Annotated in this window: 105 protein-coding genes, 5 tRNA genes and 1 pseudogene (1 of these 111 running past the window's edge); 48 read left to right on the top strand and 63 right to left on the bottom strand. The window is 60.2% G+C overall.

All coding sequences use genetic code 11. From position 1 onward, the window contains the following. Window positions 1–180: 180 nt before the first annotated feature. Together ACQAYK_RS05460 and ACQAYK_RS05455 are read left to right on the top strand one after the other, a co-directional pair. Window positions 181–1,307 (top strand): IS3 family transposase gene (locus ACQAYK_RS05460; RefSeq protein ID WP_483168009.1). Its coding sequence is split into 2 segments (ribosomal slippage): window positions 181–447 and window positions 450–1,307, totalling 1,125 coding nucleotides; the frame shifts between segments, so codons are not numbered across the junction. Between the two features lie 6 nt (window positions 1,308–1,313). Then, window positions 1,314–1,847 (top strand): DODA-type extradiol aromatic ring-opening family dioxygenase, encoded by a 534-nt coding sequence (locus tag ACQAYK_RS05455; RefSeq protein ID WP_215870874.1) that lies wholly within the window; start codon window positions 1,314–1,316, stop codon window positions 1,845–1,847. Here ACQAYK_RS05455 and ACQAYK_RS05450 read toward each other — a convergent pair. After that, on the bottom strand, window positions 1,805–2,227 hold the full coding sequence (locus tag ACQAYK_RS05450) for a hypothetical protein (RefSeq protein WP_215870873.1): 423 nt from the start codon (window positions 2,225–2,227) through the stop codon (window positions 1,805–1,807). The genes ACQAYK_RS05455 and ACQAYK_RS05450 overlap by 43 nt on opposite strands. A gap of 328 nt (window positions 2,228–2,555) precedes the next feature. On the opposite strand from ACQAYK_RS05450, the gene ACQAYK_RS05445 reads away from it, so the two are divergent. Then, window positions 2,556–3,887 carry an MFS transporter gene (locus tag ACQAYK_RS05445; RefSeq protein ID WP_215870872.1) on the top strand — a complete coding sequence of 444 codons (1,332 nt, stop codon included), beginning with the start codon at window positions 2,556–2,558 and terminating at the stop codon, window positions 3,885–3,887. Window positions 3,888–3,912: 25 nt separating this feature from the next. On the opposite strand, the gene ACQAYK_RS05440 is transcribed toward ACQAYK_RS05445, so the two are convergent. Then, the gene (locus tag ACQAYK_RS05440; protein WP_226827562.1) at window positions 3,913–5,160 is read right to left on the bottom strand and encodes an ATP-binding protein; all 1,248 of its coding nucleotides are present in this window, start codon (window positions 5,158–5,160) and stop codon (window positions 3,913–3,915) included. 2 nt (window positions 5,161–5,162) lie between these two features. Continuing rightward, window positions 5,163–5,870, bottom strand: coding sequence for a response regulator (locus ACQAYK_RS05435; protein WP_215870870.1), 708 nt, complete (start codon window positions 5,868–5,870; stop codon window positions 5,163–5,165). A gap of 166 nt (window positions 5,871–6,036) precedes the next feature. On the opposite strand from ACQAYK_RS05435, the gene ACQAYK_RS05430 reads away from it, so the two are divergent. The 10 genes from ACQAYK_RS05430 (at window position 6,037) to eno (ending at window position 20,197) form a co-directional block, all read left to right on the top strand. Then, the gene (locus tag ACQAYK_RS05430) at window positions 6,037–7,506 is read left to right on the top strand and encodes an efflux transporter outer membrane subunit (RefSeq protein ID WP_215870869.1); all 1,470 of its coding nucleotides are present in this window, start codon (window positions 6,037–6,039) and stop codon (window positions 7,504–7,506) included. Beyond that, window positions 7,503–8,585, top strand: coding sequence for an efflux RND transporter periplasmic adaptor subunit (locus tag ACQAYK_RS05425; RefSeq protein ID WP_215870868.1), 1,083 nt, complete (start codon window positions 7,503–7,505; stop codon window positions 8,583–8,585). The genes ACQAYK_RS05430 and ACQAYK_RS05425 overlap by 4 nt, the downstream gene beginning before the upstream one ends. Before the next feature lie 15 nt (window positions 8,586–8,600). Continuing rightward, window positions 8,601–11,732, top strand: coding sequence for an efflux RND transporter permease subunit (locus ACQAYK_RS05420; RefSeq protein WP_483168008.1), 3,132 nt, complete (start codon window positions 8,601–8,603; stop codon window positions 11,730–11,732). A 92-nt stretch (window positions 11,733–11,824) separates the two neighbouring features. Beyond that, window positions 11,825–13,081, top strand: a complete 1,257-nt coding sequence (locus tag ACQAYK_RS05415; protein ID WP_483168007.1) for an NRAMP family divalent metal transporter — start codon at window positions 11,825–11,827, stop codon at window positions 13,079–13,081. Window positions 13,082–13,123: 42 nt separating this feature from the next. Further along, entirely contained in the window at window positions 13,124–14,590 is a 1,467-nt protein-coding gene (locus tag ACQAYK_RS05410; protein WP_483168006.1) for an MFS transporter, read from the top strand. Between the two features lie 26 nt (window positions 14,591–14,616). Further along, a complete protein-coding gene (locus ACQAYK_RS05405) occupies window positions 14,617–15,555 on the top strand; it encodes a bifunctional enoyl-CoA hydratase/phosphate acetyltransferase (RefSeq protein WP_255790211.1) in 939 nt (312 codons plus the stop codon). After that, a complete protein-coding gene (gene pfkB / locus ACQAYK_RS05400; protein WP_215870864.1) occupies window positions 15,552–16,511 on the top strand; it encodes a 1-phosphofructokinase in 960 nt (319 codons plus the stop codon). Before ACQAYK_RS05405 ends, pfkB begins: the two co-directional genes overlap by 4 nt. Before the next feature lie 13 nt (window positions 16,512–16,524). Continuing rightward, window positions 16,525–17,442 carry a beta/alpha barrel domain-containing protein gene (locus ACQAYK_RS05395; RefSeq protein WP_215870863.1) on the top strand — a complete coding sequence of 306 codons (918 nt, stop codon included), beginning with the start codon at window positions 16,525–16,527 and terminating at the stop codon, window positions 17,440–17,442. Between the two features lie 6 nt (window positions 17,443–17,448). Further along, the gene (pyk, locus tag ACQAYK_RS05390) at window positions 17,449–18,909 is read left to right on the top strand and encodes a pyruvate kinase (protein ID WP_215870862.1); all 1,461 of its coding nucleotides are present in this window, start codon (window positions 17,449–17,451) and stop codon (window positions 18,907–18,909) included. Beyond that, complete coding sequence (gene eno / locus ACQAYK_RS05385) at window positions 18,902–20,197, top strand: phosphopyruvate hydratase (RefSeq protein ID WP_215870861.1); 1,296 nt, start codon at window positions 18,902–18,904, stop codon at window positions 20,195–20,197. Before pyk ends, eno begins: the two co-directional genes overlap by 8 nt. A 20-nt stretch (window positions 20,198–20,217) precedes the next feature. On the opposite strand, the gene ACQAYK_RS05380 is transcribed toward eno, so the two are convergent. Next, complete coding sequence (locus ACQAYK_RS05380) at window positions 20,218–21,600, bottom strand: dihydrolipoyl dehydrogenase (protein ID WP_483168005.1); 1,383 nt, start codon at window positions 21,598–21,600, stop codon at window positions 20,218–20,220. A gap of 99 nt (window positions 21,601–21,699) precedes the next feature. Here ACQAYK_RS05380 and glgP point away from each other — a divergent pair, with 99 nt between their 5' ends. Then, a complete protein-coding gene (gene glgP, locus ACQAYK_RS05375) occupies window positions 21,700–24,225 on the top strand; it encodes an alpha-glucan family phosphorylase (RefSeq protein WP_215870859.1) in 2,526 nt (841 codons plus the stop codon). 37 nt (window positions 24,226–24,262) lie between these two features. Here glgP and ACQAYK_RS05370 read toward each other — a convergent pair. Then, a tRNA-Ala gene (locus ACQAYK_RS05370) sits at window positions 24,263–24,338 on the bottom strand. Between the two features lie 159 nt (window positions 24,339–24,497). Here ACQAYK_RS05370 and ACQAYK_RS05365 point away from each other — a divergent pair. From ACQAYK_RS05365 to acs, 6 genes are all read left to right on the top strand, one after another. Then, a complete protein-coding gene (locus ACQAYK_RS05365) occupies window positions 24,498–25,760 on the top strand; it encodes an ISNCY family transposase (protein WP_483167386.1) in 1,263 nt (420 codons plus the stop codon). Between the two features lie 186 nt (window positions 25,761–25,946). Continuing rightward, a complete protein-coding gene (locus ACQAYK_RS05360; protein ID WP_215870423.1) occupies window positions 25,947–27,215 on the top strand; it encodes an ISNCY family transposase in 1,269 nt (422 codons plus the stop codon). Between the two features lie 127 nt (window positions 27,216–27,342). Then, window positions 27,343–28,764: a 3'-5' exonuclease family protein gene (locus ACQAYK_RS05355; protein ID WP_215870858.1), complete on the top strand. Its 1,422-nt coding sequence runs from the start codon at window positions 27,343–27,345 to the stop codon at window positions 28,762–28,764. Between the two features lie 70 nt (window positions 28,765–28,834). Continuing rightward, complete coding sequence (locus ACQAYK_RS05350; protein ID WP_215870857.1) at window positions 28,835–29,083, top strand: hypothetical protein; 249 nt, start codon at window positions 28,835–28,837, stop codon at window positions 29,081–29,083. A 21-nt stretch (window positions 29,084–29,104) separates the two neighbouring features. After that, window positions 29,105–30,085 (top strand): L,D-transpeptidase family protein, encoded by a 981-nt coding sequence (locus ACQAYK_RS05345; protein WP_483168004.1) that lies wholly within the window; start codon window positions 29,105–29,107, stop codon window positions 30,083–30,085. Between the two features lie 76 nt (window positions 30,086–30,161). Continuing rightward, window positions 30,162–32,105 (top strand): acetate--CoA ligase, encoded by a 1,944-nt coding sequence (acs, locus tag ACQAYK_RS05340; RefSeq protein ID WP_480082267.1) that lies wholly within the window; start codon window positions 30,162–30,164, stop codon window positions 32,103–32,105. A 195-nt stretch (window positions 32,106–32,300) separates the two neighbouring features. Here acs and ACQAYK_RS05335 read toward each other — a convergent pair whose 3' ends face one another. After that, complete coding sequence (locus tag ACQAYK_RS05335; protein ID WP_215872231.1) at window positions 32,301–32,702, bottom strand: DUF4168 domain-containing protein; 402 nt, start codon at window positions 32,700–32,702, stop codon at window positions 32,301–32,303. Window positions 32,703–32,916: 214 nt separating this feature from the next. On the opposite strand from ACQAYK_RS05335, the gene ACQAYK_RS05330 reads away from it, so the two are divergent. After that, window positions 32,917–34,110 carry a multidrug effflux MFS transporter gene (locus tag ACQAYK_RS05330; protein WP_215872232.1) on the top strand — a complete coding sequence of 398 codons (1,194 nt, stop codon included), beginning with the start codon at window positions 32,917–32,919 and terminating at the stop codon, window positions 34,108–34,110. 63 nt (window positions 34,111–34,173) lie between these two features. On the opposite strand, the gene ACQAYK_RS05325 is transcribed toward ACQAYK_RS05330, so the two are convergent. Genes ACQAYK_RS05325 through ACQAYK_RS05315 form a run of 3 tightly spaced genes read right to left on the bottom strand, consistent with a single transcriptional unit; the run spans window position 34,174 to window position 36,113 of the window. After that, on the bottom strand, window positions 34,174–34,794 hold the full coding sequence (locus tag ACQAYK_RS05325) for a ferritin-like domain-containing protein (RefSeq protein ID WP_215872233.1): 621 nt from the start codon (window positions 34,792–34,794) through the stop codon (window positions 34,174–34,176). A gap of 52 nt (window positions 34,795–34,846) precedes the next feature. Beyond that, on the bottom strand, window positions 34,847–35,575 hold the full coding sequence (locus ACQAYK_RS05320) for an anti-sigma factor (RefSeq protein WP_215872234.1): 729 nt from the start codon (window positions 35,573–35,575) through the stop codon (window positions 34,847–34,849). Continuing rightward, on the bottom strand, window positions 35,562–36,113 hold the full coding sequence (locus ACQAYK_RS05315; protein ID WP_215872235.1) for a sigma-70 family RNA polymerase sigma factor: 552 nt from the start codon (window positions 36,111–36,113) through the stop codon (window positions 35,562–35,564). Before ACQAYK_RS05315 ends, ACQAYK_RS05320 begins: the two co-directional genes overlap by 14 nt. 150 nt (window positions 36,114–36,263) lie before the next feature. On the opposite strand from ACQAYK_RS05315, the gene ACQAYK_RS05310 reads away from it, so the two are divergent. Next, on the top strand, window positions 36,264–36,887 hold the full coding sequence (locus ACQAYK_RS05310; RefSeq protein WP_215871859.1) for a hypothetical protein: 624 nt from the start codon (window positions 36,264–36,266) through the stop codon (window positions 36,885–36,887). Window positions 36,888–36,901: 14 nt separating this feature from the next. On the opposite strand, the gene alaS is transcribed toward ACQAYK_RS05310, so the two are convergent. Genes alaS through thiL form a run of 5 tightly spaced genes read right to left on the bottom strand, consistent with a single transcriptional unit; the run spans window position 36,902 to window position 42,954 of the window. Continuing rightward, window positions 36,902–39,541, bottom strand: coding sequence for an alanine--tRNA ligase (gene alaS / locus ACQAYK_RS05305; RefSeq protein WP_215871860.1), 2,640 nt, complete (start codon window positions 39,539–39,541; stop codon window positions 36,902–36,904). Window positions 39,542–39,570: 29 nt separating this feature from the next. After that, window positions 39,571–40,029 (bottom strand): regulatory protein RecX, encoded by a 459-nt coding sequence (locus ACQAYK_RS05300; protein WP_215871861.1) that lies wholly within the window; start codon window positions 40,027–40,029, stop codon window positions 39,571–39,573. Further along, window positions 40,026–41,066 carry a recombinase RecA gene (gene recA, locus ACQAYK_RS05295; RefSeq protein WP_215871862.1) on the bottom strand — a complete coding sequence of 347 codons (1,041 nt, stop codon included), beginning with the start codon at window positions 41,064–41,066 and terminating at the stop codon, window positions 40,026–40,028. The genes ACQAYK_RS05300 and recA overlap by 4 nt, the downstream gene beginning before the upstream one ends. Before the next feature lie 33 nt (window positions 41,067–41,099). Further along, the gene (locus tag ACQAYK_RS05290; RefSeq protein ID WP_215871863.1) at window positions 41,100–41,960 is read right to left on the bottom strand and encodes a CinA family protein; all 861 of its coding nucleotides are present in this window, start codon (window positions 41,958–41,960) and stop codon (window positions 41,100–41,102) included. Continuing rightward, complete coding sequence (gene thiL / locus ACQAYK_RS05285; protein ID WP_215871864.1) at window positions 41,950–42,954, bottom strand: thiamine-phosphate kinase; 1,005 nt, start codon at window positions 42,952–42,954, stop codon at window positions 41,950–41,952. Before thiL ends, ACQAYK_RS05290 begins: the two co-directional genes overlap by 11 nt. 89 nt (window positions 42,955–43,043) lie before the next feature. Here thiL and gluQRS point away from each other — a divergent pair, with 89 nt between their 5' ends. After that, on the top strand, window positions 43,044–43,910 hold the full coding sequence (gluQRS, locus tag ACQAYK_RS05280) for a tRNA glutamyl-Q(34) synthetase GluQRS (RefSeq protein WP_215871865.1): 867 nt from the start codon (window positions 43,044–43,046) through the stop codon (window positions 43,908–43,910). Window positions 43,911–43,985: 75 nt separating this feature from the next. After that, window positions 43,986–44,495, top strand: a complete 510-nt coding sequence (locus ACQAYK_RS05275; protein WP_215871866.1) for a DUF4124 domain-containing protein — start codon at window positions 43,986–43,988, stop codon at window positions 44,493–44,495. A 23-nt stretch (window positions 44,496–44,518) separates the two neighbouring features. Here the strand turns inward: ACQAYK_RS05275 and ACQAYK_RS05270 are convergent, their stop codons facing one another. Further along, the gene (locus ACQAYK_RS05270; protein ID WP_215871867.1) at window positions 44,519–45,775 is read right to left on the bottom strand and encodes a type II secretion system F family protein; all 1,257 of its coding nucleotides are present in this window, start codon (window positions 45,773–45,775) and stop codon (window positions 44,519–44,521) included. A 41-nt stretch (window positions 45,776–45,816) separates the two neighbouring features. Continuing rightward, a complete protein-coding gene (locus ACQAYK_RS05265; protein WP_215871868.1) occupies window positions 45,817–46,590 on the bottom strand; it encodes a PilZ domain-containing protein in 774 nt (257 codons plus the stop codon). Between the two features lie 420 nt (window positions 46,591–47,010). On the opposite strand from ACQAYK_RS05265, the gene ACQAYK_RS05260 reads away from it, so the two are divergent. The 14 genes from ACQAYK_RS05260 (at window position 47,011) to ACQAYK_RS05195 (ending at window position 59,674) form a co-directional block, all read left to right on the top strand. Beyond that, the gene (locus ACQAYK_RS05260; RefSeq protein ID WP_215873445.1) at window positions 47,011–47,781 is read left to right on the top strand and encodes a PilZ domain-containing protein; all 771 of its coding nucleotides are present in this window, start codon (window positions 47,011–47,013) and stop codon (window positions 47,779–47,781) included. Window positions 47,782–47,892: 111 nt separating this feature from the next. Beyond that, entirely contained in the window at window positions 47,893–48,183 is a 291-nt protein-coding gene (groES, locus tag ACQAYK_RS05255) for a co-chaperone GroES (RefSeq protein ID WP_215871870.1), read from the top strand. 51 nt (window positions 48,184–48,234) lie between these two features. After that, the gene (gene groL / locus ACQAYK_RS05250; protein ID WP_215871871.1) at window positions 48,235–49,884 is read left to right on the top strand and encodes a chaperonin GroEL; all 1,650 of its coding nucleotides are present in this window, start codon (window positions 48,235–48,237) and stop codon (window positions 49,882–49,884) included. Between the two features lie 253 nt (window positions 49,885–50,137). Further along, window positions 50,138–50,794, top strand: a complete 657-nt coding sequence (locus ACQAYK_RS05245; RefSeq protein WP_215871872.1) for a hypothetical protein — start codon at window positions 50,138–50,140, stop codon at window positions 50,792–50,794. Next, window positions 50,769–50,966, top strand: coding sequence for a CPXCG motif-containing cysteine-rich protein (locus tag ACQAYK_RS05240; protein ID WP_215871873.1), 198 nt, complete (start codon window positions 50,769–50,771; stop codon window positions 50,964–50,966). The genes ACQAYK_RS05245 and ACQAYK_RS05240 overlap by 26 nt, the downstream gene beginning before the upstream one ends. A 129-nt stretch (window positions 50,967–51,095) precedes the next feature. Further along, window positions 51,096–51,773, top strand: coding sequence for an ABC transporter ATP-binding protein (locus ACQAYK_RS05235; protein WP_215871874.1), 678 nt, complete (start codon window positions 51,096–51,098; stop codon window positions 51,771–51,773). Beyond that, window positions 51,770–54,265 carry an ABC transporter permease gene (locus tag ACQAYK_RS05230; protein ID WP_215871875.1) on the top strand — a complete coding sequence of 832 codons (2,496 nt, stop codon included), beginning with the start codon at window positions 51,770–51,772 and terminating at the stop codon, window positions 54,263–54,265. Before ACQAYK_RS05235 ends, ACQAYK_RS05230 begins: the two co-directional genes overlap by 4 nt. Then, window positions 54,255–55,424 carry a lipocalin-like domain-containing protein gene (locus ACQAYK_RS05225; RefSeq protein WP_215871876.1) on the top strand — a complete coding sequence of 390 codons (1,170 nt, stop codon included), beginning with the start codon at window positions 54,255–54,257 and terminating at the stop codon, window positions 55,422–55,424. The genes ACQAYK_RS05230 and ACQAYK_RS05225 overlap by 11 nt, the downstream gene beginning before the upstream one ends. A 42-nt stretch (window positions 55,425–55,466) precedes the next feature. Then, a complete protein-coding gene (locus tag ACQAYK_RS05220) occupies window positions 55,467–55,907 on the top strand; it encodes a hypothetical protein (protein WP_215871877.1) in 441 nt (146 codons plus the stop codon). Further along, window positions 55,897–56,658 (top strand): HesA/MoeB/ThiF family protein, encoded by a 762-nt coding sequence (locus tag ACQAYK_RS05215; protein ID WP_215871878.1) that lies wholly within the window; start codon window positions 55,897–55,899, stop codon window positions 56,656–56,658. The genes ACQAYK_RS05220 and ACQAYK_RS05215 overlap by 11 nt, the downstream gene beginning before the upstream one ends. Further along, the gene (locus ACQAYK_RS05210; protein ID WP_215871879.1) at window positions 56,634–56,963 is read left to right on the top strand and encodes a hypothetical protein; all 330 of its coding nucleotides are present in this window, start codon (window positions 56,634–56,636) and stop codon (window positions 56,961–56,963) included. Before ACQAYK_RS05215 ends, ACQAYK_RS05210 begins: the two co-directional genes overlap by 25 nt. Continuing rightward, window positions 56,953–57,759 carry an endonuclease/exonuclease/phosphatase family protein gene (locus ACQAYK_RS05205; RefSeq protein WP_215871880.1) on the top strand — a complete coding sequence of 269 codons (807 nt, stop codon included), beginning with the start codon at window positions 56,953–56,955 and terminating at the stop codon, window positions 57,757–57,759. The genes ACQAYK_RS05210 and ACQAYK_RS05205 overlap by 11 nt, the downstream gene beginning before the upstream one ends. After that, the gene (locus ACQAYK_RS05200) at window positions 57,756–58,895 is read left to right on the top strand and encodes an MlaE family ABC transporter permease (RefSeq protein WP_215871881.1); all 1,140 of its coding nucleotides are present in this window, start codon (window positions 57,756–57,758) and stop codon (window positions 58,893–58,895) included. The genes ACQAYK_RS05205 and ACQAYK_RS05200 overlap by 4 nt, the downstream gene beginning before the upstream one ends. After that, window positions 58,892–59,674: an ABC transporter ATP-binding protein gene (locus ACQAYK_RS05195; RefSeq protein WP_215871882.1), complete on the top strand. Its 783-nt coding sequence runs from the start codon at window positions 58,892–58,894 to the stop codon at window positions 59,672–59,674. The genes ACQAYK_RS05200 and ACQAYK_RS05195 overlap by 4 nt, the downstream gene beginning before the upstream one ends. Here the strand turns inward: ACQAYK_RS05195 and ACQAYK_RS05190 are convergent. The 13 genes from ACQAYK_RS05190 to rpoE all read right to left on the bottom strand — a co-directional run bounded on the left by ACQAYK_RS05190 (window position 59,671) and on the right by rpoE (window position 69,637). Next, complete coding sequence (locus tag ACQAYK_RS05190; RefSeq protein ID WP_215871883.1) at window positions 59,671–60,294, bottom strand: flavin prenyltransferase UbiX; 624 nt, start codon at window positions 60,292–60,294, stop codon at window positions 59,671–59,673. The genes ACQAYK_RS05195 and ACQAYK_RS05190 overlap by 4 nt on opposite strands. Next, entirely contained in the window at window positions 60,291–61,640 is a 1,350-nt protein-coding gene (mpl, locus tag ACQAYK_RS05185; protein WP_215871884.1) for a UDP-N-acetylmuramate:L-alanyl-gamma-D-glutamyl-meso-diaminopimelate ligase, read from the bottom strand. Before mpl ends, ACQAYK_RS05190 begins: the two co-directional genes overlap by 4 nt. 8 nt (window positions 61,641–61,648) lie before the next feature. Continuing rightward, entirely contained in the window at window positions 61,649–62,209 is a 561-nt protein-coding gene (locus ACQAYK_RS05180) for a hypothetical protein (RefSeq protein WP_226827570.1), read from the bottom strand. Window positions 62,210–62,223: 14 nt separating this feature from the next. After that, window positions 62,224–63,000 (bottom strand): thiazole synthase, encoded by a 777-nt coding sequence (locus ACQAYK_RS05175; protein ID WP_215871886.1) that lies wholly within the window; start codon window positions 62,998–63,000, stop codon window positions 62,224–62,226. A gap of 40 nt (window positions 63,001–63,040) precedes the next feature. Next, window positions 63,041–63,253 carry a sulfur carrier protein ThiS gene (thiS, locus tag ACQAYK_RS05170; RefSeq protein ID WP_226827572.1) on the bottom strand — a complete coding sequence of 71 codons (213 nt, stop codon included), beginning with the start codon at window positions 63,251–63,253 and terminating at the stop codon, window positions 63,041–63,043. Between the two features lie 124 nt (window positions 63,254–63,377). Further along, window positions 63,378–63,451, bottom strand: a tRNA-Cys gene (locus tag ACQAYK_RS05165). A gap of 36 nt (window positions 63,452–63,487) precedes the next feature. Further along, window positions 63,488–63,562 (bottom strand) — tRNA-Gly (locus ACQAYK_RS05160). Window positions 63,563–63,637: 75 nt separating this feature from the next. After that, on the bottom strand, window positions 63,638–63,997 hold the full coding sequence (locus ACQAYK_RS05155) for a DUF4845 domain-containing protein (RefSeq protein ID WP_226827574.1): 360 nt from the start codon (window positions 63,995–63,997) through the stop codon (window positions 63,638–63,640). A gap of 68 nt (window positions 63,998–64,065) precedes the next feature. Continuing rightward, a complete protein-coding gene (gene lepB / locus ACQAYK_RS05150; protein ID WP_215871888.1) occupies window positions 64,066–64,860 on the bottom strand; it encodes a signal peptidase I in 795 nt (264 codons plus the stop codon). Between the two features lie 29 nt (window positions 64,861–64,889). Continuing rightward, on the bottom strand, window positions 64,890–66,698 hold the full coding sequence (gene lepA / locus ACQAYK_RS05145; RefSeq protein ID WP_215871889.1) for a translation elongation factor 4: 1,809 nt from the start codon (window positions 66,696–66,698) through the stop codon (window positions 64,890–64,892). Between the two features lie 63 nt (window positions 66,699–66,761). Then, window positions 66,762–68,222 carry a DegQ family serine endoprotease gene (locus tag ACQAYK_RS05140; RefSeq protein ID WP_215871890.1) on the bottom strand — a complete coding sequence of 487 codons (1,461 nt, stop codon included), beginning with the start codon at window positions 68,220–68,222 and terminating at the stop codon, window positions 66,762–66,764. A 157-nt stretch (window positions 68,223–68,379) separates the two neighbouring features. After that, window positions 68,380–69,015: a sigma-E factor negative regulatory protein gene (locus ACQAYK_RS05135; protein ID WP_215871891.1), complete on the bottom strand. Its 636-nt coding sequence runs from the start codon at window positions 69,013–69,015 to the stop codon at window positions 68,380–68,382. Next, complete coding sequence (gene rpoE, locus ACQAYK_RS05130) at window positions 69,005–69,637, bottom strand: RNA polymerase sigma factor RpoE (protein WP_215871892.1); 633 nt, start codon at window positions 69,635–69,637, stop codon at window positions 69,005–69,007. The genes ACQAYK_RS05135 and rpoE overlap by 11 nt, the downstream gene beginning before the upstream one ends. A 129-nt stretch (window positions 69,638–69,766) precedes the next feature. Between rpoE and nadB the strand changes: the two genes are divergently transcribed. From nadB to ACQAYK_RS05110, 4 genes are all read left to right on the top strand, one after another. After that, window positions 69,767–71,395: an L-aspartate oxidase gene (nadB, locus tag ACQAYK_RS05125; RefSeq protein WP_215871893.1), complete on the top strand. Its 1,629-nt coding sequence runs from the start codon at window positions 69,767–69,769 to the stop codon at window positions 71,393–71,395. 118 nt (window positions 71,396–71,513) lie between these two features. After that, window positions 71,514–71,783 (top strand): hypothetical protein, encoded by a 270-nt coding sequence (locus ACQAYK_RS05120; RefSeq protein ID WP_215871894.1) that lies wholly within the window; start codon window positions 71,514–71,516, stop codon window positions 71,781–71,783. Between the two features lie 22 nt (window positions 71,784–71,805). Continuing rightward, complete coding sequence (gene ygfZ / locus ACQAYK_RS05115; protein ID WP_226827576.1) at window positions 71,806–72,708, top strand: CAF17-like 4Fe-4S cluster assembly/insertion protein YgfZ; 903 nt, start codon at window positions 71,806–71,808, stop codon at window positions 72,706–72,708. Between the two features lie 6 nt (window positions 72,709–72,714). Then, entirely contained in the window at window positions 72,715–73,065 is a 351-nt protein-coding gene (locus ACQAYK_RS05110; protein ID WP_215871896.1) for a hypothetical protein, read from the top strand. Between the two features lies 1 nt (window position 73,066). Here ACQAYK_RS05110 and cydC read toward each other — a convergent pair whose 3' ends face one another. The 4 genes and pseudogenes from cydC to ACQAYK_RS05090 form a co-directional block, all read right to left on the bottom strand. After that, on the bottom strand, window positions 73,067–74,833 hold the full coding sequence (gene cydC / locus ACQAYK_RS05105) for a thiol reductant ABC exporter subunit CydC (RefSeq protein WP_215871897.1): 1,767 nt from the start codon (window positions 74,831–74,833) through the stop codon (window positions 73,067–73,069). After that, entirely contained in the window at window positions 74,823–76,547 is a 1,725-nt protein-coding gene (gene cydD, locus ACQAYK_RS05100; RefSeq protein WP_215872028.1) for a thiol reductant ABC exporter subunit CydD, read from the bottom strand. The genes cydC and cydD overlap by 11 nt, the downstream gene beginning before the upstream one ends. Before the next feature lie 100 nt (window positions 76,548–76,647). Then, a complete protein-coding gene (locus tag ACQAYK_RS05095) occupies window positions 76,648–77,763 on the bottom strand; it encodes an FIST signal transduction protein (protein WP_215871898.1) in 1,116 nt (371 codons plus the stop codon). Then, a pseudogene (locus ACQAYK_RS05090) lies at window positions 77,760–77,987 on the bottom strand (hypothetical protein); the annotation flags it as partial. The pseudogene ACQAYK_RS05090 and the gene ACQAYK_RS05095, both read right to left, overlap by 4 nt. A gap of 118 nt (window positions 77,988–78,105) precedes the next feature. Between ACQAYK_RS05090 and ACQAYK_RS05085 the strand changes: the two are divergent. After that, a complete protein-coding gene (locus ACQAYK_RS05085; protein WP_215871899.1) occupies window positions 78,106–78,711 on the top strand; it encodes a hypothetical protein in 606 nt (201 codons plus the stop codon). Between the two features lie 159 nt (window positions 78,712–78,870). On the opposite strand, the gene ACQAYK_RS05080 is transcribed toward ACQAYK_RS05085, so the two are convergent. The 6 genes from ACQAYK_RS05080 to rpsU all read right to left on the bottom strand — a co-directional run bounded on the left by ACQAYK_RS05080 (window position 78,871) and on the right by rpsU (window position 85,706). Next, window positions 78,871–78,947, bottom strand: a tRNA-Ile gene (locus ACQAYK_RS05080). 39 nt (window positions 78,948–78,986) lie between these two features. Then, the gene (rpoD, locus tag ACQAYK_RS05075; protein WP_215871900.1) at window positions 78,987–80,885 is read right to left on the bottom strand and encodes an RNA polymerase sigma factor RpoD; all 1,899 of its coding nucleotides are present in this window, start codon (window positions 80,883–80,885) and stop codon (window positions 78,987–78,989) included. A gap of 77 nt (window positions 80,886–80,962) precedes the next feature. Next, window positions 80,963–82,699: a DNA primase gene (gene dnaG / locus ACQAYK_RS05070; protein WP_215871901.1), complete on the bottom strand. Its 1,737-nt coding sequence runs from the start codon at window positions 82,697–82,699 to the stop codon at window positions 80,963–80,965. 3 nt (window positions 82,700–82,702) lie between these two features. Beyond that, entirely contained in the window at window positions 82,703–85,042 is a 2,340-nt protein-coding gene (locus ACQAYK_RS05065; protein WP_215871902.1) for an endonuclease MutS2, read from the bottom strand. A gap of 2 nt (window positions 85,043–85,044) precedes the next feature. After that, complete coding sequence (locus tag ACQAYK_RS05060) at window positions 85,045–85,491, bottom strand: GatB/YqeY domain-containing protein (RefSeq protein ID WP_215871903.1); 447 nt, start codon at window positions 85,489–85,491, stop codon at window positions 85,045–85,047. Further along, entirely contained in the window at window positions 85,491–85,706 is a 216-nt protein-coding gene (gene rpsU / locus ACQAYK_RS05055; protein ID WP_215871904.1) for a 30S ribosomal protein S21, read from the bottom strand. Before rpsU ends, ACQAYK_RS05060 begins: the two co-directional genes overlap by 1 nt. Before the next feature lie 260 nt (window positions 85,707–85,966). On the opposite strand from rpsU, the gene ACQAYK_RS05050 reads away from it, so the two are divergent. Continuing rightward, window positions 85,967–86,845 (top strand): sigma-70 family RNA polymerase sigma factor, encoded by an 879-nt coding sequence (locus ACQAYK_RS05050; protein WP_215871905.1) that lies wholly within the window; start codon window positions 85,967–85,969, stop codon window positions 86,843–86,845. Between the two features lie 9 nt (window positions 86,846–86,854). On the opposite strand, the gene rdgB is transcribed toward ACQAYK_RS05050, so the two are convergent. The 4 genes from rdgB to ACQAYK_RS05030 form a co-directional block, all read right to left on the bottom strand. Then, complete coding sequence (gene rdgB, locus ACQAYK_RS05045) at window positions 86,855–87,454, bottom strand: RdgB/HAM1 family non-canonical purine NTP pyrophosphatase (protein WP_215871906.1); 600 nt, start codon at window positions 87,452–87,454, stop codon at window positions 86,855–86,857. Continuing rightward, complete coding sequence (gene rph, locus ACQAYK_RS05040) at window positions 87,433–88,167, bottom strand: ribonuclease PH (protein WP_215871907.1); 735 nt, start codon at window positions 88,165–88,167, stop codon at window positions 87,433–87,435. Before rph ends, rdgB begins: the two co-directional genes overlap by 22 nt. A gap of 10 nt (window positions 88,168–88,177) precedes the next feature. Further along, window positions 88,178–88,897, bottom strand: coding sequence for a DUF481 domain-containing protein (locus tag ACQAYK_RS05035; protein WP_226827578.1), 720 nt, complete (start codon window positions 88,895–88,897; stop codon window positions 88,178–88,180). A 73-nt stretch (window positions 88,898–88,970) separates the two neighbouring features. Further along, a tRNA-Glu gene (locus tag ACQAYK_RS05030) sits at window positions 88,971–89,046 on the bottom strand. A gap of 167 nt (window positions 89,047–89,213) precedes the next feature. On the opposite strand from ACQAYK_RS05030, the gene fdxA reads away from it, so the two are divergent. Together fdxA and ACQAYK_RS05020 are read left to right on the top strand one after the other, a co-directional pair. Next, window positions 89,214–89,537: a ferredoxin FdxA gene (gene fdxA / locus ACQAYK_RS05025; protein WP_215871908.1), complete on the top strand. Its 324-nt coding sequence runs from the start codon at window positions 89,214–89,216 to the stop codon at window positions 89,535–89,537. Next, complete coding sequence (locus ACQAYK_RS05020) at window positions 89,534–91,234, top strand: ABC transporter ATP-binding protein (protein WP_319643721.1); 1,701 nt, start codon at window positions 89,534–89,536, stop codon at window positions 91,232–91,234. Before fdxA ends, ACQAYK_RS05020 begins: the two co-directional genes overlap by 4 nt. Here the strand turns inward: ACQAYK_RS05020 and ACQAYK_RS05015 are convergent. The 11 genes from ACQAYK_RS05015 to ACQAYK_RS04965 are packed head-to-tail and all read right to left on the bottom strand — an operon-like array spanning window position 91,167 to window position 101,190. Continuing rightward, entirely contained in the window at window positions 91,167–93,149 is a 1,983-nt protein-coding gene (locus tag ACQAYK_RS05015; protein WP_215871910.1) for a transglutaminase TgpA family protein, read from the bottom strand. The two genes, ACQAYK_RS05020 and ACQAYK_RS05015, sit on opposite strands and share 68 nt — an antisense overlap. Then, on the bottom strand, window positions 93,146–94,117 hold the full coding sequence (locus ACQAYK_RS05010) for a hypothetical protein (protein ID WP_215871911.1): 972 nt from the start codon (window positions 94,115–94,117) through the stop codon (window positions 93,146–93,148). The genes ACQAYK_RS05015 and ACQAYK_RS05010 overlap by 4 nt, the downstream gene beginning before the upstream one ends. Next, on the bottom strand, window positions 94,096–95,007 hold the full coding sequence (locus ACQAYK_RS05005) for an AAA family ATPase (RefSeq protein WP_215871912.1): 912 nt from the start codon (window positions 95,005–95,007) through the stop codon (window positions 94,096–94,098). The genes ACQAYK_RS05010 and ACQAYK_RS05005 overlap by 22 nt, the downstream gene beginning before the upstream one ends. Beyond that, the gene (gene gcvPB, locus ACQAYK_RS05000) at window positions 95,004–96,422 is read right to left on the bottom strand and encodes an aminomethyl-transferring glycine dehydrogenase subunit GcvPB (protein ID WP_215871913.1); all 1,419 of its coding nucleotides are present in this window, start codon (window positions 96,420–96,422) and stop codon (window positions 95,004–95,006) included. The genes ACQAYK_RS05005 and gcvPB overlap by 4 nt, the downstream gene beginning before the upstream one ends. Further along, window positions 96,422–97,771, bottom strand: coding sequence for an aminomethyl-transferring glycine dehydrogenase subunit GcvPA (gene gcvPA / locus ACQAYK_RS04995; RefSeq protein ID WP_215871914.1), 1,350 nt, complete (start codon window positions 97,769–97,771; stop codon window positions 96,422–96,424). Before gcvPA ends, gcvPB begins: the two co-directional genes overlap by 1 nt. Window positions 97,772–97,773: 2 nt before the next feature. After that, entirely contained in the window at window positions 97,774–98,157 is a 384-nt protein-coding gene (gene gcvH / locus ACQAYK_RS04990) for a glycine cleavage system protein GcvH (RefSeq protein WP_215871915.1), read from the bottom strand. After that, window positions 98,154–99,284, bottom strand: a complete 1,131-nt coding sequence (gene gcvT / locus ACQAYK_RS04985) for a glycine cleavage system aminomethyltransferase GcvT (protein WP_215871916.1) — start codon at window positions 99,282–99,284, stop codon at window positions 98,154–98,156. Before gcvT ends, gcvH begins: the two co-directional genes overlap by 4 nt. Next, the gene (locus ACQAYK_RS04980) at window positions 99,281–99,988 is read right to left on the bottom strand and encodes a HugZ family pyridoxamine 5'-phosphate oxidase (RefSeq protein WP_215871917.1); all 708 of its coding nucleotides are present in this window, start codon (window positions 99,986–99,988) and stop codon (window positions 99,281–99,283) included. The genes gcvT and ACQAYK_RS04980 overlap by 4 nt, the downstream gene beginning before the upstream one ends. Window positions 99,989–99,990: 2 nt before the next feature. Next, a complete protein-coding gene (locus ACQAYK_RS04975) occupies window positions 99,991–100,476 on the bottom strand; it encodes a YajQ family cyclic di-GMP-binding protein (protein ID WP_215871918.1) in 486 nt (161 codons plus the stop codon). Window positions 100,477–100,478: 2 nt separating this feature from the next. Beyond that, complete coding sequence (locus ACQAYK_RS04970; protein WP_215871919.1) at window positions 100,479–100,949, bottom strand: molybdenum cofactor biosynthesis protein MoaE; 471 nt, start codon at window positions 100,947–100,949, stop codon at window positions 100,479–100,481. Between the two features lies 1 nt (window position 100,950). Next, window positions 100,951–101,190 carry a MoaD/ThiS family protein gene (locus ACQAYK_RS04965; protein WP_215871920.1) on the bottom strand — a complete coding sequence of 80 codons (240 nt, stop codon included), beginning with the start codon at window positions 101,188–101,190 and terminating at the stop codon, window positions 100,951–100,953. A gap of 74 nt (window positions 101,191–101,264) precedes the next feature. Between ACQAYK_RS04965 and sohB the strand changes: the two genes are divergently transcribed. Beyond that, window positions 101,265–102,245 carry a protease SohB gene (gene sohB, locus ACQAYK_RS04960; RefSeq protein ID WP_215871921.1) on the top strand — a complete coding sequence of 327 codons (981 nt, stop codon included), beginning with the start codon at window positions 101,265–101,267 and terminating at the stop codon, window positions 102,243–102,245. Here sohB and ACQAYK_RS04955 read toward each other — a convergent pair. Further along, complete coding sequence (locus ACQAYK_RS04955) at window positions 102,237–102,641, bottom strand: DUF423 domain-containing protein (protein ID WP_215871922.1); 405 nt, start codon at window positions 102,639–102,641, stop codon at window positions 102,237–102,239. The genes sohB and ACQAYK_RS04955 overlap by 9 nt on opposite strands. 100 nt (window positions 102,642–102,741) lie before the next feature. On the opposite strand from ACQAYK_RS04955, the gene ACQAYK_RS04950 reads away from it, so the two are divergent. Then, the gene (locus ACQAYK_RS04950; protein ID WP_255790190.1) at window positions 102,742–103,797 is read left to right on the top strand and encodes a complex I NDUFA9 subunit family protein; all 1,056 of its coding nucleotides are present in this window, start codon (window positions 102,742–102,744) and stop codon (window positions 103,795–103,797) included. Between the two features lie 11 nt (window positions 103,798–103,808). Here ACQAYK_RS04950 and ACQAYK_RS04945 read toward each other — a convergent pair whose 3' ends face one another. The 8 genes from ACQAYK_RS04945 to recB form a co-directional block, all read right to left on the bottom strand. Next, window positions 103,809–104,180: a tetratricopeptide repeat protein gene (locus ACQAYK_RS04945; protein ID WP_480082263.1), complete on the bottom strand. Its 372-nt coding sequence runs from the start codon at window positions 104,178–104,180 to the stop codon at window positions 103,809–103,811. Window positions 104,181–104,223: 43 nt separating this feature from the next. Further along, entirely contained in the window at window positions 104,224–106,269 is a 2,046-nt protein-coding gene (mdoH, locus tag ACQAYK_RS04940; RefSeq protein ID WP_255790188.1) for a glucans biosynthesis glucosyltransferase MdoH, read from the bottom strand. After that, entirely contained in the window at window positions 106,266–106,760 is a 495-nt protein-coding gene (locus ACQAYK_RS04935; RefSeq protein ID WP_255790187.1) for a hypothetical protein, read from the bottom strand. The genes mdoH and ACQAYK_RS04935 overlap by 4 nt, the downstream gene beginning before the upstream one ends. Window position 106,761: 1 nt before the next feature. Continuing rightward, entirely contained in the window at window positions 106,762–108,249 is a 1,488-nt protein-coding gene (locus ACQAYK_RS04930) for an OpgD/OpgG family glucan biosynthesis protein (RefSeq protein ID WP_255790186.1), read from the bottom strand. Between the two features lie 301 nt (window positions 108,250–108,550). Next, window positions 108,551–108,742 (bottom strand): CopZ family metallochaperone, encoded by a 192-nt coding sequence (locus ACQAYK_RS04925; RefSeq protein ID WP_480082326.1) that lies wholly within the window; start codon window positions 108,740–108,742, stop codon window positions 108,551–108,553. Between the two features lie 80 nt (window positions 108,743–108,822). After that, entirely contained in the window at window positions 108,823–109,281 is a 459-nt protein-coding gene (locus tag ACQAYK_RS04920) for a DUF3429 domain-containing protein (RefSeq protein WP_255790184.1), read from the bottom strand. Next, window positions 109,274–111,226 carry an exodeoxyribonuclease V subunit alpha gene (gene recD, locus ACQAYK_RS04915; RefSeq protein WP_255790183.1) on the bottom strand — a complete coding sequence of 651 codons (1,953 nt, stop codon included), beginning with the start codon at window positions 111,224–111,226 and terminating at the stop codon, window positions 109,274–109,276. Before recD ends, ACQAYK_RS04920 begins: the two co-directional genes overlap by 8 nt. Continuing rightward, window positions 111,223–112,748, bottom strand: partial view of an exodeoxyribonuclease V subunit beta gene (recB, locus tag ACQAYK_RS04910; RefSeq protein ID WP_483168003.1) — the end only. Its footprint extends 2,053 nt past the window's final position; only the last 1,526 of its 3,579 coding nucleotides appear in the window; its start codon lies beyond the right edge, outside the window — the gene reads right to left on this strand; it ends in the stop codon at window positions 111,223–111,225. The genes recD and recB overlap by 4 nt, the downstream gene beginning before the upstream one ends.

The raw sequence follows: 112,748 nt of genomic DNA, 5'->3' as shown, positions 1-112,748 counted from the left end.
GGGTTCCCCGAACCTACCTATCACATTTCCTGGCCTGCTTTGGGGGATCCCTGCCTCTCTGAGAGGGTCGTAGATCTGCTGCAAGCGGCTACCATCTCTACAGCGACAGACGCTCTCTGAAGTGGCCCCCGAAAGTTGGACAAGGGGTTAAGCTCTGGGCTTCAGGAAAGGAGTCGAGGGATGAAGGGAAAACGCAAGCAGTACAAGCCGGAATTCAAGGCGCAGGTAGCCCTGGTGGCCTTGCAGGGCGATAAGACGATGGCCGAGCTGGCGCAAGAATTTGGGGTACACCCCACCATGATCAATGCCTGGCGCCGGCAGCTGGTGGAGCATGCGGCCACGGCCTTTGAACGGGGAAAGTCCCAGACCGAGGAGCCCGTGGACGTGCAGGCTTTGTATCGGAAGATCGGACAGCTGGAGATGGAACGCGATTTTTTAGCCTCCAGGCCCGGTCTCATGTCCCGGATCGGGAAAGGCGCCAAATGATCGACCGGGCCCAAACCTCAGTTTCTGTGCAACGGCAATGCGCTCTTTTGGGCGTGCCCCGCAGTACGGTCTATTACCGCGCGCATCCTCGGCCGATGGGCGACGGGCTGTTGCGGGCGATCGATCGCCTCTACACCGCCTTTCCATTCATGGGTAGGCGGCAGATCCATCGGATGCTGAAAGCGGAGAATGTCGTGGTCAACCGCAAAACGGTACACCGGGCCATGCGTATCCTCGACATTGCCGCGGTGGCGCCCGGACCACACACCAGCAAGCCCCATCCCCAGCACCCAAAATATCCTTATCTGTTGCGTGGCGTGACGGTGGACCGTCCCCACCAGGTCTGGTCCGCGGATGTGACCTATCTGCCCATGGCACGAGGATTTCAATACCTCGTAGCCGTAGTGGACTGGTTCAGTCGTAAGGTGTTGTCCTGGCGGGTTTCCAACAGTCTTGATGCGGGTTTCTGCGTAGAGGCCCTGAAAGAGGCCATACGCCGCTATGGCACCCCCGAGATCTTCAACACGGATCAGGGCGCTCAGTTCACCGCGGAGTCCTTCCTCTCTGTACTCCGCCAGCACGGCATTCGAATCAGTATGGACGGCAAAGGCCGGGCCCTAGATAACGTCTTTGTCGAACGGCTTTGGCGCACCGTCAAATACGAGCACGTCTACCTACGGCCAGCAGAAACTGGAACCGAGCTGAAAGCTGGCCTCAGAGCCTACTTCGACTGGTATAATGCCGAAAGACCGCACTCCTCTCTGGGAGACAGAACACCCGATGTGGTCTATGCAGAAGGTTTACAAAGGCTGGTGGCCTGACCCGCCATGGAAACAGGTTCAGAGCTTAATCACTCCAGCAGGCTGTCCAATCCAGGGGGGGCCACCTCACTCAGAGGATATGATCATGGGGTCTTTGTTCCGCTCAAGATTATGCTCCCAGCGGCGGACGTACCCTGCATCCAACTCTCCTTGCACGCAAGTTTGGATCCAGAAGTACACTTCGCTGCCGGAGAGGCTCTTGCGGAACTGCGGGACGACAACGTGCTCATCGTTGGTTCAGGCAACAGCTTTCATAACATGCGCGAGCTGATGGCTCGTGCAGGTAGTCCACAATCCGAGTCGATTGGTTGGGAATTCGACGATTGGCTTACGAAGGCCATCACTACTGGTAGCGCAGAAAAAAGAAGAACAAGTCTACACCACTGGGTGGAGGCACCCGGTGCTCGTTTTGCTCATCCACGCGAAGAGCATCTCGCACCTCTGTTTGTGGTTGCTGGAGCAGCATGGGAAACCGTGGGAGAAAAGATTTTTGAAGATCATGCGCTAGGCGTCGTGGAGAGTGCTTTTATCTTCCGCTGAGTAGCGTCTGTTACGTCTTTCGGTATTTGGGAATCGGCGAAGCGAGTTATCCCGCGGTCCGATGGCGGGATTGGGGGAAACAGTCCCTGGATAGGGTGGGACGGGTAGGAGGGTAGGAGAGACAGATTTCCCTTGGGTATGGCAGGAAGCTGGAGTCGGTCCCGCAGTCCGAGTCCTTTGCGAAGGCTGTCCAGCGACGCGCGGTCATCGTCAAAGTCGCCTGCCTGTCCGCCTGCCTGTCCGCCTTCCTGACGGGCTATCATGCGGGTCTGGAACTGCCCAAGCACCTGGGTTTCGATGGCGTCATCGAAGGCCCCGGAGATTTCCGGCAACCAGGCACGTTCCTGCGCGGCAACATCCCGTACGAGTAGCTTTTCCATCGCGATCTCTCCTTGTGCGGTCTTCGATGAAAAGCAGCATACACCCGCCATGCGTCAGAATACGTCATATCGATTTTGCCTCGGTAAATGGGGTGATCTGACAGTCCTTGGGGGCGTCTCCCCGACCACGCAACCAGCTCTTCGAGAACTACGGATGCCAAAAATTGCGACACCTGCGCTCGTAGCAGCTTTTGCCAAATCTGCATCTAGCGTTGCCAAAGGTCGCGCGGCAACTGATTAGCAGCAAACAATCGCCTACGCCACACCCGTGCTTTTGTGATACAACGACAGCCCGCACCGCCCTCCCGGCGCCCACTGGTGATCGCTCATGTCTCGGCATTCCATTATCCCCCTTCCCCATTCTGGCGTGCGTCGCGCTTTGGGCGCGGCAATGCTGGGCATGCTCCTGGATGGCTACGATCTCAGCATCATGGCCGTCGTGCTCCTGCCGCTACACAGTGCCTGGCATCTTCATGCCGCGGAAACCGGCCTGCTCATGGGCATGGCCCTGATCGGCTCGCTGCTCGGCGGACTGTTTGGCGGGATCTTCACGGATCGCTTTGGTAGACAGCGGCTTCTTATCCCCAACATGCTGTTGTACATTGGCGGGGCCTTGCTCAGCGCCTTGAGTCCCAACCTGGCGGTGCTCTTCGCGGGACGCCTGCTGACCGGACTCGCCGTCGGCTTAGACTACCCATTGGTCGCCACCATCGTCGCCGAATATACCCCGACAGCCCTGCGCGGAAACCGCTTTGCGCGGGTCAACATGGCCTGGTACGTCGGGGCGTTGCTGTCCACTGCCGTTGGCTGGTCGTTGCTGTTTACCGGCTCCGAATCCTGGCGTTGGATGTTGGCAAGCGCGGCTATTCCCGCATTTGCCTTGCTCTGGCTGCGCCGGGGGCTACCGGAGTCGCCACGCTGGTTGGTGCGCCACGGCAGGACGGCAGAAGCCGATCTGGCGATTGTGCAATTACATCCCGAAAGCAGAGTCGCAGAACGACGAGCGATGCTGCAGAACTTTGCTGCGCCGGCCCGGTCCTGGCGCACTCTCCTGCAAAAGCCCTGGTTGCGCCGACTGTTTCTGAGCATCTTCCCGTGGTTTTGTCTGGATGTGGTCGGACTGGGGATTGCGCTGTATTTTCCCCTGGTACTGCGCAGCAACGGTTTTGCGCCTAGCGATGCGGCAGCTGCGGCGATCAACGCCGGCATCCTCTGCATCTCGGTCGTAGGCATCGGCTATATGATGACCCGGATCGACCGTTGGGGCCGCATCCCCCTGCAGAGTGCGGGGTTTTTCCTCATGGCTGCCGGTCTGCTGCTGTTTGCCCTGGCCGCTGCGCAAAACTGGGTGACCGGCATCTACGCCGCTTCCGCCCTCTATGCCCTGGGTGTCGGCATCGGTCCCGGGGTCACGGTCTTTGCATTTGCGACAGAACTTTTCCCGACCGAATTGCGTGCCAGTACAGCGGGGCTGGCTACGGGGCTGTCCCGCGCCGGCGCCCTCCTCTCTGCCCTCCTCTTTCCCATCCTAGAAAAAAGTTGGGGCATCCCCCGCCTGCTGGTGCTACTAGCGGCCATTTCTCTGCTCGCGGTTTGGGTAACCTGGCGCTACGGCATCGAGCCCCGGCAGAAAAGTCTCGAAGATCTGGAAAAGATATAGTGCCGATGTGCTTCCCCCAACCGGACTACCGCTTGGTGCTGGGTAGCAGCACTTCGGCATCTAACCCGCCCGCCGTTGCGGCGGCATAGTGCAGGCTCCCCCCTTGCTGGGCTAACAAGCGGTGGCAGAGCCGGATGCCCATGCCCGATCCATGACCGGTCTGGCGGGGCAGTGAACCCTCATTCATAGCGAAAATCATGGCGGCACTGAGCGGTTCCCCGCCTAGGTCGACCAAGCGAAAACGGCAGAAGCCTTCCTCACATCGGGCCTCCAGCCGGATGACACCACTGCCGTAACGCCGGCTGTTATCGAACAGGTTGCGAAAGACCCGCTCCAAAGCGATGGGACGACACAAAAAAGACCCGCCGGCAACCAGATTTTCTGCCACCTCCAATCCGTAGCGGTCCCTGGCGATGGCCGCCATCTCCTGAAACCATTGCGCAACGGGAATGGTGATTTGCTTTTCCCTTTCCCCGCCCTGCACCCAAGCCAGAAAATTGCCAAGCACCTCTTCCATTTCTTCGACATCAGCGAGCATGGCGGGTTGTTCCCGTGCCCATTCATCGGCTGGCAGATGCAAGCTCAGCAGAAGGCGAGACAACGGGGTGCGCAGTTCGTGGGATATGCCGGTGAGGAGCAGAGTGCGCTCCTCGTGCAGACGATGCAGGTCCGCGGCCATACCCGCCAGAGTTCGTTCCAATTCCTGGATATCTTCGGGGGCATGGGGGCTGACAGGATAGCCATCCGAATATTCCCCGCGCAGCAGGCGCGGGGCAGAGCGCGCCAGTCGAGACAGAGGCCGGTTGACCTGCCAGACGATCAGCCAGGCTCCCAGCAGAATCAGGAAGAGCATGATGAGCAGACGAACGAAGGTGAACGGATTGCCGATCAGGGCCACCCCCTGGATTGGGACGCCCAACCAGGACTGCCCCTGCTTGCCTCGCAACCAAACCCACAGCGTCCCCTCCTGCTCCTGTACCCGCAGTTGCGCGCCCTTGTCGATTTTGGCAAATGACTGTGCTACCTCTCGCCAAAAATAGGACTGCGGTATCGACCCCAGCGGCTGCGAAGACCGACTCCAGCCCAATTCCGTTGGCGGCCTGGCGACCAGGGTCTGATCCACCTGCCAGAGCAGTTGCGCGAAACGTTGCGCCGCTGGATCGAAGACATAATTGTGGAACAGCAGATAGATCGAACCCTGACTGATCAGCAGGAGCAGACTGAGGAGTAGGAGGCTGCGACCGAGAGAGCTGCGAGGCCAGAGTCGACGCATTTTTACGGTTCTGCAACGAAGAGATAGCCCCTTCCCCATACGGTGCGGATATGGCGCTGCTCCCGTTGATCATCGCCAAGCAGTCGTCGTAAGCGCGAGACTTGCATATCGACGCTGCGATCTTCTGGGTCGAGACTGCGTTGCCGAGTTAGCCAGAGAAGTTTTTCCCGGCTCAAGACCTGTCCTTCGTGTTCGATCAGCACGGCCAAGGTAAGATATTCGCTGGTGGAAAGCTCCAGCTGTTTGCCATGCAGAAAAATTTCCTGTCGACCACGATCGAGGCGAAAGGGGCCGACGATCTGCTCTCCGGATTTCTCCAGGGTGGTCATCGACGAGCTACGCGTGCGTCGCAGGATCGCCTGAATTCTGGCGACCAGCTCGCGCGGATGAAAGGGTTTGGTGAGGTAATCATCCGCCCCCATTTCCAGACCGAGGATACGGTCCAGCTCATCATTGCGAGCGGTGAGGATAAGGATGGGGATCTGGGAGTCGCGGCGGATGCGCTGGCAAATCTGCAGCCCGTCCTCCTTGGGCAAACCGAGATCAAGAACCAGCAGATCCGTTGCCCGCTCTTGCAGAATCCGCTCCAGTCCTTGCCCGTCTGGCCGGCTCTGCACGGCAAAACCAAAGGCGCGCAGATGCGATTCCAGCAAGCTTCGTAGCCGAAGGTCATCTTCTACCACCAGTATCTGCACTTTGCCGTTTTCCATGACACAACAATACCCCTACCGCGGCGCTCTCTCCAGGGGAAATTGTAACCAGACATCACCAAGGACCAGCGTGCGCCTATCTGTTACAAACTCACACCACCACCGCTCAGGATTGTTACAGGAGCGCTGGATACACTGAGCCCGTACTTTTCGCACGGGAGCTGCGATGGATAGGAAGTACCGTTGGTCCTTGCCATTTTTATTACCCATACTGTTGAGCGCTTGCGCCCCCGGACCCAAGCTTCTGTTGCCCAAGATGCAGGGGCCGGAGCATTATCTTGCCGATCACAAGACCTGGGCTGGCAGCAGCCAGAAACTGCTATGGCAGGATAGCGCTCGGACAGAAGACTGGTGGCGTCTTTTCGGCTCAACTGTCCTGAATCAGGACCTGCACACCGCGCTGCGCGCCAATCCCGATATTCATCAAGCGCAACTGACCCTGCTGCGCGCGCACCAGCTCGAAAAGGTTGCGGCCGCAGGGTTTGCCCCGCAGATCACTGGTAACGGTCAGTGGGCACGCAGCCGTGCGCTGCGCACCGGGGCCAACGGCGGAACCAGTTATCGCATTCCGGGCAATCCGTACTCCCTGCTCCTGGGCTCCGTGGAGGTCAGTTATAGCCCAGACCTTTTCGGCAGGACAACTGATCGTCTCCAGGATGCGCAGGCCCAAAAAAAGATCTCTCAGGCACAGCTCTCTGCTACCCAACAGATCGTCGCAGCTTCTGTAGCGAAGGCATTGATCAGCGCGGCGGCGGCCCAAGACCAGTGGCGCTCGGCCCAGCAAATCGCCGGGGCTGATGAGCACCTGCTGCATCTGATCCAGCAGGAATACCATCTGGGGGCGAGCAACCTGCAGATCGTGCGTCAACAGGAGGCATTGACCGCCTCGGCCAAGGCTGCGGTCGTCCCTCTCCGGGTGGAGATGTCCCGCCAGCAGCACGCCTTGGCGACGTTACTCGGCCGTTACCCCGCGCAGGGTGCGCCTGCCCCGTCTCTCCAAGACATCCACGTACCCAAAGACATCCCTGCCGTGGTGCCTTCGCGTTTGCTGATGCAACGACCAGATATCGTCGCCGCCCGCGCAGCGGTACAGGCCGCGGCAGCCGAAGCGCATCTCGCGGCTGCCGATCGCTACCCACAGATCGACATCAGTGCCGATTTAGGCAAAGCGGCACAGTCCGGGGCGCTGTTTTTCAGTCCCGTCTCTACCCTTTGGGGCCTAGCAGGCAGCGTGATCGCACCAATTTATGAGGGTGGAGCCCTGCAGGCCCAGGAAAAGGCCGCGGTGGATACCTACAAGATCGCGGTCTCGCAATACCATCAGGTTGTACTCACCGCGTTTCGCCAGGTCGCCGACGCATTGCGTGCCGTGCAGGGGGCTGATCAAAGCTACAGCCAGAGCCGGATGGCGGCCCAGGCTGCCGAGCAAGCACTGCACTTGGCGCAGGCACGTTATCGAGACGGGATAAGCAATTACGCTACGGTTCTCGACGCGGAAATCGCCAACGAAAAGGACCAACAGGCCTATTTACAGGCAAAAAGTGAGCGGTACCTGGATACCGCCGCATTGTTTCTGGCCATGGGCGAGGGTCCTTCGACTTCGTCCAACGATCTCCCACAGGATAGCCACCCATGAAAAAATCCATTCCGATCGCGGTCTTCGGGATTCTCCTGCTGTTTGGTACGGTCTTCGCCCTGCATGCCTGGCGAGAAGATCGACTGGCGCAGGCACGCAAAGGGAATGCGCATCCCGTGGTTACGGTTTCCGCTGCCAAGGCCGCCTGGGCCACGATTACCCCGCAAAGTACTGCGGTTGGTCAGATCCGCGCGCAACAAGGAGCAGCGCTGAGTCTGCAAACCGCCGGGGTCATCCGTAGCTTGCAGTTTCATTCTGGCGAAACGGTGCAGCAAGGACAGGTCCTGCTGCGTCTGGATCCCGGCCCACTGCCAGGAGAGCTGAAAGAAGCGCAGGCACAGGCCAAGTTAGCCACTGTAAATGCCCAGCGGGCAGCGCAGGTCTATGCCATACACGGGATCTCGACGGCCGAACTGGACAAGGCAAAGTACGGGGCGGAGGTGGCAAATGCCAAGGTGCGGTCCTTGCAGGAGAAACTCGCCAATACCGTGCTGCGAGCGCCGTTCTCCGGGGTGCTGGGTCTACGCAAGGTCGAGCTCGGGGAATATTTGTCGGCGGGCAAGGCAGCGGTTCGCCTGGAATCTCCACAAAATCTGCAGGTCGACTTTGCCGTTCCCCAAAATCTCGCCCCGTCTGTACGGGTAGGGGAGTCATTGCGTCTGCAGTCCCGTCAAGGGGAAAAGGGTCAGCAATTCGTCGCCCAGGTCATCGCCGTCGACAATCATGTGGATCAAGCAAACCGGGCCCTGACGGTGCGCGCGCAGATTCACAAGCCCGGCTTTCTGCGACCGGGGATGTTCGTACTGGTGAAGCTACCGACTATGTCGCCCGAGCGGCAACTGACGATTCCCCAGGTAGCCGTCGCCTATCACAGCTATGGCGATTTCGTGTATGTCCTCAAGCGTCAGGGACAGAACTGGATTGCCCAGGCGACCCCCGTCCAATTGGGCGCGGTGGAAGGGCAGAACGTGGTGGTGCGCAACGGTCTGCAGGCGGGCGATGAGGTGGTCACTGCAGGCCAGGTCAAATTGCACAACGGTGATCAGGTGCGCATCAACAACGCCGTTTCTCTTCATTAAGCTGCCAGGTGCTCCATGCGATTTTTGTCTGCCTTCATTCATCGTCCCGTTCTTGCCGTTACCCTGATGGCGGCCCTGTTTCTGCTGGGGCTGCGCTCCTTGGGAATGTTGCCAATCACCGAGTTCCCACCTACCAAAAGTGGGCTGATCACGATCACCACCCATTACTTTGGTGCGACTCCCAAAACCGTGAATGCCTTCATCACGGCGCCACTGGAGAAGGCAGTCGCCCAAGTGCCGGGCATCAACTACATGACCGCGGTCAGCGAAAATGGAATCTCCATCATCACCTTGTATATGCAGATGGGGGTCAATCCCAACGCCGCCCTATCGCAGGCACAGATCAAGGTCAACAGCGTCTTGAATCAATTGCCCAAGGGTGTCATGCAACCCGTGGTGGTGGAGATGCCGGGCTCCGGCGCATATTTGATGTATCTCACGTTTTCAGGAAAGGGACTCAATCAGCAGCAGATTACCGATTACCTGACCCGCGTGGTGCAGCCCGCCATCCAGTCCGTCCCCGGGGTGGGTGTTACCTCCATCCTGCCGCCGGGTACGGGGCCAAACGGCAACACCTTCGCCATGCGAATCTGGTTGAATCCACAGAAAATGGCAGTCTTGGGCATCACTCCCGCAGAGGTGCGCGCGGCGCTCCAGGCCAATGACTTTGTCAGTGCGGCGGGACGGCTGCGCGATACCAATACCGCGATCTCGATCACTGCCAACACCGCCCTGCATAGCCCAAAGCAGTTTCGCGAATTGGTGGTGAAGACGGTGCATGGGGTACCGATCACCCTGGGGCAAATCGCGACGGTTTCCTTGGGCGCGCAGACCTATGACTCCTCGGTATTGGTGAACGGGCAGCCTGCCGTGAACCTGGGCGTCATGCAGGCACCGGGAAGCAACGCCCTGCAAATGGCCACCGGCGTGAAGAAGACCTTGCTGCAACTGGACAAGAGTATGCCGGCGGGAATGCAAGCCAAGGTACTCTACAATGGAGCGCAATTCGTCCGCAGTTCCATCCAGGAAGTATTGACCGATATTGGTCTGGCGCTGTTGATCGTCATCGTGGTGGTGTACCTGTTTCTCGGTTCCTGGCGAGCGCTGGTAGTTCCGGCCCTGGCCATTCCGCTGGCCTTGGTCAGCGCCATGACCCTGCTGCACGCGCTTGGCTTTACCCTCAATCTTCTCACCCTGCTGGCGATGGTGCTTGCTATTGGGCTGGTGGTGGACGATGCCATCATCATCGTCGAAAACGTGCACCGCCATCTGGAACACGGTGCGACCCCGATCCATGCTGCCCTGCAGAGCGTGCGGGAGCTCAGCAGCCCCATCCTGGTCATGGCGAGTACCGTTGTTGCGGTGTTCCTTCCCATGGTGCTACTGGGCGGCCTGGTAGGTCAGCTCTTCAGTGAATTTGCCCTCACCATCGTCGCCACCGTTCTCATGTCGATGGTCAACGCCCTCGTTCTGGCGCCAATGTTGGCCTCCCGAGTGTTGCGGGGAGGTCAGCCGGGGCGTTTTGCAAGCCTGGTCGAGCGCGTGTTCGATCGCCTGCGCGCGGCCTACGGCAGAGGTTTGGCACGCAGCTTTATCCATCGTCCCGCTATACTCACCGGAGCCGCTTTGTTGGCCGTAGGGGTCGCGGGACTTTTCTGGCTGAGTCCGCAGGAGCTGGCTCCTCCGGCCAATCAAGGGATCGTCTATGTGAGTGGGCTCGCCCAAGCAACGGCGACCCTGGAGTATATGGACAAATACGATCGCTATCTGACCAAGACGGTTTTTGACCAGGTTCCGCAGCGAAGCGACAGTTTTGTGGTGAACGGGGTCGGTATCGGCGGCTTCCTGCTCAATAATGAGATGATGTCTGGGTTGGTACTGAAACCCAAGCGGGACGTGACCACGCAGGAGGTTCGCAGCCGCGTACAGAAGCTCTCGGGGCAGGTGCCGGGAATGCAACTGGCGGCCTTCGGTCTGCCACCTCTCCCCGGTTCGGCCGTGGGCCTGCCGGTGCAGTTCGTGGTCAGCAGCACCTCCGGCAATTATCAGGAACTCAACCACGTGGGCGAAGCACTCGTCGAAAAGGCGCGTGCCAGCGGCCTGTTCAGCTTTGTCGCGAGCAATCTCGAGTACAACGACGTCGTGCTGAAGATCCATATTCACAAAAAACTGTTGGCCAATTTTGGACTGACACTGGCCGATGTCGGAAAAAGCCTGGCGACCCTCCTGGGTGGCAACTATGTCAATTATTTCAGTATGGATGGGCTTAGCTATCGGGTGGTTCCGCAGGTTCCCGTGGCTTTGCGCGCCAATCCGAATCTGTTGCAGAACTACCAGATCCAGACGCCGTCGGGTGCAGAGCTACCCCTGTCCACCTTCGTCACAATTACGCAGGAGGTTGTTCCCACCTATCTGCCGCAATTCCAGAACCTGCCCGCAGTAACCATCGAGGCGAATCCGGCGCCAGGGGTGTCTTTGGCACAGGCGCTCAATTTTTTGCATCAGCAGGCCACAGGTCTGATGTCTAGTAGCGATCAGATCCATTACGCCGGCGTTTCCCGGCAATATGAGAAGCAGGGCAGTTCCTTGGCGATTACCTTTGCCTTTGCCTTGGTCTTTGTATTACTCCTGCTCGCAGCCCAGTTCAATGGATTTCGGGATTCTCTGGTCGTTCTTGCCGGGGTGCCGCTTGCCGCCTTCGGGGCCTTGCTGCCGATTGCCCTGGGGCTGTCGAGTATCAACATCTATTCCGAAGTGGGAATGGTCATGCTGATTGGTCTGACCGCAAAGCAGGGGATTCTCATCGTTCAGTTCGCGCGACAGTTGCAGGTCGAACGAGGATGGGAGCGGGCGTTGGCGGTACGCGAAGCGGCAGCACTGCGTCTACGGCCCATTCTCATGACGGTAGCCGCAATGATTGCCGGCGCCGTGCCGCTGCTCTTCGCTACGGGAGGCAATGCCGAGGCAAGGTTTTCGATGGGCCTGGTAATCATTGCCGGGCTCAGTGTTGGCTCGCTGATTTCCCTTTTTGTCATTCCCGCAATCTATAGCCTCTGGGGTGCAGAACTGAAACCGGCGTCTCGGGAGAAAGAGGGTAACGGCCTGTTGACGAAAGACGCAAACCCCGAGTCTACGGCTCTTCCGTAACGATGGGAGTACTGCAAGCAGGGGTTGACTTTTTTTGTCGGTTTGATAATCATTCGCGTTATCATTTCTACGAAAGAAGAGGTCCGCAGAACATGGCAGCCGTGCAGAGCGGTCTTGGCTTCCCCAAAAGACATCGATTGGGCACCTTTCTTGCGGTGCTCGGGCCCGGGCTGGTGGTCATGCTGGCGGACACCGATGTCGGCAGCGTCATCACGGCGGCCCAGAGTGGTGCGCAATGGGGCTATCGTCTGCTGCTTTTACAGCTTGTGCTAATGCCCATCCTCTATGTGGTGCAAGAGTTGACGGTACGACTCGGCATCTTCACCGGCAAGGGCCATGGAGAATTGATCAGCGAGACTTTCGGCAAGCACTGGGCTTACGTTTCCGTCACCGGACTGAGCATTGCCAGCGCTGGGGCCCTACTCACGGAATTTTCCGGTCTGGCAGGAGTGAGTGAACTGTTCGGCCTGCCGCGGGCATTGGGAGTGGTCCTGGGTGCCAGCGCACTGTGGTTGATCGTAATTACTGGCTCGTACCGTCGGGTAGAACGAATTGCGCTGATTTTTGGGGCCTTTGAGGTGGTCTTTTTTGGCATCGCCTGGGCCGCCCATCCGGATATGGGCAGCCTGCTGCACGGTCTGACCCAGGTAGAGCTCGGCAACCACAATTACATGATGCTGGTGGCGGCGAACATCGGCGCCGTCATCATGCCCTGGATGATCTTCTACCAGCAATCGGCGGTTTCCGACAAGGGGTTGCGTCCGGCGGACTACCCCCATGCCCGCTGGGATACCGCCATTGGTTCGGTGGTTACGCAGTTGATCATGGCTGCGGTACTGATCGCCACCGCCGCCACCATCGGTCTGTCCAACCCCAACGCTCCGCTAGATACCGTACAGCAGCTATCAGAAGCGATTACGCCCTTCCTCGGTACGGTTTGGGGGCATATTGTCTTTTCTCTGGGCATCATTGGCGCCGGCATGATTGCCGCCATCGTTGCCACCCTGGCAGCGGCCTGGGGTTGGGGCGAGGTCACCGGCTTCAAGCATTCCCTGGAGTATCATCCCAAGGATGCGCCGTGGTTCTATGGTATCTATACCCTGGTCTTGCTGGCGGGTGCCGTCGCGGTGATCTTCATTCCCAACCTGGTCAGCCTGGATATTGCGGTGGAAGTCATGAATGCCCTCTTGCTGCCGCTGGTGCTGGGCTTCCTGATTGCTCTGGCAGTCAAGGCGCTCCCCGGCGAGCATCGGCTGCGCGGCTGGTATTTCTGGCTGGTTCTGGCCTTGGGCGGCGCCAGTGCCGGACTCGGGGTCTACGGCGGCATCACCAGCATTCCCGGCCTCTAGTCCCGCATTGCCGACGAGGGGAGTGCGCCGTATGCTCCTTTCATGATGAAAGAAGAACGCGCCATCGCCAAAGTCCATCCGCACCATCAGGCCATGGCGGGGATCCTCGATCAGGCCCCCCTATCACCGCGACATTATCGCCTGTGGCTGCTGGCGACCGCCGGTCCCTTGTTGAGTGGTGTGAGCATGATGGTGCTCGGCATCAGCCTGCCACTGTTACGTGCCCCCTTTCATCTCAGTCCGAGCAGCACGGGTCTGGCAGCGGCGAGCCTGATGGGGGGCACGATCATCGGTGCCTTGCTCAGCGGGCATCTAGCCGATCGCTTTGGCCGCCGCCCCTTGCTCATCGCCAATGCCCTCGGCCTTTTGCTTGCGGGGATCTGGCTCAGTCTCACGCCCAACACTATCCTTTTGATTCTGGGTGAGCTCGTTCTCGGGATTGCGGTGGGCGGCGATTTTCCGGTGGGTAGCAGCTACATTTCCGAATTCATGCCGCAAAACCATCGCGGACGCATGCTGGCGGCATCCATGGCCCTGCAACCCTTAGGTATGCTGCTCAGTGCTGGGGTCGCACTACTGCTGATGCACGGCAGCGGTACGACCTGGCGTTGGCTCATGGCCTGGCAGGCGGTACTCGCCCTGCCCTACTTTTTGGGCCGATGGCGACTGCCAGAGAGCATACGCTGGCTGATGGCGCACGGCCGCAATCAGATCGCCAGCGCGGAGCTTGCCCGCTTCGCGCCGCAACGCAGCACCGAATTACAGCGCATGGGCAGAGAGCTGGGTAATCGTACCCATGCAGTGAGCAAGATTCCGATCAGGTCCAACACCGCCTGGCGGGTATTGTTCACCAAGGAATATCGTCGGCGCACCTGGCTGGTTACCCTACCGTGGTTCTTGATGGATATGGCTACCTATGGGATCGGCCTGTTCACGCCGATCCTGTTGGCTTCCATGAGCGTTTTGCCGGAGCGCCTGCCCACTTGGCAAAAGGACTGGATCAACACCCTGCACACGACGGAGGTGGATTTTCTGCTGCTCGCTGGCGCCTTGACTGCCCTCTGGCTCGTTCCCCGTTTTGGGCGGATGCAGATGCAAATCCAGGGCTTTTTGGGTATGACCCTGGGTTTACTGCTGCTCTGGCGGGCCACGACGGCGCACTGGTCGTTTTTCGTGCTGTTTCTGGGCTTCGCCCTCTACAATTTCGCCATGACCGTCGGCCCCAATGCGACCACGTTCATTCTCCCCACCGAGATGTACCCCACCCAGGTCCGCGCGCTCGGTTCAGGCTTTGCCGCTGCCTTCGCCAAAATCGGGGCGACCCTGGCAGTGTTCCTACTACCTATACTGCAACGCGACCTGGGCGTTGGGCTGCTCTTGCTCGGGATGGCACTGCTCAGTCTGCTCGGCGGAATTTTGACCTATACTTTCCGCGTGGAAGGCCACGGTCTGACTTTGGAGGAGCACCATGGGAGCCTGCCGTTGCGCGCGCGTCAGCTGGAAGGCTGAAACGCTCAAATCGGAGGAATTTGTTGGTGAATACATCGGAGAATCGCATGCCGTTTTCTCATTTTGACGCGATCTTGCAGCAGGTAGCGCCCCTCGACGACATTCCCGTGGCAGTCGTGGATGCAGGACAAAAGGAGGTGCTGGAAGCGGCCTGTGCTGCCCGCGCCCAGAGTATCGTCGAACCCATCCTGCTGGGTAACGCGCAACAGATCCGGGCGTTACTGACGGGTCTGGAGCAGGATACCGGCAACTGCCCGTCGTTTCGGATTGTCGACGTGCCGAGCAGTGAGGCAGCAGCGGCAGAGGCGGTGCAGATGGTCGAACGTGGCGAGGCGGCGGCCATCATGAAAGGCCACATTCACAGCGATGCCTTTCTCCATCCCATCCTCGCCAAACTGCGCACGGATCGCCGCTTGTCACACATCTTTGTCGCCGAACTGGAAAGCTACCACAAACCCCTGCTCATCACCGATGCGGCGATCAACATCAGCCCGGACCTGCTCAGCAAGGCAGCGATTCTGCAAAACGCCATCGATCTTGCCCGGATTCTCGGCGTCGAGCAGCCCAAGGCAGCGGCGTTATCGGCAGTGGAAACCGTAAACCCCGCCATCGCTTCGACCGTCGATGCCGCCTGCCTGGCCAAAATGGCTGAGCGCGGGCAGATCCAGCATGCCATCGTCGATGGGCCCTTGGCCTTCGATAATGCCATCTCCGCGCACTCCGCTGAGGTCAAGGGAATCCATAGCCCGGTTGCTGGCGAGGTGGATATCCTGCTCGTGCCGGATCTGGTTTCCGGCAACATCCTCGCCAAGGATCTGGAATATCTGGCCCATGCCAGCCTGGCGGGTATCGTCATGGGGGCCAAGGTGCCGATCATCCTCACCTCACGTGCCGATCCCCCGCGCGCACGCCTGGTTTCCGCCGCTCTCGCCGCCCTCCTGCATTATGCCGAGAAATCCAAATGAATCCGGAAAGCGCTCCCTGCGCCAAGATCGCCACCCTGACCCTGAATCCGGCGGTGGACGTCAGCTATGAATTTGCGCAGCTGCTCCCCGACCAAAAGACCCACGCCAGCAGCACCCGCTTCGATCCCGGTGGCAACGGCATCAATGTTGCGCGTGCCCTGAAGGAGCTTTTCGTCTGTGCCCATAGTTGCTGCGTGGTCGCCGGGCATGTGGGCCGTCTCCTGCAAACACTGTTGCGCCACAGTCTGGATGATCCCCATTGTGTGGAAGTAATGGGCGAAACGCGCATCAATGCCACCCTGCTGCAACAAGATCCAACAGTGCAGTACGAGGTGACGGCACAGGGTCCGCTGCTTTCCCCCCTGGTTCTCGAGGAGGTCCGCAGCAAGATTTGCAGCTTGGCCGACAACGGCTTCGCCGTGCTGACCGGCTCCTTGCCCCCGGGCGTGCCAACAGATTTTTATGCGCAGCTGATCGAAGAGCTGCGGCAGCAAGGGGCCAGGGTCGTACTCGACGCCCATGGCGAGGCCTTGCGCCGGGGCATCACCGCCAAACCGTTTCTGATCAAGCCAAACGGCTACGAGCTGCGACAGCTCAGCGGCAAGAGCCTGAGCACTCGCCAGGAGCTGATCGCCGCGGCCCGCCAGGTACAACAGCAGGACATCGATTGGGTCTGCGTCTCCCTCGGTGGCGAGGGCGCTCTACTGATCGGATCCGAGCAGAACTTTTTCGCCAATGCGCCAAGCATCGCAGTGCGCTCCACCGTTGGCGCTGGCGACTCGATGGTGGCCGGACTGGTCGCTGCCTTCGCCCAGGGGCAACGTCCGGAGGAGGCCCTGCGCCTTGCCGTCGCCTGCGGCAGCGCCACGGCCGCGCAACCGGGCACTGGTATTTTCACCCACAACGATCTCGACCCACTTCTGCGGCAGATTGAGGTGGAGAATCTCGCACCCTGAAAAGGAGAACGCCATGCAAGCGCAACGCAAAGCTCCCATTGGTATCAGCAAGGAGGCCAGCCGACGCTGGCAGGAAAACTACGAACGGGTTACCCAAGGTTCTGGCCGACTGTTCCTGATGGCGGGTGATCAGAAGGTCGAACATCTGAATGATGATTTCGTGGGCAGTACCGTCGCGGCCGCAGACGCCGACCCGGAACATCTTTTCCGTATTGCCAGCGAGGCACCCATCGGCTGCTTCGCCACCCAGCTGGGACTGGTGGCGCAGTATGGTGGCGACTACCCGGAAATTCCCTACCTGCTCAAGCTCAACAGCAAGACCCACCTGCTTCCCGGAGCCGAGCACGACCCCCGCAGCCGGCAATGGCAAAGCATGACGCAGGTCCAGGAGTTCATGCAGCATGTCGACGTTCCGATCGTCGGCGTGGGCTACACCATCTATCCTGGCTCGGAATTTGAAGCGGAAATGCAGACGGAGGCGGCACAACTCATCCACGACGCCCATCAGCTTGGACTGTTGGCGGTGATCTGGGCCTATCCGCGCGGAAGAGCGGTGGGGAAACGCGAACACGATCCCCATCTGATTGCCGGTGCCGCAGGACTGGTCGCCTGCCTGGGCGCAGATTTCGTCAAGGTCAACCCACCGCTGAATGCGCAAGGCGAGGCAGAGGCCAAGCTGTTGGGTGAAGCGGTTGCCGCTGCCGGACGCACGCAGCTGGTCTGTGCCGGGGGGTCCGAAGTCAGCAGTGCGGACTTCGTCCGTCGTCTGGACGCACAATTGCGTGACGGACACAGCGCTGGCTGCGCCACCGGTCGCAACGTTCATCAACGCAGCCAACAGGAGGCCGTTGCCCTGTGTCGGGCCATTCACAGCCTGGTGGTCGAGGATCGCGGCCTGGAACACGCCCTGGCATTGTTGCAGGAGGACTGAGCGCCCATGGCTCGTCTACCGCGTCAGAAAAGCAAGATCGTCTGCACCATCGGCCCCGCCTCCGACCGGATAGCGGTCCTCGAGGCCATGCTGCGGGCCGGCATGGATGTGGCCCGAATCAATCTCGCCCACGGCAGCATCCCGGAACATGCCGAACGCATCCAGCGCATTCGCAGCGCCAGCACGCGAGTGGAAAAACGGGTAGCCATCCTCGCGGATTTGCCGGGCCCCAAGATCCGCATCGGTACCCTGCCGCAGCCCCTCCAGCTCAAAAAAGGCGAACGCCTGCGCCTGGGACCTGGGCCTTACCACGAAGAACAGGGACAACATCATTTACCGCTGGAACTGCCGGAACTGGCGCGCCCTTTGCGCAAGGGGGATGACGTCTTTCTCGCTGATGGCTTCCTGCATTTGCGCGTCGATGCAGAAGAACAGGGGATTCTGCACTGCCGCGTTGTGGTGGGGGGCGAGTTGCGCTCCCACAAGGGCGTCAATCTGCCCGGCTTGCTGCTCGCCGGCAGTGCGCTCACGGCGCAAGATCAAGACTTGTTGCGCGCCATTCTGCCGCTGGGGGTGGATGGGATCAGCGTTTCTTTTGTCGAGTCGGCAGCCGATCTGGAGCAGGCCCGGACGCTTGCCGCACAACAGGGTTATGAGCCATTTCTGGTAGCCAAGATCGAGCGCCAGCGAGCCCTGCGCAACCTGCCCGAAATTCTCGCGGCTTGTGATGGGATCATGGTGGCGCGCGGCGATCTGGGGGTGGAGATCCCGATCCAGAGCATTGCCCGACAGCAGAAGGAGCTCATTCACCGCGCCCGTGCTGCCGGCAAGGCGGTCATCACCGCGACCCAGATGCTGGAGTCGATGGTCAACAACCCTCGTCCCACTCGCGCCGAGGTAAATGATGTCGCCAACGCCATCCTCGATGGCAGCGACGCGGTAATGCTCTCGGAAGAATCGGCCATGGGTAACTATCCGCTCGAAAGCGTGCGCATGATGGCGCGCATCGCCGCCGACATCGAAGGCTCGGGATTCAGCACCCGCGAGCTGACTTGCCGCAAGAGCGAGAAGGCGGCCGTGGAAGCGGTCATTGCCTGCGATGTGCGTTCGGCAACAGCGATGCTCAAGCCCCTATTCATCGTTACGCCGACCGAGACCGGCGCCACGGCGGCGCGAATTGCAGGCCTGCGGCCGCAGGCCTGGATCCTTGCCCCCAGCCGTCATGCCGCAACCTGCCAGCGTCTGTGCTTTTACTCGGGGGTCTATCCGATCTTCCTCGACCCCGGCTCCGGTAGTTGGGAAAGTGCCATACGCCATTGGCTCAGCGACAACGGCTGGCAACAGGGGCACATTATTCTCACCCAGGGTCCAAGCTTGGGCCATCCGGGTGGCACCAATAGATTGGAGATCATCGATCTCGCCATATTCGAACCCCAAATGCACCAGCAAGGAGACAGCTATGGATAGCCTGATAGAAGACATCATCGCCCGGGAAATTCTCGACTCCCGCGGCAACCCCACCGTCGAAGCGGAAGTCTTGCTGAGCGATGGCAGCCGGGGACGGGCTGCAGTGCCCTCCGGCGCCTCTACCGGCAGCCGCGAGGCCCTGGAGCTGCGTGACCAGGACCCCAACCGCTTCGGTGGCAAGGGGGTGCGGAAGGTCATCGAGCACATCGAAGAAGAGATCGCTCCCAATCTGATCGATCTGGACGCGAGCGCCCAAAAGATGATTGACGACACCCTGCTCGGCCTGGACGGTACCAACAACAAGTCGCGCCTCGGGGCCAATGCCCTGCTCGCCGTGTCCCTGGCCTGCGCCCGCGCCGCCGCCGAAAGCAAGGACCTCCCTCTCTATGCCTATCTCGGCGGCCCCGCGGCCTCCCGCCTGCCGGTGCCCTGCCTCAACGTCCTCAATGGCGGCGTCCATGCCCATTGGCAGGGGGCAGATTTTCAGGAGACCATGCTGGTGCCTTTTGGCGCCGACTCTTTCCGCGAGGCCATCCGCTGGGGGGCAGAGGTCTATCACGCCCTGCAGAGCCTGCTGCTCGAAAAACATTTGAGCGTTGGCGTGGGTGACGAGGGCGGCTTTGCCCCAGCGGTGCGCTCCAACCATGAAACACTGGACCTGCTCCTCGCTGCCATCGAAAAGGCCGGTTTCGTGCCGGGCAAGGATTGCGGCATTGCCATCGATCCGGCCTCTTCGGAATTCTATCGGGACGGCAAGTACCAGCTGCACACCGAAGAACGCGCCATCGGCAGCGAAGAAATGATCGAATATTACGCGAAGCTGGTGGATGACTATCCCATCGTGCTGCTGGAAGATGGTCTGGCCGAGGATGACTGGGAATCGTGGAAACAGCTCAACGCGCGCTTAGGCAGCCGCATCGAGCTGGTGGGCGATGACATCTTCTGCACCAACCCGGAGATCATCGCCCGCGGCATCAGAGACGACATTGCCAATTCCGTGCTCATCAAGCTCAATCAGATCGGCACCGTCAGCGAGACCTTTGCCGCCGCCCGACTGGCGCAGTTCCATGGCTGGGGGGCCTTTGTCTCGCATCGTTCCGGGGAAACCACCGACGATTTCATTGCCGATCTCACCGTGGCGCTGGACACTGGTCACCTCAAATCCGGTGCGCCCTGCCGCGGCGAGCGTGTCGCCAAGTACAACCAGCTCCTGCGCATCGAAGAAGAACTGGGCACTGCCGCCACATACGCCGGCGCCCAGGCCTTCGTCCGCCCTGCAACCCGCTGAGAGCGGGGCCGCTCAGCGCCTCAGAAAAGGCTGCGGGCGGCCTTGCCGATGCCCTCGGCCGACATCGGGTGCTGGTCGGCAAAACGGGCGAGATCATAGGCCGTCGCTCCCAGGCTCAGCGCCGTCCCGATCTGCCCGATCAAGGCGCCGGCATCGATGCCAACGATCCAGCCCCCCAGCAGGCGCAGGGAGGAAGGCTCGAAGAACAGGCGAATCTCCCCCTCCAGGCGCTCAAGAATCTGCGCCCGGGAGTCTTCAGCAAAATCATAGCGACCCACCGCCAGTTCGCGTCCCGCAGCCTTGGCCGGGGTCATGCCAATATAGGCCGCGGCCGGGAGGGTGAAGATCGTCGTCGGCACATTGTGGAAATCCGCGTAATCCAAGGGTTGATTGCCCCCCAGGATATTGTGCGCCGCGGCCAACGATTGCCGTACCGCTGCATGAAAGAGGGGTACCCGACCATTGACATCACCGGCGGCGTAGATATGCGGGTAGCGGGTCTGCAGAGATGGCCCCACCTGGACGCCATGTCGGTCAAATTCGATACCAATCGCTTCGCAACCCTCGGGAATCACCGGCGAGCGCCCGACTGCGAGCAGCACCGCCTCCGCCTCTCCGCTCTCCTCCTGCCCGGCGCGTTGCCAGAGCACCCGGCGCAAGGCACCCTGGGCCTCGATGCGCTGCACATCGACGTCGGTCAGGATCCGCATCCCCGCCGGCAACAAGGGCTGGAGCAGGGCGACCATGCCCGGATCCATGCCGTTCAAAATCTGTCCGCCCTTCTGCAGGAGGATCACCTGACTACCAAGCTCAGCAAAGAAAGACGCCGTTTCCAGGCCAATGTATCCGCCACCCACCACGATCAAGCGCTTGGGCAAAGCGCGCAGGGCCGGGTCCGGTTTATAGAGATCATGACTGGTCAGACAATGTTCGGCACCGGGAAGGGGAGGCACAAAGACGTCCAAGCCACTGGCAATAAGGAGATGATGGCAGCGGATTTTCTCACTGCCCTGATCATCGTCAATCTGCACGGTGTGGGGATCAAGAATGCGCGCCACCCCCTTGCGCAGCTCGATACCGGGTTGTGCAGCAAGCTCCTGGGCATGCTGGGCATACCGCCGCGCCTGTACCTGATCCTTGTGCTGCACGATGGCTGCATAGTCCGGCGCCGATAGCTCTGCCCGACCCAGCTGGGTGCTGAAACGCCGCGTTGCGCCAGCCAAGGACGCCATCTCCCGCACTGCCTTGGATGGCACACAGCCCTCATAGAGACAGTTGCCACTCATCACCCCTTTGGGATCTACCATGAGCACCTTGCGCCCCGCCCGCGCCAGTCGAAAGGCCGCCGGATACGCCGCGCCGCCAGCCCCGATACAGAGCAGATCCACTACTTTTTCCGCCATATCTGACCTCCTGGTCCCATTATATACTTGTCAGTATAGTTCACCGCCGCGGATGAGCCGATGGTCTACACTGAGGTTGCAAAGCCGGAGGATGCACGCATGAATATCACACCGTCCTATGTATTGCCCCAATTGCCAGAAGCGCTGGATGGGCTGATTGAACTGGCCCTGGATCTGCGCTGGTCATGGAGTTATCGCAGTGATGTCCTCTGGGAGCAGCTCGATGGAGAACTCTGGAGCCGGACCCGCAACCCCTGGTTGTTGTTGCAGAACCTCGACGCAGCCAAACTCGATGTCTTGGCCCGCGACGAGGGGTTTCTGACCTTGCTGCAGGAGCACCTGCAGCACCATCGCCAGGAAAGCCGTCGGGAAGGCTGGTTTCAAAAAAACATCCCCTCGGCACAGCTGCAACGTGTTGCCTATTTCAGTATGGAGTTCGGCCTTTCCGAGGCCTTACCCATCTATTCCGGTGGTCTCGGGATTCTCGCTGGCGACGTGCTGAAAACCGCCAGCGACCTCGGCGTACCCATGGTCGGCATCGGCATCCTCTGGCAGCAGGGCTACTTCCGCCAGAGTCTGGATGACTGTGGCCGCCAACTGGAGCTCTATCCCTACAACGATCCCACCCAACTGCCCATTCTCCCGGTGCGTGATCCGGAGGGGCAGTGGCTGCGTCTGGAATTGCCCTTTCCGGGCCGCTCGGTCATCCTGCGTGCCTGGCAGGCCCAGGTCGGCACCGTCCCGCTATATCTTTTAGACAGCAACGATCCGCTCAACAGTCCTGCCGACCGGGGCATTACCGCCGAACTCTATGGTGGCGGGCCGGAAATGCGCCTGCAGCAGGAGATCTGCCTGGGTGCAGGCGGTTGGCTGCTGCTGCGCCATCTCGGTATAGAGATAGATATCTGTCATCTGAATGAAGGGCATGCCGCCTTCGCCATCCTGGCGCGTATCCATAGTCACATGCGCGACCATGGCAGCGACTTCTCGTGTGCCTTGAACGCCACCCGCGCCGGCAACGTCTTTACGACGCACACGCCGGTAGCCGCTGGCTTCGATCGCTTCGCGCCGGAACTCGTCACCCGCTATATCGAAGGCGCACCCAAGATCTTTGGCGTTGACCTGCAGCAGATCCTGGCGTTGGGCCGGGCCAATGCGGAAGACCTCCGGGAGCCATTCAACATGGCTTGGCTGGCCATCCACGGCAGCATCCACGTGAATGGCGTCAGTGCCTTGCATGGGAAGGTGAGCCAACATCTCTTTCAGCCACTCTTTCCTCGCTGGCCGACAGATGAAATCCCGGTATGCGGCATTACCAACGGCGTCCATATTCCCTCCTGGGACAATGCCGAGGCAGATGCCCTATGGACAGAACACTGCGGTGCCGAGCGCTGGTTGGGAGAGCTGCAGGACATTAGCGCCCAGTTTCACAACGTGAGCGATACCGAAATCTGGCAACTGCGGCAAAAGGGTCGCCAACAACTCATCGAATTTGCCCGCAATCGCCTGCAACGGCAGTTGGCCATGGCGCACCGCCCACAGGAAGAGATCAACGCCGCAGCCCTGGTGCTCGATCCCAACACCCTGACCATCGGCTTTGCCCGCCGCTTCACCGCTTACAAGCGCCCCAATCTCCTGCTCAGCGATCCAGAGCGCCTCTATCGCATCCTCAGTGATCCGCGCCATCCGGTGCAGCTCCTGATTGCCGGCAAGGCGCACCCCCGGGATGGCGACGGCAAGGCCATGATCCAGGAATGGACCCAGTTCCTCCGCCGCCATCCCGACCTCTTTCACAAGGTCGTCTTCATCGCCGACTACGACATGCTCGTGGCGGCACAACTGGTGCAGGGCGTGGATGTGTGGATCAATACCCCCCGTCGCCCCTGGGAGGCCAGTGGCACCAGCGGCATGAAGGTACTCGTCAACGGCGGCCTGAATTGTTCGGAACTGGATGGCTGGTGGGCGGAAGCCTACAGCGATGCCGTCGGCTGGGGCTTGGGCGACCGCCATGAACACGACTCCGATTCGGCGTGGGACAGGCATGAGGCCGAGCAGTTGTACCAGATCATCGAGCAGGAAATCGCCCCTCTCTTTTATCAGGGACGTGACGAAAGTGGCTGCCCCTGTGCCTGGGTAGAAAAGATCCGCAGCAGCATGGCGGAGCTCACCCCCCGCTTCAGCAGTCATCGCATGTTGCAGGAGTATGTCGAGAACCTCTATCTGCCCGCCGCCAAGCGGCTGCGCGAACGCTCTTCACTGGAACAATTGCGTAGTATCTGCGCTTGGCAGAGCCATCTGAAGGCGCACTGGCATGGTCTACGCTTTGGCGAACTGCATGTTGCGGAAACTGGCGAAGAATATCAGTTCCAGATGCATGTCTACCTGGATGACGTCCCGGCGGAAATGATCCAAGTACAGTTATTTGCCAATAGCGTAGACGCCCATGGTCCCGAACTGCTTCCGATGCAGCGCTCCGAGACCCTCACTGGTGCCGTCAACAGCTTCAATTATCGCTGTAATATCGCCAAGCGCCGACCGGTCTCCGACTACACTCCACGCATCGTTGCCCAACACTCCCTCTGTGAAGTGCCCCTCGAAAACAACGCGATTCTTTGGTACCGCTAACGAAAAAGGATCCGGAGCGTCTCCGGATCCTGATGTATGGTGGAGCTAAGCGGGATCGAACCGCTGACCTCTTGAATGCCATTCAAGCGCTCTCCCAGCTGAGCTATAGCCCCAATTTCTGGTCGGCGTACTATTCCAGAAGACGCCTTCCCTGTCAACTCATCGGCTATGAAAGTGTAGCAGCAAATTAGTAATGTCCGCTTTCGGCACGTTAGAAATGTCCGCCTGGAAGAGTAGAGAGGCAAGGACGAATGACGCAGGAGCGGATAGAGATGAGCGAGCGGGAGCTCAAGCGGTTTGCGGTGCTGCAGCAGGTGATCGATGGGAGCCGAAGTCAGGGGCAGGCAGCGCTGGCATTAGGCTTGTCGGAGCGGCAGATTCGGCGCTTGCAGCGCGGGGTTGAGCGGGAAGGGGCACGGGCATTGATCAGTCGACGCCGTGGCAGACCCTCCAACCGAAGGGTAGAGACGACGGTCCGGGAGGGCATCCTGGCGCAGGTGCGGGCACGCTATGCGGACTTTGGCCCCACCTTGGCAGCGGAATATCTGCGCGCAGATGGCTATACCGTATCGAAGGAGACGCTGCGTCGCTGGATGATCGCTGCGGGCCTGTGGCAAGCCCAGCGCAAGCGGCGCACGCGCCTGCACCCACCCAGGCCGCGCCGAGCGCGACTGGGGGAATTGATCCAGATCGATGGCAGTCCCCACGATTGGTTCGAAGGCCGTGGGCCGCGCTGCACCCTGATCGCCTTCATTGACGATGCCACCAGTCGGGTCTTGTATGCCCGTTTTGCGCCGGTAGAAAGCAGTCAGGCCTACCTGTCCGCCCTACAGACCTACGTCACGACTCATGGCTGCCCCGTGGCGCTCTACAGCGATCGGCACAGCATCTTCACCAAACACAACCCAGAAGACAACGAACCCACGCAGTTTCAGCGTGCCACCGAAGCCTTGGGAATTGCCACCATCCAGGCCTTGAGCCCACAGGCCAAAGGTCGGGTAGAACGCCTGTTCCAAACGCTTCAGGATCGCCTGGTCAAGGCCTTGCGCCTGAAGGGTATCAGCGATCAGGATACCGCCAACGCTTGGCTCCCCCAGTACCTGCAGCAACACAATGCGCGCTTTGCCGTGGCGGCATGCGACGACGAGGACGCCCACCAACCCTATGATGGAAGTCCAGAAACTCTCGCCCGGATCTGCGCCATCCACCACCGCCGTACCCTATCCAAAGACTTGGTGCTGTCTTTCCAGAGACAACGCTACATCATCCAGACCGGTGGTGCCCCACGTTATGCACTGCGCGGACGGAAAGTCGATGTCGTGGTCCATGCCAACGGGCAAGTAGAACTAGTAGCCGCCCAGGCAGTCTTGCCCTACAAGGTCTTCGATCCCGCCCAGGAAATCCCTCGTCCTGTCGATGACAAAGGCCTCAACGCACGTGTCGACACGATCCTGGCGTCCCGCCGCTGGTCCGAAAAATCCCGACCTGCTGCCGACCACCCTTGGCGTCGTTACCCCACCTCAGATTGTCCTTGAAAGAAACCAACACCCAGGAAACCGGACATCTCTATCTTGCCCAACACCGGACATTTCTAATGTGCCTTGACACTCATCGGCTATGAAAGTGTAGCAGCAAATTAGTAATGTCCGCTTTCGGCACGTTAGAAATGTCCGCCTGGAAGAGTAGAGAGGCAAGGACGAATGACGCAGGAGCGGATAGAGATGAGCGAGCGGGAGCTCAAGCGGTTTGCGGTGCTGCAGCAGGTGATCGATGGGAGCCGAAGTCAGGGGCAGGCAGCGCTGGCATTAGGCTTGTCGGAGCGGCAGATTCGGCGCTTGCAGCGCGGGGTTGAGCGGGAAGGGGCACGGGCATTGATCAGTCGACGCCGTGGCAGACCCTCCAACCGAAGGGTAGAGACGACGGTCCGGGAGGGCATCCTGGCGCAGGTGCGGGCACGCTATGCGGACTTTGGCCCCACCTTGGCAGCGGAATATCTGCGCGCAGATGGCTATACCGTATCGAAGGAGACGCTGCGTCGCTGGATGATCGCTGCGGGCCTGTGGCAAGCCCAGCGCAAGCGGCGCACGCGCCTGCACCCACCCAGGCCGCGCCGAGCGCGACTGGGGGAATTGATCCAGATCGATGGCAGTCCCCACGATTGGTTCGAAGGCCGTGGGCCGCGCTGCACCCTGATCGCCTTCATTGACGATGCCACCAGTCGGGTCTTGTATGCCCGTTTTGCGCCGGTAGAAAGCAGTCAGGCCTACCTGTCCGCCCTACAGACCTACGTCACGACTCATGGCTGCCCCGTGGCGCTCTACAGCGATCGGCACAGCATCTTCACCAAACACAACCCAGAAGACAACGAACCCACGCAGTTTCAGCGTGCCACCGAAGCCTTGGGAATTGCCACCATCCAGGCCTTGAGCCCACAGGCCAAAGGTCGGGTAGAACGCCTGTTCCAAACGCTTCAGGATCGCCTGGTCAAGGCCTTGCGCCTGAAGGGTATCAGCGATCAGGATACCGCCAACGCTTGGCTCCCCCAGTACCTGCAGCAACACAATGCGCGCTTTGCCGTGGCGGCATGCGACGACGAGGACGCCCACCAACCCTATGATGGAAGTCCAGAAACTCTCGCCCGGATCTGCGCCATCCACCACCGCCGTACCCTATCCAAGGACCTGGTGCTGTCCTTTCAAAGACAGCGCTACATCATCCAGACCGGTGGCGCCCCACGCTATGCACTGCGCGGACGGAAAGTCGATGTCGTGGTCCATGCCGACGGGCGAATCGAGCTGGTAACTGGCGGCGAAGTCTTGCCCTACCAGGTCTTCGATTCGCCCCAGCAAATCCCCCATCCTGTCGATGACAAAAGCCTCAACGCTCGCGTCGATGCGATCCTGACTTCCCGACGTTGGTCAGAAAAATCCCGGCCTGCTGCCGACCATCCCTGGCGTCGTTACCCCACCGTAGATCGTCCTGGAAAGTAATCCATACCCAGGAGAACCGGACATCTCTATCTTGCCCAACGCCGGACATTTCTAATGTGCCTTGACACTCATCGGCTATGAAAGTGTCTGCTATGAAGGTCGCGGCAAAGCACAATAGAATGAACGCATGAAAGATCTTGCCTCCTCGCTCGACCGCTTGCTTGCTGAACTCGGGCAACCCATCGTCTGCCTGGACTTGGAAACCACGGGCGGACGCCCCCAGCAGGACCGCATTCTCGAGATCGGCATGGTGACGCTTGCGCCGGGACGAGAGCCTCGGGAATGGAGTCAGTTACTGGATCCCGGTTGTGCTGTTTCCCCCTACATCACGCAGTTGACCGGGATTCACCCCAACATGCTCCGCGACATGCCACGCTTTGAGGATATCGCTGCGAGCTTGGCGCTCCACTTGCAGGGGCATATTCTGGTCGCCCACAACGTACGCTTCGACCTTGCCTTTTTACGCCAGTCTTTCCAACGCGTCGAGATCCCTTTCAAAGCGAAGGCCATATGCAGCGTCAAAATCTCTCGGCGACTTTTCCCCCAAGAAACGCGTCATGGTCTGGACGCCGTCATTCATCGCCTGGAAATTCCCTGCCGTAATCGTCATCGTGCCCTGGACGATGCGCGCGTCGTTGCGGAATTTCTCCAGCGGCTTGCCGACGAGCGTTGTCCCGAACTCGTGCAGGCCTGCAAACTGCAATGGGAACAGGAATGTCTTCCTCCCAATCTCGATCCAGAAATCATTCGCAGCATTCCCAATCGGCCAGGGGTCTATCTGTTTTTTGGGAGCAATGAGATTCCCTTGTACATTGGCAAAAGTATTCACCTGCGCAAACGAGTACTGGAGCACTTCCGTAATGATTTCCGGCAGGACCGCGAGATGCAGATCGCGCAGCAGGTGGAGCACATCGAATGGATAGAAACCCCAGGCGAGTTGGGTGCACTGCTACTGGAATCACGCCTGGTGAAAGAGAAAAATCCTCTCTATAACCGCCAGCTGCGCAGAAAAAAGGCGCTTTGCACCATTGTTTGGGGCGGCCCAGGGAGCGCAACACCACAGATCCACTGCGGCGCGGCGATTCGGCCAGGCATCTGCCACGGGATATTCGCCAATCGCCGCAGTGCGAAAGCCGCACTCAAGCGCCTGGCACAGGAATGGGGACTTTGCGATATTCGCTTGGGATTGCAAAAAGGCAAAGGCGCTTGTTTTGGCTTCCAGATCAAACGCTGTCGTGGCGTATGTACCGGCCAAGAATCCACGGCGGAGCATGATGAAAGACTGTATGCCGCCCTGCAAATTTTGCAAATCCAGCACTGGCCATTTTCCGGACCTATCGGTATTCCCGAAGACGACACCGGCGCCTCCATCCATGTTTTTGATCACTGGTGCCATATGGGAATCTTACGAGAAGATACCGGAATAGTAGAAAAATTCACGGAATCAGCCAGCTTCGATGCGGATACCTATCGCATATTACTCCGCCACCTCAATCGCTCTCCGCAACAATGGACATCTTTGGATCAGGATTGGGACTGTCGATCATAAATGGCGAGGGAACCAATCGGCGTCTAAAGTGGTCAACAGATCGTCATTCACAACTCCAGGGAACGCCGCTATGTTTGGATTTGGAAAGGAAGAAATGCCCGCTGTCAACTGCCCTGCCTGTCAGAGCAGCATGCAGGACATGGGTTCGCATGGGATCCGCATGGGCGGCTTGACCGGCATTCTTGGGGCAGGCGCCGCGCTGGTTGGCGGACAAATGGCCGACGATGCAGAAGAGGCCTTCGAGAAAAAAATGGCGGTGCGGGTCTTCGTTTGTCCGCAATGTCATGAAGTATCCCTGAAATATCAGGGTGGACTCTAAGCCTTGCCGGAAACATCTGGCGTGCTTCGTAGACGACTGCTGACTCTGTGCCTGGTGCCTGTGCTGGGAGCTTTCGCTGGCAACAGTTTTGCTGCCGGAAATCTTGCGACCAACGCCAATGCCTGGCAGTGGGTGTGGCAAAAACTGGCGCGCTACGGCTACGTTCATGTTGTCTACGGCAGTTATATGGAACGCTATGGTGCGGTGCGCACAGTCGCCGCCTGGGATGTTGCCGTTCCACATAAATTGCAGGATTTATCGAACCGCTGGGGCTACTCTGCGTTAAACCCGGAATTCCGCAGTGGAGTGATCCAATTTGAACGGGCTAGCAAGATTCTGCCCGTCAATGGCATTTCCCGGGGACGAGTTAATGCAACCCTGATTGCTCGGCTGGAAGCGGGGCATATTCCCTACAATCCCTATCCGTTTCAGTGGGTCGAGGTCCGCAAAGATCATCATCCCGAACAACTACGGATCTGGCAGGTGCCGCCCTCTGCGGCAGGTGACCTGCATTGGAAAGGTCGCTGGGGCTACCATTCGGTGGTCAACACCGGAGTGTTGCAGTCCACGCCAGATGGGAGTTGGCCGGTATATCAGCGCCTTGCCGACACGACGATGCACGGCACTTTTCCCATCCGCATCACAAAGACAAAATATCTCAGTCTATCGCCAGATCAACGCGGACATTATCACGGTCATCTGGTCTACTGGCAGCGATATGTCGCGCCAAATGTCCGTTTTGTCAATTATTTTTATGACGGTCGAGCAATTCACTTCTACCCGCGCAAGACTTATGGCTGGCCACAAAGCGCTGGATGCGTAGAGATGCCCTATCAAAACGCAAAGCATCTGTTTCACCTTTTGCATTATGGGGATCTGGTATCCGTGGTCGGGCATTACCAGCCTTTCTCCCCGCCCAAGGAGAAACTACTGCTTGCGGGAGAAGAACTGCGCAAAAGGATCATAGAAAATATCCAACAGCAAGCCTCTGGCTCTGCGTGAGCCTGTGGCCTACTGGACTCCCGTTTGCTAGTTGCCGGCAGAGGTCTTACCATCGTCCCATAAGCCAGCAACAGCGATGACGACGATCATGACCCAATCTATCGATTCCCATCTCAACGAAGAGCGTCTTTTCCCCGTGCCCGAGACATTCGCCGCCCGTGCGCATCTCGATCAAAGCGAATACCAGCGTCTGCAGGCAGAAGCCGAGCGCGATCCTGAAGCATTTTGGGGCACCCTCGCGCGCGAACACCTGCTCTGGGAGCAGCCATTCTCGCGGGTTCTGGATCAGGGCGAGGCGCCCTTCTACCGCTGGTTTACCGACGGCAGCCTCAATGTCGCAAAAAATTGCATCGACCGTCACCTGCAGGGGGCGCAAAAGCACAAGGCCGCGCTGATTTGGGAGGGAGAGGATGGCAGCGTCAAGACCCTGACCTACGCGCAACTGCACCGCGAGGTGAGCCTCTTTGCCAATACCCTACGCGGCGAGAAGGTCGAGTCTGGTGACCGGGTCGTTATCTACATGCCCATGGTCATCGAAGCGGTGGTGGCGATGCTTGCCTGTGCGCGCATTGGCGCTGTGCACTCCGTGGTTTTCGGTGGATTTTCCGCCGAGGCGCTCAAGGATCGACTGGAAGATACTGGCGCCAGGATTCTGCTCACCGCCGATGGCGCCTATCGTGGCGGAAAGATCGTGCCACTCAAACGCCATGCCGATCAGGCCTTATTGCGCGAGCACGAACATCAGGTGGAACGGGTCATTGTCTTGCAACGCACCGGCACCGACATTGACATGCTGGATGGTCGCGATCTGTGGTGGCACGAGGCAATCGCCGGGCAGTCGGCCCACTGTCCTGCTCCCGCCCTTCCCGCCGAGCACCCCCTCTTCATCCTCTATACCTCGGGCAGCACCGGCAAACCCAAAGGGATTCTGCACAGTAGCGCTGGTTACCTGCTCTGGGCCAAGCTCACCAGCCGTTGGTCTTTCGACCTGAAAGAGGACGACGTGTACTGGTGTACCGCCGATGTCGGCTGGATCACCGGGCACAGCTATGTGGTCTATGGCCCCTTGGCCAATGGTGCCACTGTCTTTTTATATGAAGGCGCCCCCATGTACCCCCAACCCGACCGCTTCTGGTCGATGGTGGAGCGCCACGGCATTAGTGTCCTCTACACTGCGCCAACGGCCGTGCGCGCCTTCATGAAGATGGGCGACAGCTGGGTCAAGAAACACGATCTCAGCAGCCTGCGACTGCTGGGGAGCGTGGGCGAACCGATGAACCCCGAAGCGTGGATCTGGTATCGCGACGTCATTGGCGGCGGAAAATGCCCCATCGTTGATACCTGGTGGCAGACGGAAACTGGCGGGCACATGATCGCTCCCCTGCCCGGGGTCAGCGCCAACAAACCCGGCTCCTGCGCCCTGCCCTTGCCCGGAATATCCGCCAAGGTGGTGAATGAGCAGGGCGAGGAAATCGACGCCGCCGACCAGGGTGGTTATCTGGTCATCGATCGTCCCTGGCCGGGCATGTTGCGCGGCGTCTGGGGCAATCCCGAACGCTACGTGCAGACCTACTGGGGAAAGTTCGGCAACCGCTATTATATAGCCGGCGACAGCGCCCGACGCGACAAAGACGGGTACTTTTGGGTGATGGGCCGCATCGATGACGTTCTCAATGTATCCGGCCATCGCCTGGGTACCGCGGAGATCGAATCCGCTCTCGTTGCCCATCCCGCCGTCGCCGAGGCCGCCGTCGTCGGCATTCCGCATGAGATCAAGGGAGAAGCGGTATCTGCCTTCGTGATTCTCAAGGCCGCCCATCAGGGAGACGATCATGATCAGCTGAGCGCAGCGTTACGCGCGCAGGTGACGGATCTGATTGGCGCCATTGCTCGTCCCGATGATATCCACTTCGTCGATAGTCTGCCCAAGACCCGCTCTGGCAAGATCATGCGTCGCCTGTTACGCGCGCAAGCCCGTGGCGAAGAAATTACCCAGGATATCAGTACATTAGAAGATTAAGGGAAAGATATCAGACTGACAGTTGACAGAACTTGCTGAAAATATCCGCAAGGATCAGCATATTGCAATCTCAAGGCGAGCGTTTCCCGGGAGATCCACTCCTGAAAGGGAAACGCTACTGATTTCCGGCAAAGCGCAACGGCTTCGCCTGGGGTCTGCCACAAGCATGGCAGGGTTGGCTTTTGGCAGAAACGTTTAGTTCATTTCATGCAAAGCAGACTCGGTACGCTTGGCGAAGGCTGGATCGGTCTCGGCCTTTTTCAATAACGCCTCATATTTCATTGGCGTCAGATGATGCTGCGCGAGGATCGCGGTAATTTTCTTGTTATACCCTTCCAGCTTTTGATGTTTTTCTTTTTCACTCATGCTTTTATCGGAAATCACGGTATGCGCCTGCATATCGATGGGTTGAATTTCCTTCACTGCCGCGGCAAAGTGATGCAGCTCCTGCTGGTCCACATGCTGCTTCGCAGGGGCTGGAGACATCGGCTGGGCCGGTGTGGTCTGCGCTGGCATCGCGGTGCTGGCCAAGGCCAAAGTGCTGCCAAAAATCAAGGTCGCAGAAGACGCAATACCAACAATAATTCCCTTTCTCATGAACTCTCCTTTTTTGATTACGCTGCAAATCATGAAACCAGACCGTAACAAGAATAATCCGCCATTGTCAAAACTGAATTGTTAATTGATATATATCAGGATAATATTGCAATAATTTTCACCTCACTAAATTTACTCACAACATGCCCTTGATAGCGCTGGCGACTTCTATAACGCTGCGTTATCATCGCCGGTTTCTGGCGGAATCGAAGCGGTGACAGAAAACTTTCATCCACGGCGCAGTGTATTTCTTCTCGGCAGCCTCAGCGCCTTCGGCGCCCTGTCCATCGACATGTACCTGCCCAGTTTGCCAACCCTGCAACAGCACTTTCAAGTCAACCAATTCGCTATCCAGCTTACCCTTGCCGCTTTTTTTCTCGGATTTTCCGGGGGCCAGGCGATCCTCGGCCCCATCAGCGATCGTTTCGGTCGCCGCGCTCCCCTGCTGCTCGCCCTGGCGCTCTACGTACTCGCATCCCTCGCCTGCGCAATGGCCCCCAGCGCCGTCTGGCTATCCTTCTTCCGTCTGCTGCAGGGCATCGGCGCATGCTCGGGGCCAGTCATTGGCCGCGCATTGGTGCGCGACCTCTTTCCGCCGCAGGACGCTAGCCACGTCTTTGCACGGATGATCCTGGTCATGGGCGTCGCTCCGATTTTTGCTCCCCTCCTGGGTGGCTATCTGCTCCTCTGGTCTGGCTGGCAAGCAATCTTCGTCCTGCTGGCGGTCCTCGGGCTCCTCAGCTTGCTGAGCAGTGCCTTGCTCTTGCCTTCCGGCCATCGCGGAGATCCCGCGCACTCGCTGCATCTGTATGCCATTGTCTCGCGCTTCTGGATCCTGCTTCGTGACCCGCAGTTTCGTCCCTACGCCATTATTCTCGCGGCCAGCTTTTCCGGCATGTTTGCCTACATTGCCGGATCTCCCTTCGTGTTCATCGACTTACACAAAGTGCCAGCGCACGATTTTGGCTGGATCTTTGGCCTCAATGCCCTGGGTCTGATCCTTCTCTCCCAGTTCAATCGTTTTCTGCACCGACGTTACTCTCCGCACGTCCTGTTGCGGACAGCCTTATTCATTCAGTTTTGCGCCGCAGCGTTCCTGCTTTTTGCAAGTCTCGTACCGCAAACGGGCCTTGCGGGTCTCATCGTGCCGCTCTTCTTCTATGTCGCCTCCATCGGCTTGGTTTCCCCCAACAGCAGCGCCCTGGCCATGCAAGAACAAGGGAAGCAGGCGGGCACCGCCTCCGCCCTGCTCGGCAGTCTGCAATTTGCCAGCGCTGCCGTCGCCGCCATGGGCGTGGGTCTCATCGACATCCCCAGTGCCGTACCCATGGCCCTGGTAATACTCTTCTGCGCGACAATTGCAGCATTCACCGGACTCACCCTGCGCAGTGCACCACGGGTCGCCTGATCGAGACAATTCGCTGCAGGCACAAAAAAAGGCGCCGCAGCGCCTTTTTTCCACTACGCTGTATCAGTCGTCCGGCATGGCCGAGATGAAGGCAGCGGGCACGGGATTCATCCCCAAAGCATTGCGCAACGTGGCAAAATGCATCGCCTCGTCGCCTTCGATATTGGCTGCGGCGTGCGCGAGCTCCGGATTACTGAACTGTTTCACTGCCCCTAAATACGCCTTGGCGGCGCCGATTTCCAAGCCTGCGGCAAAATGCAGCACGTCGGCCTGATCCTTCAACTTATCAACAGGGAAACCCCAGGCCTTGGCCAAGTCACCCATGGAAGCGGTGAGTGGCAGCTTGGCCGCAACCGGCTTACCACCCATCTTCTTGATCGTCTCGGCGAGTACGGCCGCGTGCGCTTCATGATCCTTCTGAAATTGCAGGGCCAGTTTGAGCGGACCCGGCTGCAGGAGCTTACTGTCAGCTCCTACCTGGTAGGCCGCAATCGCCTGATGTTCGGCATTCAGGGCAAAGTTCAGGATACCCAGATCGTGGCTCTCGCTGTTCGCAGACATCCCTGCGGCCCGCGCCGTGGCCGGCAAAACCAGATTTCCGGCGGCGGCCAGACCCAAGCCAAAAAGGGCACTTTTTTTCAGAAAATCCCGACGATTTGCGCCAACTTGCTCATTTTCCTGCATGATATTCTCCTGCCTGTGACGAGAAAAGAGTGATGAACTGTGTCATCACAATCTAGTACGCACGGCGTGGACCTGTGGATGCATCCTGACTGCTGATCAACGTCGCCTTGAGCAGTATGGGCCCGGTGGGTTGCCCGGTCGGAGAACCTCCAGCAGGCTCCATGGTCACCGCCAACAGGCGGGCGTGAGAAAGGTTCATGTGGTCCGGCACCGGCAGTACCGGCGTCTGCCCTTCCTGCATCGGCAACAGTCCCATCGAAACAGGCTTCTTACCGGGCACAATGGCCCATAGCTGCATGGATTTATTCGGGGGAATTTGGGTGTTTCGCAGGGTGACCAGGCGCATATGATGAGCGCTGGCATGAAATACCCAGGTTGCCTGCCCTTGGCTATTATTGACGACTGCCAGCATGGGCATGCGCGGCACGCTGGGCCATAACCAACTGACCACCAGCACGACTGCCAGCGCCGCGCTCAGGCCCTGCCACAGGGCAAGGCGGCGCCACCATGGCAGATGCGACGATCGGGATCGGGGTTGGGCGAGGGTCGCTCTGGGCAACTGCGCACGAATGCCATGCCATACGCGCTCTGGCACCGGCTGCGGACGCGCAGGAAGCATGGCAGGCAACAGTAAATCCTCCCAGCGCTCCACCATCTGCGCAAGGACGACATCCTGCTGCACGAGCCGCGCGAAGCGGAGGCGTGCCCTTCCTCGCAGGCTGCCGATCACATACAGCGCTGCCAGTTGCTCGGAAAGTTGCGGATGCTTACGCAGATTCATGCTGCAAACAGTCCCTCAAAAACAATAATCCCCTACGAATCCAGCTTTTCACCGTCCCCAGAGCCGCCCCAAAGTGTGTGGCTACCTCTTCGTAGGTCGCGGCACGATAAAAGGCCTGCACGATGGCCTGGCGCTGCTCTGTTGTCATCTTCTGCAAACAATCCTCGATACGCTTGCGCTCGGCAGGATACAATGCGGCCTCATTATGCACGGCCCCCCATTCTTCGCGCTCCCAGTCGGGCTCTTCCCAACCAGGCTCGTCCTTGGGCATACGGCGCAACAGATCAATCGCCTGGTAACGCACGATCGCCGCCGCCCAGGCCATGGGAGAGCGACCTGCGCGATACTCGGATGCCTTCAGCCAGATCTTGAGAAAGGCATCCTGCAAACAATCGGCCGCACGGCCATCCTCTCTCAGAATACGCAAAGCCACGGGGTAGAGATGCGCAGACGTCTCCCGGTAAAAACGCTGGAACGCCTGCTGATCGCCACACGCAACCGCAAGTAGCAGCCGCTCCAGTTCGGCGGTGTCAATCATGAGGCATTACGGGACAATTCATGATTCCTCACACTTTTGCATTCGCACCTCTCTACCGCAAAGCCGTATGCTCATTGGTACAGTCTGGCCCGAGGATAGCGCAGAGTACCTGCACTTGACCACGAGCGGAACACAACTGGAGAAATCATCATGAAAAAGCAGAAGAGATTTTCCCTAAGAAATGGCCTGTTAGGCATTGCAGTTCTGGGCCTGAGTAGCGCAGCAATGGCCAGCCCCATTGATCTGCAACTGAACATCGGCACACCGGCGTACTACCCGCCTGCGGTCGTCGCTAGTCCACCGCTGATGGTTTGGCTGCCCAGTTTGGGAGTGTACGCGGCCTATGGCAGTTCTCAGCCCATTTTCTATGGCGGCTCCAGCTACTACTATTATTACGGCAATCGTTGGTGGTCAGGTCCTGGGTATCGCGGCCCGTGGCGCCCGATTGCGGCACCGCCCCCGGGATTACAGCGCTGGCATCCCGGAGACTGGCAACGCGTACAGAATGAAGCCCACTATCGCGCGCGCGACCCACATTGGCGGCATTTTCGGCCGCAAGCCCGGCCGCAGCCGCCCGTCCCCCAGCAATACCGGCCACACGGATCGGATCACGGTCCCTATCACCCGCAGCATCCACAAGGGCCGCAGCGTGAATACGGTCCGCATGGAGAGCAGCGGGGAGGACATGGTCCCGATCATGGCAACCCCGGCCGCGGAGATCATGGGCCAGGAGACCGTGGTTGGCAGGGCGACCATGGCCCTGGCCGCCCCTGATTCTGGTCGCTCCCTCAGGAAGCAATCTTCTCGTTAAGCCACGTCCTTGCCTCGGCCATCGCCGCGTCCAGCCCTTCCGCTTGCGCGGCACCGGCCTGAGCCATATCGGGCCGCCCGCCTCCCTTGCCCCCCAAAGGCTGAGCAACGACATTCACTAGTTCACCCGCATGGACCTTGCCATGCAGATCCTTGCTGACCGCCGCCAAGAGCGACACCTTGTCATCGGCCACGCCGGCTAGAACGATGATGCCGGAGCTGATTTCCGAGCGCAGACGATCGAGCACCTCGCGCAGGGCCTTGGCATCCATCCCATCCAGGCGTTGCAACAGAACCGGGACATCCTGAATGCGCTCTACCCGCGCGGCCAGATCGGCACCCGCGCTGGCGGCCAAATCACGCTTGCTGCGCTCCAGTTCCTTCTCCAGTTGCCGCAAGCGTTCCAGGGTCTGGGCCAGACGCTGATCGAGTTCGGCGGGGGCTGCCTTGAGCAAAGCCGCTGCCCCGCGCAGACGTTCCTCATCCTGCTGCACACTGCGCAAGGCGGCCTCCCCAACGACGGCCTCGATACGGCGAACCCCCGCGGCGACGGCGGACTCACTCAGAATCCTGAAGAAGCCGATCTCTCCAAGGGCAGCGACATGGGTACCACCACAAAACTCCAGCGAGTGCTCCCCCATCAGCACAACCCGAACTTCCTCGCCGTATTTCTCGCCAAAGAGGGCCATGGCGCCCAAGGCCTGGGCCTCGGCCAGGGGCAATACCCGCGTCTCGGCCTGCACATTGGCGCGAATGGCCGCATTTACCTCACGCTCGATGGCCTGTAACTCCGCCGCCTCCAGAGGCTCGGGATGGCTGAAGTCGAAGCGCAGCCGTTCGGCATTCACCAGCGATCCTTTTTGCTGCACATGGCTGCCCAAGCGCCGGCGTAGTACCGCATGCAGAAGATGCGTCGCTGAATGGTGCGCGGCGGTGGCAGCGCGGGCGGCGGGATCGACCACTGCCTGCAGGACCTGCCCGACATGGACGCTGCCACGTTCCAGGGTGCCGATATGCACATGCTGGCTGGGCACCGGCTTTTGCGTGTCCGTCACGGTAAAGAGTATTTCCTGACCATGGAAGAGCTTGCCGACGTCACCCGCCTGTCCACCCGACTCAGCATAGAATGGCGTCTGATCCAGGATGATCGCGGCGGACTGGCCCGCCGCCAGACTGTCCACACTGGCGCCATCGCGCACGATGGCAAGCACGCCCCCGGCCCCATCGCAACCGCCATAGCCCAAAAATTCCGTAGCCGGTAGATGCATGGCCAAATCGTGATAGATCTTTTCCGCCTTCACCGCGCCGCTGCCCGACCACGCGGCGCGGGAGCGTTGGCGCTGCTCGGCCAGGGCCGCGTCAAAGCCCGCCATGTCCATCTCCAGGCCACGCTCACGGGCGATATCGGCGGTCAAATCAACCGGAAAACCGTAGGTATCGGACAGGCGAAAGATGACCTCGCCGGGGATGGGCGCCCCTGCCGGCAGTTTGGCAATGGCCTCGTCAAGGAGATCGAGCCCGCGCTGTAAGGTCTCGCGGAATTTGTCTTCCTCGCGATGCAGCTGCCGCTCGACCTCGTGTTGTGCCTGGCGCAGCTCTGGGTAGGCGTCCCCCATGCTGGCAACCAGCGGGGCCACGAGACGATAGAAAAATGCATCCTCGACGCCCAGCTTACGCCCATGCCGCACCGCACGGCGGATGATACGCCGCAGCACATAACCACGACCTTCATTGCTCGGCATGACGCCATCGGTGATCAGGAAACTGCAGGCGCGAATGTGATCGGCCAAGACCCGCAGACTGGTATCACTTTCGGCGCTGGCACCATAAGGGGTAGCGGCAAGCTCTGCCGCGGCGGCGATCAGCACCTGAAAGATGTCGGTGTCGTAGTTGTTGTGTACGCCCTGCAGGACCGCCGCCAGTCGCTCCAGCCCCATACCGGTGTCGACCGAAGGCTTGGGCAAGGGCGTGAGCTTGCCCGAACTATCCCGGTCGTATTGCATGAAAACCAGATTCCAGATCTCGATATAGCGGTCACCGTCGGCATCGGGGCTTCCGGGCGGACCGCCAGGGATTTCCGCGCCATGATCGTAAAAAATCTCGGAACAGGGACCGCAGGGGCCGGTATCGCCCATACTCCAGAAGTTGTCCTTGTCGCCGCAGCGGGAGAAACGCGTTGCGTCGACTTTCATCTCGTCGAGCCAGATCGCGGCCGCTTCGTCATCCTTTTCGTAGACCGTCACCCAGAGTTTTTCGGCTGGCAGTCCCAGGGTCTCGGTGAGGAAACGCCAGGCAAACCGGATGGCTTCCCGCTTGAAGTAATCGCCAAAAGAGAAATTACCGAGCATCTCGAAGAAGGTATGGTGCCGTGCGGTGTACCCTACATTTTCGAGATCGTTGTGCTTGCCGCCGGCGCGCATGCAGCGCTGGGTGGAGACGGCCCGCGCATAGGGGCGCTGCTCCAGTCCCAGAAAGGTATCCTTGAACTGCACCATACCCGCATTGGTGAAGAGCAGCGTCGGGTCATTACGCGGCACCAGCGGGCTGCTGGGGACGATCTGATGCCCTTGGCTGGCAAAAAACTCCAGAAAAGCGGTACGGATGGCTGCTGACTTCATGTGACTCCCTGAACGATACTCGGCGGGGCTCACTCCCCATCCGCGAAAAAATCTTCTCCGGCCAACGCCTTGCGAATCAAATCGGGAGGAAAGCCCCGCCCCTGTAAAAAACGCGCCCGGCGTGCCCATTCCTTGGCGTCGCCAGGTGCCTGCTCACCAAAACGCTTCTGCAGCACCTGCCGCGCCCGTGCCAGCCAATCGACCTCCGCCAGCAAGACGCGGTCATCGCCTGCACCACTCGCGCGCCAGTCCTGCGCCACCCGCACGGGGCCCTGACCACGCGCGGCTCGACTGCGCATCCGCGCCTCACGGTAGCGGGCATCGCTCAGATATCCGCGCCCTTCCAAACTTGTAAGGACCGCATCCACCGCCTCAGCGGCGAAGCCGGACTGCCGCACGAGGCGAGATCGTAACTCGGCGCGGGCGTATTCTCGGCGCGCCAGCAATCGCAGGGCTGCGGCCTCGATGGCCGCCTCCCCGTCACTCATGCCTCGGCTTCGGCGAGCCCCGGAACCTCTTCGGCAAAGGCCAGCGGGTGACCCAGGGCCGCGGCACGCACTTTGTCCTCGATGGTCTTGGCTACCTCCGGATGCTCTTTCAGATACTGGCGGGCGTTTTCCTTGCCCTGCCCGATCCGCTCCGTACCGTAGCTGTACCAAGCCCCGCTCTTTTCCAAAATGTCGAACTTGACACCCAGATCGACCAGCTCCGACAGACGCGAAATGCCTTCGCCGTAATAGATGGCGAACTCCGCCTCGCGAAAGGGAGGAGCCACCTTGTTTTTGACCACCTTCACCCGGGTATCGTTACCAAGGACCTCGTCGCCCTTCTTGATGGCGCCAATGCGGCGGATATCCAGCCGTACCGAGGCGTAAAACTTGAGGGCATTGCCGCCGGTGGTGGTTTCCGGGCTGCCATACATGACACCGATTTTCATGCGGATCTGGTTGATGAAAATGACCAAAGTATTGGTACGCGAGATGTTGGCGGTGAGTTTGCGCAGCGCCTGGCTCATCAGACGCGCCTGCAGACCGACGTGCGAATCGCCCATCTCGCCCTCGATTTCCGCCTTGGGAGTCAGGGCGGCCACAGAATCAATGACAATGAGATCGACGGCACCGGAGCGCACCAGCATATCGGCAATCTCCAGCGCCTGTTCGCCGGTATCCGGCTGTGAGATGAGGAGATTTTCGAGATCCACCCCGAGCTTCTGCGCGTAGGTGGGATCGAGGGCATGTTCGGCATCGATGAAGGCCGCGGTACCGCCGGCGGCCTGACAACTAGCGATGGCGTGCAGGGTCAGGGTCGTTTTGCCGGAGGATTCCGGCCCATAGATCTCGACGATACGCCCACGCGGCAGCCCGCCGACGCCCAAGGCCAGATCCAACCCCAGGGAACCCGTGGAATAGACGGCAATGTCCTTGACGGCGCTCTGCTCGCCCAGGCGCATGATGGCACCCTTGCCAAACTGGCGGTCGATTTGCGACAGGGCCGCGGCCAGCGCCTTGCTCCGTTGATCATCCATCTTGCCATCTCCTCGTTGGGGTACCCGGGCATTCTACCCGAGGGATTCGCTCAGACCAATCTTGGGATGCTCACTCTCTGCCAGCAAACCCAACAAGCCACCGATGGCGACCGAGCCGGCAGCATATTGCACTGCCCAGCGATCACCGGCGAAGAGCAACGTGCACACCTGCCGTCGGCTGCGGCTTGCCCAGCCCAGACAGACGGTGCCTACCGGTTTGCCGGGCACCGCGCCGCCGGGGCCGGCAATACCGCTGACCGCAACGGCAAGGTCGGCATGACGCAGGGCACCATCGAGCATCTCGCCAACCACGGCCTCGGAGACCGCACCATGCGCCTGCAGTGTCTCGCCCGAGACCCCCAGCATCTCTTCCTTGGCGGCATTGCTGTACACCACAAAACCCTGGCGCAACACTGCAGACGATCCCGGCAAGGCGGCAATGCGCGCGGCAATTCCGCCAGCGGTGCAGGACTCCGCCGTCGCCAACTGCCAGCCGCGGCTCGCGGCCCAGCGCAACAAGGCCCACTCCGGCGGCGCCAGATCCAGTACCAGTCCGTCCCCATTTCCCACCCAGATTTCTCCCGGCAAAGCGGCGTCCGCTGGGGTCACGCCAAAGCGGGTGCGCGGCATTGCCGCAAGCGGCCAGTGGCGACACAGATATTCTGCAAGCCTCGACCAGTCTAGGGGGTCGAGAAGGGCTCCACCGGCGGCTTGCCAGGCAGCGGCATTGGCAAAGTCTCCCAGGGCCACGCCAATCACAGCATTCAATGGTAGCTCGCGGCACAGGGTCAAACGCACGGGCTGCCCCGCCCCCTCGATCCAGGCCGCCACCCGTTGCGCCATAGGCAAGGCAGCGGGGTGCAGAGGGAGATAAATCGGCAATTCAGAGTGCATGCTCGTGCCCCCATTGTGTCGGCAACGGTCGTTCTTCGCCCTGCCAGAAAAGCCGCACACCCGCCGCAGGCGGCAGAATCCGCCCTACCCTGCACAAGGGCGTCGCTGTCCGCCGCGCCGCGTCCTGCAGCTCGCCGGCCAGGGAGGGCGGCGCGCAAAGGATCAACTCGTAATCGTCGCCACCGGTGAGGGCCGTGCGCGACAGTCGTTCCCCATCCTCCGCCACCCACTCCGCCACCGGCGGACTCAGGGGCAGGCACTCGGCATCGATGCGCGCACCGACCCGCGAAGCGCGCAAAATATGGCCCAGATCCGCGAGAAAGCCATCCGAAACATCCTGAGCGCAAAGGGCGCGCAAGCGTTGCGCCGCCCGGGCAAAGGCAAGACGCGGCGTAGGACGCAAGCGTCGTTGCTCCAGCCAGTCGGCCCCTGCCAGGGGCGGGTTCTCCTCGCCCCGGCGTGCGGCAAAGGCACGCTCCAGGGCCAGTGCCGCATCGCCCAGGGTGCCGGTCACATAGATGTCATCCCCCGGCTGCGCCGCGTCCCTCTGCAAGGCCGGCCCACTGAGCAGTCCCAGGGCAGTCACCGTCACGGTCAGCGGCCCATCGCTGGCCACCGTATCGCCGCCCACCAGACGCACGGCAGAAGCAGATGCAAGGGCCTGCCAGCCACGCACAAAGTCGGCACGCCAGGCAGCCGTCGCCAACCCAGCCGGCAAAGCCAGATTGAGCAAGGTCCAGCGCGGCTCAGCGCCCATGGCGGCAAGGTCACTGAGGTTGACGGCCAGCGCCTTCCAGGCCAGATCCGCGGCGTTCACGTCGGCAAAAAAATGCCGCCCGGCTACCAGGGTATCGGTACAGGCCACCAGCGACCGTCCGCCACAATCGAGCACCGCCGCGTCATCGCCAATGCCAATCAGGGTACCATCCCCAGACCGCCCCTGGCCCAGGGCATCCCGCAGTTCGGCAATCAGGGTAAACTCACCGGCGGGCATTCAGATAACGCCCCAACAGATATTCAGTATTTCGCTGCGAACAGGGTATGCTGGCATGTACGGCTGTTTCCTCTTTCGCGTTTGCAACGATGTCCACAGACTCCCGCAACAATCTACCGATTCGCCCGGCGCAAGTCATTACCGGCCGCTTTGCGCCAAGTCCCAGCGGACCCTTGCATGCGGGCTCGGCACTGGCAGCCATTGGCAGTTTCCTGAGCGCCAAATCCCAGGGGGGACGATGGCTGCTGCGTATCGATGACATCGATAGCACCCGTTGTCGGCCAGAGGCTGCCGGGCAGATTCTGCGGCAGTTGGACTCCCTCGGACTCACATGGGACGGCACCCTTCGCTACCAATCGCAATACCGGGATCAATACACCGCAGCGCTGCAACGGCTGCGCGAGCAAGGGCTTGCCTACCCCTGCGACTGTACCCGACAAAGCCTCGCCCACCAACCCTGTAGCTGTCGCAGCCAGCCGCCACGTAGCCCCCGGGCCTGGCGGCTGGATTTGCACACCCTACTTCGCGCCCCCTGGCAAGATCGCTACCTGGGTACCCAGCAATTCATTCCTCCCGAGCAGCCCCCGGTCCTGTTGCGTGCCGATGGGCCGTTTGCCTATCTCCTCTGCTGCGTGGTGGATGATGCCGAACAGGGAATTACCGAGGTGGTCCGCGGGGCCGACCTGACGGCCATCACCCCTCTACAGCAGTACCTGCAAAGGCAACTGGGATTACCGTCGCCCCAATATGGTCACCTACCCTTACTCTATGATGCCAATGGCAAAAAACTCTCCAAAAGCGACAGCGCCGCAGCCTTTGATGCCAGAATCGTCTGGGAACAGAGCCTGCAGGCGCTGGGTTGGGAAACTCCCGCCGATTTGCACGGCGCAAGCCCCGACGACTGGCGCGACTGGGCCCTGGCCGAATGGGCCAGACGCTGGGATGTGTTGGAATGATTCTGTGGCGATGATTTGGGGTATCTGCGGGAATAGGTTTATGGTAGCCAAGGTCAAGCGCAGATGAGCGGAAAGATGCGGAAAACGCGGGGTTTGCCAAGGTACATGGTCCTGATGAGTGCCTGCTGGTTGGCGATGCCAGTCCTGGCACCCTCGGCGCTTGCGCTGCCCATTTACCGCTGGGTCTCGCCCGAGGGCGTGGTCAGCTTTGGCAACCGGCCACCCAAGGATGCCAGAGACGTGCAAAAAATCGGTGAGCAGAGTCCCATATCGGCCACTCCACCGGCGCCCGTCGTGATGCAACCCGCGCGAAAAGCGGAGCAAACAGAGCAGAAAATTGCCAGGGACGAGGAGCTTGCCGCCAAACTCAACCTGCTACGCGCTCTAGAAAACTATCTCGGACAACGGCAGCCACAGATCATCCATGAAGACCGCGGCCCGTCGCTCTTTCTCTATCCGTCCTACCCCTACCAACCCCACCCCGGGCCACCCAGGCCACGCCCGCCACAATCGCCAACGGTAAACAACGGGCTGCCGCAAATCGCGCCGTGGTACACCGGTCCCTGGCCGCGGCAGACACCCTGAGTCAGAGCACGCCGAGCAGGGGCTTACCCGCCGTGGGTCACGACCGCGCCCATCTTGAAGATCGGCATATACATGGCCACCACCAGGGTACCCACCACGATACCCAGGATGACCATGATGATCGGCTCCATGAGGGTTGACATGCGATTGACGGCCTCGTTTACCTCGTTTTCATAGAAATCCGCGACCTTGCCCGACATCACCTCGACGGCACCGGTCTCTTCACCAATGGCAAGCATCTGCGTGGCCATCAAGGGAAACACCCCATCTTCCTTGAGCTTGGTAGAGATACGCCCGCCCGCGGCAACATCGGCGCGGGCATTGAGCACGCTCTTTTCGATGATGGCGTTATTGGATACCCGGGAAAGGGTATCCAGGGCATCGAGAATGGGTACACCGGCAGCCTGCATGGTCGAGAGCGTGCGATTGAAACGAGCCACCGCACCCTTCAGCAAAATATCGCCCAAGACCGGAATTTTCAGGGCATAGCGATCGACAAACACCTTGAATTTGTCACTGCGCCGGTAGGCATAGCGAAACAGAAACACTGCAGCGATGGGCACTACCACCACGATGTACCAGTGCCCGCGCATCCAGTTGGAAATATTGATGACCACCTGGGTCAACAGCGGCAGGGTCGCGCCAAAGCTACTGAAAAGGTTCGCGAAGACGGGAATCACGAAGATCATCAGGATGACCACCACGACGATCATGACGGTAATGATCGCAGCCGGGTAGAACATCGCGGACTTGACCTTTTTGGTCAGGGCCAGACTCTTTTCACGGTAATCCGCCAGACGCAGCAGGATGGTATCGAGAATACCGCCCTGCTCGCCCGCCGCTACCAGTGAAACGAAGAGGCGATCAAAGTATTTGGGATAGTGCGCCAGAGACTGCGACAGGGATTCGCCTTCGTTCAGATGGCGCAAAATGCCCTTGAGCAACTTGCGCATACCGGGCTGGGAGGTGGCCGAGACCAGCAACTCGAAACTCTGCACCAGGGGTACGCCCGCATTGATCATGGTGGAAAGCTGACGCACCATGACCACCAGACTGGCTTCCTTGATTCCCTCCCCGCCCAGGAGCGGCTTGGGCGCCTTTTTGACCACGATGGGGGTAAGCCCCGCCCGCCGCAAGCTAGCCTTGACCACGTTAGCCGAGGCCGCCGTCATCTCGCCTTTTTGCCGCGTGCGTCCATCTGCGGTCTTGGCTTCCCAAACGAACTCGGTCAAATTGACCTTTTCCGTTTGCCGTTGCTGTCCCTTCACGGCGGTTGCCATACCTGTCTCCCCGCTTACCCCGTTTCTCTTGCCCGAGGCAATTAGACGACGTCAGCCGAATTGTCCAGGTGCCAATGGCGTAACTGCGGGTATTCCAAGCAAAGATAGAGGTGCTCGACCTGCTTTTTCTGCGCCTTGGTCAGCAGCAGTCGCACACCCACCAGATCACCGAGAGTGGCGGAGCGAGCCTCACGCCGCACCGTCGTCACCACCGTTTCGCAGTGTCCGCAATCGACGACATCAAACTCCACCAACGCCGCTTCGCCGGGGTCCAGCGGACAATTGGCCAGAAAAAAACTGGCACCATCCAAACTCAGGTCATGCAAAGCCCCCGCAATACTCTCGCCGCTGCGCCGCCGCAGCAGGATCTGACCATCCAGATGCAAGCGCCGGCGCAGGCGGGTCTTGCGTTGATAGAGTAACGCCGGGCGACGGAAGTGATAAACCCCTTGCGAGTCAATCCCCTCCAGGTCACTGAAAAACGAATAAATGCCACCCGCCGTCTCGATAAACACCAACACCTTTCGGTAGCTGCCCCACACCGCATTTCCCTGTGCTCGAAACTGCAGGCCGTGCGCATCGCAGCCCGCAAAAGAGAAGCTGTGTCCCGGATCTTGCGGGTCGGATGCAAAGATGACCGCGCTACTGTCGGCGCCGGCTTGACATAGGCTGTCGGGCACGAATTCGACCATGCTCCGATCAAACTCTCCCACCAACAGCAGGTGATAATCCGCAATGTTCATGCCTTTTCGCAAAGGCAACAAGGAAGCGAGCGGCGTGCGATCCAGGGTGACATCGGTGCTGGTGGTGTTCATCCTTCCTCCTCCGGCTTGGTGAACAGGCCCGCGCGGCGTTCGGCTGGCAAGCCCAAGCCCGAGCCACCGATGGAACACCCAATAGTGGCTGCGCTCATCGCGGATCGCCTTGGCTCGATACAGGCCCTAGTCAATGTAGCGTAACAGATTTGCTGGATCTTGCACGCCGTCTTCCGCTACCCGGCAGATCCCTATACGCGGCCGCACGGCGACCTCTCATTCGTTGACCAATTGCATCTTGACCAGTACCAGCTCCAGCTCCAGCTCCAGCTCCAGCTCCAGCTCGTCCAGATTGCGGTAATCCTTATATCAGCACGACAAATTGAGTTCCAAAATCATTACACGAAGTTGCTTGTTTGATACAGTGGGTGTACCGTCAAAAGGTTTTTACTATTGGTCATTGCACGGAGGAAATTGTCAATGGGCCTCACGTTTGATGACTCAGAACTAGGGATGACGCTTCCTTTCCGGGGAGAATTGAATCTTACGGAATACCTAGAAGCGTTGCTTCCCGAATTCGCGGAGGTAGCAGCGACAGACTCTGGCCGATCTCCTTTGTGTAACCGTTCGGAAGGAGAAGCTATAGTCCTGTCTCCAGACCCCAAAGCTCCTGGAGAAGCGTTGCACTACCAGGGCTGTGACCCGCAATCTGGATGTCTGTGTTTTTCGTCTGCATCCCTTTCCCTGAATCTCCATGCCATGCGGCGCGTGTTGCTGTTCGTGTCGCTCGATCGCAAAGTCTATGCGGGCTTTTCTGAAGCGCAAGGTACCGTCGGCGACTTTCTGGTGTTCACCCACCCCCACCACCTCTATTACCGAAAAGTCCGTGCGGATCGGCGAGTTCCGATGGGTGAGGGGCAAGCGATCCTCCGCCTTCAGGACGGCCGCACCCTGCGCTGCCGGATGCATGACTTCAGCCCCTCTGGGGTCAGCTTTCTTACCGAACAGGATATTCCACGCGGGGAGACGTTACTGGTGACTTTCGACATCCCCGATTGCGGAACCTGCGAAACGGTTGCCCGGGTCGCTCGGCAGGAAACACTCCCGAGGGGGAGTCCCTGCAAATACCTGATTGCGGTAAGCATGAGCCTGACCAAAGAGCAGCGAAAAAAAGCCGAACAACTGTACCTGTGCAAAAAAGGGGCACAGGTAAAGCGGATCGTCGATTCTTCGCGATCCTCCATTGGGTAACCCCTTGACACCCTCTCGCGGATGCCTATGATTAGCACTCGACGAGGGTGAGTGCTAATACTCGTCCTCGCGGGTTCTGATTTTGGTCCAATTTCGATGAGGAAAGCTTCTATGAAACTGCGTCCGTTGCATGATCGCGTTGTCATCCGTCGCCTGGAGGAAGAGCAGAAGACTGCCGGTGGCATCATCATTCCCGATACCGCCAAGGAAAAGCCGGTGCAGGGCGAAGTCGTAGCCGTCGGTCATGGCAAGATTCTGGAAGACGGCAAGGTTCGCGGCCTGGATGTGAAGGCTGGTGACCGCGTTCTGTTTGCCAAGTACGCCGGTACGGAAATCAAGGTCGAAGGCGAAGAGCTGCTGGTGATGCGTGAAGACGACATCATGGCAGTGGTCGACAAGTAAGCCATCCGAAATTTTCCCGATATTTTCCACATTCGTTGAAGAGGTGCTTCCATGCCTGCTAAACAAGTAGCTTTTGCTGAAATAGCCCGCGAGAAGATGCTGCGCGGTGTCAATGTCCTGGCTGATTCGGTCAAGGTGACCCTGGGTCCGAAGGGCCGTAACGTGGTGCTCGACAAGTCTTTCGGCGCCCCCACCATCACCAAGGATGGCGTGTCCGTCGCCAAGGAAATCGAGCTGGCCGACAAGTTCGAGAACATGGGCGCCCAGATGGTGAAGGAAGTCGCTTCCCAGGCCTCCGACGAGGCCGGTGACGGCACCACCACCGCCACCGTGTTGGCCCAGGCCATCATCCGTGAGGGTGTCAAGGCGGTCATCGCCGGCATGAACCCCATGGACCTCAAGCGCGGTATCGACAAGGCGGTCATCGCCGTGGTCGAAGACCTGAAGAAGCAGTCCAAACCCTGCAAGACCCAGAAGGAAGTGGCCCAGGTGGGCACCATCTCCGCCAACTCCGATGACTCCATCGGCAAGATCATTGCCGAGGCCATGGAAAAGGTCGGCAACGAGGGCGTGATCACCGTCGAGGAGGGCTCCGGCTTCGAGAACGAGCTCGACGTGGTCGAGGGTATGCAGTTCGACCGCGGTTATATCTCTCCCTACTTCGTCAACAATCAGGACAAGATGGTTGCCGAGCTGGAGAATCCTTACATCCTGCTGCACGACAAGAAGATCTCCAACATCCGCGACATGCTGCCGGTGCTGGAAGGCGTGGCCAAGGGTGGCCGTCCGTTGCTGATCATCTCCGAGGACGTCGAGGGTGAGGCCCTGGCGACCCTGGTAGTCAACTCCATGCGCGGTATCATCAAGGTAGCGGCGGTCAAGGCCCCAGGCTTTGGCGATCGGCGCAAGGCGATGCTCGAAGACATGGCCATCCTGACCGGCGGCCGCGTCATCAGCGAAGAAGTCGGCATGAAGCTGGAAGGTGCCTCCCTGAGCGACCTGGGCGAAGCGAAGAAAGTGGTGATCAGCAAGGAAAACACCACCATCATCGACGGCGCTGGTCAGCAGAAGGAAATCAAGGCCCGCGTGGAGCAGATCCGTCGGCAGATGGAAGAAGCGACCTCCGACTACGATCGCGAGAAGCTGCAGGAGCGCGTCGCCAAGTTGGCTGGCGGTGTGGCGGTGATCAAGGTGGGTGCTGGCTCCGAAATCGAAATGAAGGAGAAGAAGGCCCGCGTGGAAGACGCCTTGCACGCGACCCGTGCGGCCGTCGAAGAAGGCATCGTCCCCGGTGGCGGTGTGGCCCTGGTCCGTGCCCGCAAGGTGCTGGACAAGGTCAAGACCGACAACCATGACCAGGAAATGGGTGTCGCCATCATCCGCCGCGCCATCGAAGAGCCGCTGCGCCAGATCGTTGCCAACGCCGGTGGCGAAGGCAGCGTGGTGCTGAACAAGGTGCTCGAAGGCAAGGACGGCTACGGCTACAACGCTGCCTCCGGCGAGTATGGTGACATGTTCGAGATGGGTGTCATCGATCCCACCAAGGTCACTCGTACGGCTTTGCAGAAGGCCTCCAGCGTCGGCGGTCTGATGATCACCACCGAGGCAATGATCACCGAACTTCCGAAGAAGGAAGACAAGGCCGGTGGCGCGCCCGATATGGGTGACATGGGCGGCATGGGAGGAATGGGCGGCTTCTAAACCTCCCTATTCCAGCGGTAACAGATGGGCTGGCCCTGCGGGGGCCGGCCCATTTTTTTGGTCCTCTTCTGTTGATCATCGCTCTCGACAAGAGATCTGCGTCCCCGGGCAAGATACTCCTCTCTCCAAGCATTCCTGGATAATTGTACGCTTTTTGTACTGTACATATAGTTGACAGCATCAGGGCGGTCCATTATCTTTAAGGCATTATCAAAGGGAGGGATCACTACCTGCATCTGCAGAAGGAGATGAAATGGCAACGTCAACTGTCGTCGAAGCGCAAGTGAAAGAGTTCGCCCATCAACTTTGCCATCCAAAGGCGTTGGGAATTCGGGCTGCGTTCTTTATATTGTACGCTGTTTGTATAGGTGTGTGGCCAAGCCTTTGGCTCACCTTTACTCTCGCCTTCTTCTCGGCATACACACTCGCCCATGGCATCTACTGCTTTTCTGTGCTCCCGAAACTTCAAGGTTCATTAACAGAGTCTCCCGGTCTGGCGCGTCGCTCCGCCATCGACGTCGCGATCGGGTCCAGTATAGCGGTGGGGCTTCTTGCGCAGGGAAATGCACACGTCCTGCTGCTTATCGCAACCCTTTGGTTCCTCGCCTCGGTACTTATTGAGTTCCGCTGGCTAATGCAACACCATCATGCGTGGGAAAAATTTTTCTTCTTATCTCTGGGTCTATACCTACCGATCGCGTATGTTTTGCAAATGCTGTTTGTGCTTGGCAGGGAGACGAACATTGTCGAGGTTGTCAGCATTAACCTGCTCATCTTGGCTTGCGTCGGCGCCGCTGCACTAACGGTGCTAGCCTTGCTGGGCTCTCCAAAAGCCCGTCGCCAATTCCTCTCTAGATCCATTCGCAGTAATAAAGGAGATTTCTTTGCCGAATCCGCTGGAGTACATTGAGATTCAGTGCCCTTACTGCGGGGAGTCGTTCAGCGTAGAGATCGACGTATCTGCTGGAGATCAGACCTATATTGAAGACTGCCGGGTTTGTTGTGCCCCGGCAGAACTGCAAATCCACCTGGACAAAGACGGGGAAATCTCGGAAATTCTCGTCAACGCGGCCAACACCTGAGTGATGGCGACTCTAATGCCAAACTGGGGGGTAGCTTTCTTTGATGGGTAGCGGGCGCACGGTGAACGGCTCGCATTTTTGCGGTCCAATGAGAGTCGAACATTTTTACGCAATGAGAGTACCCATTCCATGCGCTCTGCGGCCTTAAAGCTCGAAGCAGTAGGTAAACGTCAACCGGATTCCCCGCAAAACTGGCTCTTCGAACGGATCGAATTGCAACTGGAGCCCGGTGAGTTCGTCGCCATCCGTGGCGAAAGTGGCCTAGGTAAGAGCACCCTGCTGCACATCATCGCTGGCCTTGAACGCAAGGATGCCGGCGAGGTATCCCTCTGCGGACAGAATGTGGACAGCCTCGACGATGACGCTCGCACCCTGCTGCGCCGGCGTCAGATCGGTTTCGTGTTCCAGTCGTTTCATCTGCTGCCACAGCTCTCGGCGCGGGAAAACATCGCCCTGCCCTGGCGGCTGAATGCCCTGCCCCGGCGGGAACTGCGCGAGCGTGTGGAGGCGCTGGCGGAACAATTGGGTATTGTCCAACGACTGGACGCCCTGCCCCGCAATCTCTCGGGAGGGGAGCAGCAACGGGTAGCGGTGGCGCGGGCGCTGATTCATAGCCCAACCCTGGTGCTGGCGGATGAGCCCACCGGTAGCCTCGATCCGGAACGCGCGAGCGACGTGCTCTCGTTGCTCGGGCAAATGGGCACGGCGGCGGGCGCCGCGGTGTTGATGGTGACGCACTCTGCGGCGGCTGCAGCCATTGCCCAGCGACGTCTGGAAATGCGTCGGGACGGTTTGCACCCGCTGTGAATTCCTGGCGAATTCCCTGGCGTGCCGCCGTCTGGCTGCCCCTGCGCGCCCATCCGGGTGCTTCGCTACTGGCGGTGCTGGGAGTGGCGCTGGGCGTTGCCCTGGGCCTTGCCATTGCCCTGATCAATGTGCAAGCCGTGGACAATGTGTCCTCGGGAATGCGCCGTTTGGCCGGTCAGGCAGATCTGCTGCTCACCCGTCCCGGCGGCCACCTGAATGAGGACTGGTACCCGCGCCTGGCCCTGGCCTCCGGCGTGGCAGTGGCAGCACCGGAGCTGCGTGTTCTCGCGCGCACCTCCTCCGGCGCGGCGCTGTCTGTTTGGGGTATTGACGCCTTCCGCAGTCTGGCATTGGGACAACCTTTGCTACCCCTGCATCTGCAAGATCCCTTCACGCTTTTCAATCCCTTACATCTGGTACTCGATCAAACGGCAGTGCGCGAGCTAAAGGTGCAGCCAGGGCAGTCGATACTCTTGCAGGTGGCGGGAGTGCCGCGCCACTTCACGGTAATTGGCAGTATCGCGGACCCAGTCCCCGGAGAGGCTGTCGCCATTACCGATATTGCCAGTGCCCAGTGGCTCTGGGGCGAAGAGGGAAAAATCTCGCAGATTGCCCTGCGCCTGCAACCGGACGAGAACGTGGCGCAATTCCAGTCGAGCTGGCAGAAACGGCTGCCTCCCGGAGCCGTTTTACGCACGCCCAAGGATGCCGGCTCGGTAGCGGCGCGCGCATCTCTGGCCTATCGCGTCAATCTGTTGGTGCTGTCGCTGGTGGCACTCTTTACTGGCGCCTTTCTGGTTTATACCACCCTCGCCTTCACTGCCATCCGCCAGCGCCGTAGTCTGGCCGTGTTACGGGTTCTGGGGCTGCGCGAGCGCGAAATTCTGTTGGCTAGCCAGCTGCAGGGCTTGGTGCTGGGCCTGCCGGGCGCGCTTTTGGGTGTGCCCTTGGGAATTTTCGTGGCACAACTGGCCTTGGCACGCATGGGCGGCAATCTGGGAGCCGGATACTTTTCTGCTACCGGAGCGGCGCTACAGGCGCATCCTGGTCTCTGGGCGATCTTTGCCCTGGCCGGATTGGGGGCCGCCCTGTTCGGCGCCTTCTGGCCGGCCTGGAGTAGCCGGCGTCTGCCGGTGGTGCGGATTCTGGGCAATGGCAGCGAGGAGGAACTGCCCGGCGCTCATACCGGAATCGGCCTGTTCTTGCTGCTCCTTGCCACTATCGCCGCGCTTCTGCCCGCCTGGGGGAGCATTCCCTATGCCGCCTACAGCGCGATTGCCATCCTGTTGATTGCCACTTTGTTCCTGCTGCCGGGGTTACTCGCTCTCCTCGTCCGCCTTCTCCCCCTTCCTCGGGCAGCCCTGCCCCGCCTGGTGATGGAGCAACTGCGCGGTAATCCAGGGCGCGCGAGTCGCAGTCTGGCGGCTATCGTCGTGGCCTTCAGCCTGGTGGTAGCGATGGCAGTGATGGTGGGATCTTTTCGCGATTCGGTGACGGACTGGCTGCGCGATATTCTGCGGGCGGATATCTACGTGCAAGCCGGAACAGGCAATCAGGAACTATTGCCCACGGGCGCTGGCTCGCAGCTCTGCCAACTCCCGGGCGTCGAGCGTTGTTCCCGTCTGCGTCATACCGAGCTTGCGTTACTGCCGCAACGTCCGCCGGTTGCGCTCCTGGCGCGCGGCATGGAACCGCAGCATCCGGGTCAGACCTTACAGATTCTGCAAGAAGCCCCCAGCGATCCCAGCGGCCCGGCCCCCATCTGGATCTCCGAGATCCTTGCCGGTCTCAGCCATTGGCAGGTGGGGCAAATCATTCGGTTACCGTTGGGCGCCCATGGCGAGCGCGTACGCATTGCCGGTGTCTATCGCGACTACGCGTATCAGGAGGGAGCCATCTCCGTCCCCATCGAGGAGTATCGGGCTTGGACCGGTGACCAGCGCATCAACGGAGTGGCGCTGTGGTTGGCGCCGGGAGTGCGGATTGACGAAGTGCTACGCGAGTTGCGCCAACAATATCCAGAAAGCGGCCAATGGCAGATTGCCACGCCGGGCGAGATCCTGCAGCGCAGCCTGCAGATCTTCGACCAGAGCTTTGCCGCCACCTACGCGCTGGAGGCGGTCGCCATTGTCATTGGCCTGCTGGGGGTGAGCAATGGCTTTGGTGCGCAAACCTTGTTACGGCGCCAGGAATTCGCCCTGCTGCGCGTCCTCGGCCTGCGTCGGCGCGAGGTACTGCGCCTGATTCTCGGCGAAGGCCTATTGCTTTCCCTCTTTGGTGTACTTCTCGGCACGGGACTCGGACTCCTGATCAGCCTGATCCTGATCGAGCGTGTCAACCCCCTCTCCTTCCATTGGCAGATGGGCTTTCACCTCCCCTGGGGACAACTGACCATCATGGCCGGCGCACTGTTGCTAGCCAGCACCCTCACCATGCTCTGGTCAGCGCGCAAGGCGATGGGCCAGCATACGGAACTCCTGCATGATGAATAAGCGTCTGATACTGCCCACAGTCATCGCTTTCGGCCTGCCGCAGCTAAGCGCTGCCGCATTGCCACCAACAGCGTTATCACGGCTGCCGACGCCATCGGTACAGGTCAGCGCAAAGCATCCGTTACGGTTCCCCAACGCTTTCGGCAGCCATCCCCAATATCCCCTGGAATGGTGGTACATCACCGGCCACCTGCAAAGCCAGTCTGGGCATCCCCTGGGCTTCCAGATCACCTTTTTTCGCCTGCGGCCGCCGCAGGTGTGGGACAACCCCAGCGCCTTCAATCCGCGACAAATCTATTTTGCGCAGGCGGCCATCAGCGATCCTCGTATCGGCCATCTTCTTACCGCACAACGGATCGCCCGTGCCGGCATGGGGCTGGCGGGGGCAAAGAAGGACGTGACGGAGGTCTGGATCGATCATTGGTCCTTGCGGCAGAAGGGCGCGGAGTATCAGGCCCGCATCGATGCGCAGTCGATCGCCTATGACTTGCACTTCCAGACGACCCAGCCACCCTTGCTGGAAGGGCCAGACGGGGTCAGCCAGAAGGGACCGGATCCCGCCGACGCCAGTTATTATTACAGTATTCCACAGCTACGGGTGACCGGCTCGGTACACATCGACGGCAAAGTGCAGCAGGTGCAGGGAAAGGCCTGGCTCGATCATGAATGGTCCGCCGCCTACCTGCCCAAGCAAGCGGTGGGCTGGGACTGGATGGGCATCAATCTGGCCAATGGCGGGGCGCTGATGCTCTTTCAGATGCGCAAGGCTGACGGGCGTGCGCTATGGCTAGAGGGTACCTGGCGTCATGCTGATGGCCGGGTGCAGTATCTCCATGGCCAGCAGATTACCTTGCAGCCGCTGCGGTTCTGGCAATCGCCCGAGACCGGCAACCGCTATCCCGTCGCCTGGCGGGTGCAGATTCCCGGTCTGCAGTTTACCCTGCAACCGCTGATGAACAACCAGGAATTCGTGGCTACGCGCAGCACCGGCGGCGTCTATTGGGAGGGTGCCGTACGGGCGATCGGCGCAGGCGCAAGGCCGCTGGGCAGCGGTTATCTGGAGCTGACCGGCTACGGCGGACGCCTGCAGATGGGGCTGGGGCAAAGTGCCCCGGCGAAACATCGCAGCGCAGACCAGACTACGGATATCCGAAAATGATCCACGGATGCACTTTTTCCGGGCTTGGACTACTATTCTGGCATGCCAGCAAATTCTGATTCTTTGCTCGATCGTTTTTTTACGCGCTTTGCCCGGCGCAGCATCATCGTCCATGCGGGTTTTCCGGAGGGCTACTTCGCTGAACTCCTGAAGCAACCCGGTGGCGGCGGCCACTTCCGCGTCGATGTCCGAATTGCTCCCAGCAATCCTCCTTCCCCCATGGATTGGGTGATCCACAAGCAGGTGCTGACACTGGATTTACCCCTCCCCTTACTCATCAAGGTGGGGGAAGAAGAACTCTATATTCGCCATCTGGTGCAGGGGAAAACGGCTGGGCACCCCAGCGAGATTTTGTGGATGATGGATTGCTTAGGCGAACGGTATCATGCGCGTCTGCGTCGCTCGAGGGGCAGTCTGCTGGCGGAGAGAGGCATGGACGTGAGTGACAATCGCATCGACTACGATTTTTATAATGAATCCTGAGCTCGATGATGCCGGGCTGTTGCGCTACGCGCGGCAAATCCTGCTGCCCGAGATCGATGTGACGGGCCAGCAGCGCCTGACGCGGGCGCGGGTATTGATCATCGGCATGGGCGGACTGGGCTGTCCGGCGGCCCTCTATCTGGCCGGCGCCGGCGTTGGCAGTCTCGGCCTCTGCGATCCGGATACGGTTTCCTTGAGTAATCTGGCACGGCAGATTCTCTACACCGAGGCCGACATCAATCGCCCCAAGGTGCGCGCCGCAGCAGAGCATCTTCGCGCCCACAACGCGACCATTGAGTGCATTGCCTACCAGCAGGCCGCCACAGCCGAATTTCTCGGCACTGTACTGGCTGACTACGATTTAATACTCGACTGCAGCGACAATTTTGCTACACGTCACGCGGTAAACCGCGCCTGTCTGGCAGCGCACAAGCCCCTGGTCAGCGCCGCCGCCATCCGCTGGAGCGGCCAGTTGGCGGTCTTCGACTACCGTCTGGCAGATGCCCCCTGCTATGCCTGCCTCTATCCGGAGGGCGGTGCCGACGAGGAGGATCGCTGTGCGACAATGGGAGTGATGGGTGCACTGACCGGTATTCTCGGTACCCTGCAGGCGCTGGAGGCCATGCGTCTGTTGCTGGATCTAGCCTCTCCCCTTGCTGGTAAGCTGCTGTTGGTGGATGCCATGGATCTGGCTTTTCGCACGATTTCCCTGCAAAAGGATCCCCAATGTCCGGTCTGCGCGAACGCCTGAGCATTCCCCGCACCCTCGCCCAGGACCTGCTCTCGGCGCTGCAGCTCGGAAGGGGGAATGGCTGGGTGAGCCGCCGCGGCGAGGAATATTTTCTCTATCAAGGCGCCGATCAGGACTGGCCGACGCTGGCAGCGACTCTGCAAGAACGCGATGAGACGCTTTTTGCACGCTTTGGCAACGTTCGGCAACCAGAAGGTCTGGCCTTATGGCATTTCCGCATGGCCGAGGTGGAAAAAGGGGTACTGACTCTCGCCGCAGCGGATCCTGACGCTACCCCCTGTGAGTTGGCTATTTATGGCGACTGATACATCGAGCTTTCTCGTTGCCACCCAAAACGTCCAGATAGGTATCGGCTCGCAGCGCCAGCACCATGTCGTCTCCCACAGTTGGCGGTATCTGCTACCTCACCCACAAAGCCTGCACAATCTGCGGGAAATCGCCGCCAACCTGCAGGGTATGGACATCGTCGGTCTCAATGAAGTGGATGCCGGCTCTTTCCGTAGCCAGTATCTCAATCAGGCGGTATTCCTGGCGGAACAGATCGGGACCCCCTACTGGGTCCAACAACGCACGCGCGACTGGGGCGATATAGCGCAGCACAGCAACAGCCTGCTGTCGCGGTGGCCGTTGCAAGAAGTCGAACGTCACGCCTTTCAAGGCACCCTCAAGGGCCGTGGGCTACTCCGGGCAATCATCGAAGTGGAAGGGCGTCCCGTGCAGGTCCTGATTACCCACCTCGCTTTGGCAAAACCCGGCCGCATGCGGCAAGTGCGCCAACTTCTACCCTTTCTGCAGACTTCCCTACCGACCATATTGCTGGGCGACCTCAATTGCGGGCAGGGAGCCTGCGAGCTTCGGCTGTTGCGCGAGGAAGGCGGCCTGCAATCGCCTACGCATCAACCGGCTACCTTTCCCAGTTGGTCACCGCAGTGGCAGTTCGATCACATTCTGATCAGCGAAAAATTGCAGTTTGCGGAGGTCTGGACCTGTGCCAGGCAGCGCTCTGATCATCTCCCGTTGATGGCGCGACTGCAGTGGAAGGACGCCGAGAAAAATTTGGGCAAAGCGAGCACGACAGGCATACTGTCGCAAGCCCAATGAGTAGTGAGCCCATGCGCGCCAATCCCGAACCCTTCAGCTCTGCAAGCTGGCATGTTGATAGCGACACTCTGCGCCTGGAGGGTTACTGGACGCTCGCGCAGGTGTCGCGGCGCTTGGCCCGGATCGAGCGGGAACTGCACCGCCTGGGAGAGGGAAAGTCCTGGGATCTGGAAGCCATCGAAAAGCTCGACAACCTCGGTGCCTTGCTGATCTGGCGCAGTATGGGACGCCAGTTTCCCGAGAGACTCAAGATACGGGAGCAACACCGTTCGTTGTTTGCGCGCCTGGCACAGACCCAACCCTTGCATCCGCAGCACAGCGCGCCGGGCATCTTCGCCCTCCTCGACCGCCTGGGGGCCCACATCCTTTCTGTGCTGGCCGACCTGTGGGGACTCTTTCTGCTTTGGGGCAATCTGCTGCAGGAGTTCTTCTTTGCCCTGCGCCGACCAGCGCATTTCCCCTGGAAGGAGATTTCCGCCACCATCGTCAAGACCGGCCCGGATTCGTTACCAATCCTCACTCTCATCGGTTTCTTGATCGGTATCGTCATCACCTATCAGTCGGCCCCTACCCTGGCCAGCTATGGCGCCAACATCTACGTCATCAGCATTGCCGGCATCAGCATTCTGCGCGAATTTGGGCCCATGATCGCGGCCATCATCATTGCCGGGCGCTCCGGCTCAGCGTTTACCGCGCAGATCGGCGCCATGCGCGTGACACAGGAACTCGACGCTCTGCAGACCTTCGGCGTATCGCCAGTGCAACGCTTGGTGCTGCCCAAGGTCATCGCGCTGGCCATTACCATGCCCTTATTGGTGATCTGGACCGATCTAGTGGGAATCTTCGGCGCCTTGCTGGTCTCCGACTTCACCCTGAACATCAGTCCCGATTTCTTTCTGCGCGAATTGCCGGTGATGGTGCCCTCCTTCAATTTCTGGTTGGGGGTCATCAAGGGCGTGCTCTATGGCATCCTGATTGCGTGGGTGAGCGGCTTCCATGGCCTGCGCGTCAAGGCCAATACCAACAGTCTGAGCCGAGAAACCACCAACTCCGTAGTACTCTCCATCACCCTGGTCATCGTCATTGACGCCATCCTCGCCATCCTCTTCGCCGATGTGGGACTGTCGCCATCATGAGCTCCGTCATTCGCTGCATAGATCTGGGCACCCGTTTTGGCAGCCGCTGGATTCATCGCCACCTGGACCTGGAAGTGCAGGCCGGCGAGATCCTCGCCATCGTTGGCGGCAGCGGCAGCGGCAAGACCACACTGTTGCGCAGCATCATCGGTCTCAACCCCATCGCTGAGGGCAGCATCGAGATCTTTGGACAGTCCCTCGATCATCTGAATAGCGAAGCCGGACGTGCCTTGCGCCAGCGCTGGGGGGTATTGTTCCAGTTGGGTGCCCTGTTCAGCGCACTGACGGTTTTTGAGAACATCGCTTTCCCTTTACGCGAATGGGGCGGCTTTCGCAAAGAGGACATCTGTGCCCTGGTGGCACTCAAACTGCAAATGGTCGGCTTGCGGCCAGAGGATGCAGACAAATTGCCAGCCGAGCTCTCCGGCGGCATGGTGAAGCGGGTAGCGCTGGCCCGCGCCCTGGCCCTGGATGCCGAAATTCTGTTTCTGGACGAGCCCACCTCTGGCCTCGATCCCATTGCTGCCGCCGATTTTGATCAATTGCTGCGACAGATTCAGGCGGACATCGGTCTGACCGTAGTGATGATCAGCCACGACCTGGAGAGCATCGCCGCGACCGCCGACCGGGTAGCGGTGCTGTCTGGTGGCAAGGTGCTCAGCATCGGGCCCCTACAGGACGTCGCACAGGTGGACGATCCCTATGTGCGCAACTTTTTCCATGGCAGTCGTGGCGAACTGGTCCTGCAGAGTCTGCAGAATCGCAGCGCAACGCCCTAGTCTGCGCTGGCCCCCCAGCGGGGCCCAATCTGCCGGGCAATTCCGAGCTGATCGAGGATGCGGGCCACGACAAAATCGACCAGATCATCGACACTCTGCGGGCGCTGATAAAAGCCAGGGCTGGCCGGCAAGATGCAGACGCCCAGGCGCGCCAGCTTGAGCATGTTCTCCAGATGAATCGCCGAAACCGGACTTTCCCGCGGCACCAAAATGAGCTTTTTGCCTTCCTTGAGCATCACATCTGCGGCGCGTTCGATGAGATTGTTGGAGATCCCCTGCGCGATTGCCGCGAGGCTCCCACCGGAGCAAGGACAGATAACCAGGGCCTCAGGGGCATGGGAACCAGAAGCAAGGGGTGAAAACCAGTCCTCCTGCGCATAGGTACGCAGCACACCGTCATCGATGCCGATTTCGGCGCGCAGGCTGGCAGCCAGATCCTCGGGACGGGTGGGAAGCTGCAGACCGAGCTCCTCGCGGAATACCACCCGTGCCGCCGCCGACAACACCAGATGGATTTCCGCATCACTGGCCAGGAGATAGTGTAACAGGCGCAATCCGTATATCGCCCCCGAAGCACCGGTCATGGCCAGTCCCAGACGCCGCCGTACAGGTATACTCATGCGGCAGTCTCCATGGCTTGCAGTAGGCGACCGTGAATGCCACCGAAGGCACCGTTACTCATCACCAATATCTGATCGCCGGCACGCGCGGCCTGGGCAACGGCGGCGATCAGCGAATCCAGCTCGCGATGCACCTGCGCCATCGGCACGGCTTGCTCGGGGTTCCATCCTAGGTCTGCAGGCGCATAGAGGAATACCGCATCCGCTGCAGCCAGACTCGGTCCTAGAGTCTTTTCGTGGATGCCCAGCCTCATGGTGTTGGAACGCGGCTCCAATACGGCGAGGATGCGTACCTCCGGCCCCACCCGGCTGCGTAAGGCAGCGATGGTCTTGGCGATAGCGGTGGGATGGTGGGCAAAGTCGTCGAAGACGGCAATGCCGCGGATGGTGCCGCGCAACTCCAGGCGGCGACGCAAGCCACGAAACTCGCCCAGGGCGGCGCAACTGCTCGCGATCGGCACCCCCGCATGGCGAGCGGCGAGGATGGCGGCAAGGGCATTTTGTGCATTGAACTCGCCCATCGACTGCCATTGGACCTCGCCGTGCTTCTGCTGCCCATCCCAGATGCTGAAATGGCTGGCGTCAGCGGATTCACTCCGAACATGCCAGCCGGACGCCGCGGCAAAGAGCAAGTCCGGCGTCCAGTGACCCCGTCGCCAGACGCGCTCAAGGGCCTCCTCCCCCGCCGGTCGCAGAATCAGGCCGTTGTCAGGGACGGTGCGCAGCAGGTGATGGAACTGGGTCTCGATCGCCGCCAGATCGGGGTAGATATCCGCATGATCATATTCCAGGTTATTCAGAATCAGGGTGCGCGGATGGTAATGAACGAATTTGGCGCGTTTGTCGAAAAAGGCGGTGTCGTATTCATCGGCTTCAATCACAAAAAAGGGGCTATCCGTGAGCCGCGCCGAGTTGGCAAAGTTGTTGAGCTCCGCGCCTACCAAAAAGCTCGGTTCCAGTCTGGCGTATTCGAGTATCCAGGCGAGCATGGCGCTGGTGCTGCTCTTGCCGTGGGTTCCTGCCACCGCCAGCACCCAGCGTCCCTGCAGGATCTCCTGCGCCAGCCACTCGGCCCCGGAGCGATAGGGCAAGCCTTGGCGCAACACCGTTTCAACTAAGGGATTAGCGCGCGACAAAGCATTGCCGATAATCACCAGATCGGGCAAAGGGTCTGGCAGGCTGCGTGCGTAGCCCTCCTCGACCGCGATCCCCTCGCGGGCCAGCAACTCCGACATGGGTGGGTAGGCCTGCGCATCGACCCCGGAGACCTCATGCCCGGCAGCGCGAGCAAGCAGGGCCAGACTGGCCATGAAGGTGCCACAGATGCCGAGGATATGGATGCGCATGGGAACGCTCAGTGCATGGTGCCGGGCTTGGGACCGTCGAGGCGCTGATCAAAGATCTGCCCGGCGAGTTCATACAGGGCGTTGATCTTCTCCTGCGCCTCACGATAGCGCTTTTGCAATTCTGCCTCGGCGCTCAGTACCGGATGCTCTTCCAGGGATCGATTGAAGAGTTCGCGGATCATGCTCAGGCGCTCTACCACTTCAAAATAAGACCAGGGGTCCGGCGGCTGGGAGTTGGCAGTGCTTAATTCTTGCTGGTAATACCAAACCAGGGCGGCCCGCGTGACGGCACGCGCGGCGCTCTGCTCCTCCTGCTCCACCATCTGCCACTCGAAGCTGATGGGATCCTGCCAGTCGAGGTAGACGCGCCAACGCATTCCCTGCTCATCAAAGAGATGCTCGATGCGGGTACCGACACCGCGATCCGCGAGGCGAGCAATCAGGCGTTCGGTTTCTTCCCAGTCCTCGGCGTACGCGGAAGGGGTGCCAAGAGGGATCTGATCCATCACCAGGGTCTCGATGAGAACCAGATAATCGCGGTCGAGGGGAGCCTCGCGAGCATATTCCAAACCTTCCTCGGGGTTCAAAAGAAGGTCCCTTCCAACGGGCTACTGGCATTGGCGTAGAGCCGCCGCGGCATCCGTCCGGCCAAAAAGGCCTTGCGTCCGGCATCCACCCCCAGGCGCATGGCCTCGGCCATAAGGATGGGATCTTTAGCACCGGCAATGGCGGTGTTCAGCAATACACCATCACAGCCAAGCTCCATGGCGACGGCAACGTCGGAGGCGGTACCCACGCCGGCATCGACCAGAATCGGCACCGTTGCCTGCTCGAGGATGATGCGTAGATTGTAGGGATTACGAATGCCCAGCCCGGAACCAATCGGGGCCGCAAGAGGCATTACCGCCACGCAGCCCATCTCGGCAAAGGCCTTGCAGGCCACCGGATCATCGTTGCTGTAGACCATTACCTCAAAACCTTCAGCAATGAGTGTCTCGGCCGCCTGAAAGGTCTGGCGCATGTCGGGAAAGAGGGTTTGCGGGTCGCCCAGAACTTCGAGCTTGACCAGTTTCCAATCACCCAATTCACGCGCCAGGCGGCAGGTACGCACGGCATCTTCTGCAGTATAACAACCAGCGGTGTTGGGCAAGATGGTGAAGCGCTCGGCAGGAAGATAGTCGAGCAGACTTTCTTCTCCGGCATGCTGACCCAGATTTACCCGCCGCAAGGCAACGGTGACGATCTCCGCCCCGCCAGCATCGAGGGCCGCACGCGTCTCCTGAAAGTCTTTATATTTTCCGGTACCTATCAGCAAGCGCGAGTGAAAGCTACGATTACCAATTTGCAAGAGGTCTGCCATGACATCGAACCCAAAACGAAAACCAGCGTATATTATACCCTCATCCGCCACCTACGGCACGGATGACCTCGACCTGGTCGCCTCCGACCAGCCGGGTATACGCGTGCTGGCTGCGGGGTACCACGGTACCGTTGCGTTCCACGGCTACACGCTGATTGCTGAGACCCAAGGCGTCGAGCAGGGTAAGGATGTTGCTATTGTCGGGTAGGGTGTGGGCCGCCCCATTGACCTGAACCACGATTTCCTGTGCCATCCTCATTTTCTCCCGATCGTTACCAGCAAACGAGTGGTATGCCCGTAACCATACCACAGGAGGCCCTGCGAGACGCATGGTCGGGGAGAGAATAGGCAGGCAGGAACACAGCTCCGGATTTTTATGGAGGCTAGGCCCGGAATCGAACCGAGGTACACGGCTTTGCAGGCCGCTGCATAACCACTCTGCCACCCAGCCATAAAGAAAAAGGGAAAGAGATCTTTCCCTTGCGATTGGAGCGGGAAACGAGGCTCGAACTCGCGACCCCAACCTTGGCAAGGTTGTGCTCTACCACTGAGCTATTCCCGCAATGTGGGGCGAATCATACGTTGCGCCCTGCACCCTTGTCAACCGGCCCAGAGGCACCAGCCCAAAGGTCCTGGCCTAACTGCTGGTATGAAAATGGATCAGCAGGCTGATGTTGCCGACCAAGGGTACTGTTCGGTCATAGTCGACAACGATCTGCACTGGGGCATCACCGTTCTTGATAATGTGTATATCCTGCTGATTGATCTTGATCATCGCCACATTGAGCCGATCCTGCAGGTTATAGAGGATCTCTCCCGCAGATTCGGAAGGACTGGCATGACGCGCTTGATCCTGAAGAATGTTTTGTAGCGACATATTATCGTAGTAGAGCGGTCCCACTTTCACGACCAGCGCCACGATCACTGCCAAGACCACGATCCAAAAGATCGCCCCAATCAGACCGATACCAGCCTCACGATTCTGTATGCGCGACATCGCCATCTCTCTTCAGCACTGCTCAGCCGTTACTTAGGCGAAACCCCATTCCTTGCAAGCCACGGCTATCAATTGTTGGGTCCGTCCAGGGCCCGGCCGATCTGATTCCAGCGAACTGACCAGGTTTCTGCATCCCAGGAAAACCAAATGAACATTGCCTTACCCACAATATTGCGACGTGGAGTACAGCCCCAAAAGCGGCTGTCGTCACTGTTGTCACGGTCGTCACCCATCATGAAATAACAATTGGGCGGTACCTTGTAGGGACCAAAATCCATGTGCGCTTCCGGCGTATCAAACTCAATGATGTGGAAGGTATGCCCACCGATGGTCTGTTCGTATTCCTTGGTGGGAATGACCATACCGGCCTCGCCCTGCCCCTCAGGTCGGTAATTGAAGGTGCCGATATATTTCTGGGGAATCAATTTGCCATTGATATAGAGATCGTTCCCCTTGACTTCAATGGTGTCCCCCGGCAGTCCAATCACTCGTTTGATATAGTCGATACGCGGGTTTTTGGGAAAGCGAAAGACCATGATATCACCCGCCTGTACCGGGTTTCCCTGGGTCAGCTCGGTATGGATCAACGGTAGTCGCAGTCCCCAGGTAAATTTGTTTACCAGCAGAAAATCGCCTACCCGGATGGTGGGCAGCATGGAACCCGAGGGCACCTGAAAGGGTTCCACCAAAAACGCGCGGACCAGAAACACCACCAGCAAGACCGGAAAGAAACTGCGCGCATAATCCACCAGCAGCGGCACTTTTACATCGGCGGCACGGTGGCGGCGAAAAAAAAGGCGATCGATAAACCAGATCAGGCCCGTAGCCACAACGGCCAAAAATAATCCCAGAGTAAAATCCATGCCGCTTTCCTCGTGCTAGCGTACTGCGCTCAATTTCTTTTTTCGGTCTGCAAAATAGCCAAAAATGCCTCTTGCGGGATTTCCACCCGGCCTACCTGTTTCATCCGCTTTTTTCCCTCCTTCTGCTTTTCCAGGAGTTTGCGCTTGCGGGTGATGTCGCCGCCATAACATTTGGCCAGCACGTCCTTACGCATTGCCTTGACCGTTTCACGCGCAATGATCTTCGCACCGATCGCTGCCTGGATCGCTACCTCGAACATCTGTCGGGGAATGAGATCCTTCAATCGACTAGCGAGTTCCCGCCCGCGGCGTTCGGCAAAATCGCGATGCACGATCCAGGACAGGGCGTCGAGCTTTTCGCCATTGATGAGAATATCCATCTTGACCAGTGGGCCCGCCTGAAAACGCGAGAATTCATAGTCCATGGAGGCATAGCCGCGACTGACGGATTTGAGACGATCGAAGAAATCCAGCACCACCTCGTTCAGCGGCAACTCATAGCTCACCATCACCTGCCCACCCGTGAATTGCAGATTGACTTGTCGCCCGCGGCGCTCTTCACAAAGGGTGATCACCGGTCCCAGATATTTTTCCGGCACCAGGATATTCGAGCGTATCAATGGCTCGCGAATTTCGCGAATGCGGTTGGTCGGCGGCAGCTCCGCAGGATTGGACAGGTGCAGGATTTCGCCATCGGTCGTTTCTATTTCGTAGACCACCGTCGGCGCCGTGCTCAACAGATCGAGCTGGTACTCTCGCTCCAGGCGCTCCTGGATGATCTCCATGTGCAGCAGACCGAGAAAACCACAGCGGAATCCAAAGCCCAGGGCCTGGGAGGTCTCCGGCTCGAATTGTAATGCGGCGTCGTTCAGACGTAGTTTCTGCAAGGCCTCGCGAAAGCGCTCATAGTCGGCCGAGTCGATGGGATAGAGCCCGGTAAAGACCTGCGCCTGCACCTCACGAAAGCCGGGAAGCGGCGCCGGTGCAGGCCGGCTCGCGTCGGTCAGGGTATCCCCCACCCGCGCACCCTCGATGCTGCGAATGCCGGCGATGACAAAACCCACGGTACCCGTGTCCAGCGCCGACACATGCACCGGTTTGGGGGTAAATACGCCGGTCTTTTCGACGAGATATTCCTTTCCTCCGGCCATGGTGCGAATCTTCTGTCCGGGGCGCAAGCTCCCGTTCATCACCCGCACCAACACCACCGTACCGAGATAATTGTCGAACCAGGAATCGATGATCAGGGCCTGCAGCGGCGCTGCCGGGTCCCCCCGCGGCGCGGGGATATCCTGCACTACCTGCTCGAGAATCTCGCGAATGCCACGCCCGTCCTTGGCGCTGGCCAGAATGGCATTGGCCGCCGGCAAGCCAACGATTTCCTCGATTTCCCGCCGCACCCGATCTGGTTCCGCGGCCGGCAGATCGATCTTGTTGAGCACCGGGATAATTTCCAGGTCGTGTTCGAGAGCGGTGTAGCAGTTGGCCACACTCTGCGCCTCGACTCCCTGGGAGGCATCTACCACCAGCAGGGCGCCTTCACAGGCCGCCAGAGAACGACTGACCTCATAGGAAAAATCGACGTGCCCTGGGGTATCGATCAGGTGAAAGGTGTAATCCTGCCCATCGTCGGCACGGTACTGCAGACGCACGCTCTGCGCCTTGATGGTGATACCGCGCTCACGCTCGATGTCCATACTGTCCAGCACCTGATTGGCCATCTCGCGCTCGCTGAGGGCACCGCAGAGGCGGATGAACTGGTCTGCCAGGGTAGATTTGCCATGGTCGACATGGGCGATGATGGAAAAATTCCGGATTCTTTCTTGCTCTGAACTCATGCACCCTGATCTCAACAGAAAGGGGGGTGGCGGTTGGCCATCCCCCCGAGGACGTCCTGCGCCTTACTTGGGCAGGGACAGGACGACGTAGAAGTTCCCCTCGCGGCGATGCAGGAGCACTGGCACGGGCTGGCCGGCAGGCAAGCTGGCCACCAGTTTTTGCAATTGGGAGACGCTACTTACCGGTTGCTGCGCCACCTGCAGGATGACATCACCGGGGCGAATGCCGGCCAGTGCAGCGGGACCATTGGCAACACCCAGAACCAGCACACCCGAGGACACGCCGAGTTGCTGACGGGCGGCAGCGCTGAGCGGCCCCACCTGAATATGCATACGCTCGATGCTGCCCTTCTGCTCCGGCGCTTGCGCGGAATGCGGCGCACCGGCTTCCTCTGCCATATCGCCAGGCAGGCTTTCCACGGTGATCGGCAATGTCATCGCCTTACCGTCCCGAATGATCCCAACCTTGGCGATGTATCCCGCCGGCAAGGCGCCGACAAGCGGAGGCAACTGCGCCGAATTGTAAATCGGCTGACCGTTGAAGGAGACAATGACATCACCGGGTTTCAAGCCCGCCTTGGCTGCCGGGCCGTCCGGCTCCACCTGGGAGACCAGGGCCCCCATCGGTTCCTTCATATGGAAGGATTTGGCGAGATCCATGCTGACATCCTGCACCATCACGCCCAGCCAGCCAAAATGCACCTTCTGGTGAAGTTTGAGCTGCTTGACGGCGTCCATGGCAACGTTGATGGGTATGGAGAAGGATAGCCCCATGTAACCACCGCTGTTGGTGTAGATCTGGTCGTTGATGCCAATGACCTGACCCTTCATGTTGAACAGAGGGCCACCGGAATTACCCGGATTGATGGGAACGTCAGTCTGGATAAAGGGAATGTAGGGATCATCCGGCAACGGCCGCGAGGTCGCGCTGATCACCCCTTGGGTGACGCTATTCTCAAAGCCGAAGGGGGCACCTACTGCCAACACCCATTGCCCCACCTCCAAGCGACCAGAATCGCCGATCTGCACCGTCGGGAGATTTTTGGCATCGATTTTCAACAGAGCCACGTCGATCCGCGTGGAAAGGCCGACCAGTTTGGCCTGATATTGCTGATGATTGGTGAGGCTGACGATGATTTTCTGCGCGCCCCGGACCACATGCGCCGCAGTAACGATGTATCCATCCGGACTGACGATAAAGCCGGAACCAAGAGACTGCACCTGATATTTGTGTGCCGGCCCACTCGGCCCGACGAATGGCGCAAAAAACTGGTTGAGCGGCGAATTGGGCGGGAAAGGGGATTGTGGCCGCTGCGCTTCCTTGGTTTCGGTAGTGCTGATGTTTACTACGGCCGGGCCATACTGCTTCACGATGGGCGTGAAGTCTGGCAACGCCACCAGATTGGCCGAGTCGGCAAAGGCCAGCGACGGCGTCGCCGCCATGCCGCCAAGCGCCAAAGCCACCAGAAACGCACCGAAAGACCGCCGCAACCGCCGATGATTCCCTTGCACACAACCTCCCATAACCTGATCCCCAGGTCGATCACTGACCCTGAATTATTTGCTGAGCGCCGCCCCACGGCTGCGCCGCCGCGGACCCTGCACAATGACATTTTCTGGCATTGTTCAACTGGCTACAGAGGGTAGCCGGGAGCGCGGAGCTTGTCCAGACGGCGTTTTATCAATGCTGGTAAGTGTCGATTCCGGGATAGATTCCCTCTTCCGAGCGGAACTCGACGGGCAACAATCCGGCTGCGGGATATTCGGAAAAACTGCGATGACTCGATTGCGTCCAGCCGAGATAGCGCTCTGGTGCTGGCCGCCAGATCCGCTGGATATCGCGCTGAATGGTGTCATCCGCATGCAAGAGGGGGCCTGATGTCACCGAGAAACGCACCGGACGCAGGGCAAACGGTTGCCCCGACACGGCAACGACAGCGCTGGGGGACGATGCCGATACCGACGAAGAAGTCGGGCTTCCGCTTTGCCAGGGGGCCAGAACGAAGAGCGAGGCCGACAGCAGCGTGACCGCGGCTACCGAGGACCAACCCCATTTCTGCGCGGCGCTGCGCCGGATGCGCTGATCCTGAGGCAATTCGGCAGCGATGGCCTGCTGCACCCGAGCGGCAAAGTCCGCGCTGGCCAGCACGGCGCCCACTCGCCCCTGCTGCAACAGAAAGGATACCCGATACTGCGTTTCCCACGCGTCGCGCAGGACAGGCTCCTGCTCCAGGCGCGCCGCCATTCGCCGCGCCGACAAGGTGCCTAGTTCACCATCCATGAACGCCATCAAGGCCGATTTCGTTTCATCGTTCATGACTACTCTGCTCCAACAAAGGCGCCAATACCTTGGCAATTGCCTCACGCGCCCGAAAAATTCGGGAGCGCACCGTCCCCACCGGACAATCCATCACTTGCGCGATCTCATCGTAGCTCAGGCCCTCCAACTCCCGCAGGCTCACCGCTTCCCGCAAATCCGCTGGCAATGCCTTGAGCGCAGCATCAATGTGCTGCGCGATTTCCTTGGTAAGCAGCAAACCTTCCGGGGTATCGTACTCTCTTAGTCCATCGGCACTATCGAATTGTTCCGCTTCGTCGGTATCCACATCGGCAATGCTGACTTTGCGCCCCTGCGCAACGAGATGATTTTTGGCGGTATTGACGGCAATCCGATAGAGCCACGTGTAAAAGGCGCTATCACCCCGAAAATTGTGCAGGGCACGATAGGCCTTCACAAACGCTTCCTGCGCCACGTCTTCTGCCTCTTCGGGCTGACGCACAAAGCGCCCGATCAGGGCCACCACCTTGTGCTGGTATTTTCGTACCAACAGGTCAAATGCCTGCCGTTCGCCCTTTTGCACGCGTTGTACCAGGAGGAGATCGGTCTGGGCCCCGCCATCCTTGGCACTATCGGCGGCTTGCCCTGACGTCTTGCTCATTCGCCGTTTCCTTTTTGCATGATTCTGCTGGCCTGTGCCACCCGCAAAAGGGGCCTTCCTTTCACCGGTGCAGTTCTCATCGTATCATGAGCACCCCATCTTTGCGCTAGAACAGCAACGCCCGCGAACATGCCTGATACAGACTTTCTCATCATTGGTGCCGGCAGCGCCGGGCTCGCCTGCGCCCTGGAACTTGCAGCACTGGGACGGGTCACCGTGCTCAGCAAGGGGCCGCTGGAGGTATCGGCGAGCGACTGGGCGCAGGGTGGCATCGCCGCGGTACTGCCGGATGGCGATGACAGTGTCGCCCAACACGCGGCCGATACGGAGCGGGCGGGCGCCGGTCTGTGCGAGCCCGCGCGCGTACAGGACATCCTGAGCGCGGCACCGGACGCCATCGGCCGTCTGCTGCGCTGGGGCGTTGCCTTTGATCGCCAGGGGGAGCAGTGGCAACTGACCCGCGAGGGAGGCCATCAGACCCGCCGGGTTCTGCATCGCGCCGATCATACGGGACGCGCCATTACCCGTGCCCTGCTCCACTGCGCCGCGGCCGATGCCAGAATCCATCTGCGCCCCAACACCCTGGTCGCTGCCCTGCAGCAAGACGATACGCGGATCCGTGGCGTGTGGCTGCGCTGCGGCGATGGCCCCTGGGAGAGCTTGCAGGCCCGCGCCGTCATCCTCGCCACCGGGGGCCTGGGACAGGTCTATCGTCATACCAGCAACCCCAATATCGCCACCGGCGATGGCATTGCGTTGGCTTGGCGGGCCGGCGCCGCAATCCGCGATCTGGAATTCGTGCAATTCCATCCCACCACGCTGTACAGCCCCGGCGAACCGGCCTTCCTGTTGAGCGAAGCCTTGCGCGGGGAGGGTGCCGTGCTTCGCCTGCCCAATGGCGAACGCTTTATGGATCAATACGATGCACGCGGCGAACTCGCCCCGCGGGACGTGGTCAGTCGGGCAATCATCCAGGAAATGCAGCAACATAGGCTCCCCTATGTAGAGCTGGACATCCGTCATGCCCCGGCGCAGCTCATTGTCGAGCATTTTCCCACCATTACCGCGCACTGCCTTGCCCGCGGTCTAGATCCGCGCAGCAACACTCTGCCCGTGGTCCCGGCAGCGCACTATAGTTGTGGTGGCATCAGCGTTGATGCGGCCGGACGCACCGGGTTGCCAGGCCTCTATGCCATCGGCGAAGTCGCCAGTACCGGCTTGCATGGCGCCAACCGCCTGGCCAGCAACTCTTTGCTGGAATGTGTCGTGACTGCCCATGAAGTCTTCCAGGATCTCGCCGGGGGCCCTGCCCTGCCCGACCTGCCTCGCGCAGAAGGCAAGGCACCCAAGGCAATGCCGCCCCTGGCCGCTGGAGAATTGGCACAACGACGCCAGACCCTGCAAGGATTGCTCTGGGAGAAGGTGGGTATTCTCCGCGATCAACGCGGCATGGCGGCGGCCCTGGCGCAATTGCAGGATTGGGCAGCGGAAACGCCCTGGCCCGCGCAACAGCTACCCAACTCGCAAGCGGACTTGGAGTGGTACAGTTTATTGCACAGTGCCTTACTGATTACCCGCGGGGCCATGCAGCGGCACGAGTCTCGCGGTTGTCACTTTGACCAAGATTTCCCGGAGCTGCGGGAGCCGCCGCGGCATCTGAATCAGCGCTGCGACTGGTCGCAGCCGCAGACCAGTACCGCCGGGCATACAGGCGCCAGCGCCGCCAGTTGCGCTCCCCCGGACGAAAGACAGCCATGACGATCTCTCGTTTACCGTCCTCCGCCTGCACCGGCAGGAGCAGAAAGCGATAAGCATAGACTCCGCCCGCGAGCACGCGACCCGTGCGGCGCTCACCATTTTGCAGCCGCAGAGAGATTTGCCCATCGCCCTGCTGCAGCAGCAGCCGTGGCAGAAAGCCTTGTCGCCGGCGGGACCAGGGACAACGCCAAAGAAGCCAGGCGCTGGACAATGCAAGGACCAACACGGCAGCACGCCAGTCCAGCAAAAGGGTCAGAAGGCCCGCAAGCACAGCAACAAGGCAAGGAAGCAGGTAGAGCAGCCACTGCCCGCTGCGCGACCCCAGGCGCAGGCCCGGCAGAGATTGGTCGGGGCCCGCCGCCGCGCTATCATGATTGGCGTTCACTGATTCCTTTCCGGAGACCATGCCCATGGCTGACATCCAATACGCTCCCTTGACCGGCACCCTGGGAGCCCTTCACATTCATGGCCCTGATGCGGAAAAATTTCTGCAGGGCCAATTCTCCAACGATCTTCTGCAGTTGCCAAGCGGTGCGGGACAGTGGAGCAGTTACAGCACGGCCAAGGGCCGGATGATCGCCAACTTTTTTCTGCAGCGGGAGGAGTCTGGCTTCTATATGTTTCTTGCCGCAGACCTGGCCGATGAAGTCAGCCAGCGGCTGCGCAAGTTCCGGTTGATGGCCAAGGCCGAGATCGAAGTCTGCGCAGAGTCGGTCTGGGGTATCTGGGGCGCCGACCTGCAGAGGGAAGAAGTACACACAAAACCAGCGGGCGAAGACGCTCCCTCTCCTATCCTTGCAACTCTTCCCTGGTCAAAGCCGGCGGCACTGCTTCTGGCACAAGACAGCGACCAGCTCCAGCGGACTGGCGCACAGGAATGCAGCGCCAATGACTGGTGGGCAGAAGCGATCCGTGCGGGGACGGCCTTCATCACCCGCGCCACGACGGAACAGGTCATCCCACAAGAACTGAATCTGGAGGTACTGGGCGGGATCAATTTCAAAAAGGGCTGCTACCCGGGGCAGGAGATCGTGGCTCGTTCACACTATCTGGGCGCGCTGAAACGCCAGTGCTACCTACTGTATGGGCCGGCAGAAATGCAGGCCGGCCAACAGATTTTTGCCCCCAGCATGGGAGAACAGGCGGTCGGTGTGGTCATCAATGTGGCAAAGGAAGATACTGCGAGCATCGCCCTCGTGGTACTGCGCGCTGCCAATGACCAGGAGCCATTGCACCTGGGACAAGAGGATGGCCCAGTACTGCAGATCGGCACCCTGCCCTATCCACTGCCCCTTTCTCAGCAGGAAAAATAGCGCCAGATGTGGGGTCTGATCACCGGTGTTGTCAGTTATTTTCCGTTTGCCTGGTATAGCCATCGTTACCTCGATGATCACGGCATGCCGCCCGGATTCAGCCGCAGGCTATTGGTATTCATCGTCGCCAGCGTGCTGTCGACTGGCCTTGGCTATGGGGTGTCGCGCCTGACCAGCAGCCCGCAGCACCTGCAGGCAGAATCACAAATGCAAAAGAAAACGATGCAGCTCCTCGGCAGTACCCTGCATTGTGTGAACGAGCCGAGCAATCCCCAATGTCAGCAGAACGCTGCAGAAGCACACCAGCTTCTACAGCAAATGCTGAGCACTGAAACGGGTAAGCAACGACAAGGCTGAATCAGGAATCGATGAGGGTGCCGCCAAGCTGGGCGAAGCGGTGCAGAAGACTGTCGGGCCGGGCGAGCAACTCCGCGTAGCTCCCGCTCTCCTGTACCCGCCCTTCGGCCATAACATAGATACGATCCATATCCTCCAAGCCCAACAGGCGGTGGGTGATGTAGATCACTGTCCGCCCCTGCATCAGACGGCGTAAATCTTGCAAAAATTTCGCCTCGGTGAGCGCATCGAGCCCTTCACTCGGTTCGTCGAGAATCAGAATGGGACTGTTCTTGAGGACGGTACGGGCAATGGCAATACGCCGCGCCTGTCCGCCAGAGAGATTCACGCCGCCCTCGCCGACGATGTTGTCCAGACCCTGCGGCAAGCCCTCCACAAACTCGGCCAGCTGCGCCTGACGCAATGCCGCCCAGAGTTCTTCCTCTTCCGCATCACCCTTGGCCAGCAGCAGGTTATCGCGGATGGTACTGTGAAAGAGATGGCTGCGCTGCGACAGCAAGGCAAAGTATTGGCGCAACTGATCGCCGGGATAGTCACGCAGTTCCTGACCGCCCAGCCGCGCCGAGCCCGCCTGATAGTCATAAAAACGCAGCAGCAGATTGGCGATACTGCTCTTGCCCGCTCCCGTAGCCCCGAGAATAGCAATCCGCTCCCCCTGGCGAACCTGCAGGTCGAGGCTCCGCAGGGCGTCTTCGGGGGCCTCGGGGTAGCGCAGGTGCAGGTCGTGAATCTCGATATCGAAGTTGGCAGGTTCGGGCAATGGTTTTGGCGCGTCGGGGAAGAGCGGTTCCTGGTCGGCAATCTCGAAGATGCGCCTGGCCGCGGCCCGCGTCTGCCCGAGAAACTGGAAGGCCAGAGGCAGCGCCAACACCGCCTCGAAGGCGGCCATTGTGCCCAGGGCAAACATGGGCAACTGCGCTGGCGGTAGGGAGTGCCTTGCCACCAGAGGAATCGCGAGCAGCAAAATCACCCAGAGGGTAAGATTGGCCATGAAACTCATGCCTGCCGTGCCGATTCCGGCCACCCCGGCAAGGCGCCGCTGCCGCTCCAGCAGCGCTGCGTTCTCTTGTAAAAGCTGCTCCTGGACACGCCCGGCGGCATTGGCCGTCAGGATCTCCCCCATGCCCTGCAGGGCGTCGACGATCTGGGTGCGCATCTCCGCCTGGATGCGGGTGATCTCGGCACTGCTGCGCGCGCCGAGTCGCTCGCTGAGCAGTGGCAGCAACAGGCCGGTGAGTGCCAGCAGCACAAAGAGCGCGAGACCGATCGACCAGACATAGAGGGCAAAAAAGCCGGCCATGAGAAGGGTTGCCAGTCCTGCCACCAGGAAGGGCGTGAATACCCGCAGATAGAAATTGTTGAGGGTGTCGATATCGGCGACCAAGCGCGAGAGCAGGTCGCCAGAGCGGAACCCTTGCAGCCCTGCCGGGGCCAGCGGCTCGATACGGGTGTAGAACCAGACGCGCAGCCTGGAAAGCAGGCGAAAGGTGGCCTCGTGGGTGACAATACGCTCCAGCCAGCGGGAAAGGACGCGAGTGGTGGCAAAGGCTCGTACGCCAGCGGCCGGCAAAAAGAAATTGTACTGGTTGAGGGTGGCCCAGCCCCCCAGTCCGGCCAGGGCGGCACTGGCCAGAAACCAACCAGACAAGGTCATCAGGCCAAAGTTGGCGAGAATGGTCAGCAGACTCAGCAGAGCGCCGCCGAGCATCCACCAGCGGTAAGGCGCAAAGAGGCGCAACAAACGCCAAAGATCACGATTATTGGCCATGACGCCCCCGATAAGCATCCACCAAACGCGCATAGGCCCCGCCCTGCGCCAGCAACTCCTGGTGGCTTCCGGTTTCGACCACGCGTCCCGCATCGATAACGATGATGCGCTCGGCGCGCTGCGCCGTGGCCAAACGGTGGGCGATGACGATTACGGTGCGTCCCTGCCGCAGTTTTTCCAATGAATCGAGAAAGAGAGATTCGCTTTCCATGTCCAGATTGGCCGTGGCCTCATCCATCAGGAGCAGGCGGGGATTTTTGAGAAAGGCACGGGCCAGGGCGATACGCTGAATCTGCCCGCCCGACAGACCCTGTCCAAGATCGCCAATGCGCGTGTCCCAGGATTGCGGCAGACGCTCGATGAATTCCAGAGCATGGGCGTCCTGCGCCGCCTGGCGCAATTCGGCATCCGTTGCCTGTGGCTTCACCAGGCGGAGATTGTCGGCGATGCTGCCGTAAAAAAGGCGCGGGCTTTGGGGGATCCAGGCCAGTTGCGCATGCCAGGCATTGCGATCGATGCCGCGCAGGTCCTGGCCATCAACCAGAATCGTCCCGGTATCGGGCTGCACAAAACCGAGAATGGCATTCGCTACGGTACTCTTGCCGGCGCCACTCGCGCCAACAATGGCGGTGTAACTACCAGCAGGAAAGCTGGCGGTACAGCCAGCCAAGGCTTCGGCGTCTTCCGGAGCATAGCGGAAATGCAGATCCCGCAACTCGATCGTCAGCGGCGTTGACGACGCCGCCAATTCCTGCCCGCTATTAGTCGCTGTTGGCGCCGGAGCATCGAGAATTTCGAAGATGCGTTTGGCTGCGGCAATCGCGCTCATACGCGCATGGTAATGGGTAGACAGGCCGCGCAGGGGCGCAAAAAACTCTGGCGCCAGCAGCAATACAAAGAACGACGCGTAAAAATCTACGGAGGCATGCACCTGCAGCAGGCGCGCCCCCAGAGATACCGCGACCAGGGCAATCGAAAGACTGGCGAAGAACTCCAGCACTGCCGAGGTCAAAAAAGCCACTCGCAGGCCAGCCATGGTGCTGCGGCGGTAGTTTTCGGAGATGTGGGCGACGATCTCGATCTCGTCCTTGGCCCGTCCGAAGATCTTGAGGGTGGTCAGACCCTGCAGGGTATCGAGAAAATGGGCACTCATCAGCAGCATCTGACGCCACTGCCGCTGGTTGATAGCTTCTGCGGCATAACCGACCAGGACCATGAAGAAGGGGATCAATGGACCACTGATCAGCAGAATCAGACCACTGATCCAGTCTACTGGAAAGACGAATACGAGAATGGCCACGGGGACCAGACTCACCAGAGCCATCTGCGGCAGATAGCGGGAAAAATACGGTTCCAGCGCCTCGATGCCTTCCATCAGGGTACTCGCGATGTCGCCTGCCCGCTCCCCTGCCAGCGCCACTGGCCCGCGACGAAAGAGGTGCTGCAGGAGTTCTTGCCGCAGTTGCGTCTTGATGCTGGCGCTGGCACGAAAGGCAACGATCTCTGCTGCCCAGGACAGCCCCGCGCGCAGCACGAAAAGACCCAGCAAGGCGGCCAAAAATCCGGATACCGCCGCCATCCCCAAACCATGAAATGACACGTCGTTGACGATGTGGGCCAGTATCCAGGCCTGGAGAATGATCAGTAAGCCAGCTACAAGGCCGAGACCAATGGCAAAGTAGAGCGCGCCTCGAGCCCCTTTGCCGGTCTTCATCAGTCGCTGATCGATGCGCTCCGCTTTAGCCACGGTCTCTATTTGCCTTTCTGTATTTGCACGGCCGAAAGTATAGCATGGATGAGAATTCCCTGATGAACTATGCCAGGAACAGGGTCAAGACGCCGGTATAGCCATAGATACGGTCGTGGTAGATCTCACCATTGGCAAAGAATCCCACCAGCGGCACCTCGCCGAGCACCGCGCTGATCTGCTGCAACTCCGCAGAATTGGCACCGAAGAGATTTTCTCCACGTCCCAGGCAGGATACATAGATCGCTCCGCGAAGGACACGCTCTGCCGTCAATCTACGCAAATCCGTGAGCATGCGCTGCAGATCCGCCACAGCACTGTCGCCATCGCGTTTGCAAAACAGCAGTTCGCCCCCCGTCTCGACGTACTCACCAATAGCTACCAGGCCGTGCTGCTCATCCACTCCCACCAGGTTTCGCACCAGGTAGTCACCACGATCCGAGCCGGGCAATGGAAGAGCAGCAAAAATGAAACCAGCAGCGCGACGAATATCGCGCGCCAGGACCTCGCCAACCTCCTCGTAGAGAACCTCCAAGGCCGGACGCCGATCCAGGGTAGCGACGATGTTACGCTCCGCCTCCTGAATCCGGTGTACTGGACCAATGGGCGTGACCCCCTGACTCAAGCCGGTGCGGATCGCTACGTCGTCAGAAAACGCCACGCCACTCAAGCCACCATGGAGAGCACGCCCGGCAATCTGCGCCCCCTGTTGCCGCGAGCTAGTTACCCCGCCCATCACAAAGCCCGTACTGCAACGTGCCGCCAAATGCCGCACCTGCTCAGGCAAGTCCTGGCTGTGGGCGTCACCATGCACAATAGCCAAGGCCGCCGGACGACCATCGTCCAACTGCAATTCCCCACTACCATAGGCATCCATGCCGGCAAACAGGCGATATTCCGTTTTGGGAATATCGGTAAACAGCAGGGCCAGCGCAGGAACATCGAGGTATTCATGATTGGTGGCCGCGACGCCAATTCCCACCGAGCCGACCCAATCCTGGACGCCGGTGGATTGCTGCAGCGCGGCCAAAATTTCCGGCAGCGCCGCTTCATAGGCCTCGTTGACATACAAAAACCCCAGGGTACTGGGGAATGACCTCCAATCGCAGCTATCCAGGGCCTGCTGCAAAGCGTCGGACCACTGCTCTGCGGCGGCATGGCCATAAGGGAATGGAATATTCATGAGCTGCGTTCTGATCCTGCGCCGAAAACCGATATTGTACGGGGCCGACCGGCAAGGGGCAAAAGAAGCACCTCACCCTCTGCTGAAACTCTATCGCACCGGAGCGTAGCAGCCGAATTTTGAACGAGATGCACGAGACTGTGCGTGGGCTTATCGATGTACATGGTATGCATTCTGGGCGCATTGAAGCCGCTCAGCCACATACCCCGCACAATCACCAGCTTGAGCGGTTCTTTGGAGTGCGAGCATGCTTAGCCACCTATACCTGGCTCAGCCAGACGCTTGTTGCGTACTTGCCGCTTCTTGCCCAATTGTACAGGCAGACTTTAGGAGATGAGACCTATGAAGCTCAGGAACATCGCCGCGCTTGGTTTCGGGCTCTCGCTTGGGATGCATGCGTATGCGGATGACATCCATTCTCCTACCCCGTCAGGATTTGCATACTCTGGCCAACAAATCCTGGACAGACTTCAGGTCGACCTAGCACATCCTGCCAGATACACCGGGATGTTCACAGGTCCAACGCATGCGGGCCGCGTTGCGTCGGTGACCCACTGCCGCAGAAATGGGCCGTCGGCTACTGCGGCGTTCTACACTTGCGACCTGGTTGGGGTACCCGTTGGCACGACCGCAAATATCCAGATGTCAATTTTTCATTCAAAGGTGATGTCGGTAATGCTTTCGGTTGAAAATAACAACCCGAAGTATGCTGACACGAGCGCCGTTGCTGCGATGTTGCTCGAAGGGGCCGTGGTGCAAGCCACGGATCCGCTTGCCTTGAAAACCGGCCTGTCTAATCGCACTCATGAGAATCTGATCATGGATGAGCTGAGCGCGGGGCCGTCATTGGATTTGCGCAAGGATGCGAGAGATGACGGTCTCACCTTTGAGCAGCGAATAATCGCAGGGGACTTGGTTCTGGACGTTCACCCTACTGGCGGGGCCTAATTTTGCGCCGCATGATACAAGAACTTTATCTAAGCACCAGAGCCCGCGACCCGTCACCGCGACGGCGGTGGGCTGCCTAGTTTTCTCCCTGATGCTTACATAGCGCTTACATGAAAAAGCAAAGACACCTAGGAGACCATCCTAACCGCCTGTTTTTATTGGTGGGCCCACTAGGACTCGAACCTAGGACCAAGGGATTATGAGTCCCCTGCTCTAACCGACTGAGCTATAGGCCCAATGCTGTGCGCTCCTCGCCGGAGGGGCGCATAAAAACATCAGTTGAGGATGGTAACTTCACCATCCACAAAACTTTTGAGGCGATCGGAGCGCGAGGGATGGCGCAGCTTGCGCAGGGCCTTGGCCTCGATCTGCCGAATACGCTCACGCGTGACGTCAAACTGCTTACCGACTTCTTCCAGCGTGTGGTCGGTATTCATGCCGATGCCAAAACGCATCCGCAATACCTTCGCCTCGCGCGCAGTGAGGCCGTTGTCGAGAAGCTCTTCCACCACTTCCCGAATGGCTGCATGGATTGCGGAATCCGTTGGTGCCGGGACATTGCGGTCTTCGATGAAGTCACCTAGGTGCGAATCCTCGTCGTCCCCAATCGGGGTCTCCATGGAAATGGGCTCCTTGGCGATCTTGAGCACCTTGCGGATCTTGTCTTCCGGCATTTCCATGCGCTCGGCAAGCTCTTCCGGGCTCGGCTCACGCCCCATTTCCTGCAACATCTGCCGACTGATGCGGTTCAGTTTATTGATGGTCTCGATCATGTGCACCGGGATGCGGATGGTGCGCGCCTGATCGGCAATCGAACGGGTGATCGCCTGGCGAATCCACCAGGTAGCATAGGTAGAAAACTTGTAGCCGCGACGGTACTCAAATTTATCGACCGCCTTCATCAGACCGATGTTGCCTTCCTGAATCAGATCGAGGAACTGCAAGCCACGGTTGGTGTACTTCTTGGCAATGGAAATGACCAGACGCAGGTTAGCCTCGACCATCTCCTTCTTGGCCCGGCGGGCCTTGGCCTCACCAATGGACATCAGCCGACTGGCCTCTTTGATTTCGGCAATAGGCAAGCCAGCCCGATCCTCGATGTTGCCCATGCGCTGCATGACGGCAAGGATATCCTCCCGCATAGCCTGCAACTTGGTGGAGAAGCCCTTGCCCACGGCAATCTGCTCATCCAGCCAGGTGGGATCGCTCTCTCGTCCGGGAAAACTCCGCACGAAGTCCTTACGCGGGTATCCGGCGCGTTCGATGCACAGATGCATGACCCTGCGCTCGGCTTGCCTCACCTCTTCGGTGAGGGCGCGCAAGGCGTCGGCCATGAAGTCAATCTGCCGCACATTGAGCTTGATTTCCAAGAAGCGCGCCGCCAGCACCTGACGTTGCTCCTGATATTCGGCACTGCGCCCTGCACCTTTTGCTCGCAACGCCATCAATACTTCGTAATCGGCACGAATCGCGGCAAAGCGTTCCAAGGCTTCTTCCATCTGCGGTCCTTTATCTGCCGCAGACAAGCCACCGTCCTCTTCGTCCTCGTCATCCTGCTCGTCGACGCTCTCGTCACCGGTCTCCAGACGGAGGTCTTCGTCTTCGGCCTCGGCACTTTCTTCGATGGCGTTGGGGTCAATGAAGGCATCGACGACTTCATCGAGGCGCAGCTCCCCACGTTCCACCCGTTCCGCTGCCTCCAGAAGCAAAGCGATCGTGGTGGGACAGGTGGATACCGCACGTAACACCTGAAGAAGTCCATCTTCGATGCGGCGGGCGATTTCAATCTCGCCTTCGCGGGTGAGAAGTTCGACACTGCCCATCTCGCGCATGTACATGCGCACGGGATCGCTGGTGCGGCCAATGTCGGCCTCCACCACCGCCAGGGCTTCTTCCGCCGCCTCTTCCACTTCCTGCGAGGCGATAACCGCCCCGCCCTCACTATCGCCGAGGAGAAGGCCATCATCTTCCGGGGCTTCTTCAAAAACCTCGATCCCCATGTCGTTGATCATGGAAATGACGTTTTCCATCTGCTCCGGATCGAAGATTTCCTCCGGCAGAAGATCATTGATCTCGCGATAGGTCAGATATCCCTGCTCTTTGCCCCGTGCAATCAGGGCCTTGAGTTCGGAACGCTGGGATTCTGCATCCAAAGAAGTTTCGTTGTCTGTCATAGAGGATCCAACGGCACGCATAGCCGCCCATTATAGAAAAAAACCAAGGCAGATGAAAAGATGCCAGGCATGGTTTCCTAGCTCCTCGCGGTCTTTATCCCGCGTTTCTGTTGTAGATGTTGCCGCAGCTCTGCGCGCTCCTCGGCGCTCAGGGCACCAATTCCGGCGCGATCGCCGAGCTTACCGAGCGACAGGCTGCGCAGACGCCGCAATTCTGCATTCGCCCGCGCCAACGTTTTTTCAATTTCCAACCCCTCTGCCACCTCCGCCTCGCTATCGCCCGTCATTGCCAGGGACAAATAGCGCTCACCATCGGGTTCCTCGGCCAATGCCAAACACAACGCCTGGCTACTTAGATGGGTGATACTGGCAGAAATTTCAAGGGCGCGAGCGAGGGCGGCGAGCTCTGCGCGCTCGCCGGCAAAACGTTGCAAAAGCTCACGATCGAGGGCCGCCCAGGCAGGCGCCGCAGGATTGCGCAAAAAGAGGGCTAGGCAGCGGGCCCACTCACCGCGCCAGCTCGTCGACTTCCGGGCCAGCACCGGCGAACGGCCCCCGGGGGTCACCTGCGGCACATCCGACGCCAGTTGCAAGCGTTGTCGGTACACCTCGCGCAGATCCGGGTCGGCGAGCTTGTCGAGGAAATCACGGGCCTGGCGCCGGTACTGCGCCAACTCATCTCCCTGCTGCAGATCATATTCTGTCGCCAGAAACTCCAGAAAGACATCGACCGCAGGCCGAGCACCGGCGAGAAGCTGGGTAAAGACCTCGGCACCTTGATGCCGCAGGAGAGAATCCGGATCTTCCCCCTCGGGCAGAAAGAGTACCCGGAGCAAACGACCGGGGCGCAGGTGCGTCGGGCTGAGGGCTACGGCTCGCTGCGCTGCGGCTCTGCCAGCACGATCCCCATCAAAACAGAGAATCACTTCGCTGCTGGCACGAAACAGGGTCTCCAACTGGGTTTCACCGAGCGCTGTGCCACTCGCCGCCACGGCATTATCAATTCCCGATTGGTGCAGGGTAATGACATCCAGATAGCCCTCGACCAAGAGCACCTTCCCCGTGCGACGAATCCCCGCGCGCGCGCGATCCAGGGCAAACAGGACTTGCGCTTTGTGGTAGAGCGAGGTCTCGGGGGAATTGAGATACTTGGGTTCGCGACCGTCGATACTGCGCCCGGCCAGACCACAAAGGCGCCCGCGACCATCGCGAATGGCAAAGATGACGCGGCCACGGAAACGCTCATAGAGCCGCCCGTCATCAGCCCTCCCCAAAATACCGGCGTCGACCAGCAGCTCGCGATCCTCTGGCGATTTTCCCAACTGTCCCAGGATGCGCTGCCCTTCCGGCGCGTAGCCAAGGCCAAAGTCCTCGATAGTCTGGCCACTTACCCCACGCGATTGCCAGTACTGCTGCGCCTGGGGTGCCTGCGCCAGAGCCTGCCGATACACTTCCAGACTCCGCTCCAACATATCCCGCAAAGCCGGTAGTCGCCGGTCTGGCCCTGCCGCCTGCTGGTCCCTTGGCAGCTCTATGCCAGCCTGATCGGCAAGCATTTCCAACGCCTCCACGAAACTGAGGCGCTCGTAGGCCATGAGAAAATCGAGGGCATTGCCGTGTACGTGACAGCCAAAGCAGTAATAAATCTGCTTGTCGGAACTGACCGAAAAGGATGCGGTTTTTTCGTGATGAAAAGGACAGCAGGCCCAATAATCCTTGCCCTTTTTCTTGAGAGTGACGCGAGCATCGATCAGGCGGACCAGATCGGTGCGCTCGATAACACTGTCAATGACTTGCCGGGAGTAACGGGCCATGTTTCAGCGTAGTTCCAATTCCGACACGCCGCCACCGCCATGCTCGGGGCGGGCCATGCGCCATGCCACTACCCGCGGATCCTGCTCGGCAAATTCGCGTACCAGTTCGGCAAGGACGCCGTTGCCCTTGCCATGCAGCACTTCCACCTGACTGCGTCCAGCCGCTACCGCAGCATCGAGATGGCGTAACAAGGCCGCTTCGGCAACATCACGCCGTTGACCCCGGAGATCGAGGCGCCAGGGATGCTCCTCCGGCGCAACATACTGGCTACGCCCCTGTTCTTTCGGCAGGGCAAGTTTTTCGTCCGGCTGGAACTGCTGGAGAGGAATCCACAACTGCTTGCCGCGCAGATCGACCTGAAGGCGCTGCCCGCTTGCGTCCAGACGCCGTACCTCCACCACCTGCCGCAGCGGCAGGAACAGACCGCGGGTTCCCGGAGCCGGCAGCGCCTGCGCTTCCGAAGATGGCGAAGCAAGCTGCTGGTCGAGTCGGTCGAGAGTAACCGATGCCGCCTGGGTATCGCGCCCTTGCTTGAGCCCGGCAATGGCGGCGCGCACCTGCGAGCGCGCTTCGGCAAGCATTTTTTGCCATTCCTGACGCGCCTCGTCCTCCGCGCGTAAACGCAGGGCCGCTGCCTTTTCTGCCTCTCTGCGCAATTGCGCACGCAAACGATCCTGCTCCTCGGCGGCTGCCTGCGCCCGGGCTGCCTGCTCTTCAGCGGCGCGCAGCAGGGCGTCACGACGGTCCTCCCAGCTCTCCCAATGTTCCTGTTCGCCAGCGTGAATTGCGTCCGCCAGAGCCATGACTGGATCTGGCAGACCGATCTTACGCGCGATCAGCAGGCCCTGACTCGCGCCGGCACGCCCCAACTGCAGGCGATAGGTCGGCCGCAGCTGCTCGATGTCAAAACCCATGCCACCCAAGAGCACTCCGTCCTCGCGCAAGGCATAGCGCTTGAGCACCGCCATATGACTGGTGAGAATGGTGACCACGCCACGGTCGCGCAGACTGGCGGCCACGGCCTGGGCCAACGCCGCACCCTCGCGCGGATCGGTGCCATTACCCAGTTCGTCCAGGAGTATCAGGCTGTTCGAGGTCGCCTGCGCAAGAAGGTCGCGCACCTGCCGCATCTGCCCGGAAAAACTGGAGAGATCGGCCTGCAGGTCCTGGGCATCGCCAATAACGGCATAAAGGGAAGAAAAATATCCCAGCTCACCCTCCGCCGGGATGGGCAAGCCGAGATATCCTGCCAGATGCACCAGCCCGACTGCCTTGAGCAAGGCACTTTTGCCGCCGGTATTGGGCCCAGTAATCAGAAGCTGCTTGACTTCGCTACCCAGCGCGAGGTCGTTGGCCACGACCGCGCTGCCGTGCCGCAGCACCAGCAGGGGATGGCGCAGGGCGCGCAGACAAAAGGACGGCGAGTCGCGCAGCAGCGGGATGGTTCCGTCCCAGACCGCACCGAGCTCCAGCCCAGCGCGGACGGCCTCCAGGCGCCCCATGCGTTGGAGAGCGAGCTGCAGCCGCTCCGCCTCACTCCCCAGCAGGGTGGTGAGGGAGCGCAGGATACGCTCCTCTTCCTGACGCTGTGCCGCTTCTAATTCGACCAGCAGATTATTCTGCTCTACCACCGCCAGCGGTTCGATGAAGAGCGTCTCACCGCTCGCCGAGCGGTCGTGCACAATGCCGCGCAAACGCCCCTTGAAGTTGGCCTTGACCGGTAACAGAAAACGTCCGCCGCGTTGTACTACGTGCGGATCCTGCCAGATGTCCCGCCGCTCCCGTTCCTGCAGCAATCCCTTCAGCTGCTGTTGCACCTGCGCGCGCTGTATCCGCAGTTGTTGACGAAGGCGTGCAAGTTCCGGGCTGGCGCTATCCAGCAAGACGCCATCCACATCGAGTCCACTCTGGAGCCGGCCGAGAAGAACGCCATTCGGCGCCAGGAGTTCCGCGTCGCTGCTGAGAATATCCTCTGCAGCCGTGAGAAAACGGGCATACTCCGCCGCCAGTTCGAGGACCCGGCGCACCCGCACCAGTTCCATCCCGGTCAGAACAGCGGCGGGACGACTAGCGAGCAGGACAAGATCCGTGATATCCGGAAGTTCCGCGGCCGGCATCCCCGGCGTATCGGCAAGCCGCTGTTGTAGGGCCGCGCTGCGTTCCAGACGCTGGCGGATTTCTTGCGCAGAGACCGCGGGATTTAGGCTCGAGACATAGCGCCTAGCATAGATATGGGCGCAGCGGTCGAGCCAGTGCTGGCGGAGGAGGGGTAACTCCAGGGCGTTCTGCGCTGCCAGCCGCAGCGCGTCGGGACTCCCGGGCGCAGCGATCCCCGACTCCATATTCAGGTGCTGAGTTGTGCCTTGACCTTTTCGGAAAGGACCGCCATGTCAACGCGGCCCTGTACCTGTGGGCGCAAGATACCTAGTACTTTGCCCATGTCGCGCGGCCCTTGGGCAGCGCTCTCGGTGACCGCGGCGCGGATCAGCGCATCGATTTCGGCGTCACTGAGGGCTGCAGGCAGGTAAGGTTGCAAAAAGACAATCTCGGCCTCTTCCTTCTCTGCCAGTTCGGGACGGCCGCCTTCCCGGAACTGACGCGCAGATTCCTTGCGCTGCTTGATCAGTTTTTCGACCACCGCCAGGACATCGACGTCGGTCTGTTCCCGACGCTCGTCGACTTCCCGTTGTTTGATAGCGGCAAGCAGCATACGAATGGTCCCGAGGCGCTCCGTATCTCGGGCGCGCATCGCCGCCTTCATGTCTTCCTGAATCTGCTCGCGCAGGGACATCAGTACATCCGCACCAAACGCATCTGCTGCCGCCGCATCCGCTTGAGAGACCGCTTGCGCGCTGCCGCGGCCTTGCGCTTGCGCTCTTCGGTGGGCTTTTCGTAAAACTCACGACGACGAACTTCCGTCAGCACACCGGCTTTCTCGCAAGAGCGCTTGAATCGGCGCAGGGCAACTTCGAAAGGTTCATTTTCTTTGACGCGAATGGTTGGCATGAAAAGCTGGTCCTCTCCAAAAAAGGTCTGGTCTAGAGGCGCAGAAGGATACCCGCTCGTAGATGATGAGTCAAAACATAGCCGCAGATTCATTACTATCATCCAAAGCGCAACACACTATTGTTACAGGCGCAACAGTTTCTTGACATGACTACGCCAGAGGTTCCTAATACACCGTGAAAGAAACTTCGTCGAATTAGGATATTAGCTGACAATGTTGAACTCGGTTCTACAGGATCGGTAACCATCTCGGAGATTGTATGCCAAAGACCCACAGCGCGAAGAAAACTGCATCGAAGTTTGCCCCGGAGATACCGGATCTGCCCCAAGCGGCAGCGCCGGAAATCCCGGTGGACACCATCGCCGAGTCCGGCCCATTTCTCAGTGCGCAGCAGGAGGCCAGCCTGATCCAGCGGCTGCGCCGAGGCGATGACAGCGCCCGCGCATCGCTCATCGCCGCACACATGCCGCTGGTCCGCTCCATTGCCCGCAGCTACCGGAACAAGGGCCTTAGCCAAGAGGATCTTTTTCAGGAAGGCTACATGGGTCTGATGCGGGCCGCCGAACGTTATCGGGAGGGCCTCGGTACGCGTTTTTCCAGTTATGCTACCTGGTGGATTCGCGAAGCCATGCAACGGGCCCTGATTCGCTCGCGCTTCATTCGCCTCCCTGATTATCTAGCAAAATCGCTGCATGCTCACACACAAAGGGAAGACGAGAGCGCGTTGAGCAATAGCGACGAGATCCGGCAAAAACGCGTGGAGGCCTTGGGCGTGCGCGAGAGTACCGTGCGCGCCCTGGAATTTGCCGATATCCGGGTTTCCTCTCTCGACGAGGAAACGCAGGAGGGATTCCACCGGATCGATCAGATCATGGGGGTGATGGCCTCCCCTTGCCAGGAATACGACCGCGAATCCTGCGCGCGGGCCCTTCGCGGATTCTTGTCGGAGCTCAATGCCAAGCAGCGCGAGGTGATGATCTATCGCTTTGGCCTGCACGGTGACAGCCCGATGACCCTGGAAGCAGTGGCCGAACGCCTTGGCGTCAGTCGCGAAGCAGTGCGCCAGTTGCAGGTCCGCGCTCTCGGGAAATTGCGGCAATTGCTCGTAGATGGCGGCTGGGAAGACGAGACGTCCTAAACCAACGCTCTACTGCATTTCCGCGAACAGCTTCCGTAGGGCTTGCCCGCGATGACTACAGGCTTGTTTCTCTTGCAGCGATAATTGCGCTGCGCTGCGCCCCGCTGCACCACGGGGCAGAAAGATGGGGTCGTAACCAAAGCCACCCTCCCCTTGCATCTTGGCGGCAATCTCTCCCTGCCAGATGCCGCGAGCAAACAGCGGATCGGGATCCTCTGGGCCGCGCAACAACACCATCACGCACAAAAAATACGCATCGCGCTGCTTGGCGCTTAGGTCCTGCATGCGTTGCAGTAGTAATTCGTTATTCTCCCGATCGGAGGCGCTATCGCCAGCGAAGCGGGCAGAGCGTACTCCGGGCGCACCATCGAGCGCCGGAACACAGAGCCCCGAATCCTCGGCGAGCACCCAGTGATTGCAGTGTTGGGCAGTGTGCCGTGCCTTGCACAAGGAATTTTCCAGGAAAGTCGATGCTGTTTCTTCCGGACTCTCGATCTGCAACTGCTCCAGGTCGAGCAGGCGCAAACCAAGGGCCGCAAAGGCCGGCTCCAGCTCCCGCCGTTTGCCGGCGTTGCGGGACGCCAGTACTAGCGTGCCGGTACCGACCAAGCGGGAAACACCTGTTGCTGGAAGGCAATGATTTCGTCAATCCCCTTGCGCCCGAGAAGCAGCATGTCTGCCATCTGCCCGGCAGAAAACGGGTCTCCCTCGGCGGTACCCTGCAATTCGACAAAGTGTCCGGTATCGGTCATGACCAGATTCAGATCGACCTCGGCCGAGCTGTCTTCCGCATAGTCGAGATCGAGCACGGCGTCTCCCGCCACGATACCCACGGATACCGCAGCTACCCAATGACGCCAAGGACTGGTAGTCAGGACGCCGCGCTGCAAGAGACCGTCGATGGCCTCGGCCAAGGCAAGGCAGGCGCCCGTGATGCTGGCAGTGCGGGTACCACCATCGGCCTGCAGGACGTCACAGTCCAGCCAGATCGTGCGCTCCCCCAGGGCCTTGAGGTCGATCGCTGCGCGCAGGCTACGGCCAATGAGTCGTTGAATTTCATGGGTGCGCCCACCAATCTTGCCCTTGGCAGCCTCTCGGGAAATACGGGTATGCGTCGCCCGCGGGAGCATGCTGTATTCCGCGGTAATCCAGCCCTGCCCGGAACCGCGCAGAAACGGCGCGGTTTTTTCTTCGACGGTCGCCGTACACAAGACACGAGTATCGCCAAAACCGATCAGTACGGAACCCTCGGCGTGCTTGGTGTAGCCTCTTTCAGCATGCAGTGGGCGTAATTCATCGCCGGCGCGACCAGAATGACGCATAGCTTCTCCCTCAGAAATGGTAAACCAGATTGACCGCAGTCAGCGTATTGAGTGCCTTGTAGCCGACGGGCACCTGGGTATTGTAAGTCGCCAAAAAAGAAAAGCGCATGCCCAGAGCGCCCACCAGGGGAGTATTCAGACCCAGAAGTGACTGGTAGGTGTTGGCACCCCCCTCCACCAGCACCGCCTCCAGATCCTCGGTCAAAAGCGCACCCTTACTGATCTGCCAACGATACTTGGCGGCAAGCTGGGCGCTGGGGTTGATGACGGCGGCATAGCCGATGCGATGCGACTCCCGGGCACCCACACCGGCCTGCAGGGCCAACCGCATGTTCTCGTCTGGATACAGATAATGACCGATACCGGCAAATTCATCGACGCGGTAAAAATAGCCGTCGAAATGGTTGCGCACGTAATCCAGCGTGCCATATGCGTAGGTATTTTTTCGCCAGCGGTATTTGGTACTGTTACTCACCGCCAAACGATCGGCAGAAACCACGCCACTATTGCGGGCATAATTGTAGGCGAAGGAAGTATCGTTGGACCACGGTCCCCGCAGCCAATTCAGAGCATCTTCCGTATTGATGCTGAGAGCCTGACTGGTACCGGTACTGTTGCTGAATCCTAGGCCGACATTGCCGCTGAATCCCTGCGGCTGCGACGCGGCCCAAGCCAACGCCGGGGTACTCAAAACCGATATCGTTAGAATCGACAGCGCAATTTTTCGCAAGATTCCCTCCACCTGGCCAAATACCGAAAGAACCCTAGCATGTTTGGCGCGAGATACCAAAAGAACCTTGTTTTGGCGCTCCCAAGGGGGTTCGAACCCCTGTTACCGACGTGAGAGGCCGGTGTCCTAGGCCACTAGACGATGGGAGCGATGGCCTCAAATTCAAGAGGCGTAAAAGATACACCATCTCCGAGACCTTGTGCAAGCGGCGCACAGAGCTGAACGAAGTTCATGCAGTAGGCAAAATGCCAGCGCGTAGGATAGAATATGCGGCTATTCGTGGCATAGCCCATTATAGAATCAGGAGCCCTTGTCTATGACCTACGTGGTTACCGAGTCGTGCATCAAATGTAAATACACGGATTGTGTGGACGTGTGTCCCGTGGATTGTTTTCGCGAAGGACCCAATTTCCTGGTCATCGACCCTGATGAGTGCATTGACTGTACGCTCTGTGAGCCCGAGTGTCCGGCAGCGGCCATCTTTCGCGACGATGATTTGCCCGAGGGCCAGGAGGAGTTCATTGCCATCAACGCCCGTCTGGCGAAGGCTTGGCCGGCCATCATCCAAAAGAAGGATGCCCCCGCCGATGCCGACGAATGGGCACAGGTGCAGGACAAGCGGGCCCTGCTCGAAGAGTGAAAGGTCAGCGGCGGAGTTGGCTGCGCTCCGCCAATTTCCGGCGGTTTTTGCAGTTTTTCCAGCCCTATCGCGGTTCCATCGCCACGGCGCTGTTTTTCATGACCCTCTCGGGCCTCGCCAGTGGTGCGAGCGCCTATGTCGTCAAACCCATACTCGACCATATCTTCATCGACCGCCAAGCGGCGATGTTGCTGTGGCTGCCGCTACTGGTCATCGCCATCTATGCTATCAAGGGGTTTTCTGACTACTCCGGTGGGGTGATTCTGGCGCGCATGGAGGAAAACATCCTGCGCCAGCTGCGCGAGCAGCTCTACGCCCACACCCTCCGCCTGCCCTTGCCGGCCCTGCTGCAACAAAGCCAGGGTAGCACCCTGTCACGCATGAGTCTGGATCTGACCCTGCTGCAGCAGAGCCTTTCCGTACTCGCCCGTTTTTTTCTCGCCGGCGTGCAGATCCTCGCCCTCATCGGCGTCGCTTTTTATATGAGCTGGTCGCTGGCACTGATCAGCCTCGGCACCCTGCCCCTGGCCTTCTATCCATTGATTCGCTTTGGGCAGAGTCTGCGGCGCCGCGGGCATGAACAGCAGGAGCAGATGGGCGACATCCTGGGTCAGTTTGCCGAGAGCCTGCGCGGGGTGGAGGTCATCAAGAGCCAAGGAACTGAAGACTTCGAGGCGCGGCGCTTTGCGGGACTGGCGCAGATCTACTACCAACTGATGATGCGCATCGTCCGTATCCAAAAAGCCAGCACGCCGGTGATGGAGCTGATTGCCGCCCTTGGCATTGCCGTTACCATCTATCTCGGCGGTCATCAGGTGGTGAGCGGGGCGATGACAACGGGCGCTTTCTTTGCCTTTCTTACCGCCCTGGCCATGGTCTACGAGCCGCTGCGTCAGCTCTCCTCCGCCAACAATCAGTTGCAGCAGGGGCTATCCGCCGCAGACCGACTGTTTCACTGGCTGGACCAGGAAGCCGAGACGACAAGCGCCACGGAGCAAGCCCCGCAGACAAGTGCGGGGTCCTGGCGCTGCGGCGATCTGCGCCTGCGCTATGGCGGTGAAACGGTACTGCAGGACCTCGACATCGTGATCCCTGCTGGCAGTTTCACCGCCATTGCGGGCGCCAGTGGCAGCGGCAAAACCAGTCTGCTACGGGTCATCCTGGGATTGCTGCCGGCCGATGCCGGAGAGATCTGGATTGGCGAGCGGCCCGCCCGCGAATTTTCCCTACGTAGCTATCGCCAGCATTTTGCCTATGTGGCGCAAGAGCCCTTGCTGTTTTCCGGCACCGTATTGGAGAATATCGCCTATGCCGATCCCCAGGCGGATCGTAAGCGGGCGGAAGATGTCGCACGCGCTGCGCACTGCTGGGAGTTTTTGCAGGACGCCGGCGGCCTGGATACGGCGGTGCACGGACATGGCAGCAACTTCTCCGGCGGCCAGCGCCAGCGTTTGGCGATTGCCCGCGCCCTGTACCAGCGACGGCCCTTTCTGGTGCTCGATGAGGCGACCAGTGCCCTCGATAGCGAGAGCGAGCAACGCATCCTGGACACCCTGGCGAACTTGCGCGGCAGGATAACCATCATTGTCGCGGCGCATCGGGAGGCCAGCCTGACGCTGGCAGACCAGGTCATTCGCCTGGAGCGCGGGCGTATTCTCTCCGGCGCCAGCGCGGTACCTTGCGCAGCCAGTACCTGAGCTCCTGCTCACCAGCAGCGTCGGGATGACGGCCATAGCGCTGCCGGAGAATTGCCGCATACAGTTTATCGCACTCGGGTTCCGCCAGGGGCAAGTGCTGCAACCAGATCGCCTCCTGCCCCGGGCGGAGATCACGCAATCCCCTGCGTTGCAGCAGGCGAATCACCCGCCGCCGGTAGCGCGCGGCGGAATCGTTCTCCAGGCTGCGCGTGCGTCGCCACCACCAGAACAGTCCGACGAACAGCGGCAGCAATAGATACCAGAGCCAGGTAGCAGACCATTGCTGATGCAGGTCCAGTGCCGCTGAGTGGCGCTCCTGGGTCCCTCCCTGCAGCAGGCTACCGGCAGCCACCCAGGCCTCCCGCTGTTTGGCGGGACTGAAGTTGATCACCCAGTTCAGCCATTCCCACTGCAGCCAGCTCCAGAGCTGTCCGCCAGTCGATAATTGCTCCCCGGCCGTGGCAATGCCGTCTCCCCTTGCCTCTCCCCCGCTGGCAGCAGGTGTGGCATCGAGCAAGACCCACTCGCCATGCAACCAGGCCTGTACCCAGGCATGCGCCATGCTTTGCCGCACCACCCAAAAATCACCGTATGCGTCATACTGCCCCCCGTGGTAGCCGACCACCACCCGGGCGGGCACACCATCCAGGCGCAGCAACGTGGCGAGACCTGCCGCATAATATTCACAGAAGCCGGTGTGGCTGTGCAGAAGAAAGTCGGCCAGACTTTGCCCCTGGGGATAGGCCGCTGGGGCCTGCAGGCTGTAATGGAAAGAAGGACCACGCAGCCAAGTCATGATCCTTTGCGCTGTCTGTTCCGGGGTATCGCCGCGCAGGCGTTTGGCCAGGCGCAGGATCTGCGGATCGATCTGGGCAGGGACTTGCAAGGCTGCCTGCCGTTGCGCTGGGGAAATACAGTGGTCGGATCTGGCCGACCAGGCATCGTAGCGCAAGGCACCATCCTGCGCGCTCTGCAGGCGGATACCAGAGGCGTTTTGCTGAAGCGGCAGAGGACTGGCGAAACGCAGTGGATTGCTCAGGGCAAAGAGGTAGTCATGATGACCGGGGCTAAGGAGGATTTTCTGCTGCCACACGGCTTGCCCGGTATTCCGGCAATCCATGCCGAGTGCAGGACCGGGCTGCCAGCGGACGCCACCATCGTCCTGCCAGAGAATTGCCCCCATCCAATACATCTGCTCGGCAGGCAAAGACGGCCCCTGGATCTGGGCGCGAAAGGCGACGGCAGGATCAAGTTGCAGTGACTGGATATGCGCCGGATCAAGGCTGGGCGAGAAGCCGCTGGCTGCAGCCCCGATACCGCCTCCCCAATGCCACAGCGGTGTAGGCGTGCGCGGCAGCAAGAGAAAGAACAGCCCCATGATCGGCAAAAGAAGAAGCAGAAAGAGGACGGAAAAAAGCAGGAGGCGGAGTAGATCGGCGCTCGCCACCGCTCTTCCCTCTTCCCGCCGGGCATCGAGAAACCCCTGCCAGAGTAACGCCAGCAGCAACAGGAACAGTTCGAGCAGGAAATAGATCCCCAGGGCGAGATCCACCCGGACCCAGGCCGCGAGCCCCATACCCAGCAACAGCAGTGCAGCAATCTGAAATAGGTCTCGGGTACCCCGTAGCTCCAGGGTCTTGACGGCGAGGAGCACATAGAGGGCCGCTGCACCCATTTCCAGCCAGTTGCCCCAGCCCGCAGTAAAAATTGCCAGCGAGAGGAGCGCGATGGTGATCAGAAAACGCGTGCCACCCTTCAATGTGGCAAACGGCAACGCACCGCCCCGCAGAATCACCCAAAGTTCGGCCAAGACCCAAAGTAGAGTCGGCCATTGCCAGGCAAGATGCTCCAGGGCGAGAAAGAGGATCGCGCCAATCATCAAGAGCAAGGTGGGGATGAGAGTTGGCATCTTCATTGCCAAAACCGCCAGCGCCGCCGTTTTTTTGCAATGATGGACAAGATCGGAAACGGCGCCAGCCGTGCCAGCGCCCACAATGCCTCTCGGTAGCCACTGGGGCCACGTCCCTGCCAGGTTCCGGACGGCAGCAGAAGGCGCCAGCGCATAGGCTGCGACTGTGCGCGTTCCAGCCCGGCACGCAGCGCGGAAAGACGCTGTTCATGGTCGCGGTCTTGCAGTTCTGGCGCATGATAATCGAAGACCACAACGCTGCTCTCTTCTTCCTCACGTTGCAGGACCGGCAATGCCGGCGGCAGGAGAAAACCGCCCCGCCAATCACTGCGCCGCCAATAGACGCGGTTGAGGCTCTCGTTGGGCAAACGCCGGCGCAGGGCAATCACCTCGCCGCTTCCCTGCCACTGCTCGTGCTGCGCGCGGGCTTCCGTATCCCGGTCTGGCGCCACCGAGGCGTAGCTGTCCGCGGCAGCGGGGGCGACCCAGGGAGCATCGGCATCGGGAAGATCGATCTGCTGCCCGCGCCAGACGAAGGCAAACGGAAACGAGGACCCGAGCAAGAGCTGCGGCAGGAGCAGCGGCCCGCGCTGCTCTGGGCACCAAGTCAGGACCAGCTCGCTGCTACCGCGCCCAGGCAGTCTGGCGATTTGCCCGTGCGCCGGGGGCAGACGCAGCTCCAGCAACCAGACCGTCCAGGGATGCGGATTGACGATTCGGAAGCGAAGCTGTCCCGGTTCATCCACCGTCAACAATTGTCCCGGAAGCAGGGAAACGTCCAGAGCGCGGAGATTCAGTAAGGCCGCAAGACCCGACAGAATCATCAGCGCCAGCATCATCGACACCAGTAGAAACAGCATGTTGTTGCCGGTATTCACGGCGGCAAAGCCTACTGCCAAGGTGAATGCCACAAAGAGTTTGCCCGCGCGGGAGAGTTTTACCTCCCGCCGTTTTACCCGCCCAAACCCCAGCATTGTTTCAACAGTCCTGCCAGCTGGACACGCGGTTCGCCAGGATCACGCCAGCGCAGACGGTGTCCCAATACCGCGGGGGCTACGGCCGGGAGATCTTCCGGCGCGACAAAATCCCGCTGCTGCAAAAAGGCCCAGCCCCGCAGCGCTGCCTGTAAAGCCAAGAGCCCACGGGGGGAAACACCAAAGCGCAGGCTGCTTTCCCGGCGGCTATACTCGGCGAGGTCAAGCAACATGGCGCGAATCTCAGGGCTCAGGAAGACTTGTCGTGCGCTTCTTTGCCAGTCCAGCAAGGTCGCCTCCGTTGCCAGGGCTGGCACTGCCTCTGGCGCAAGGGCCTCCCCCTGCAGTAGACGTTCTTCTGCCATCCGACTTGGGTACCCAAGAGAGAGCGACAACAAAAACCGATCCAACTGGTTTTCTGGCAAGGGAAATACCCCATCAAACTCTTGCGGGTTCTGGGTGGCAATGACGAAAAACGGGTTGGGCAAGGGATGACTCGCCCCTTCCAGGGAGACTTGTCCCTCGGCCATAGCCTCCATGAGGGCCGACTGCGCCCGCGGTGGGGCGCGATTGATCTCGTCGATGAGCAATAGAGAGTGAAAAATGGGGCCGCGGCGAAAGACGAAGGCCTGCTGCGCGGGATCGTAGAAACTGCTGCCGAGAATATCCCCCGGCAGCGTATCTGCCGTCATCTGCAGGCGCGCAAAGGCGAGATTCAGCGAGCGTGCGAGCCCCAGGGCCAGGGTGGTTTTGCCCAGTCCGGGCAAGTCTTCCAGAAGCACATGTCCGCCCGCAATCAGGGCAGTAAGCACCAGACGGATCTGGGGTTCTTTGTCGAGAACGATCTGTGCGAGCTGCCGCAGCAGCGCAGCGGGGCTCGTTTCCGTCACTCCGCGACCTGCAGGCGCCGGGCCGCCAGGGTTTCGTCGACGCGCCGCACCGGCAGATCATGCGGTGCGTTACGCAGAAGCTCGGGTTCCTCCAGCGCCTCCCGACGAATCTGCGCCATCACTTCCAGGAAGCGATCCAGGCTTGCCTTGCTTTCGGTTTCCGTGGGCTCGATGAGCAGGCATTCCGGTACCAACTGAGGGAAGTAGATGGTCGGCGCGTGGATACCAAAATCGAGCAGACGCTTGGCGACATCCAGGGCCCGCACCGCGCTGGCCTTGTGTAGGTCCTGCACAGAAATGATGAACTCATGCGTAGCGCGTCGCTCGGCAAAGGCCACGGTATAGCCCTGGCGCCGCAGGCCGTGCATCAGATAATTGGCATTGAGGGCCGCATAGGCAGAGACCCGTCGCAAACCGGCGTGTCCCAGGCGCCGGACATAGGCATGGGCGCGCAGGAGTACGCCGATGTTGCCAGCATAAGCACTAAGCTGACCAATACTCTCCGGGCGCTCCGCATGGCTCTCCCAGCGATAGGAGCCGGCTTCGCCCACGACCCGAGGTACTGGCAGATAGGGTGCCAGACGTGATGCCGCCGCCACCGCCCCGGAGCCAGGCCCACCTCCGCCATGGGGGGTGGCGAAGGTCTTGTGCAGATTCAGGTGCATCACATCAAAGCCCATCTCGCCGGGCTTCACCCGGCCCAGGATGGCGTTAAGATTGGCACCATCGTAATAGAGCAAGGCACCGGCGCCATGGACCAGGGCAGCGACTTCCTGAATCTGGCGCTCGAAGACTCCGAGTGTGGACGGGTTGGTGAGCATGATCCCGGCCACATCCGGACCCAGGGCCGCGCGCAAGGCATCGAGGTCGAGATCTCCATTGGGTAGATTGGGTAATTCCGTGACCGTAAAGCCGGCCATGCGGGCACTGGCGGGATTGGTGCCATGCGCCGCCTGGGGAATGAGCATGCGCTGCCGCTGGGTATCGCCGCGCGCCTGATGATAGGCGCGGATCATCGCCACCCCGGCAAGCTCCCCCTGGGCACCAGCGGCAGGGCTCAGACTCACCGCCGCCATGCCGGTCAGCTCCGCTAACCAGCCCTGTAACTCTGCCAGATTACGCAGCAACCCTTGGGCAGCCACCGCCGGGGTCGCTGGATGCAGGCGGGAAAAACCGGGCAGCGTCGCCACTTCGTGGGCGATGCGCGGGTTGTACTTCATGGTGCAGGAGCCCAAGGGATAAAAATTGGTATCGATGGAGAAGTTTTTTTGACTGAGACGGGTGTAATGGCGCAAGACCTCCAGTTCGGAGGGATTGGGGAGGGGGAGATCATCGCGCAGCAGATGCGCGGGAATCGCCAGCTCCAGTTCCGCCGGCGTTTCTTCGTGTTGGCAAGCAAAAATCGTTTCTTCCATCACATCTCCCCCAGTACGCCAGCGAGCGCGCTTGCGTAGCCGTCTAGATCCTCGTCTTCGCTCAATTCCGTGCAGGCCACCAGCAAATCGTGGGGATCATCCGCCGGATTCAGCTCGATCAGCGGCACCCCCGCAAGAAACCCATGGGCAAGCAGGCCATCGCGGACGCTTGGCGCTGGCCGGGGCAGGCGCAACACGAACTCGTTGAACACCGGCCCGGCGTGGGGAAGTTCTACTCCAGGAAGCCTAGCTAGCAGGGCGCGCAGGCGCTGCGCCTGCTGATGCGCGCGCGCAGCCGCGGCGCGCAGGCCGTTGGCCCCCAGAGTGGCAAGATGAATGGTAGCCGCCGTCACCAGCAAGCCCTGGTTGGTGCAGATGTTGCTCGTGGCTCCGGCACGCCGGATATGCTGCTCCCGGGCCTGCAGGGTCAGGCAGTAGGCGACCTGGCCTGCTGCGTCGACGGTCTTGGCAACCAGGCGACCGGGCAGTTGCCGCACGTAGTCCCGCCGGCAAGTCAAAAAGCCAAAGTAGGGCCCACCGGCCGCCAGAGGCACGCCCAAGGGCTGTCCCTCCCCCACGACGATATCGGCGCCCTGCTCGCCCCAGTCCCCGGGCGCCTTGAGTAGGGCCAGGGCCAGCGGGTTGACGACGGCAATGCGCAGCAGGTTGTGGGACTCCGCCCAGTGCGCCAGCGCATCGACCTCTTCCAGTAGGCCAAAGCGATTGATCTGCGGCAGAATCAGCGCCGCCGCCTCGGGAAAATTCTCTTCGGGCAGCAGCAGGCGACCGCTATGCGGATCCTGCGGCAGACTGCGCAGACGAATCCCCTGCATCGGCAGCAGCGCATCCAGCACCCGCCGCCAGTGTGGCAACAACCCCTCAGGGACGAGGATTTCCCGCGCCGCCGGACGCAGGCGCAGGGCCATGAGGCAGGCCTCGGCCAGGGCCGAGGCGCCATCGTAGAGGGAGGCGTTGCTGATCTCCATGCCCGTGAGCCGGGTCATGAAGCTCTGGAATTCGTAGAGAAGCTGCAGGGTGCCCTGGCTGGCCTCGGCTTGGTACGGAGTATAGGCCGAATAGAACTCCCCGCGTCGGGCGATCTCCCAGACGATGGCGGGGATATGGTGTGCATAGGCACCAGCGCCGGCGAAACAACGCAGCGGAGCCTGTTCGGCCGCGCGTTCTTCCATCTCCCGGCGCAGCCTCGCCTCACTGCACCCTTCGGGCAGTGCGGAAACATCGCTCTGTAAAGCCGGCGGGATTTCGTCAAAGAGATCTTCGAGGCGAGGGACGCGGATCGCCTCCAGCATCGCCGCCGTTTCGGCGTTGTCGTGGGGAATGTACGGCATATTTATTCGCCGATGCTGTTCTGATACGCCGCGACGTCGAGGAGCTGCGCAAAGTCCTTTTCGTCAGCCTGAATCTCAAAGATCCAGCCTTTGTCATAGGGGTCTTCATTCAACCATTGGGGGTTATCTGTCAGCTCCGCATTGCTGGCCACCACCTCGCCAGACAGGGGACTGTACAGATCAGAGGCGGCCTTGACCGATTCGATCACCCCACAGGCGGCTTCGGCCTGCACCGCCTGCCCCGTCTGCGGCAATTCCACAAAGACGACATCGCCCAAGAGCTCCTGGGCATGATCGGTGATGCCGACGCGATACCGTCCCGGGGTGAGTTGGGCGACCCATTCGTGGGTGGGACTGTAGCGAAGCTGCGCGGGAACCTGACTCATTGCGGTAGACTCTCCTCTGCGGGATAAACGGCCTGGCCATGACGCCAGAAGGGGGGTTCGACGATGCGGGCCGGCACCTGGCGCTGCCGCACCTGCAAAAATACTGCGCTGTCTGGGCCGACATCGGCCCGTAGTCGCGCGAGGGCAATGCCCAAGCCCAGACTGGGGGCGAAGGAGCCGCTGGTGACCGTACCAATGGTTTCGCCGGCGGCGCTCAGCAGCTCGTAGCCGTGGCGTGGAATGGCGTCGCGCGGCAAGAGCAGGCCCCAGAGACGTTGTGCGGGTCCTTGTCTGCGCTCGGATTCGATAGCCGAGCGGCCGATGAAGTCTCTTTTGGGATCGCGCAGGTCCACCGTCCAGCCGAGATGGCTGCGATCCGGGCTATCGGCCGTCGTCATGTCTTGACCATAGAGGTTCAAGCCGGCCTCCAGACGCAGACTGTCGCGTGCCGCCAAACCGGAAGGTACTACCCCCCGCGCCAGCAAGGCATCGGCAATTGCTGCCAGGTGCCCGTGGGGAGCGAGAATCTCGATGCCATCCTCGCCCGTATAGCCGGTACGAGCGAGGAAGAGATCGGCCCGCGGCGCGACGGAACGGAAAGGCTTCAGCGGCGCAAGCTCGGGCAAGGCCAATGCCTCTGCAGCCCAGGCAATAGCCTTGGGTCCCTGACAGGCAAGGATGCCCCAGTCGTCGCGGGGCAGAAACTCGACGCCGCCGCCCTCCTCTTCGGCCAAACCCTGCAGATAGGAGGCATCGGCGCGCGCCCCGGCGGCATTGAGAACGATGCGATAGCGGTCCTCCCCCAGAAAATAGACGATCAGATCATCCAGGATGCCGCCATCTTCCTGCAACATGCAGGTGTAGAGGGCACGACCGGGCTCGGCGTCGAGACGCGCGACGTCGTTGGCCAGGGCGCGACGAAGCAGAGAGCGAGCGGCCGGTCCCTGCAGGTCGAGAGGACGCATGTGCGAGACATCGAAGAGCCCCGCGGCCTGCCGCACGGCCTCGTGCTCGCGCAACTGCGAGCCATAGTGCAGCGGCATCTCCCAACCGGCAAAGGGAGACATCCGCGCCCCATGCGCCAGATGCCAGGAATGCAGCGCCGTGCGCTGCAGGGTTTCACTCATGGCTGCCTCCCGCGCGCCTGCTGTGCCATTTCCACGAGCAGCCGACGCCAGTCCTGCGGCCCCTGAGCCCTTTGCGGGAAAGACAGACGCAGGCGTTGGCTGCCCGCCTGCAGGTCTCCGCCCTCGGCATCGAGGGCCAGCAGACGCACGGGCTCTGCCGCTTCTGCGCCGCCGAAGTGGCGCCAATAGTCGCGCAGATTTTCGCGGTGATCGGTATTCATGTGTGCCACCGCACCGGCCTCCGCCAACTCCAGCTCGCGCAGGTCGTCGGCAAGACGGATATCCTCCTCTTGCCAACCCATGCTGCCGAAACCGGCAATCCAGCGAATACGCTGGATATCGAGACGGTAAAAATGAAAATCCGGCATGTCCCGATAGCCATCCGCACCCGGTAACAGACAGAGCAGGCGCCCTTCCAGAGCGGGATCAGGATGCACGCGATGAATCTCTCCCTGCACCGCCATCCGCGGCAGCTCCATGAGATCATCGCCGGGCTCCCAAACCAGGAAGGAGGCACGCGGATCTTTATGCAGATATTGCTGATGCACCGCCAGGTTGGAAAACAGGAAATGCGGGCTACCGTAGTGATCGCAGGCGTAGTGCACCACTGCCGTATACGGACTGCCATCCGGCGCCAGGACGGCAATGGCGCCTTGGTAGTGACTGCGCAGAAAATTCCGTAACGACTGGCTGCCGGCGTCCATCTTCAATCGCGAAAGTTGTTGAATTGCAGAGGAATCCCAAAATCTTCGGCGCGCAATGCGGCAATGGCGGCCTGCAGGTCATCGCGGCTCTTGCCGCTGACCCGCAGCTGATCGCCCTGCATGCTGGCCTGCACCTTGTAGCGGCCATCCTTCAGCAGCTTCCCCATTTTCTTGCCCAGTTCGGCATTGATGCCCGCCTTCAGGGTACAGACCTGACGCTGCATACCGCCAGCAGCATCGCTCACCTTGCCGATTTCCAGGGCCTTGAGGTCGACCCCACGCTTGACCAGACGCTGGGAGAGCAGATCGAGCATCTGCCCCAGCTTGTATTCGTCTTCTGCCAGCAGGATCAGCTCCTGCTCCTTGCGCTCGATGCTCGCCTTGCTGCCCTTGAAGTCGTAGCGATTGCCGATTTCCTTGCTGGTGGTGTGCAAGGCATTGTCCACTTCCTGCAGATCGATTTCGGAAACCACATCAAAACTGGGCAAGATCAACACTCCTCTAAGACATCGGGATGGACATGGCCGTGCTGCGTCCCTGCCCGACAACCGGGGCAGTCAGTGACCCAGCGCGCGCCGGCCGGGGTAATCTCCTTTTTCCAGAAGGGCGCCGAGGTCTTGAGCACGTCGATGAGATAGCGACAGGCATCAAAGGCGGCGGCACGGTGCAGGGACCAGACGGCGACCAGAACGATGGGGTCCTGCGGCGTCAGACGCCCATAGCGATGGATGATGAGACTGTCGAGGATGTCATAGCGCCGCTGCGCCTCCTGCGCCACCCGCTCCAGTTCGCGCTCGGTCATGCCGGGATAATGTTCGATTTCCATCGCCAGGATGTCGGCGGCATCGCTGTAGTCGCGGACGGTACCCAGAAAGCTCACCACCGCGCCCGCCGTCGGCTGGGCATGAGCTTCCAGCTCAGCGCCCAGATCGAAGGCCTCCTGCTGCACCCGTACCGTCATCTCAGCCCCCGGTAACCGGAGGGAAGAAGGCGATTTCATCGCCATCCGCCACCGACTCGGTGAAAGGCACATGCACCTGATTGCGGGCCGCGAGCAGATGCTGTCCGGCCAGAGATACGCCGGCAATGCCTTCCACCTGCGCCAGAACCTCAGCGACGGTGCTGCCAGCCTGCAGTTCCAGATCGATGCTGGCCTGCCCCAAGCGCTCGCGCACGCTGGCAAAAAACTTGACGGAAATCATCTCGGCGAGCACCCTTTGCAATCCATCTGATGATGGTAGACGTTGGCCCTTGGCCTTGCAAGACGGACCCTCGCATGCTCCTTGCCTATCTTCTTTTTCTCGCGGAAAGCGCCACCGTCGTCGTGGCGAGCCTCCTCTTCCTTTCCTGGTCGCCCTTCGGGCGCAAGCGCGACAAGGGCGCCACCCTGCAGATCACCGATCTCGGGCAACGCTACGAGGAGCGGGCTAGCCAACTCCTCCGCCAGCGCCTGCCCAAAAAAGAGGCCAAGGCCGTCCTCAAGCGACGCAAAAAGGCCCGCCAGGAGCGTGCCAAGCAAGAGACGCAAGGCTGCCTCTATGTGCTCGATTTCAAGGGCGATCTCCGCGCCTCGGCGGTGGAGAACCTGCGTCAGGAGATTGACGTGATCCTCGCCGCCCGACAGGAGGGTGATCGCGTTTGCGTGCGTCTGGAAAGCGGTGGTGGAATGGTGAATACCTATGGTCTGGCGGCCGCGCAACTGCTGCGCCTGCGCGAGGCCGGACTGGAGCTGAATATACTGGTCGACACCGTCGCTGCCAGTGGCGGCTACATGATGGCCGTCGTTGCCCAGCGCATCATTGCCAGCCCTTTTGCTCTGGTCGGCTCGATTGGCGTCATCGCGCAGGTGCCCAATTTTCATCGCTGGCTCAAGGAACACAACGTCGATTTTGAGCAGTTCACCGCCGGCAAGTACAAACGCACCATCACCCTCTTTGGTGAGAACACCGAGGAAGGTCGGGAAAAGCTACGCGAGGAACTCGGCGAGATTCACGAGCAGTTTCGGGAACTCATCGGTCGCTATCGCCCGCAACTCGACCTGGAGAAAGTTGCCACCGGCGAGGCCTGGCTGGGGGAACGGGCGCTGGAACTGGGGCTGGTCGATGAGCTGGTCACCAGCGATGCCTGGATCCAGCGCGCAGCGGAAACGCAGAAAGTGCTGCTCCTCGGTTTTGCGGCGCGCCCCAGTCTGGCGCAACGGCTGGGTCTGAAGGCGCAGCAGATCTGGGACGGCATCTGGACGCCGCCCCTACCCTGAGCGGCTGCGCCAGAGGGCAAAGGCAAAAACCAGCCAGGACAGAATCATTGCCATGCCGCCGATAGGGGCCAGAAAGGCCCAGCTCTGACCAACCAGGGAGACCAGATAGAGGCCACCACTGAAGAACAATACTCCAAACAGGAGCAGGATTCCTGCCCAGGTCCAGCTCGCTCGCGGTCCCCATTGCGCTATGGACAGGCCCAACAGGATCAGGCCAATCCCCTGGAAAAGCTGGAAGCGATTGGCAATGTCATAAATCCGTAAAGCGTGCTGGCTGACATCGCCCGCCACCAAATGGTCGCCCGCCGCCGCCAGAACCACTGCGAGAGAACAGAGCACTGCTCCAAGGGCCGCCCACCTTGCGCCATACTTTTGTTTCCGCTCCTTTTGCTGCATTCGATGTCTCCTAATCCGCGCATAAACAGGCGCAATAATACCGCGCTCAGCGACCCATGCTATTCTAACGGCATAGATCAACCGTAGAGGAGCGTCATCCATGCCTCATCGTATCGTCATTCTGGGCGGCTCTGGCTTCGTCGGTCGGCACCTGGCCGAGCGACTGTGCCAACAGGGGCATCAAGTTCGCGTACTGACCCGCAATCGCGAGCGTCACCGCGAAGATCTTCTGGTCTTGCCCGGGCTGGAGTTGGTGCAAGCGAATGTGCACGAGCCGGTGGAACTCGAGCGCCAGCTGCAGGATCGCGACGTCGCCATCAACCTGGTGGGCATACTCCATGAGCGCCGGCCGGGACGCAACGATCTGCCCCCGGAGCGCCATGGTGACTTTGAAAAAAACCATATCGAGCTACCGCGGCTGCTCGCCAACACCTGCGCCCGCCTGGGCGTGCAAAGGCTCTTGCACATGAGCGCGCTGGGCGCCAATCCCGTGGGGCCGAGCGCCTACTTGCGCTCGAAAGGGATCGGCGAGGAGATCGTGCGTCAGGCCGGGGAAAACAGCGCCGCGCTGGGGCATTTCACCTACCTCAACGGCCCGAAACTGGTCTGGGGGCGCGGACTGCACGTTACCAGTTTCCGGCCTTCGGTGATCTTTGGCGACGGAGACAGCTTTTTCAATCAGTTTGCCAAGCTGCTGCGCTCCGTTCCATTGTTCATCCCCCTCGCCAAAGCCAAGGCAAAACTGCAGCCGGTCTGGGTCGAGGATGTGGTCAGCGCCTTCGTCCAGGCCATCGATGACCCAAAAACCTTTGGCAAATCTTTTGATCTCTGTGGTCCGAAGGTCTACACCCTGGCGGAGATCCTGCGCTACACCCAAAGCCTCATTGGCAAACACCAGGCCATCGTTCCCCTGTGTGATCTGCTCGCCACGCTGCAGGCCAGCATCTTCGAAAAATTGCCGGGCAAGATCATCACCCGCGACAATCTCCTCTCCCTGTCCGTGGATAACGTCTGTCAGCACAACGACCTGCTACATGCCTTTGGCATCGAAGCAACGGCATTGGAGAGCGTGGTACCGGAGTACATTGGCGGGGGACGCGCGGCCCAATTTTCCGCCGCCCGGCAACGGCGCCCCGGGCAGGGCAAGAGCGCCTGACAGTTGCCTGCTCAGTGGGTGCTGGGCAGGGGTAACTCGCGCAGCAGGCGCTCGCGGGTTACCGCGTCCAGTTCCAGCAGTACCGCATCCAGGCCCGCACGGGCACGGGCATCGCCCTGCACGGCTGCCAGACGGAACAGCTCATAGGCATACTCCAGGCTGCGTTCGACGCCCTGGCCCTGATAAAAAAGTAAACCCAGGTTGAACTGTGCCGGGGCATCCCCTTGATCGGCGGCGGCACCATACCAGCGCGCCGCCTCGAGAAGATCCTGGGGAACTCCTTGGCCATTGGCATACCGCACGCCCATGTTGAACTGGGCAACGGGGTCACCCTCCTGCGCCATTTTGCGCAACGCCTCCAGCTCGTCGCGCAAACCCGCCATTGCCATCAAATCAACATGGTTATCTGCCATGGCAGTAAAGATACTAGAGCAATCCCCAGGCCGCCAGTTTTTCCGGTTCGTGCTGCGACCAAACAGCGCGGTGCAGGGTCAACATCGCTTGCCGGTCACTGAGCAGGATATTACGTTCCCGCCGACTCAGCTCTGCGGGGCCTAGGGTGAGCGCCTTGTTGCACAATGCAGCGGTGATTCCCCAAAGTCCGGCACGGTCTCGCTGCAAGGCGGCATGGACGGCGTTGAAACGCGGATCCACAACCGTGGCGATGAAGGCATCACCCTCCACCTGCGGCAGAAAATCCACATACTCCGAGCCGAGTTCACGCAATTCTCGCGGTGCCTGGATCTCCTCGGGAATCAGAAACAAGCGGCGACGTCGCGCCCACAAGCCCCAGGAGCTGCGGCTGGTGAAGACCGCGAGCGGCACCGAGAGGGCCAGCCCCAGAAAAATCGGCAACAGCCAGGCAAAGTGCCAGAATCCCAGAAACGGCTGGGCAGCAAACAGAAAAGAGACGCCAATCAAACTGAGTGCGCCGAATTGACGCACGGCGACCCGCCAAGGGGTTTCCTGGTCACCACGCACCTGCGCGCCCCACTTCACTCCCCGTCCGGTCAGGGTCTGTACGACGAAGATACTGTGGAAGACCATGCGCACCGGAGCCAGAACGATGGCAAAGATACTTTCGAGGATCACGCCCAGCAGCATAGCGCCGGTTCCACCGAAATACTTTGCCTGGCGTGACCAATGCAACCAGAGCACCGCGAGCAGCTTGGGACCCAGCAGAAAAGTCAGGGTGACGGCAAAAAGCCAGACTGGCAACGGATTATCCATACCGTAGTGAAACAGGCTCATGGAGTCGCTGGAGCCTCCGTGGGCCCAGTAAATCAGACCGGAAATCGCCCCCAGTATGAGAAAAATGCCCCATAATGGTGCTGCCAGAAAGGACATGGCGCCATTGATGAAGAGGAAGCGATGGGCCGAGCGCAGGCGATTCGCGGCCAGCAGGCGTAGATGCTGCATATTGCCCTGCGCCCAGCGGCGATCACGCTTCAGATCGTCGATCAACGTGGGCGGGGACTCCTCCCAACTGCCGCCCAGCTCCGGCAGAAACCAGACTTCCCATCCCGCGCGTGCCATCAGGGCCGCCTCGACAAAATCGTGGCTGAGCAACTGGCCACCGAGGGGTGCACGACCGGGAAGAATGGGCAAGGCACAATGTCGCGTAAACGGTGCCACCCGGATCATGGCGTTGTGACCAATGAAGTGACCGTCGCCGAGCTGCCAGAAACGCAGTCCCGCACTGAACAGCGGACCATAGAGCCGTTGGGAAAACTGCTGGATGCGGGCATAGAGAGTCGATCGGTTGACCGAGACGGGCTGGGTCTGCAGGATACCCACCTGCGGGTTCCCCTCCATGATCTCCAGCATCCTGTAAAGGGTATCGCCGGCCATCACGCTGTCGGCGTCGAGCACGACCATATATTCGTATTGCTTACCCCAGCGCCGACAAAAATCAGCGACATTGCCACTCTTGGCGTGGTTGTTGACCGGCCGGCGCCGGTAATGAATGCGGCCGAAGGCGTTGAGCTCTTCGCAGAGACTCGCCCAGGCCAACTCCTCGTTGACCCAGGACTGGGGATCACGGCTGTCACTGAGCAGGAAAAAGGAAAAATGCTCGAGCTTGCCGGTTCGCTGCACAGAACGATAGCAGGCCTGCAGACCAGCGATCGTGCGCGTCGGATCTTCGTTGTAGATCGGCATGATGACAGCTACCCGTGCATCTGGGCGCGGGGAACGACGCAGCTCCTCGGGATCGTGGGCGATGCTGCGCGTACGCCCCTGCAGCAGAACGAAGAAGCCGACCAGGGCGGTCCAGAACCCTGCCGAGATCCATGCGAAGAGCAGCACAAAGATGGCAATGGTCAAAATCTCCAGCCACAGAGGCTGCGAGAGTGCCAGCTCATGTTGCAACAGCACTCCCAACGCCACTGCCGGAATCGCGATCAGGGCCGTCAACCAGCGCCTTCTGCTCTGACTCAGGGCCTCCCAGGCACGTGTCGGATGGCGGTTCATCGCACATTTCCGAAAAACGGCACCAAACGGCGACTGCGATTCCAGAATTCGCGTAGAGACTGTGTCTGGCGCTGCAGAAAAGCAGAGACAGAGCGCTGCATCGGTACAGAAGCCATTTTGCTGCGTTGCGGCTGCATCTGATGCCCACGCAGCCAACGGCTGGGCTGCTCGATTTCCGCTGGCAACACCGGACGCAGGCTCAGCGCTAGACGCGCTTCCCATTCGTCGCCGCGATGCAAGGTGGCGATACGATTCTGCAAGGCGGCAAAGGCACGCGCGCTACGTACCGCCGGATCGTCCACGGTCAACTGCCGCAACTGCAGGGCGAGTTCGGCTTGGAGCCACAAGCGTTGCGCATCGTCGAAAGGCAAGCGCGACAAATAGGTCTCCATACGTGACAAAAGAACGACGTCTTCGGCGGTCATCGGATCTGTTGCCTGAGGCAAAGGAAGATCCGCAGCGGAACCTGATTGCCAGTGATCAACATACATGTCAGTGACCTCCTTTGGCGGGTTGTAAGAGAAAGGTCCAGGTGTCGGTCATCACCTGACCGTCGAGAGTTAAATACGCACGCAAATTGCTCGGCGTCTGGCCCGCTGTCTTGACGTCGGCGAGCAGGCGCCAGAAGTGACCATTGCTGGAATACTCAAGCTTCTGGGCGCGGACCTGGGCACCGTCAGCAGCACTGAAATGTGCCTGCACTGGCATGCTCCCCGGAAGACGGGTGAGCGCACCACCAGAAAAATCGATGACCACATGCTGCCACTCCGGCTCTTTCACGTCATAGCCGAGGTAGGTAGCCGTAGGGTGCGCCAACGGAATCAGGCCATGCTGGCTGTTGAAAAAGCGCAACTGATAGGCGTAATGGTAGGCAGTGCCGGGTTGTGGTTGGGTCGCCGGCACCCAGAAAACGTCGATATTGTCCATATCTGGATTGTTGGTGGGCAACTCCACCAGACGCACCTGACCTTTGCCCCAATCCCCCACGGGGCTCACCCAGACACTCGGGCGCCGCTGATACTGGGTATCGATGCCCTGGTACGCAGCAAAGTCGCGCGGCTGCTGAAGGAGGCCGAAGCCCTGGGGTTGCTGCATGTCGTAACTGGTAGTCTGAATCTGCAGCGGGTTATCGAGAGGGCGGCTGATCCATTCGCCGTTGCCGTTGGCCATGACCAGCTCGCTGGAGTCGTGCTGCGCAGGGTGCCAGTCGCCGGCACGAACTCCGCGTCCGTGGCCATGCCAGAACATGCTGGTGAGAGGTGCCAATTCCAAAACCTGCACCGGCTTGCGCAGGTAGATGGTCGCCTCGACGTCCACTACGCAGTCGGTTCCCGGATGGATCACGAAACGGTACGCACCCGTAACCACCGAACTGTCCATCAGGGCGTATACCGTCATTTGCGTCGCTCCGGGAGCGGGCTTCTCCAGCCAGATATGGCGGAAATAGGGGAAGATTTCTCCCGAGGGCTGCGCGGTGTCAATGCCAATGCCGCGCGCTGAGGTACCATAGATGGCGTCTTTCCCGACCGCACGAAAATAGGTGGCACCAAGAAAGGAGATGAATTCGTTGTAATTGGGTGGGGTATTCAGCGGATAGAGCAGACGGAATCCGGCGTAGCCCAGATCACTGGGCAGATCTTGCGGATGCAGGTTCCCAAAGCTGAAATCCTGCAACTGGAAAGGAATCGGACTTATGCTGCCATCGGCTACCACGGAGATCTTTTCTGGGCGCGGGAAATAGGATCCAGGCACGTAGAACTGCACCTGGAACGGACTGTCGCTATCCGACCAATAGGGATGGATGTCCTGGATCTGCGCGTACTGCGCAGGGTCGAGATCTTTCAGAAATGCCGGCAACTTTGGCGGCGTCGCATCATAGGCCTCATGCGCGAGACTGCGCGCCCGCGCTTCGACTTGGGCAAAGCCGAAGTCGCTGGCTTGCGCAAACGCAGTGCCAGAGACAATAAGCGCCAGACCCATGAGCACCTGGCGCGAAACTAGAAAGCAGGAGAAATGATTCATGGGCAGAACAAAAGCAAAGGGCGTGCCAAACTGTATCTTCTTGTTTTTAGGCCATTCTTTTGCAGTGCACCGAAGGAACCGTCGCCGCATCCCGACAAGATCCCTGCAGCAGCATCAAAAATCGTGAATTTCTCCGCAGATGATCGCGGAATTTTAGAACATCAGCGAACTACAGGATTCCAAGACAATAAATCAATGAGTTATGTTCAGATTACGACCCAATCACCTGTCGCCTTTCAGCGACAGGAATCCGCAGCCTTTACCGTAACGTTGCCTCATAGCCTTCTTCTGCCAGAGCCGCCTGCAGGTCGGCAAGCGCGACTTCTCCCCGCACCGTCGCCGAATCCGGCAGACTCACTTCCACCTGTTCCACTCCGGGCACCGATTGCAGCGCCTGGGTCGCCGCACGCACACAATGCTCACAGGTCATTCCGGTAATCTTCAACTGCATTTCTGCCACTTTTCACCTCCATGTAAAGAAACTTGGTTTGGATAGAGTACTCATTATACCTTGCTACAAAGTCAACTCTTTCATTGTCCCGCAAGAGAGTAGATCTCGCCAGCCAGAATCCCCAACAGGATCAGGATTCCCAGAGTCAGGGCGCTACGCAGCGGAAAGAACCAGGTGGGCCAGGAGATAGCGCGGCGCTGCAAGCGGTAATCAGCCAACCACTGGGCGACAAAGCCCAGCATCAGCAACAGCGTCGCCAGTAGAGGCGTCCACCACAATGCGAAAAAGCCCCAAAGCGCCGGAATAACACTCCAAAGGAGCAAGGGCCCGGCCTCATCGGGGTTTTGCGTTCGATCCAGGGCAAGGCCCCAGTGTATGGCACCGAGAAAGCTGAGGATGATAGCGGCGTAGATATTTCCAAGACTTACGGCAATGATGCCGTATCCCTGCACTGCGGCAATATCGGCGACAATGAGGGGGATCAATCCCGTCCCACCGAGGATCTGGGCCAGGCGCATACTGCTTTTTTGCTCATTCATGTGCTTCTCCACTAAACATTTGTTGCCTGCGAAGCAGGGGATGCGCGATCATCTCGCGCAGGAGTTCCTGGCCACCCACCAGAGCAAGGCTCAAGCGTGAGCGCGCCCGCGTAACTGCGGTATACAATAATTCCCGATGGAGAAAATCCCGGTCTTCCGCTGCCGCCAGGAAGGCACAATGACGATATTCGGAGCCCTGGGATTTGTGTACCGTCAAGGCAAAAACCGTTTCCACGTCGCGCAGGCGCAGGGGTGAAAACCAGCGAATCTCAGCGTTGGCGCCAGCAAAGGCGACCTGCATTTGCGTTTGACCATCCGCCAACTTGAGGGGCAGGGTGATACCAATCTCGCCGTTCATCAATTGTAGACCATACACATTGCGCGTGATGATTACCGGCCGACCGGCGAACCACTCTCTATGACTTGGCACAACACCCTGGCGCTGCAGGAGCTGGGTCACCTGCCGATTCATGGCGCCGACCCCCCAGGGGCCATCGCGCCGGGCACAAAGCAGCTGAAACTCGGAAAATGCCCGCAGACATTGCCGCGCGAGTTCTTCGGGCGGCAAACGCCGACGCAATCCAGTCTGCAGCTGGCGAAAAAAATGCAGGTAACCGCGCGCATCTACCTGCTCTTCCCCCCATCCATGCAAGAGAAGGGCATCGAATTCCTGCGGGTTCGTGGGCAGGAAGAGGCGGAGATCGGATTCCGGCTCGTCCAGCAAAGCGGCAATCTGCGTGTCCTGCCCGCAGCGAATCTGTTCGGCCAGCCGGCCAATGCCACTATGGGACGCGAAGCGATAGCTGTGACGCAGCAAGGCTACGGATTGCTCGCGGGCACTACCCGCCTTCTCCGGCACGGGCAAGTCACAGGCACAGGTAGCGGTAATCCAGCGCCGTGTGTCCTCGCCATAACGCGCCCATTCCGCGTTGGCGCAGAGCTCCGCGAGGACTGCCCCGGCCTCCACCGAAGCGAGCTGATCCCTGTCCCCCAGCAGGATCAGGCGGGACGATGGCGGCAGGGCATCAAGAATCCGCGCCATCAATTCCTGGCTGAGCATCGACGTCTCATCGATGACCAGCAGATCGACGGCGAGCGGTTGACCGCGATGATAACGGACTCGGCCATCGGCGCGCAGACCCAGGAGACGATGGACGGTTTCCACCGCCCGCGGGATCGCGGCGATGACTTCCGGCGGCGCCAGATCCTGCGCCTCGCCGTCCAGGGATTGGACCAGGCTTTGACTGAGGCGCGCGGCGGCCTTGCCGGTGGGTGCCGCCAGACGAATACGCAGCGGTCCCTGGGACTGCGGCAAGGCACCTTGCAGGGCAAGTCCCTGCAGCAGCAACAGAAGACGCAGCACTGTCGTGGTTTTTCCGGTACCCGGGCTGCCGCTGATGACCCCCAGTCGATGCCGCAACATCAAGGCACAGGCGATGCGCTGCCAGTCTGGCTGTAGCGAACGCGATGGGAATAGCCGATCTAGCTGGGCGGCAACCAAATCCGCTGGTGGCAGTGGCAGGGCTGCGAGTCGGGCGCGGACACCTTCGACGATGCGCTGCTCGTCCTGCCAGAAACGTCGCAAGTACAGCCTTCCGTCGCTCAGGACCAGGGGCGTCGTTCCCTCCCCCGTCGCCACCAGCAACGGGGCTTGGTGCAACCAGGCCTGCCACTCGGCGAAGCGCGGCCACCAGTTCTGGAGAAAGGGATTTTCGCCAGGGGCGTCGGCAAGGAGATCGAGATGTACCTGACCCTGCGCTGCCTCGTAACTGCACCGGGCGGCCGCCAGCAGCAGCGCAGGCGGCGCGGAGGGATCCAGGCTGCGCAAAAACAGGGCGAATTGTGCATCCCAGGGGCGCAGGCAAGCTTGCTCAACCGCCTCGCAGAGGAGGCGGCGTAGTGCATCACGCTCCCGCTTCCCGCAGTCCAGCGCAGGGATTTTCATGGTCTAACCTCGCTTGCCCGGAAAATCGGCTCCAGGGCGGGATAAAATCCCGGCTCCGGCTGCAGCAAGATACTCGCACTTCCTCCCTCCGCTATTCCACGCAAAAAGAGTGCCAGAGCCCCTGCCGGCTCATCCTCCCATCCCCGGCTGCGCAGCAGGCGCCGCAAGGCAACCAGATAGAGCCCCAGCTGCAGATCATAGCGTTGCGCGAGCAGGGCATCGCGCAGCGCCTGCTGATGATAGGCAGCAGGCCCCAGACCCAGAAAATTTGACTTATAATCAATAAGGTAATAGCGATCTTTCCAGAAAAAGACGAGATCGATGAACCCCTTGAACATCCCCCCAAGGCGGCGGCTGTCCAGGGCCGGACGCGGCACATCGGGAAGGAGATGGGCATTGACGATGCGGTCGATCTGCTGGCTCTCGATGTTCTGCACTGGCAGCCAGAACTCCATCTCTGCCTGGTACTCCTGCAGATCCTGCAAACGCACCGTTTCCCCTTCTGCCAGGGCGAGCGGCAGGGCAAGAGTTTGCAATAACCAGTCCTGCAGTTCGGCGGCGTGCCGGGACCAGGATTGCCCCTGGCCACGACGCAGGATCTCCTCGTGCAGAATCTGCGGACTCCGGGAAATGGCAGCGAAGCCCTGCTCCGCCATCCAGCGCAGAAGATCATGCAGCAGGATACCCGTCGCGGCTCCCGGCAGGAAAAGCAGATGCGTGGACGGCTCTATCGATTCCTCCATCTGCTCCTCTTCCCATAACTCGGCAAGCCGTTCCAGGGGCTGATGATGGCCACGCTGCAAGGCCGAATAGCTGGCAATCCACCAGTCGTTTTCCTGCGCTCTGGCAATACGCGGGCGCAAGGCGGGCGCCTGCACAAGCGGCGGCGACAGGATGGCAGGGGCATCCTGCAGAGCAATCGGGGATATGCCAATCTCTGGGACATTGGCGAAGAGTTCCGCTACTTGCTCGGGCGAGCCTTTCCCGTCCTCTGCCCCATACAGAAGCAGATGCGCCAGGGCCGATGGTTGGTGGTCGGCGCAGCGGCCAATCCCCACCCAGACGGCAAATTGGGCACGCGTCAGGGCTACATAGAGTTTGCGAATATCCTCCTGCAGTCGCTCCCGCTCGGCGCGTTCCTGTTCTGCAGCATCTGCCGGTCGCAAGATGCGCTGCCCCTGTTCTTCGCTGATCTGCAGGCATTTGCCGGAATTGCTCCAGGCGTTGAGCAGGAAGGGTAAAAAAACGATGGGATACTGCAGCCCCTTGGACTTGTGGATGGTGATCACCCGCACCAGATCTGCATCGCTTTCCAGCCTTAGCAGCGTTTCTTCATCGCGGCCTGCCTGCCTCTGGCGCTGCTCCGCCAGAAACCGGAGCACGGCGTGCTCGCCCTGCAATTCTTGCGCGGCATGCTGCAAGAGCTCGGCGAGGTGCAGGAAATTGGTCAAACGCCGCTCTCCATCCGCCGTGGCTCCGCGCAAGAGCCGCGCCGGCAAGGAAAAATCCTGAGAGAGCCGCA

Source organism: Acidithiobacillus sp. AC3 (genome assembly GCF_050261095.1).
In the GTDB taxonomy this organism is placed as follows: Bacteria; Pseudomonadota; Gammaproteobacteria; order Acidithiobacillales; family Acidithiobacillaceae; genus Igneacidithiobacillus; species Igneacidithiobacillus copahuensis.
The sequence above is the reverse complement of the archived record's forward strand: the minus strand, read 5'-3'. Positions and strand labels throughout refer to the sequence as shown.

What these genes read in the sequence shown, in the direction of transcription:
- ACQAYK_RS05455 (WP_215870874.1), top strand. Translation starts at nt 1,314, where the DNA reads ATGGAAACAGGTTCAGAGCTTAATCACTCCAGCAGGCTGTCCAATCCA.
- ACQAYK_RS05450 (WP_215870873.1), bottom strand. Translation starts at nt 2,227, where the DNA reads ATGGAAAAGCTACTCGTACGGGATGTTGCCGCGCAGGAACGTGCCTGG.
- ACQAYK_RS05445 (WP_215870872.1), top strand. Translation starts at nt 2,556, where the DNA reads ATGTCTCGGCATTCCATTATCCCCCTTCCCCATTCTGGCGTGCGTCGC.
- ACQAYK_RS05440 (WP_226827562.1), bottom strand. Translation starts at nt 5,160, where the DNA reads ATGCGTCGACTCTGGCCTCGCAGCTCTCTCGGTCGCAGCCTCCTACTC.
- ACQAYK_RS05435 (WP_215870870.1), bottom strand. Translation starts at nt 5,870, where the DNA reads ATGGAAAACGGCAAAGTGCAGATACTGGTGGTAGAAGATGACCTTCGG.
- ACQAYK_RS05430 (WP_215870869.1), top strand. Translation starts at nt 6,037, where the DNA reads ATGGATAGGAAGTACCGTTGGTCCTTGCCATTTTTATTACCCATACTG.
- ACQAYK_RS05425 (WP_215870868.1), top strand. Translation starts at nt 7,503, where the DNA reads ATGAAAAAATCCATTCCGATCGCGGTCTTCGGGATTCTCCTGCTGTTT.
- ACQAYK_RS05420 (WP_483168008.1), top strand. Translation starts at nt 8,601, where the DNA reads ATGCGATTTTTGTCTGCCTTCATTCATCGTCCCGTTCTTGCCGTTACC.
- ACQAYK_RS05415 (WP_483168007.1), top strand. Translation starts at nt 11,825, where the DNA reads ATGGCAGCCGTGCAGAGCGGTCTTGGCTTCCCCAAAAGACATCGATTG.
- ACQAYK_RS05410 (WP_483168006.1), top strand. Translation starts at nt 13,124, where the DNA reads ATGATGAAAGAAGAACGCGCCATCGCCAAAGTCCATCCGCACCATCAG.
- pfkB (WP_215870864.1), top strand. Translation starts at nt 15,552, where the DNA reads ATGAATCCGGAAAGCGCTCCCTGCGCCAAGATCGCCACCCTGACCCTG.
- ACQAYK_RS05395 (WP_215870863.1), top strand. Translation starts at nt 16,525, where the DNA reads ATGCAAGCGCAACGCAAAGCTCCCATTGGTATCAGCAAGGAGGCCAGC.
- pyk (WP_215870862.1), top strand. Translation starts at nt 17,449, where the DNA reads ATGGCTCGTCTACCGCGTCAGAAAAGCAAGATCGTCTGCACCATCGGC.
- eno (WP_215870861.1), top strand. Translation starts at nt 18,902, where the DNA reads ATGGATAGCCTGATAGAAGACATCATCGCCCGGGAAATTCTCGACTCC.
- ACQAYK_RS05380 (WP_483168005.1), bottom strand. Translation starts at nt 21,600, where the DNA reads ATGGCGGAAAAAGTAGTGGATCTGCTCTGTATCGGGGCTGGCGGCGCG.
- glgP (WP_215870859.1), top strand. Translation starts at nt 21,700, where the DNA reads ATGAATATCACACCGTCCTATGTATTGCCCCAATTGCCAGAAGCGCTG.
- ACQAYK_RS05365 (WP_483167386.1), top strand. Translation starts at nt 24,498, where the DNA reads ATGAGCGAGCGGGAGCTCAAGCGGTTTGCGGTGCTGCAGCAGGTGATC.
- ACQAYK_RS05360 (WP_215870423.1), top strand. Translation starts at nt 25,947, where the DNA reads ATGAGCGAGCGGGAGCTCAAGCGGTTTGCGGTGCTGCAGCAGGTGATC.
- ACQAYK_RS05355 (WP_215870858.1), top strand. Translation starts at nt 27,343, where the DNA reads ATGAAAGATCTTGCCTCCTCGCTCGACCGCTTGCTTGCTGAACTCGGG.
- ACQAYK_RS05350 (WP_215870857.1), top strand. Translation starts at nt 28,835, where the DNA reads ATGTTTGGATTTGGAAAGGAAGAAATGCCCGCTGTCAACTGCCCTGCC.
- acs (WP_480082267.1), top strand. Translation starts at nt 30,162, where the DNA reads ATGACGACGATCATGACCCAATCTATCGATTCCCATCTCAACGAAGAG.
- ACQAYK_RS05335 (WP_215872231.1), bottom strand. Translation starts at nt 32,702, where the DNA reads ATGAGAAAGGGAATTATTGTTGGTATTGCGTCTTCTGCGACCTTGATT.
- ACQAYK_RS05325 (WP_215872233.1), bottom strand. Translation starts at nt 34,794, where the DNA reads ATGCAGGAAAATGAGCAAGTTGGCGCAAATCGTCGGGATTTTCTGAAA.
- ACQAYK_RS05320 (WP_215872234.1), bottom strand. Translation starts at nt 35,575, where the DNA reads ATGAATCTGCGTAAGCATCCGCAACTTTCCGAGCAACTGGCAGCGCTG.
- ACQAYK_RS05315 (WP_215872235.1), bottom strand. Translation starts at nt 36,113, where the DNA reads ATGATTGACACCGCCGAACTGGAGCGGCTGCTACTTGCGGTTGCGTGT.
- ACQAYK_RS05310 (WP_215871859.1), top strand. Translation starts at nt 36,264, where the DNA reads ATGAAAAAGCAGAAGAGATTTTCCCTAAGAAATGGCCTGTTAGGCATT.
- alaS (WP_215871860.1), bottom strand. Translation starts at nt 39,541, where the DNA reads ATGAAGTCAGCAGCCATCCGTACCGCTTTTCTGGAGTTTTTTGCCAGC.
- ACQAYK_RS05300 (WP_215871861.1), bottom strand. Translation starts at nt 40,029, where the DNA reads ATGAGTGACGGGGAGGCGGCCATCGAGGCCGCAGCCCTGCGATTGCTG.
- recA (WP_215871862.1), bottom strand. Translation starts at nt 41,066, where the DNA reads ATGGATGATCAACGGAGCAAGGCGCTGGCCGCGGCCCTGTCGCAAATC.
- ACQAYK_RS05290 (WP_215871863.1), bottom strand. Translation starts at nt 41,960, where the DNA reads ATGCACTCTGAATTGCCGATTTATCTCCCTCTGCACCCCGCTGCCTTG.
- thiL (WP_215871864.1), bottom strand. Translation starts at nt 42,954, where the DNA reads ATGCCCGCCGGTGAGTTTACCCTGATTGCCGAACTGCGGGATGCCCTG.
- gluQRS (WP_215871865.1), top strand. Translation starts at nt 43,044, where the DNA reads ATGTCCACAGACTCCCGCAACAATCTACCGATTCGCCCGGCGCAAGTC.
- ACQAYK_RS05275 (WP_215871866.1), top strand. Translation starts at nt 43,986, where the DNA reads ATGCGGAAAACGCGGGGTTTGCCAAGGTACATGGTCCTGATGAGTGCC.
- ACQAYK_RS05270 (WP_215871867.1), bottom strand. Translation starts at nt 45,775, where the DNA reads ATGGCAACCGCCGTGAAGGGACAGCAACGGCAAACGGAAAAGGTCAAT.
- ACQAYK_RS05265 (WP_215871868.1), bottom strand. Translation starts at nt 46,590, where the DNA reads ATGAACACCACCAGCACCGATGTCACCCTGGATCGCACGCCGCTCGCT.
- ACQAYK_RS05260 (WP_215873445.1), top strand. Translation starts at nt 47,011, where the DNA reads ATGGGCCTCACGTTTGATGACTCAGAACTAGGGATGACGCTTCCTTTC.
- groES (WP_215871870.1), top strand. Translation starts at nt 47,893, where the DNA reads ATGAAACTGCGTCCGTTGCATGATCGCGTTGTCATCCGTCGCCTGGAG.
- groL (WP_215871871.1), top strand. Translation starts at nt 48,235, where the DNA reads ATGCCTGCTAAACAAGTAGCTTTTGCTGAAATAGCCCGCGAGAAGATG.
- ACQAYK_RS05245 (WP_215871872.1), top strand. Translation starts at nt 50,138, where the DNA reads ATGGCAACGTCAACTGTCGTCGAAGCGCAAGTGAAAGAGTTCGCCCAT.
- ACQAYK_RS05235 (WP_215871874.1), top strand. Translation starts at nt 51,096, where the DNA reads ATGCGCTCTGCGGCCTTAAAGCTCGAAGCAGTAGGTAAACGTCAACCG.
- ACQAYK_RS05225 (WP_215871876.1), top strand. Translation starts at nt 54,255, where the DNA reads ATGATGAATAAGCGTCTGATACTGCCCACAGTCATCGCTTTCGGCCTG.
- ACQAYK_RS05220 (WP_215871877.1), top strand. Translation starts at nt 55,467, where the DNA reads ATGCCAGCAAATTCTGATTCTTTGCTCGATCGTTTTTTTACGCGCTTT.
- ACQAYK_RS05215 (WP_215871878.1), top strand. Translation starts at nt 55,897, where the DNA reads ATGAATCCTGAGCTCGATGATGCCGGGCTGTTGCGCTACGCGCGGCAA.
- ACQAYK_RS05210 (WP_215871879.1), top strand. Translation starts at nt 56,634, where the DNA reads ATGTCCGGTCTGCGCGAACGCCTGAGCATTCCCCGCACCCTCGCCCAG.
- ACQAYK_RS05205 (WP_215871880.1), top strand. Translation starts at nt 56,953, where the DNA reads ATGGCGACTGATACATCGAGCTTTCTCGTTGCCACCCAAAACGTCCAG.
- ACQAYK_RS05200 (WP_215871881.1), top strand. Translation starts at nt 57,756, where the DNA reads ATGAGTAGTGAGCCCATGCGCGCCAATCCCGAACCCTTCAGCTCTGCA.
- ACQAYK_RS05195 (WP_215871882.1), top strand. Translation starts at nt 58,892, where the DNA reads ATGAGCTCCGTCATTCGCTGCATAGATCTGGGCACCCGTTTTGGCAGC.
- ACQAYK_RS05190 (WP_215871883.1), bottom strand. Translation starts at nt 60,294, where the DNA reads ATGAGTATACCTGTACGGCGGCGTCTGGGACTGGCCATGACCGGTGCT.
- mpl (WP_215871884.1), bottom strand. Translation starts at nt 61,640, where the DNA reads ATGCGCATCCATATCCTCGGCATCTGTGGCACCTTCATGGCCAGTCTG.
- ACQAYK_RS05175 (WP_215871886.1), bottom strand. Translation starts at nt 63,000, where the DNA reads ATGGCAGACCTCTTGCAAATTGGTAATCGTAGCTTTCACTCGCGCTTG.
- thiS (WP_226827572.1), bottom strand. Translation starts at nt 63,253, where the DNA reads ATGGCACAGGAAATCGTGGTTCAGGTCAATGGGGCGGCCCACACCCTA.
- ACQAYK_RS05155 (WP_226827574.1), bottom strand. Translation starts at nt 63,997, where the DNA reads ATGTCGCGCATACAGAATCGTGAGGCTGGTATCGGTCTGATTGGGGCG.
- lepB (WP_215871888.1), bottom strand. Translation starts at nt 64,860, where the DNA reads ATGGATTTTACTCTGGGATTATTTTTGGCCGTTGTGGCTACGGGCCTG.
- lepA (WP_215871889.1), bottom strand. Translation starts at nt 66,698, where the DNA reads ATGAGTTCAGAGCAAGAAAGAATCCGGAATTTTTCCATCATCGCCCAT.
- ACQAYK_RS05140 (WP_215871890.1), bottom strand. Translation starts at nt 68,222, where the DNA reads ATGGGAGGTTGTGTGCAAGGGAATCATCGGCGGTTGCGGCGGTCTTTC.
- ACQAYK_RS05135 (WP_215871891.1), bottom strand. Translation starts at nt 69,015, where the DNA reads ATGAACGATGAAACGAAATCGGCCTTGATGGCGTTCATGGATGGTGAA.
- rpoE (WP_215871892.1), bottom strand. Translation starts at nt 69,637, where the DNA reads ATGAGCAAGACGTCAGGGCAAGCCGCCGATAGTGCCAAGGATGGCGGG.
- nadB (WP_215871893.1), top strand. Translation starts at nt 69,767, where the DNA reads ATGCCTGATACAGACTTTCTCATCATTGGTGCCGGCAGCGCCGGGCTC.
- ygfZ (WP_226827576.1), top strand. Translation starts at nt 71,806, where the DNA reads ATGGCTGACATCCAATACGCTCCCTTGACCGGCACCCTGGGAGCCCTT.
- ACQAYK_RS05110 (WP_215871896.1), top strand. Translation starts at nt 72,715, where the DNA reads ATGTGGGGTCTGATCACCGGTGTTGTCAGTTATTTTCCGTTTGCCTGG.
- cydC (WP_215871897.1), bottom strand. Translation starts at nt 74,833, where the DNA reads ATGGCCAATAATCGTGATCTTTGGCGTTTGTTGCGCCTCTTTGCGCCT.
- cydD (WP_215872028.1), bottom strand. Translation starts at nt 76,547, where the DNA reads ATGAAGACCGGCAAAGGGGCTCGAGGCGCGCTCTACTTTGCCATTGGT.
- ACQAYK_RS05095 (WP_215871898.1), bottom strand. Translation starts at nt 77,763, where the DNA reads ATGAATATTCCATTCCCTTATGGCCATGCCGCCGCAGAGCAGTGGTCC.
- ACQAYK_RS05085 (WP_215871899.1), top strand. Translation starts at nt 78,106, where the DNA reads ATGAAGCTCAGGAACATCGCCGCGCTTGGTTTCGGGCTCTCGCTTGGG.
- rpoD (WP_215871900.1), bottom strand. Translation starts at nt 80,885, where the DNA reads ATGACAGACAACGAAACTTCTTTGGATGCAGAATCCCAGCGTTCCGAA.
- dnaG (WP_215871901.1), bottom strand. Translation starts at nt 82,699, where the DNA reads ATGGCCCGTTACTCCCGGCAAGTCATTGACAGTGTTATCGAGCGCACC.
- ACQAYK_RS05065 (WP_215871902.1), bottom strand. Translation starts at nt 85,042, where the DNA reads ATGGAGTCGGGGATCGCTGCGCCCGGGAGTCCCGACGCGCTGCGGCTG.
- ACQAYK_RS05060 (WP_215871903.1), bottom strand. Translation starts at nt 85,491, where the DNA reads ATGTCCCTGCGCGAGCAGATTCAGGAAGACATGAAGGCGGCGATGCGC.
- rpsU (WP_215871904.1), bottom strand. Translation starts at nt 85,706, where the DNA reads ATGCCAACCATTCGCGTCAAAGAAAATGAACCTTTCGAAGTTGCCCTG.
- ACQAYK_RS05050 (WP_215871905.1), top strand. Translation starts at nt 85,967, where the DNA reads ATGCCAAAGACCCACAGCGCGAAGAAAACTGCATCGAAGTTTGCCCCG.
- rph (WP_215871907.1), bottom strand. Translation starts at nt 88,167, where the DNA reads ATGCGTCATTCTGGTCGCGCCGGCGATGAATTACGCCCACTGCATGCT.
- fdxA (WP_215871908.1), top strand. Translation starts at nt 89,214, where the DNA reads ATGACCTACGTGGTTACCGAGTCGTGCATCAAATGTAAATACACGGAT.
- ACQAYK_RS05015 (WP_215871910.1), bottom strand. Translation starts at nt 93,149, where the DNA reads ATGAAGATGCCAACTCTCATCCCCACCTTGCTCTTGATGATTGGCGCG.
- ACQAYK_RS05010 (WP_215871911.1), bottom strand. Translation starts at nt 94,117, where the DNA reads ATGCTGGGGTTTGGGCGGGTAAAACGGCGGGAGGTAAAACTCTCCCGC.
- gcvPB (WP_215871913.1), bottom strand. Translation starts at nt 96,422, where the DNA reads ATGGAAGAAACGATTTTTGCTTGCCAACACGAAGAAACGCCGGCGGAA.
- gcvPA (WP_215871914.1), bottom strand. Translation starts at nt 97,771, where the DNA reads ATGCCGTACATTCCCCACGACAACGCCGAAACGGCGGCGATGCTGGAG.
- gcvH (WP_215871915.1), bottom strand. Translation starts at nt 98,157, where the DNA reads ATGAGTCAGGTTCCCGCGCAGCTTCGCTACAGTCCCACCCACGAATGG.
- gcvT (WP_215871916.1), bottom strand. Translation starts at nt 99,284, where the DNA reads ATGAGTGAAACCCTGCAGCGCACGGCGCTGCATTCCTGGCATCTGGCG.
- ACQAYK_RS04980 (WP_215871917.1), bottom strand. Translation starts at nt 99,988, where the DNA reads ATGGACGCCGGCAGCCAGTCGTTACGGAATTTTCTGCGCAGTCACTAC.
- ACQAYK_RS04970 (WP_215871919.1), bottom strand. Translation starts at nt 100,949, where the DNA reads ATGACGGTACGGGTGCAGCAGGAGGCCTTCGATCTGGGCGCTGAGCTG.
- ACQAYK_RS04965 (WP_215871920.1), bottom strand. Translation starts at nt 101,190, where the DNA reads ATGATTTCCGTCAAGTTTTTTGCCAGCGTGCGCGAGCGCTTGGGGCAG.
- sohB (WP_215871921.1), top strand. Translation starts at nt 101,265, where the DNA reads ATGCTCCTTGCCTATCTTCTTTTTCTCGCGGAAAGCGCCACCGTCGTC.
- ACQAYK_RS04955 (WP_215871922.1), bottom strand. Translation starts at nt 102,641, where the DNA reads ATGCAGCAAAAGGAGCGGAAACAAAAGTATGGCGCAAGGTGGGCGGCC.
- ACQAYK_RS04950 (WP_255790190.1), top strand. Translation starts at nt 102,742, where the DNA reads ATGCCTCATCGTATCGTCATTCTGGGCGGCTCTGGCTTCGTCGGTCGG.
- ACQAYK_RS04945 (WP_480082263.1), bottom strand. Translation starts at nt 104,180, where the DNA reads ATGGCGGGTTTGCGCGACGAGCTGGAGGCGTTGCGCAAAATGGCGCAG.
- mdoH (WP_255790188.1), bottom strand. Translation starts at nt 106,269, where the DNA reads ATGAACCGCCATCCGACACGTGCCTGGGAGGCCCTGAGTCAGAGCAGA.
- ACQAYK_RS04935 (WP_255790187.1), bottom strand. Translation starts at nt 106,760, where the DNA reads ATGTATGTTGATCACTGGCAATCAGGTTCCGCTGCGGATCTTCCTTTG.
- ACQAYK_RS04930 (WP_255790186.1), bottom strand. Translation starts at nt 108,249, where the DNA reads ATGGGTCTGGCGCTTATTGTCTCTGGCACTGCGTTTGCGCAAGCCAGC.
- ACQAYK_RS04925 (WP_480082326.1), bottom strand. Translation starts at nt 108,742, where the DNA reads ATGCAGTTGAAGATTACCGGAATGACCTGTGAGCATTGTGTGCGTGCG.
- ACQAYK_RS04920 (WP_255790184.1), bottom strand. Translation starts at nt 109,281, where the DNA reads ATGAATGAGCAAAAAAGCAGTATGCGCCTGGCCCAGATCCTCGGTGGG.
- recD (WP_255790183.1), bottom strand. Translation starts at nt 111,226, where the DNA reads ATGAAAATCCCTGCGCTGGACTGCGGGAAGCGGGAGCGTGATGCACTA.